General features: G+C 58.1%; 111 protein-coding genes, 1 tRNA gene, 1 other RNA gene and 1 pseudogene (1 of these 114 cut by a window edge). 58 read left to right on the top strand and 56 right to left on the bottom strand.

Annotated elements, in window-relative coordinates; genetic code table 11:
- Both B2P82_RS06770 and galE read right to left on the bottom strand, forming a co-directional pair.
- A protein-coding gene (locus B2P82_RS06770; protein ID WP_290495982.1) for an SIMPL domain-containing protein crosses the window boundary here: on the bottom strand, positions 1-104 show its start. 694 nt of this gene lie to the left of the window's left edge; the window shows 104 of its 798 coding nt (coding positions 1-104); it begins with the start codon at positions 102-104; the stop codon falls past the left edge of the window.
- 61 nt (positions 105-165) lie between these two features.
- Positions 166-1,227 (bottom strand): UDP-glucose 4-epimerase GalE, encoded by a 1,062-nt coding sequence (gene galE / locus B2P82_RS06765; RefSeq protein WP_290495980.1) that lies wholly within the window; start codon positions 1,225-1,227, stop codon positions 166-168.
- A gap of 141 nt (positions 1,228-1,368) precedes the next feature.
- Here galE and B2P82_RS06760 point away from each other — a divergent pair.
- Positions 1,369-1,445: transfer RNA gene (locus tag B2P82_RS06760), tRNA-Ile, on the top strand.
- A gap of 87 nt (positions 1,446-1,532) precedes the next feature.
- Here the strand turns inward: B2P82_RS06760 and B2P82_RS06755 are convergent.
- Positions 1,533-2,489: a UDP-glucuronic acid decarboxylase family protein gene (locus B2P82_RS06755; RefSeq protein WP_290495978.1), complete on the bottom strand. Its 957-nt coding sequence runs from the start codon at positions 2,487-2,489 to the stop codon at positions 1,533-1,535.
- A gap of 89 nt (positions 2,490-2,578) precedes the next feature.
- On the opposite strand from B2P82_RS06755, the gene B2P82_RS06750 reads away from it, so the two are divergent.
- Positions 2,579-3,250, top strand: coding sequence for a DNA-3-methyladenine glycosylase I (locus tag B2P82_RS06750; protein WP_290495975.1), 672 nt, complete (start codon positions 2,579-2,581; stop codon positions 3,248-3,250).
- Here B2P82_RS06750 and phhA read toward each other — a convergent pair.
- Positions 3,247-4,152 carry a phenylalanine 4-monooxygenase gene (phhA, locus tag B2P82_RS06745; protein ID WP_290495973.1) on the bottom strand — a complete coding sequence of 302 codons (906 nt, stop codon included), beginning with the start codon at positions 4,150-4,152 and terminating at the stop codon, positions 3,247-3,249. The two genes, B2P82_RS06750 and phhA, sit on opposite strands and share 4 nt — an antisense overlap.
- Before the next feature lie 112 nt (positions 4,153-4,264).
- On the opposite strand from phhA, the gene B2P82_RS06740 reads away from it, so the two are divergent.
- Complete coding sequence (locus B2P82_RS06740; protein ID WP_290495971.1) at positions 4,265-5,344, top strand: glycosyltransferase family 2 protein; 1,080 nt, start codon at positions 4,265-4,267, stop codon at positions 5,342-5,344.
- An 18-nt stretch (positions 5,345-5,362) separates the two neighbouring features.
- Here B2P82_RS06740 and B2P82_RS06735 read toward each other — a convergent pair whose 3' ends face one another.
- The 3 genes from B2P82_RS06735 to B2P82_RS06725 are packed head-to-tail and all read right to left on the bottom strand — an operon-like array spanning position 5,363 to position 7,847.
- Complete coding sequence (locus tag B2P82_RS06735; protein ID WP_290495969.1) at positions 5,363-6,049, bottom strand: acylneuraminate cytidylyltransferase family protein; 687 nt, start codon at positions 6,047-6,049, stop codon at positions 5,363-5,365.
- A 20-nt stretch (positions 6,050-6,069) separates the two neighbouring features.
- Entirely contained in the window at positions 6,070-7,029 is a 960-nt protein-coding gene (locus B2P82_RS06730) for a phosphoglycerate dehydrogenase (protein WP_290495968.1), read from the bottom strand.
- Positions 7,030-7,064: 35 nt separating this feature from the next.
- Positions 7,065-7,847: a 2-keto-4-pentenoate hydratase gene (locus tag B2P82_RS06725; protein ID WP_290482802.1), complete on the bottom strand. Its 783-nt coding sequence runs from the start codon at positions 7,845-7,847 to the stop codon at positions 7,065-7,067.
- A gap of 153 nt (positions 7,848-8,000) precedes the next feature.
- On the opposite strand from B2P82_RS06725, the gene B2P82_RS06720 reads away from it, so the two are divergent.
- Together B2P82_RS06720 and B2P82_RS06715 are read left to right on the top strand one after the other, a co-directional pair.
- A complete protein-coding gene (locus B2P82_RS06720; protein ID WP_290495966.1) occupies positions 8,001-8,729 on the top strand; it encodes an inositol monophosphatase family protein in 729 nt (242 codons plus the stop codon).
- Between the two features lie 33 nt (positions 8,730-8,762).
- The gene (locus tag B2P82_RS06715) at positions 8,763-9,812 is read left to right on the top strand and encodes a Gfo/Idh/MocA family protein (RefSeq protein WP_198019709.1); all 1,050 of its coding nucleotides are present in this window, start codon (positions 8,763-8,765) and stop codon (positions 9,810-9,812) included.
- Here the strand turns inward: B2P82_RS06715 and B2P82_RS06710 are convergent.
- From B2P82_RS06710 to B2P82_RS06675, 8 genes are all read right to left on the bottom strand, one after another.
- Positions 9,809-11,197 carry a DUF2793 domain-containing protein gene (locus B2P82_RS06710; protein ID WP_290495964.1) on the bottom strand — a complete coding sequence of 463 codons (1,389 nt, stop codon included), beginning with the start codon at positions 11,195-11,197 and terminating at the stop codon, positions 9,809-9,811. The two genes, B2P82_RS06715 and B2P82_RS06710, sit on opposite strands and share 4 nt — an antisense overlap.
- Positions 11,198-11,263: 66 nt before the next feature.
- Positions 11,264-12,238 carry a hypothetical protein gene (locus B2P82_RS06705; protein WP_290495962.1) on the bottom strand — a complete coding sequence of 325 codons (975 nt, stop codon included), beginning with the start codon at positions 12,236-12,238 and terminating at the stop codon, positions 11,264-11,266.
- 12 nt (positions 12,239-12,250) lie between these two features.
- On the bottom strand, positions 12,251-13,759 hold the full coding sequence (locus tag B2P82_RS06700; RefSeq protein WP_290495960.1) for an MBOAT family O-acyltransferase: 1,509 nt from the start codon (positions 13,757-13,759) through the stop codon (positions 12,251-12,253).
- A gap of 15 nt (positions 13,760-13,774) precedes the next feature.
- A complete protein-coding gene (locus tag B2P82_RS06695; protein WP_290495959.1) occupies positions 13,775-14,785 on the bottom strand; it encodes a hypothetical protein in 1,011 nt (336 codons plus the stop codon).
- Between the two features lie 21 nt (positions 14,786-14,806).
- On the bottom strand, positions 14,807-16,345 hold the full coding sequence (locus tag B2P82_RS06690; protein ID WP_290495958.1) for a glycosyltransferase: 1,539 nt from the start codon (positions 16,343-16,345) through the stop codon (positions 14,807-14,809).
- Between the two features lie 32 nt (positions 16,346-16,377).
- Positions 16,378-17,349, bottom strand: a complete 972-nt coding sequence (locus tag B2P82_RS06685; protein ID WP_290485047.1) for a class I SAM-dependent methyltransferase — start codon at positions 17,347-17,349, stop codon at positions 16,378-16,380.
- Between the two features lie 25 nt (positions 17,350-17,374).
- Positions 17,375-18,577, bottom strand: a complete 1,203-nt coding sequence (locus tag B2P82_RS06680) for a glycosyltransferase (protein ID WP_290495957.1) — start codon at positions 18,575-18,577, stop codon at positions 17,375-17,377.
- A 2-nt stretch (positions 18,578-18,579) separates the two neighbouring features.
- Entirely contained in the window at positions 18,580-19,458 is an 879-nt protein-coding gene (locus B2P82_RS06675; protein WP_290495955.1) for a 6-hydroxymethylpterin diphosphokinase MptE-like protein, read from the bottom strand.
- 538 nt (positions 19,459-19,996) lie between these two features.
- Between B2P82_RS06675 and B2P82_RS06670 the strand changes: the two genes are divergently transcribed.
- The 4 genes from B2P82_RS06670 to B2P82_RS06655 are packed head-to-tail and all read left to right on the top strand — an operon-like array spanning position 19,997 to position 23,620.
- Positions 19,997-20,407: a hypothetical protein gene (locus tag B2P82_RS06670; protein ID WP_290495953.1), complete on the top strand. Its 411-nt coding sequence runs from the start codon at positions 19,997-19,999 to the stop codon at positions 20,405-20,407.
- A gap of 1 nt (position 20,408) precedes the next feature.
- The gene (locus tag B2P82_RS06665; RefSeq protein ID WP_198019707.1) at positions 20,409-20,561 is read left to right on the top strand and encodes a DUF5989 family protein; all 153 of its coding nucleotides are present in this window, start codon (positions 20,409-20,411) and stop codon (positions 20,559-20,561) included.
- Positions 20,562-20,564: 3 nt separating this feature from the next.
- Positions 20,565-22,406 carry a carbamoyltransferase family protein gene (locus tag B2P82_RS06660; protein WP_290495952.1) on the top strand — a complete coding sequence of 614 codons (1,842 nt, stop codon included), beginning with the start codon at positions 20,565-20,567 and terminating at the stop codon, positions 22,404-22,406.
- Between the two features lie 38 nt (positions 22,407-22,444).
- On the top strand, positions 22,445-23,620 hold the full coding sequence (locus B2P82_RS06655) for an SGNH/GDSL hydrolase family protein (RefSeq protein ID WP_290495950.1): 1,176 nt from the start codon (positions 22,445-22,447) through the stop codon (positions 23,618-23,620).
- A 25-nt stretch (positions 23,621-23,645) separates the two neighbouring features.
- Here the strand turns inward: B2P82_RS06655 and B2P82_RS06650 are convergent, their stop codons facing one another.
- Positions 23,646-24,215 carry an SIS domain-containing protein gene (locus B2P82_RS06650; RefSeq protein WP_198019706.1) on the bottom strand — a complete coding sequence of 190 codons (570 nt, stop codon included), beginning with the start codon at positions 24,213-24,215 and terminating at the stop codon, positions 23,646-23,648.
- 360 nt (positions 24,216-24,575) lie between these two features.
- Here B2P82_RS06650 and B2P82_RS06645 point away from each other — a divergent pair, with 360 nt between their 5' ends.
- From B2P82_RS06645 to B2P82_RS06620, 6 genes are all read left to right on the top strand, one after another.
- Positions 24,576-25,460: a 6-hydroxymethylpterin diphosphokinase MptE-like protein gene (locus B2P82_RS06645; protein ID WP_290495948.1), complete on the top strand. Its 885-nt coding sequence runs from the start codon at positions 24,576-24,578 to the stop codon at positions 25,458-25,460.
- A 2-nt stretch (positions 25,461-25,462) separates the two neighbouring features.
- Positions 25,463-26,701: a glycosyltransferase gene (locus B2P82_RS06640; protein ID WP_290495946.1), complete on the top strand. Its 1,239-nt coding sequence runs from the start codon at positions 25,463-25,465 to the stop codon at positions 26,699-26,701.
- Between the two features lie 159 nt (positions 26,702-26,860).
- Positions 26,861-27,664, top strand: a complete 804-nt coding sequence (locus tag B2P82_RS06635) for an ABC transporter permease (protein ID WP_290495944.1) — start codon at positions 26,861-26,863, stop codon at positions 27,662-27,664.
- The gene (locus B2P82_RS06630) at positions 27,657-29,096 is read left to right on the top strand and encodes an ABC transporter ATP-binding protein (RefSeq protein WP_290495943.1); all 1,440 of its coding nucleotides are present in this window, start codon (positions 27,657-27,659) and stop codon (positions 29,094-29,096) included. Before B2P82_RS06635 ends, B2P82_RS06630 begins: the two co-directional genes overlap by 8 nt.
- A gap of 72 nt (positions 29,097-29,168) precedes the next feature.
- Complete coding sequence (locus tag B2P82_RS06625; protein WP_290495942.1) at positions 29,169-31,178, top strand: FkbM family methyltransferase; 2,010 nt, start codon at positions 29,169-29,171, stop codon at positions 31,176-31,178.
- 105 nt (positions 31,179-31,283) lie between these two features.
- Positions 31,284-32,330, top strand: coding sequence for an NAD-dependent epimerase (locus B2P82_RS06620; protein ID WP_290495940.1), 1,047 nt, complete (start codon positions 31,284-31,286; stop codon positions 32,328-32,330).
- Here B2P82_RS06620 and rfbC read toward each other — a convergent pair whose 3' ends face one another.
- From rfbC to rfbB, 4 genes are all read right to left on the bottom strand, one after another.
- Entirely contained in the window at positions 32,331-32,894 is a 564-nt protein-coding gene (gene rfbC / locus B2P82_RS06615; protein ID WP_290495938.1) for a dTDP-4-dehydrorhamnose 3,5-epimerase, read from the bottom strand.
- Positions 32,895-32,906: 12 nt separating this feature from the next.
- A complete protein-coding gene (gene rfbA / locus B2P82_RS06610; RefSeq protein ID WP_206991145.1) occupies positions 32,907-33,776 on the bottom strand; it encodes a glucose-1-phosphate thymidylyltransferase RfbA in 870 nt (289 codons plus the stop codon).
- Positions 33,777-33,985: 209 nt separating this feature from the next.
- Entirely contained in the window at positions 33,986-34,867 is an 882-nt protein-coding gene (rfbD, locus tag B2P82_RS06605) for a dTDP-4-dehydrorhamnose reductase (RefSeq protein WP_290495936.1), read from the bottom strand.
- Positions 34,864-35,916 carry a dTDP-glucose 4,6-dehydratase gene (rfbB, locus tag B2P82_RS06600; protein WP_290495934.1) on the bottom strand — a complete coding sequence of 351 codons (1,053 nt, stop codon included), beginning with the start codon at positions 35,914-35,916 and terminating at the stop codon, positions 34,864-34,866. The genes rfbD and rfbB overlap by 4 nt, the downstream gene beginning before the upstream one ends.
- A gap of 370 nt (positions 35,917-36,286) precedes the next feature.
- Between rfbB and B2P82_RS06595 the strand changes: the two genes are divergently transcribed.
- The 4 genes from B2P82_RS06595 (at position 36,287) to metK (ending at position 41,023) form a co-directional block, all read left to right on the top strand.
- A complete protein-coding gene (locus B2P82_RS06595) occupies positions 36,287-37,447 on the top strand; it encodes a DegT/DnrJ/EryC1/StrS family aminotransferase (protein ID WP_290495932.1) in 1,161 nt (386 codons plus the stop codon).
- Between the two features lie 105 nt (positions 37,448-37,552).
- On the top strand, positions 37,553-38,947 hold the full coding sequence (ahcY, locus tag B2P82_RS06590) for an adenosylhomocysteinase (protein WP_290495930.1): 1,395 nt from the start codon (positions 37,553-37,555) through the stop codon (positions 38,945-38,947).
- Positions 38,948-38,962: 15 nt separating this feature from the next.
- Positions 38,963-39,817 (top strand): formyltetrahydrofolate deformylase, encoded by an 855-nt coding sequence (locus B2P82_RS06585; RefSeq protein ID WP_290495928.1) that lies wholly within the window; start codon positions 38,963-38,965, stop codon positions 39,815-39,817.
- A gap of 24 nt (positions 39,818-39,841) precedes the next feature.
- Positions 39,842-41,023 carry a methionine adenosyltransferase gene (gene metK, locus B2P82_RS06580; RefSeq protein WP_290479816.1) on the top strand — a complete coding sequence of 394 codons (1,182 nt, stop codon included), beginning with the start codon at positions 39,842-39,844 and terminating at the stop codon, positions 41,021-41,023.
- A gap of 7 nt (positions 41,024-41,030) precedes the next feature.
- Here metK and B2P82_RS06575 read toward each other — a convergent pair whose 3' ends face one another.
- The 4 genes from B2P82_RS06575 to glmS form a co-directional block, all read right to left on the bottom strand.
- Positions 41,031-41,426 (bottom strand): hypothetical protein, encoded by a 396-nt coding sequence (locus B2P82_RS06575; RefSeq protein WP_156947777.1) that lies wholly within the window; start codon positions 41,424-41,426, stop codon positions 41,031-41,033.
- Positions 41,399-43,867 (bottom strand): S8 family peptidase, encoded by a 2,469-nt coding sequence (locus B2P82_RS06570; protein ID WP_290495926.1) that lies wholly within the window; start codon positions 43,865-43,867, stop codon positions 41,399-41,401. Before B2P82_RS06570 ends, B2P82_RS06575 begins: the two co-directional genes overlap by 28 nt.
- Before the next feature lie 104 nt (positions 43,868-43,971).
- Complete coding sequence (locus tag B2P82_RS06565; protein ID WP_290479819.1) at positions 43,972-44,898, bottom strand: hypothetical protein; 927 nt, start codon at positions 44,896-44,898, stop codon at positions 43,972-43,974.
- Between the two features lie 104 nt (positions 44,899-45,002).
- The gene (glmS, locus tag B2P82_RS06560) at positions 45,003-46,829 is read right to left on the bottom strand and encodes a glutamine--fructose-6-phosphate transaminase (isomerizing) (RefSeq protein ID WP_290495924.1); all 1,827 of its coding nucleotides are present in this window, start codon (positions 46,827-46,829) and stop codon (positions 45,003-45,005) included.
- A gap of 249 nt (positions 46,830-47,078) precedes the next feature.
- Here glmS and cysD point away from each other — a divergent pair, with 249 nt between their 5' ends.
- The 4 genes from cysD to B2P82_RS06540 all read left to right on the top strand — a co-directional run bounded on the left by cysD (position 47,079) and on the right by B2P82_RS06540 (position 52,592).
- Positions 47,079-47,981: a sulfate adenylyltransferase subunit CysD gene (gene cysD, locus B2P82_RS06555; protein WP_034810883.1), complete on the top strand. Its 903-nt coding sequence runs from the start codon at positions 47,079-47,081 to the stop codon at positions 47,979-47,981.
- Positions 47,981-49,891, top strand: coding sequence for a sulfate adenylyltransferase subunit CysN (gene cysN, locus B2P82_RS06550; RefSeq protein ID WP_290495922.1), 1,911 nt, complete (start codon positions 47,981-47,983; stop codon positions 49,889-49,891). Before cysD ends, cysN begins: the two co-directional genes overlap by 1 nt.
- A 133-nt stretch (positions 49,892-50,024) precedes the next feature.
- Positions 50,025-51,542, top strand: a complete 1,518-nt coding sequence (locus B2P82_RS06545) for an acetyl-CoA acetyltransferase (protein ID WP_290495920.1) — start codon at positions 50,025-50,027, stop codon at positions 51,540-51,542.
- A gap of 45 nt (positions 51,543-51,587) precedes the next feature.
- Positions 51,588-52,592, top strand: a complete 1,005-nt coding sequence (locus B2P82_RS06540; RefSeq protein ID WP_290495918.1) for an NAD(P)H-dependent glycerol-3-phosphate dehydrogenase — start codon at positions 51,588-51,590, stop codon at positions 52,590-52,592.
- 25 nt (positions 52,593-52,617) lie between these two features.
- On the opposite strand, the gene B2P82_RS06535 is transcribed toward B2P82_RS06540, so the two are convergent.
- From B2P82_RS06535 to B2P82_RS06525, 3 genes are all read right to left on the bottom strand, one after another.
- Positions 52,618-53,529, bottom strand: a complete 912-nt coding sequence (locus B2P82_RS06535) for an MBL fold metallo-hydrolase (RefSeq protein WP_206991157.1) — start codon at positions 53,527-53,529, stop codon at positions 52,618-52,620.
- A gap of 42 nt (positions 53,530-53,571) precedes the next feature.
- Positions 53,572-54,510, bottom strand: coding sequence for a hypothetical protein (locus tag B2P82_RS06530; RefSeq protein WP_206991158.1), 939 nt, complete (start codon positions 54,508-54,510; stop codon positions 53,572-53,574).
- A gap of 139 nt (positions 54,511-54,649) precedes the next feature.
- Entirely contained in the window at positions 54,650-55,060 is a 411-nt protein-coding gene (locus B2P82_RS06525; RefSeq protein ID WP_034810871.1) for a protein tyrosine phosphatase family protein, read from the bottom strand.
- A 214-nt stretch (positions 55,061-55,274) separates the two neighbouring features.
- Between B2P82_RS06525 and B2P82_RS06520 the strand changes: the two genes are divergently transcribed.
- The 4 genes from B2P82_RS06520 to B2P82_RS06505 all read left to right on the top strand — a co-directional run bounded on the left by B2P82_RS06520 (position 55,275) and on the right by B2P82_RS06505 (position 59,968).
- On the top strand, positions 55,275-56,168 hold the full coding sequence (locus B2P82_RS06520) for an ABC transporter permease (protein ID WP_414652016.1): 894 nt from the start codon (positions 55,275-55,277) through the stop codon (positions 56,166-56,168).
- Positions 56,168-57,079: an ABC transporter permease subunit gene (locus B2P82_RS06515; RefSeq protein ID WP_290479824.1), complete on the top strand. Its 912-nt coding sequence runs from the start codon at positions 56,168-56,170 to the stop codon at positions 57,077-57,079. The genes B2P82_RS06520 and B2P82_RS06515 overlap by 1 nt, the downstream gene beginning before the upstream one ends.
- 129 nt (positions 57,080-57,208) lie before the next feature.
- On the top strand, positions 57,209-58,648 hold the full coding sequence (locus B2P82_RS06510; protein WP_290495914.1) for a mannose-1-phosphate guanylyltransferase/mannose-6-phosphate isomerase: 1,440 nt from the start codon (positions 57,209-57,211) through the stop codon (positions 58,646-58,648).
- 108 nt (positions 58,649-58,756) lie between these two features.
- Entirely contained in the window at positions 58,757-59,968 is a 1,212-nt protein-coding gene (locus B2P82_RS06505) for a potassium/proton antiporter (protein WP_290495912.1), read from the top strand.
- Here B2P82_RS06505 and B2P82_RS06500 read toward each other — a convergent pair.
- Positions 59,965-60,837: a DUF1499 domain-containing protein gene (locus B2P82_RS06500; RefSeq protein ID WP_206991162.1), complete on the bottom strand. Its 873-nt coding sequence runs from the start codon at positions 60,835-60,837 to the stop codon at positions 59,965-59,967. The genes B2P82_RS06505 and B2P82_RS06500 overlap by 4 nt on opposite strands.
- 153 nt (positions 60,838-60,990) lie before the next feature.
- On the opposite strand from B2P82_RS06500, the gene B2P82_RS06495 reads away from it, so the two are divergent.
- Entirely contained in the window at positions 60,991-61,509 is a 519-nt protein-coding gene (locus B2P82_RS06495) for a DUF305 domain-containing protein (RefSeq protein ID WP_290495910.1), read from the top strand.
- On the opposite strand, the gene B2P82_RS06490 is transcribed toward B2P82_RS06495, so the two are convergent.
- Positions 61,506-63,131, bottom strand: a complete 1,626-nt coding sequence (locus B2P82_RS06490) for a long-chain-fatty-acid--CoA ligase (RefSeq protein WP_206991164.1) — start codon at positions 63,129-63,131, stop codon at positions 61,506-61,508. The two genes, B2P82_RS06495 and B2P82_RS06490, sit on opposite strands and share 4 nt — an antisense overlap.
- 100 nt (positions 63,132-63,231) lie before the next feature.
- Between B2P82_RS06490 and B2P82_RS06485 the strand changes: the two genes are divergently transcribed.
- The gene (locus tag B2P82_RS06485; protein ID WP_290495908.1) at positions 63,232-64,176 is read left to right on the top strand and encodes a glycerophosphodiester phosphodiesterase family protein; all 945 of its coding nucleotides are present in this window, start codon (positions 63,232-63,234) and stop codon (positions 64,174-64,176) included.
- Here B2P82_RS06485 and B2P82_RS06480 read toward each other — a convergent pair.
- The gene (locus tag B2P82_RS06480) at positions 64,173-64,550 is read right to left on the bottom strand and encodes a DUF4345 domain-containing protein (protein ID WP_290495906.1); all 378 of its coding nucleotides are present in this window, start codon (positions 64,548-64,550) and stop codon (positions 64,173-64,175) included. The two genes, B2P82_RS06485 and B2P82_RS06480, sit on opposite strands and share 4 nt — an antisense overlap.
- A 283-nt stretch (positions 64,551-64,833) precedes the next feature.
- On the opposite strand from B2P82_RS06480, the gene B2P82_RS06475 reads away from it, so the two are divergent.
- Entirely contained in the window at positions 64,834-65,283 is a 450-nt protein-coding gene (locus B2P82_RS06475) for a glyoxalase superfamily protein (protein WP_290495904.1), read from the top strand.
- A 15-nt stretch (positions 65,284-65,298) separates the two neighbouring features.
- Here B2P82_RS06475 and pdxH read toward each other — a convergent pair whose 3' ends face one another.
- On the bottom strand, positions 65,299-65,970 hold the full coding sequence (gene pdxH, locus B2P82_RS06470) for a pyridoxamine 5'-phosphate oxidase (protein WP_290495902.1): 672 nt from the start codon (positions 65,968-65,970) through the stop codon (positions 65,299-65,301).
- A 173-nt stretch (positions 65,971-66,143) separates the two neighbouring features.
- Here pdxH and B2P82_RS06465 point away from each other — a divergent pair, with 173 nt between their 5' ends.
- The 3 genes from B2P82_RS06465 (at position 66,144) to B2P82_RS06455 (ending at position 69,404) form a co-directional block, all read left to right on the top strand.
- Entirely contained in the window at positions 66,144-67,124 is a 981-nt protein-coding gene (locus B2P82_RS06465; RefSeq protein WP_290495900.1) for a malate dehydrogenase, read from the top strand.
- Between the two features lie 29 nt (positions 67,125-67,153).
- A complete protein-coding gene (gene aroC / locus B2P82_RS06460) occupies positions 67,154-68,245 on the top strand; it encodes a chorismate synthase (protein WP_290484250.1) in 1,092 nt (363 codons plus the stop codon).
- Positions 68,246-68,348: 103 nt separating this feature from the next.
- Positions 68,349-69,404, top strand: a complete 1,056-nt coding sequence (locus tag B2P82_RS06455) for a hypothetical protein (protein ID WP_290495899.1) — start codon at positions 68,349-68,351, stop codon at positions 69,402-69,404.
- Between the two features lie 12 nt (positions 69,405-69,416).
- On the opposite strand, the gene B2P82_RS06450 is transcribed toward B2P82_RS06455, so the two are convergent.
- Together B2P82_RS06450 and B2P82_RS06445 are read right to left on the bottom strand one after the other, a co-directional pair.
- A complete protein-coding gene (locus B2P82_RS06450; protein ID WP_156947775.1) occupies positions 69,417-69,587 on the bottom strand; it encodes a hypothetical protein in 171 nt (56 codons plus the stop codon).
- Positions 69,588-69,741: 154 nt separating this feature from the next.
- Positions 69,742-70,815 (bottom strand): class I SAM-dependent methyltransferase, encoded by a 1,074-nt coding sequence (locus B2P82_RS06445; protein ID WP_290495897.1) that lies wholly within the window; start codon positions 70,813-70,815, stop codon positions 69,742-69,744.
- 118 nt (positions 70,816-70,933) lie between these two features.
- Between B2P82_RS06445 and B2P82_RS06440 the strand changes: the two genes are divergently transcribed.
- On the top strand, positions 70,934-71,662 hold the full coding sequence (locus B2P82_RS06440; RefSeq protein WP_290495896.1) for a hypothetical protein: 729 nt from the start codon (positions 70,934-70,936) through the stop codon (positions 71,660-71,662).
- A gap of 9 nt (positions 71,663-71,671) precedes the next feature.
- Here the strand turns inward: B2P82_RS06440 and B2P82_RS06435 are convergent, their stop codons facing one another.
- Positions 71,672-72,400: a TlyA family RNA methyltransferase gene (locus B2P82_RS06435; RefSeq protein WP_290495894.1), complete on the bottom strand. Its 729-nt coding sequence runs from the start codon at positions 72,398-72,400 to the stop codon at positions 71,672-71,674.
- A gap of 66 nt (positions 72,401-72,466) precedes the next feature.
- Between B2P82_RS06435 and B2P82_RS06430 the strand changes: the two genes are divergently transcribed.
- From B2P82_RS06430 to B2P82_RS06410, 5 genes are all read left to right on the top strand, one after another.
- Entirely contained in the window at positions 72,467-73,060 is a 594-nt protein-coding gene (locus tag B2P82_RS06430) for a superoxide dismutase family protein (protein ID WP_290479833.1), read from the top strand.
- A 124-nt stretch (positions 73,061-73,184) separates the two neighbouring features.
- Complete coding sequence (locus tag B2P82_RS06425) at positions 73,185-74,699, top strand: amidase family protein (protein ID WP_290495892.1); 1,515 nt, start codon at positions 73,185-73,187, stop codon at positions 74,697-74,699.
- A gap of 39 nt (positions 74,700-74,738) precedes the next feature.
- Positions 74,739-75,716: a zinc transporter ZntB gene (locus B2P82_RS06420; protein WP_290479835.1), complete on the top strand. Its 978-nt coding sequence runs from the start codon at positions 74,739-74,741 to the stop codon at positions 75,714-75,716.
- Positions 75,717-75,894: 178 nt separating this feature from the next.
- Positions 75,895-76,971: an efflux RND transporter periplasmic adaptor subunit gene (locus B2P82_RS06415; RefSeq protein ID WP_290495890.1), complete on the top strand. Its 1,077-nt coding sequence runs from the start codon at positions 75,895-75,897 to the stop codon at positions 76,969-76,971.
- Positions 76,968-80,198 (top strand): efflux RND transporter permease subunit, encoded by a 3,231-nt coding sequence (locus tag B2P82_RS06410; RefSeq protein ID WP_290495888.1) that lies wholly within the window; start codon positions 76,968-76,970, stop codon positions 80,196-80,198. Before B2P82_RS06415 ends, B2P82_RS06410 begins: the two co-directional genes overlap by 4 nt.
- Before the next feature lie 197 nt (positions 80,199-80,395).
- Here B2P82_RS06410 and B2P82_RS06405 read toward each other — a convergent pair whose 3' ends face one another.
- On the bottom strand, positions 80,396-80,830 hold the full coding sequence (locus B2P82_RS06405) for a PH domain-containing protein (protein WP_051607433.1): 435 nt from the start codon (positions 80,828-80,830) through the stop codon (positions 80,396-80,398).
- A gap of 58 nt (positions 80,831-80,888) precedes the next feature.
- Positions 80,889-83,228 (bottom strand): ATP-dependent helicase, encoded by a 2,340-nt coding sequence (locus B2P82_RS06400; RefSeq protein WP_349679732.1) that lies wholly within the window; start codon positions 83,226-83,228, stop codon positions 80,889-80,891.
- 71 nt (positions 83,229-83,299) lie between these two features.
- Between B2P82_RS06400 and B2P82_RS06395 the strand changes: the two genes are divergently transcribed.
- The 4 genes from B2P82_RS06395 (at position 83,300) to B2P82_RS06380 (ending at position 85,197) form a co-directional block, all read left to right on the top strand.
- Positions 83,300-83,647 carry a hypothetical protein gene (locus tag B2P82_RS06395; protein ID WP_290495884.1) on the top strand — a complete coding sequence of 116 codons (348 nt, stop codon included), beginning with the start codon at positions 83,300-83,302 and terminating at the stop codon, positions 83,645-83,647.
- A 68-nt stretch (positions 83,648-83,715) separates the two neighbouring features.
- Positions 83,716-84,066: an ArsR/SmtB family transcription factor gene (locus B2P82_RS06390; protein ID WP_290495882.1), complete on the top strand. Its 351-nt coding sequence runs from the start codon at positions 83,716-83,718 to the stop codon at positions 84,064-84,066.
- Complete coding sequence (locus B2P82_RS06385) at positions 84,063-84,653, top strand: SRPBCC domain-containing protein (protein WP_051607431.1); 591 nt, start codon at positions 84,063-84,065, stop codon at positions 84,651-84,653. The genes B2P82_RS06390 and B2P82_RS06385 overlap by 4 nt, the downstream gene beginning before the upstream one ends.
- On the top strand, positions 84,646-85,197 hold the full coding sequence (locus B2P82_RS06380; RefSeq protein WP_290495879.1) for a DUF5655 domain-containing protein: 552 nt from the start codon (positions 84,646-84,648) through the stop codon (positions 85,195-85,197). Before B2P82_RS06385 ends, B2P82_RS06380 begins: the two co-directional genes overlap by 8 nt.
- Before the next feature lie 345 nt (positions 85,198-85,542).
- Here the strand turns inward: B2P82_RS06380 and B2P82_RS06375 are convergent, their stop codons facing one another.
- Complete coding sequence (locus B2P82_RS06375; protein ID WP_290495877.1) at positions 85,543-86,652, bottom strand: NADH:flavin oxidoreductase; 1,110 nt, start codon at positions 86,650-86,652, stop codon at positions 85,543-85,545.
- Between the two features lie 148 nt (positions 86,653-86,800).
- On the opposite strand from B2P82_RS06375, the gene B2P82_RS06370 reads away from it, so the two are divergent.
- Positions 86,801-87,811, top strand: a complete 1,011-nt coding sequence (locus B2P82_RS06370; protein WP_290495875.1) for a hypothetical protein — start codon at positions 86,801-86,803, stop codon at positions 87,809-87,811.
- 8 nt (positions 87,812-87,819) lie between these two features.
- Here B2P82_RS06370 and B2P82_RS06365 read toward each other — a convergent pair whose 3' ends face one another.
- The 5 genes from B2P82_RS06365 to B2P82_RS06345 all read right to left on the bottom strand — a co-directional run bounded on the left by B2P82_RS06365 (position 87,820) and on the right by B2P82_RS06345 (position 90,178).
- Entirely contained in the window at positions 87,820-87,942 is a 123-nt protein-coding gene (locus B2P82_RS06365) for a hypothetical protein (RefSeq protein ID WP_256434933.1), read from the bottom strand.
- A gap of 72 nt (positions 87,943-88,014) precedes the next feature.
- Positions 88,015-88,209, bottom strand: a complete 195-nt coding sequence (locus B2P82_RS06360; RefSeq protein ID WP_290495873.1) for a DUF4169 family protein — start codon at positions 88,207-88,209, stop codon at positions 88,015-88,017.
- Positions 88,209-88,808 (bottom strand): GNAT family N-acetyltransferase, encoded by a 600-nt coding sequence (locus B2P82_RS06355; RefSeq protein WP_290495871.1) that lies wholly within the window; start codon positions 88,806-88,808, stop codon positions 88,209-88,211. The genes B2P82_RS06360 and B2P82_RS06355 overlap by 1 nt, the downstream gene beginning before the upstream one ends.
- Positions 88,809-88,821: 13 nt before the next feature.
- On the bottom strand, positions 88,822-89,121 hold the full coding sequence (locus tag B2P82_RS06350) for an aspartate decarboxylase (protein WP_206991186.1): 300 nt from the start codon (positions 89,119-89,121) through the stop codon (positions 88,822-88,824).
- A 73-nt stretch (positions 89,122-89,194) separates the two neighbouring features.
- Positions 89,195-90,178: a helix-turn-helix domain-containing protein gene (locus B2P82_RS06345; protein WP_290481939.1), complete on the bottom strand. Its 984-nt coding sequence runs from the start codon at positions 90,176-90,178 to the stop codon at positions 89,195-89,197.
- Between the two features lie 161 nt (positions 90,179-90,339).
- Between B2P82_RS06345 and B2P82_RS06340 the strand changes: the two genes are divergently transcribed.
- On the top strand, positions 90,340-91,149 hold the full coding sequence (locus B2P82_RS06340; protein ID WP_290495869.1) for a DUF2306 domain-containing protein: 810 nt from the start codon (positions 90,340-90,342) through the stop codon (positions 91,147-91,149).
- Here the strand turns inward: B2P82_RS06340 and B2P82_RS06335 are convergent.
- From B2P82_RS06335 to fumC, 4 genes are all read right to left on the bottom strand, one after another.
- Positions 91,146-91,949: an SDR family oxidoreductase gene (locus B2P82_RS06335; protein ID WP_034811827.1), complete on the bottom strand. Its 804-nt coding sequence runs from the start codon at positions 91,947-91,949 to the stop codon at positions 91,146-91,148. The two genes, B2P82_RS06340 and B2P82_RS06335, sit on opposite strands and share 4 nt — an antisense overlap.
- Before the next feature lie 91 nt (positions 91,950-92,040).
- Entirely contained in the window at positions 92,041-93,627 is a 1,587-nt protein-coding gene (locus B2P82_RS06330) for a SulP family inorganic anion transporter (protein WP_349679734.1), read from the bottom strand.
- Positions 93,628-93,781: 154 nt separating this feature from the next.
- Positions 93,782-94,519: a class I SAM-dependent methyltransferase gene (locus B2P82_RS06325; RefSeq protein ID WP_290495865.1), complete on the bottom strand. Its 738-nt coding sequence runs from the start codon at positions 94,517-94,519 to the stop codon at positions 93,782-93,784.
- A 16-nt stretch (positions 94,520-94,535) separates the two neighbouring features.
- Positions 94,536-95,924, bottom strand: a complete 1,389-nt coding sequence (gene fumC, locus B2P82_RS06320; protein WP_349679733.1) for a class II fumarate hydratase — start codon at positions 95,922-95,924, stop codon at positions 94,536-94,538.
- 197 nt (positions 95,925-96,121) lie between these two features.
- Between fumC and B2P82_RS06315 the strand changes: the two genes are divergently transcribed.
- Positions 96,122-96,433 (top strand): hypothetical protein, encoded by a 312-nt coding sequence (locus B2P82_RS06315; protein WP_290495861.1) that lies wholly within the window; start codon positions 96,122-96,124, stop codon positions 96,431-96,433.
- Positions 96,430-96,792, top strand: a complete 363-nt coding sequence (locus tag B2P82_RS06310) for a RusA family crossover junction endodeoxyribonuclease (protein WP_206991195.1) — start codon at positions 96,430-96,432, stop codon at positions 96,790-96,792. Before B2P82_RS06315 ends, B2P82_RS06310 begins: the two co-directional genes overlap by 4 nt.
- A 4-nt stretch (positions 96,793-96,796) precedes the next feature.
- Here B2P82_RS06310 and B2P82_RS06305 read toward each other — a convergent pair whose 3' ends face one another.
- Positions 96,797-97,312: a DsrE family protein gene (locus tag B2P82_RS06305; RefSeq protein WP_290495859.1), complete on the bottom strand. Its 516-nt coding sequence runs from the start codon at positions 97,310-97,312 to the stop codon at positions 96,797-96,799.
- Between the two features lie 118 nt (positions 97,313-97,430).
- On the opposite strand from B2P82_RS06305, the gene hemN reads away from it, so the two are divergent.
- A complete protein-coding gene (gene hemN, locus B2P82_RS06300; RefSeq protein ID WP_290495857.1) occupies positions 97,431-98,780 on the top strand; it encodes an oxygen-independent coproporphyrinogen III oxidase in 1,350 nt (449 codons plus the stop codon).
- 86 nt (positions 98,781-98,866) lie between these two features.
- Positions 98,867-99,064 (top strand): hypothetical protein, encoded by a 198-nt coding sequence (locus tag B2P82_RS06295; RefSeq protein ID WP_034810800.1) that lies wholly within the window; start codon positions 98,867-98,869, stop codon positions 99,062-99,064.
- 20 nt (positions 99,065-99,084) lie between these two features.
- On the opposite strand, the gene fghA is transcribed toward B2P82_RS06295, so the two are convergent.
- Entirely contained in the window at positions 99,085-99,927 is an 843-nt protein-coding gene (fghA, locus tag B2P82_RS06290) for an S-formylglutathione hydrolase (RefSeq protein WP_290495855.1), read from the bottom strand.
- A 295-nt stretch (positions 99,928-100,222) separates the two neighbouring features.
- On the opposite strand from fghA, the gene B2P82_RS06285 reads away from it, so the two are divergent.
- Together B2P82_RS06285 and B2P82_RS06280 are read left to right on the top strand one after the other, a co-directional pair.
- Entirely contained in the window at positions 100,223-101,839 is a 1,617-nt protein-coding gene (locus B2P82_RS06285; protein WP_290495853.1) for a hypothetical protein, read from the top strand.
- Between the two features lie 59 nt (positions 101,840-101,898).
- A complete protein-coding gene (locus tag B2P82_RS06280; RefSeq protein WP_290495852.1) occupies positions 101,899-102,990 on the top strand; it encodes a glutathione S-transferase family protein in 1,092 nt (363 codons plus the stop codon).
- A 5-nt stretch (positions 102,991-102,995) separates the two neighbouring features.
- Here the strand turns inward: B2P82_RS06280 and B2P82_RS06275 are convergent, their stop codons facing one another.
- The 6 genes from B2P82_RS06275 to B2P82_RS06250 form a co-directional block, all read right to left on the bottom strand.
- Positions 102,996-103,469 carry a RidA family protein gene (locus tag B2P82_RS06275; protein WP_290495850.1) on the bottom strand — a complete coding sequence of 158 codons (474 nt, stop codon included), beginning with the start codon at positions 103,467-103,469 and terminating at the stop codon, positions 102,996-102,998.
- Between the two features lie 13 nt (positions 103,470-103,482).
- A complete protein-coding gene (locus B2P82_RS06270) occupies positions 103,483-103,806 on the bottom strand; it encodes a hypothetical protein (RefSeq protein WP_051607429.1) in 324 nt (107 codons plus the stop codon).
- A 122-nt stretch (positions 103,807-103,928) separates the two neighbouring features.
- Positions 103,929-104,306 (bottom strand): VOC family protein, encoded by a 378-nt coding sequence (locus tag B2P82_RS06265; RefSeq protein WP_206991202.1) that lies wholly within the window; start codon positions 104,304-104,306, stop codon positions 103,929-103,931.
- 78 nt (positions 104,307-104,384) lie between these two features.
- On the bottom strand, positions 104,385-104,915 hold the full coding sequence (locus tag B2P82_RS06260; protein WP_290495848.1) for a DUF1993 domain-containing protein: 531 nt from the start codon (positions 104,913-104,915) through the stop codon (positions 104,385-104,387).
- A 22-nt stretch (positions 104,916-104,937) separates the two neighbouring features.
- Complete coding sequence (locus B2P82_RS06255; RefSeq protein ID WP_290495846.1) at positions 104,938-105,357, bottom strand: hypothetical protein; 420 nt, start codon at positions 105,355-105,357, stop codon at positions 104,938-104,940.
- An 89-nt stretch (positions 105,358-105,446) separates the two neighbouring features.
- Complete coding sequence (locus tag B2P82_RS06250) at positions 105,447-106,553, bottom strand: S-(hydroxymethyl)glutathione dehydrogenase/class III alcohol dehydrogenase (protein ID WP_290495844.1); 1,107 nt, start codon at positions 106,551-106,553, stop codon at positions 105,447-105,449.
- A 93-nt stretch (positions 106,554-106,646) separates the two neighbouring features.
- Between B2P82_RS06250 and B2P82_RS06245 the strand changes: the two genes are divergently transcribed.
- Entirely contained in the window at positions 106,647-107,555 is a 909-nt protein-coding gene (locus tag B2P82_RS06245) for a LysR family transcriptional regulator (RefSeq protein WP_290495842.1), read from the top strand.
- 14 nt (positions 107,556-107,569) lie between these two features.
- Here B2P82_RS06245 and B2P82_RS06240 read toward each other — a convergent pair whose 3' ends face one another.
- Together B2P82_RS06240 and B2P82_RS06235 are read right to left on the bottom strand one after the other, a co-directional pair.
- On the bottom strand, positions 107,570-108,358 hold the full coding sequence (locus B2P82_RS06240; RefSeq protein ID WP_290480647.1) for a metallophosphoesterase family protein: 789 nt from the start codon (positions 108,356-108,358) through the stop codon (positions 107,570-107,572).
- The gene (locus B2P82_RS06235; RefSeq protein ID WP_290495840.1) at positions 108,358-109,233 is read right to left on the bottom strand and encodes a diacylglycerol/lipid kinase family protein; all 876 of its coding nucleotides are present in this window, start codon (positions 109,231-109,233) and stop codon (positions 108,358-108,360) included. Before B2P82_RS06235 ends, B2P82_RS06240 begins: the two co-directional genes overlap by 1 nt.
- Before the next feature lie 95 nt (positions 109,234-109,328).
- Between B2P82_RS06235 and dapB the strand changes: the two genes are divergently transcribed.
- From dapB to B2P82_RS06205, 6 genes and pseudogenes are all read left to right on the top strand, one after another.
- Positions 109,329-110,144 carry a 4-hydroxy-tetrahydrodipicolinate reductase gene (gene dapB, locus B2P82_RS06230; protein ID WP_206991209.1) on the top strand — a complete coding sequence of 272 codons (816 nt, stop codon included), beginning with the start codon at positions 109,329-109,331 and terminating at the stop codon, positions 110,142-110,144.
- A gap of 108 nt (positions 110,145-110,252) precedes the next feature.
- Positions 110,253-110,657, top strand: a complete 405-nt coding sequence (locus B2P82_RS06225; RefSeq protein ID WP_034810778.1) for a PTS sugar transporter subunit IIA — start codon at positions 110,253-110,255, stop codon at positions 110,655-110,657.
- The gene (locus B2P82_RS06220) at positions 110,657-110,965 is read left to right on the top strand and encodes an HPr family phosphocarrier protein (RefSeq protein ID WP_034810777.1); all 309 of its coding nucleotides are present in this window, start codon (positions 110,657-110,659) and stop codon (positions 110,963-110,965) included. Before B2P82_RS06225 ends, B2P82_RS06220 begins: the two co-directional genes overlap by 1 nt.
- Positions 110,966-111,022: 57 nt before the next feature.
- A complete protein-coding gene (locus B2P82_RS06215; RefSeq protein WP_290495838.1) occupies positions 111,023-111,850 on the top strand; it encodes a hypothetical protein in 828 nt (275 codons plus the stop codon).
- 28 nt (positions 111,851-111,878) lie between these two features.
- Positions 111,879-112,237, top strand: a transfer-messenger RNA (tmRNA) gene (gene ssrA / locus B2P82_RS06210).
- Between the two features lie 98 nt (positions 112,238-112,335).
- Positions 112,336-113,886, top strand: a pseudogene (locus B2P82_RS06205) (amidase); the annotation flags it as partial.
- Positions 113,887-113,893 lie beyond the last annotated feature (7 nt).

Raw genomic sequence — 113,893 nt, 5'->3', positions numbered from 1 at the left:
GTCCCGGTTGGAACCGATTGGGACGGCATCTGCGCACAGGCAGACAGGGTTCCTGCCAGGGCGATGGCGCTGGATGCGATGAACAGATTCCGGAAAGTGCGCATGTTGTCTCCTCGGTTTATTGATCGAGACCGATGGCTACCAGCGCATTGTGTCAAACTCGCGTCAGGCGGCTCCGACTTCGCGTTGCGGATACCCTTCCGGATTGCCGCTTTGCCAGGCCCATTGATCTCGGCACATGTCTTCCAACGTCAAACGAGTCTTCCAGCCAAGAAGTTCCATCGCATAGGAGGGATCAGCCCAATAGGCAGGTAAATCGCCAGCACGGCGTTCGGCGAAATTGAGCGGGATCTCCCGACCGCTTGCCTGTTCAAACGCTTTCACCACATCCAGGACCGAATAGCCGTTCCCAGACCCGAGATTGACTGTGAAACTGTCCGGACTTTCCAGCAGTTTCTCAAGCGCAACGATGTGCGCTTCGGCGAGGTCGACGACGTGGATATAGTCGCGCACACCCGTGCCGTCCGGCGTATCGTAATCATTGCCGAACACGTTGAGATGGGGGCGACGCCCCACCGCCACCTGGGCAACGAACGGCATCAGATTGTTCGGCACCCCGTTCGGATCCTCGCCGATCAGACCGGTTGGATGCGCACCAATCGGGTTGAAGTAGCGCAGGATGCCCGCATTGATACCTGCGCCCGATGCGACAAGGTCATTCAGCATCAGCTCAACCGCATATTTAGTCATGCCATAGGGATTGGTGGGCGCCAGCGGATGGTCTTCAGTATAGGGCAGCGAAACCGGTGTGCCGTAGACAGTAGCAGACGACGAAAACACGATATGTCCCACACCCGCCTGTTTCATGGCGTCGAGCAGGCTGAGTGAGCCCTGAACATTATTGCTGTAGTAATCGAGCGGGTTGACGGTCGATTCGCCAACGGCCTTCAGGCCGGCGAAGTGAATCACGGCCTCGCATTCGTGCTCGCGCAGAGCACATATCATGGCGTCGGTGTCGCGAATGTCCGCCTCGATGACCGGCACATCATTTGCGCCTGTAATCTGACAAATCCGATCGATGGCGGCCATGCTGGAATTGACGAAATTGTCTACAATTACTGGCGTATATCCCCGGTTCAGCAACTCGACACATGTGTGCGAGCCGATATATCCAGCCCCCCCCGGCACGAGAATCCGCTTTGAGTTGCCTTGCATGAATTTTGACATCCCTGACTTGTCCCCAACTCCATCGTGTAGGTCGTGTCCAATGATCATGCAAACGATCTGCCACATTTACGCACGTAATTCGCAAGAGCGTGGCAGACAGCACATTGCCTTGCCAAAGAAGCACGCTAAAACGGGCCGCTGGGGCCTGTAGCTCAGTTGGTTAGAGCGGACCGCTCATAACGGTTTGGTCGCGGGTTCAAATCCTGCCGGGCCCACCATTTTCCTGTGAGAGCGCCTTTGCGCACAACCTGCTTCGGCGGAGCAGATTGAAGCTGGAAATTCCCAAAGCGCCCGCGAATGCGGGATCAGCCCAGCATCGCCCGGACTTCTTCGTCAAAATACGCAATCGTCGGCTTCAAGCCTTCCTCCAGCGCAATCGTCGGTTCCCAGTCGAGCGTATCGCGCGCACGGGTAATGTCCGGCTGGCGCTGACGGGGGTCATCTTGCGGTAATGGTTTGTGCACCAGCTTGGATCGCGCACCGGTCATCTCGATGATTTTCTCGGCAAGTTGGCGGATCGTGAACTCGCCCGGATTGCCGAGATTGATCGGACCGGTCACGTCGTCGCTCGTATTCATCAGCCGGATCAGGCCTTCCACAAGGTCCGAAACATAGCAGAAGCTGCGGGTCTGTTCGCCATCGCCGTAAAGCGTGATGTCTTCACCCTTCAGCGCCTGAACGATGAAGTTGGACACCACACGCCCGTCATTCGGATGCATGCGCGGTCCATACGTGTTGAAGATACGCGCGACTTTGATCTGGACCTTGTGCTGTCGATAATAATCGAAGAACAGCGTCTCCGCACAGCGTTTGCCTTCGTCATAACAGGCACGCGGCCCCAGCGGGTTCACATTGCCCCAATAGTCTTCCGTCTGGGGGTGGATCTCCGGATCGCCATACACTTCGGACGTCGAGGCTTGAAGAATTCTGGCCCGCGTCCGTTTGGCCAGGCCCAGCATGTTGATCGCGCCATGCACGCTGGTCTTGGTCGTCTGAACCGGATCGAACTGGTAATGCACCGGACTCGCCGGGCAGGCCATATTGTAGATCTGGTCCACTTCGACAAAGAGCGGCACGGTCACGTCATGGCGCATCACTTCGAAACGGGGGTTGTCGAGCAGATGCGCGACGTTGGTGCGCCGACCGGTGAAGAAGTTGTCCACGCAGAGCACTTCAGCCCCGGTATGCAGCAGGCGCTCGCACAGGAAGGAGCCGATAAAGCCGGCACCGCCGGTGACGAGAATTCGGGGGACATAATGCATCCCCCAGCGATCCCTGCTTTTCCCTATGGGGTCAAGACTCTTAGACATTTCCGGGCCTTGTGGCAGACTGCTCATGGGAGGCCTGACAGATGAACCCTTTTGACCGCATCGTGGATTTCGCCGCGCAGCATCATGGAGATCGCGCCGCTGTTCTGGAGATGTCGCAGAATGCCCATCAGGCAAAATCCCTGAAGAAAATACCCGACGACCGGTATCTGGCCACGATGACGCGCTGCGTGTTCAATGCCGGCTTCAACTGGAAAGTCATTGATGCGAAATGGGACGGGTTTGAACTGGCCTTCGAGGGCTTCGATCCAAACAGGCTCGCCTTCTTTGGCGACGAGATGCTGGGGCAGCTCGTGTCGGACACGCGCATCGTGCGCAATGGCCAGAAGATCAAGGCGACGCTTGAGAATGCGAAATTCGTGGCGGACACCGCCAAAGCGCATGGCAGCTTCGGCGCGTTCCTCTCGGCCTGGCCCGCTGACGACCAGGCCGGACTTCTCGGCTACCTGAACGAAAAGGGCTCACGCCTTGGCGGAGCGACGGGGCAGTACTTCCTGCGCTTCTCGGGCTGGGATGCCTGGATCACGTCTGGGGATGTCTGCCGCGCCCTGGTACAGGAGGAGGTGCTGGATAAGCCAGAGGCCAAATCCAAATCCGCGATGAAGAAAGTGCAGGCAGCCTTCAATCACTGGCATGCCGAGAGCGGCCTGCCTTATGCCCAGATCAGCCGCATTCTGGCGCTCAGCGTCGGCTAAACCTGCGCCTTCTGGCGAAAATAGTCGAGCGATCCACGATGGATCAGCGCATCGCCTGGCACGGTTTCATGAGCCTCTATGTCGGGCTTGTTTTTCACCTCATCATAGACGCCGCCGAAATCCTGGTAGCAGGCGTCGAGCAAGGCATCGAAGCTGTCGATCACGAAATAGGTCTGCTGGAAGTCGTCGATGATGTATTTGGTGCGCATGATACGCTGCAGATCGAAGGCGACCCGGTTGGGGCTGTCATCCTCAAGCGCAAACACGGTCTCGTTGGGGCTTGAGAGAATACCGGCGCCAAAGATGCGCAGACCGCCGGCTTCGCGGATCAGGCCGAACTCGACCGTGTACCAGTAGAGCCGCGCAAGATTGTGCAACTGGCCGAGTTGCATGGCCCGCTGTCCGCCTTTGCCATAGGCTTCCATGAAATCAGCGAATACTGGGTCAGCCAGCATCGGCACATGACCGAAAATATCGTGAAAAATATCCGGCTCCTGGAGGTAGTCGAACTCCGCCTCGGGTCGGATAAAGGCCCCGGCCGGAAACCGGCGATTGGCGAGATGGTCAAAGAAAATCTCATCCGGCACCAATTCCGCCACAGGCACAACGCGCCATCCCGTGATCTTTTCCAGCTTGTCCGACAGTTCAGCCATGTTCGGAATACCCGACGCGGACAGTTCAAGCTCTGCCATTGCTTTCAGGGCCACTTCCGAGGCCCGGCCTTTTGCAATCTCTCGCTGACGCAGGAACAACCGATCCCAGCGGTCGTGCTCTGCCGCGCTGTAGGTATCCCACGCCTGATCGATCGTGAAATCAGCGGCGCGCGGAGCGTCATGGTAGCGATTCTTGGCAGGTGAAGTTGTCATGGTAGGACTGTACAGCAAATCAATATATAGTTCCATATGAAACTATATATCCCTCTCTTGAGCGGCTTTCAGCACTCGGGTCGACGGCGTTAAGGGAACATGCCAGTAAGGTTTCGGGAATGAAGTGGGGCGTACAATTGTAATCGGTATGACAGAATCAGTTTCCCCCGCAAGCGCCGCGCCCAAGCCCTTCAAGTCTTCAGCGATCAGCTTCTCTGTGATCATTGTGAACTATAATGGGGGCGCGTATTTGCAGGCCGCCGTCGATTCGCTGAAGACCCAGACGCTTCAGGACTTTGAGCTGATTGTCATCGACAATGCATCGACCGACGGATCGCCAGATACGTTGGATCTCTCTGGTATCGCACAAGCCAGGCTCATAAAGAATTCGGACAATGTCGGTTTTGCGGTGGCCAACAACCAGGCGGCAAATCTGGCGCGCGGGCAATGGCTCGTATTGCTCAATCCGGACGCCACAGCGTCCGCCAACTGGCTGGAGAAGCTTCAAGCCGCCTCCCGGCGCTATGCGGGCTGCCGTGTGTTCGCCTCGACCCAATACTGCCTCGACGACCCGGATATGCTGGACGGCGCGGGCGATGCGTATTTGATCTTCGGCATTCCTTGGCGGGGTGGCTTCGGCCATCCGGCTTCCAAGCTACCCGATACGGGCCTCTGCTTCAGTCCATGCGGCGCTGCGGCAATGTATGACCGGGAACTTTTCCTGCGTATCGGCGGCTTTGACGAACGCTTTTTCTGTTATTGCGAAGATGTCGACATCGGCTTCCGCCTGCAGCTTGAAGGGGAGCCGTGCGTCTTCCTCAAGGATGCGGTTGTGCACCATGCGGGCAGTGCCATTTCTGGTCGCCACAGCGCCTTTTCATCCTATCACGGAACACGCAACCGCATCTGGACCTATGCGAAGAATATGCCGACTCCTTTGCTGGTCCTAACTGCTCCGGTTCATCTCGTTCTGTCGGTGTATCTCATTTTCCGGAGTGCCATGATCGGATGTTTCAAACCCACACTACGTGGAACCTGGCACGGCGTGCGAGATCTACCGGCGATCCTGTCAAACCCACGCTGGCGTGTTCGGAAGAGAAAGCGTTCGATGATGGATCTTCTCCGCACGATGACGTGGAATCCACTCCGCATGAACCAGAGACTGCCTCATGTCCGGCCCCTGCCTTCTGACGCGGATCAACCCCTGATCGCCCGAGAAGCACACTAGGACAGGCGACAGACTCCGTCAGTCACCCTCAACCGAACCGCCTTGATGGACGAAATCATACAAAGCTTCTGCAATCCGCAAATCTTCCTCAGTCTTGATGACATGCCCTGCCATCTTGTTGACGGGAAACACGCCTCGTCGGCCCGCATATGTCGCGCAGCCGCCGGACTCTTTTGCGGCGAGGAATGTCGCAGAGCGCCACCCTGTGATTGACCAGGAAACCTTCCGAACAGGATCGAGATCCTGCGAGTTCGTCTTCTCGGAAAACGTGAAGTTCACAGGTTCATCATGGTACAGGCATTCCAGCTGATCATCGACCACGCTGAGCAGCACGTCGACATCGGTTTCAATCATTGCACTTACAAAGTCGCGCACCTCAGCGGTTGTCAGCAATGGCGCAATCGAGTGTACCTGGAACACGCGATCACAGGGATTGGCCTTCAGGAACTCTGTCACGAAGTCTTCACTCGTTGCGTTGTTGGATCCAAGCTCCTCCGGGCGCTGATGGAACTCAACACCCTCGGCTTGCGAAATTGGCCCGAAGTCCGGATGTTCGGAATTCACGATGACGCGGTCAAAGACACCCGCCTCGCGGCATTTCCGGATCGCGTGCACGATCAACGGAACGCCTTTCAACGGCGCCAGGTTCTTCTTTTGCAGACGCTGGCTGCCCATGCGGGCGGGGATCATCGCGATATTGGTCATGCGGCAACAAGCCTTTCGGTTTAGCGCAAATAGTCTGGAATATGGCTCAATGCAGGTTGGGCGTTTTCCAGCCCTTCAATCGCAGCCATGCCCATCATGAAAATGGCTTCTTCAGCGCTACCGCCAATATGGCCTGTAGCGATGAAGTTCGGCAGTCGCAGCAGGTCCATGTTCGTCGGGGGTTCAGGATCGAACACATCAAACGCAGCCGCTGCGATGTTCTCATTGTGCAACGCACGCTTCAGCGCTGCCTCGTCCACCAATCCGCCACGCGCCGTATTGATCAGTACCGCATCAGTCCGCATGCGAGCCAGGCGATCGGCATTGATAATCATCGACGTGGCAGGTGTGAACGGCACGTGCAGCGAAAGGACTTCACTGGTCTCGACCAGTTCATCCAGTGAAACGCTTTTCACGCCAGTTTCCTCACAGAATTCCGACAGGTCGCGAATATCATGCGCCTGGACTTCGCAGCCAAGCGCCAGCATGAGCCGCGCCACTTCCTTACCAACATGTCCGCACCCCAGCAGGCCCACTTTGCGGCCTTGCAACTGACGACCCTTGATCTGACGAAATTCACCACCCACGATTTCCATATGTGACCTCACCACATGGCGCAGGCTGGCGATACTGAGTGCAATCACAAGCTCCGCGACAGACCGGCGATTCACGCCGCCTGTCCAGCCAACGTGGACTCCGCGGGCTTCACACGCATGCAGGTCCACATTGTTCAGGCCTACGCCATATTTGCCGATGACTTTCAAATCAGGCAGCCGCGCAAGGATGTCATCGGTGATCTTCTCGAGCGCGACTACGACGTGGGACTTGCCCTGCAGAAAGGCGACGAGTTCATCACCCGCCAAGGTGCGCCCGGTGTCGTTCAAAGTGACGTCGCTGTAGCGGCGATTGAGTTCAGCGGCCAGCTTTTCATGCGCGGAAAAGGAACGCGATAGCACGGCGACGGAGGCAGTGTTGTTCATTGAAATTTTCTCCTGTCCCGAGATGCGTATCCCGCTTACGAACCGGCTGCGAAATGCAACTCGGCCTCCCCAAGACCGTCGACACTTGCCACAATTCTGGCAGGCCCATCAAGGCCCACACGCGGGGCCAGCGCCCCAAGCAGGATTACGTCGCCGCGCCGATGTTCCCATCCTCTCGCTGCCATGCGATTCACATGATCGGTGAGCAATTCAGACGGCAACGCAACCAGCTGCCTGACATCACCCTCCTCCTTCACGACACCGTCCACAATCAGCCGGCCCATGCGATCAAGATCATCGAGACTATCGGCGCCCTCTACGCCCTCTCCGGCAACCGCATAACCTGCTGCACCATTGTCCGCGACCAGCGCCAGGCCGCCATGAATTGCCAGCGCAGAGAAGCGGGTTTCGGGAACCTCGATCGCGGCAATGGTCCGCGCAACCGCATCCAGCACCTCAGCGCGCGTATATCCACCGGGCTTCAGCGGCAGGTCAGCCCCCAGGACGACCGCCAGTTCACATTCCGCGCCCGGCTGCCTGAAGTCGGTCATGGGCCGAGTGTCACCCGACGAGATCATGTTCGTCGAGGGGATCAGTCCCGAGAAAGGCCGTGCCAGCCCAAGACCGTCGCGCGACCCCTGATTGCTTGCGCCCAGCTTCCAATGGCCGCCTTTCAATCCCAACGCCCTCAGATAAGAGTCCTGCACGCCTTCGGCGGACTCGTAATCGGCGGGCAACTGGTCTGTTGGGAGGGAGCAGATGGCGCCCGTTCGGGCTGCTGAAACCAGTGCGTCGGAAAGATTTTCGAAGTGTTTCATGAAATCAGAATGCCTGAATGAGTCATGCCGTTTGCTCCTGCATTACGCCTTGTTCTAGGGGAGCAACTACCCTATCAAAAGCCCCTCAGGTCAGGGAACACCTCACGGCTTCGAATTCCGTACCGAATTGATACGCGAGTAGATAATCCAGCTATGTCCATCGTGATCAATTACGAACTCTTGCTGGCGAGCGCCAAGGCAAGCGGCGACTTCCTCCGCTCACGATTCGCAGATGCCGCAATAGACACCGCGCTGGCGCGAGATGTGAAACTTGCCGAAGATCGCCAATCAGAAGAAATGGTGGCCGCCGGACTGCTTTCCGATAGTCCGTGGGGCGTCATGTCTGAAGAGGGTGGATGGCTCCGAGAGCCAGCGAGCCCGGATGACCCCTATTGGGTAATCGATCCCTTGGATGGAAGCTACAATTTCATGCGCGGAATCCCCTTGTGCGCTGTTTCCATTGCGCTTTGTCATGGAATGACGCCGCTAGCGGGCGCGGTATATGATTTTGTCCGGGACGAACTTGTCCACACGAATGAGACAGCCGGGCTGTATCGCAACGGCGAACGCATTGACCGCGCGGCCCTTGGCGGCCCGTCGTCCCTCTCAACAGGTATCCCCGCCGCCACACGCTCCAATGCCGAAGCCACGGCAAAGAATGCCGAGGTACTGAACGCCTGGGGCAAGGTGCGGATGATTGGCTCGGCCGCCCTGTCCCTCTCATGGGTCGCTCAGGGGAAACTGGACGGATACAAAGAAACAGGAATCAGGTGGTGGGATGTCGCCGGCGGCCTCGCATTGGTGCGGGCCTCTGGCGGAAATTTCACCGTCGCAAACGACGATATATGGTCACCGCTGGAAGTCTCGGCCAATGGCCGTTAGCGACGCCCAGCGTAGAGTTTTAGGAGTGAAGAAATGTCAATGAATGTTGGAATTTGCGGATTCGGCAAAATGGGACAAATTCGTGCCGATGCGATCGAAACGCACGGCTTCGCCCAGATCAAATCCGTCTTCGACGTCAACATCCCCGATGACTGCAAATACCCGGTCGCCAATTCCATTGACGAGATCATCGAAGACCCGGACATCGACATTGTCTTTCTTTGCCTGCCCAACTATTTCAACAAGCCAAAAACGATCATGGCACTGAAGGCTGGCAAGCACGTCTTCTGCGAAAAGCCCCCCGCTTTCAGCGCTCAGGATGTGCGCGATATTCAGGAAGTCGAACGCGCCAGCGGCAAAGTACTGATGTACGGTTTCAATCACCGTCAGCACGGTGCAATCGACAAGATGAAGAGCATCGTGGACTCCCGCAAGTTCGGCTCCATTCTCTGGATGCGTAGCCGCTACGGAAAAAGTGTGGATGGTGACTATCTGAACACATGGCGGGCCAAGAAGGAACTGGCTGGCGGCGGCATTCTGCTGGATCAGGGCATCCACATGCTCGACCTCCTGCTCTACCTGACCGGCAAGCCGTTCGACGAAGTTCACGCCATGGTCTCCAACATGTACTGGAAAACCCCCGGCATCGAAGACAATGTCTTTGCGATCATGCGCAACACACAAACGGGCGTCACTGCGTCGGTCCACTCCACCATGACGCAATGGAGACACCTGTTCTCGCTCGAAGTCTTCATGGAGCGCGGCTATATGGTGCTGAACGGTTTGAAGACGTCGTCAGGGACCTATGGCGACGAGATCCTTACCATCGCTCAGAACCGCACAACGGCGCCAGCGGCAACATGGGAAGACGAAGAACGCCTGACCTTCCACATCGACCAGTCATGGGCACGGGAGATCGAGCTCTTCTTTGACAGCGTCCAGAACGGTGCCCCGGTTAAATTCGGGTCCTCTGATCAAGCCCTTGAAGTCATGTCCCTGATAGACATGATTTACGAACATGATCTGCATCAGGCACCAAACCTCGCCGACCAACTCAACATGACCGTCAAGGAACTGACCTAGCCCGGACGCTCCGGCTTCGGCGTCTTTTCTGCCGCTTTCAGCATCTGATGGAGGGTGTCGATCAGTACGGCGTGGATTTCGGCGGTTTCCACCAGTCTCTGAATCCACTCACCCATTGTGAGCGGTCCGTTGACGGGATCATAGGTTGCCTCGTTCGGCATCGAGGTCAGATGGCGTTTGTCTTTCCAGTGCCGGGCATAACCGTCCAGTGTGAGCGGGTCATGTGAACCGCCGATACGCGCCACAAACCGGCGCGCTGGCTCGTGATGGCGGGCAATTGTCGCTGCCGGGGGAACATGCCGGTCTGGCGTGCGCGCATCCCACTTGTCGATATCCACACGTCCGTCGATCGCCTGATCCAGCACATAACAGCTCAACAATGCGTTATCATCATATAGAGCCTCGGCGTTGATCGTGCCGGCGCCCTTGTCACCGCCGGTTGGCGACCCGGCAACGATGCCGCCGGCAAGAACATTCAACCGCGCAGAGGGATTTGATGTCCCTATCCCGACCTGGCCATCCGCATCGATGGTCATGCGCGCAGAGCCCGCCGTGTAGAACTGCGTGTTGTCGCCAGTGCGTGCGAACAGGATCGGACCATTGCCAGTTGAAGTGGTGGTGTCATCCTGCATCTGAAACACAATGGTCGGATCGGTTCCCTCGAGCTTGAAGGCAACATTCGCCAAGCCCGCATTGACATGGAAAGGTGTCGCTGGCGCATCCGTCCCGATACCGACGAAGCCGGTATCCTTGTCGACCGAAATTGCATCCCGCCACACGCTTCCATCATTGCTGACCTTTATGTGGAAATCGTCATCACCAGTCAGACCAATCTCCACGCGCCCTGATGCGCCCGACTGCATGAGAAGAGAAGCAGTCGCGGCCGGAGCACTCTTGTTGACGTTTAAGCGACAATCCCCGTTACCGGGTGTGACGTCATCATGCTGCAACAGGACAGAGTCAGATTTCACAGATAGGCGATTGGAAAGGTCGGCTATCGTGTTGATCCCGAATACCGGGCTCTCTTCCGATGGCGCGGCGTCCGCCATAACCACCCAGTCAGCGCCATTGAAAACGCGCATCATCGCTTCATCCAGAATGTAAGCCCGCATACCCGCCAGTGCCGGGAATACGGCCCATGCACCATCCTGGAATGTGGCGATTGTATTCACGGCATAGCCGGACCAGTTCTCGCCCGTCGCGCTGGCAGGAATGATGTAGGCCTCGCCGTCCAAAGGCGCCTCGGGCTGGATCGAAATTGCTTTCGATTGCACGCACAGCTGAACCATCTGGTCCAGCTTGCGGAACGCCTCGTTTACGGTGACATGTTTCTGGGCCTGATTGGGTATCAGGTATGGCAGACCAAGACGTGCAGACTCGTCCATGTGGAGCTCCTTTGATGCTTTTCAGACATCTATAGCTCCGTGCGGTTACGGTCGGATTGGCAGAGTTTAGTCCTCGGGTTGGGAGTTGGACCGCAGTTGTTCAACCAATCCTTTCCCGATCACGCGACTGTGCTGAATCTGGCACTCCTCCCGCAAATGCTCACGGGAATCAAAAAAGCATGTGTACGGATATTGTAAGTTGCCCTTGAACTCCAGGAAGCCTCCCTTTTCTGCCATCCCAAACCAAGCACGCATCTTGTCGAGCGCCTCCGGAGACAGCTCGCCCGATTCAACGGAAGGGCTGAGCAAACCATATACGGTAATGTCATTGGCGTTGGCCCACTCGATGAATTCCATCAAGCCGGCAGGAGGTTCGACCATCTCTGCAATCCTTCGCGTTTCCGCTGCAGAAGATCCGGCCGTTTCGACTTTCTCGCGGTATTTGGCAGCGACCTCCGCAGTGTGTCCGCGATAGTCCCCCTGCAAAGTCATACGTCCTTCCTTGTCGAATCCATGGCGTTTGCCACCGACATAGTTCTCAGTTTCCAGCAGGGCGGCGAACAAATAATCGAGGTCGAAATAGAATAGCGCGTCCAATGAACGCCTGACACCCAGCCCCTTCAAAAAGCTTTTCTCATGACGCACAATGTAGGGATATGAAATGCGAGCCCGCATATCCTCGGCATTCAGGAAGTAGAGCCGGTACTCCCACGGCAGCAGAACGATATCGCCAGGTTCTGCAACTTGCTTTACTTGCTGAAGAATTGTCTCGCGCCCCAATGCCAGCGCAATGGACAGATTCACACATGGTATTCCGGATTCCTCGGCAATCGTCTCGCAGCGGTCGCTGTAAAATCCGCTACTCCCGGCAGCGAGGACAATTTTCGGCTTGTCCAGCGCTTGGCCGTAAGCTCTCTTCTGTGAATACACGCGGTCGAAAATCCCGACCGACAATGGCTTGTCGATAACCACACCGAACAGGCCGAAATACAGCACAAGTCCCAGAAGGCTGGCGGCAATAACACTCAGGATAGGTTTCATTTACGCGCCTCCCTAAAACTGGAAGTAGATGAATTCTTCAGACGCTGTTCCGAAGAACACCGCCTGAATGACGAAGCCGATTACCAGCGCAACTCCCACGAGGCGTGCGCGCTGACCGCCCCGTTCCTTCGTTTGCGCGAATGCAACCGCAAGTCCGAGCAGAGAGAAACAGAACGCCTGCACCAGGCTGGTCCATTGGGCCGGATCGGAGAAGAGGGTCGAACCGGCAGGGGTCAAGGACGCATACTTCACGGGGAGCCCCAGCAGCGCGTTGAGATGAGGAGGCATATGGAATCCATTCATGCCGAGGAAACCGGCCAGAACATTGTTTGCCGCTTCCAAGTTTTCTGCGCGGAAATAGATCCATGCCACACAGACCGCAAAGAACGTGACAGCCCAGCCAAACACCCTGCCCGGCAGGCTTCCAACGGCGGCCTCAAGCCCGCTCCCCTTGATCACCGAGTTGAACAGATGGTTCACCGTCAGATATGCTCCGTGCAGCCCTCCCCAGATCACGAAAGTCCATGCCGCGCCATGCCAGAGACCGCCAAGCAGCATGGTTGTCATCAGGTTGATGTAACGCCGGACATTGCCGCGGCGATTACCGCCGAGAGGGATGTACAGATAGTCGCGCAGGAAGTCAGACAGAGTGATGTGCCACCGGCGCCAGAAATCGATAATACTGGATGCGCGATAAGGGGCAGCAAAGTTCTCAGGCATCTTCAAGCCTACCAGCAAGGCAAGCCCAATGGCGATGTCCGAATAGCCGGAAAAATCAAAATATATCTGTCCGGCAAATCCAAGCGTTGCCAACCAGGCCTCGATCAAAGTTAGTTGCGCACCCGCAGCAGCTTCACCGAACAGCTGGTTCACCGCAGGTGAAATGCCATCTGCCAGGACGGCCTTCTTGAACAGGCCGATGATGATAATTGCGAGCCCGCTTGCGAACATGGCGGCGGTGGGGCGTGCAAACAGCCTGGTCTTGAACTGGGGCACCAGATCCTTGTGATGAACGATCGGGCCCGCAATCAACTGCGGAAAGAATGATATGAACAGGGCATAGTCTACAAAGCTGTATTCTTCATCGAGCTTGCGTTTGTAGGCATCTACCAGGAACGCGATTTGCTGGAATGTGAAGAACGAAATTCCCAGCGGCAGGATGACCTTGAACACCGCGATATCGAAACCGAACAAGAACTCGATATTACTAATAAAGAAATTGAAATATTTGAAGACAAACAACAGGCCGAGATTGAACGTCACGCTGCAGATAAGCAAAAAGCGCCGCTGTCCAGACGGACGATCATGCGCGGAAAACGCCCTGCCCACGAAATAATTGACGATGATTGTTCCAAACAACAGGAACAGGTACCGCCACTCCCAATACCCGTAGAAAAACGCGGAAGACAGCAGCAGCCAAACCTTGACGGCATCCTTCTGTCCGGCACGTCCGAGCAGCAAAGCAACAACCAGCACGACCGGCAGAAAATAGGCGAGAAACGGGACAGAATTGAACAGCATAGCGCAGTGAGCCCTTTATGACGAGCGCAAGCCGCGCCGCTTCAGTAGTGGCGGGATTACTTCATGAAAGAATTGGCGCCATGACAACAGACGCAACTTTCTGAGTCGCGTTCCTGCCGATCCCTTGACTTGATCATGCTTGATTCCCAGCCCACGCGACGGCCGGTCGAATGTGGCCAAGTTCACATGGCCCACGCCCAGTTTCCATAGCTTGATGCTCAATGCATGCTCATTGAGTATGTTGCGCACCTTGTTCTTGAAGAGCGGAAAGGTTGTTTCGCTCAGGACATAGCCCCGTTTGTCTCCTCGTCGCCAGACCTTGGTCTGGTGCGTGTAGAGAAACTCCTGATAGTTCTGCGAAAGCGGAGCGCTCTCCCGAAACGGCTTTTCAGGACAATAGCGCGTGAATACTTCGTTTGCCGTCGAGAAACTGGTCACAGGATAAAGCTTCTCGAATACGGATCTGGGCACCATGAAGAAGGTCGTGCACAACCATTTCCGACAGGCCTGCCCGCCGATACGCATTGGCTGGGCCAGCGTATCGAGCGGATCCGGATTGACTCGAGAGAATGTATCTACCCATCCCAACACGGTTTTCTGTGCTGGCAGTTGGCGGATAATGTCGGCGTCGATCGCTTCCAGCGCCTCCAGCGGCTTCGAATTGGCCAGGGCATCATTGACCATCAATACGACGTCGAACGTTTCCGGCAGCCTCGCCCGAACTTCGCGCCAGCCGCGATCCCAGCCGGTAAACTCATGAGCTGTATTATCGCCGCCGACCGCAAAGGCGCGGCATGGCCAGCCCTCAGTCGATGCTGATTGCCACTCGCGTTGTTCATTCGCATTGTCGATCTCAACAACCGTGAACTCTATGCCTTCTCGCGCCTTGAAGAAATCTCCGAGAACCGCACGCACGCCTTTGGTTTTCTCGGGGTCGAATGTCAAGAACAGGACAAGTACCCTGAAGGCACGATCCCCTGCACCCTGCAGACGGTCGTCGTGGCTGGGCACACCATCAGCGCTCATTGAACAATACCGTGAACATACTCAACTATTCTTCGTCTCTTGAACTACCGCAGCAATCTGAGAGACGGAAATTGCCTCTTTCTCCCGAAGGCGGGCCAACACTTCCGGTAGCAGTTCCTGCGCTTGCGGTGAGAGCATGAGATGCTTGAGGAATCCTGGGTTACGCCGAATGGCCAGCGTAAGCGCTTTCCTGTTCTCGAACATCAGCTTCGCCATCGCCCGGTCTTCCAGAAGAAGAGAAAGATTGTGATGAGACAAAATTGCCTGACCGAACAGTTTCCTCAGGACAGGCACACGGCGAAATGTTCCAGCAAGCAAGCGGACGAAGTTCTGCTTGATCCTGTGCTTCAGCGACGGCGTACCGCTGCGCGCGACTGGCTTCCTGGTCGCTTGGTCGATAGCGACGAGCGTTTTGCGTGTTGCCTGCAACTCGTCTTCGGAGGTCACGTTCGCCTTGGGTGCATACTCGGCCTCGCGTCCGAGTAGATCGTCTATCAGGCGGACATAAGCATCAAAGCCCAAGCTGGAATAATCATGCTGCCGGATTTCGGACTGACGTGCAGGCAGATTGTCGAGCACATCGGAGATAATGGGCGCAAGCTCTTCTGGCTCGTCCATTGACGCATAAATCAGCTTGTCCCCGCTGACCTCTCTCAACACAGGAAGATCGTACACGACACACGGCACGCCACAATAGAGCGCCTCGACCGGTGGATACCCGAACCCCTCGAACCTCGACAGAAAGAGCATCAAATCTGCTTCGTATAGCAGTTTGAACTTCTCGACATCAGTCACACGATGCTGGAAGCGGACCTCCACATCGTGCTCTTCGCCCCATGTATGGTAAGCAGAAGCAACGGATTCATCCATCGTCGCTGTGCCGACAATAAATGTCAGCCGACATCCCGACAGGGCGGGTCCGGCATGATCGAGCAATTCCATGCCACCCTTGTATCCGAAAGCGCCGCCAAAACGCGTGATACAGATGACAGATCGGCGATCCTCGGACTTTACCGCAAGGGATTTGGCTTCTGCAGCGGCCAGGTCATTGATGGGTGGGTTGATGTGGTGAAAGCGGGCGCCTGTACCTGCAAAATACTCTTCCGCATGCGTCTCACCTTCCAGTGTCGACGCGAGAACCACATCCAAATGCGGCCCAATAGCCTTCCATGCGTCCCACGGCTTCTGGTTTGTGCCGTGCTCTGCCGTCTTCGCAATCCAGTTCGGGGTCTCGAAACTCAGCATTCCGAGCTTCGCCTTGTTTGCAACGGAAATGTCCAGCGCCCGCCGGAACACTTTCACTGGCGGATGCTTGTGCGGAATAATCCAGACAAAATCCCATGGCCCATCGGGCGTGTCCGAAAAATCCCGCGTCAGTCGCAACACAAACCGATCTCCGAAGTCGAAATCTTCGAAGTCGTCAATGAAGATCGGCGTATTGTTCGTCCAAAACGTGACCTGATGACCAAGCGCCGCAAACGCCTGTGCCATCATCCATGCATGGTAGCGCCCACCTGAATAGGCGCCTTGAGGCATGATGCTGCAAATAAGGATTTTCATGCCAGCCCCTGAACAAGCACGTGCGGACAAGCCTACTCTTCAGCCGACTTTTTCTTGCGCCGAAGCCAGATACTGGCCCCCTGGTTCTTCAGGCACAATGGCATGCGCTCCTCGAAGAACTCGCGGTGGAACCTCTGCATGAATGTATTCGTGTACACGATTTCGAAGTCGCTGTTGAATTCGAGAAACGCCCGAAGGAGATAGGTCTCCGTCCACCAGCGGCCCTGATACACCCAATGCTCGGGATATTCGAACGGATAGTGGATGTCGTGGAAATGGACGTACACCCCCTCATTGATGTGCGGGAGTATCTCGAAGAACATGTGGTTCACATCACTGCCCACGCGAGAGACGTGCGTCGAATCGACAAACAGAATGTCGTTTTCCTGCAGCGAGGTGAAGACTTCGATATCGACATCCTGAACCCGCTTTTCGATGATTTCACGGGTCTCGAGATCGGACGGACGCACCAGCGACTTCAACAATTGCGGATACGGTTCAACGAAACGGATATCGATATCACCATTGAAGAACGCGTCATTGGTATCGAGCATACAGCACGAGGAATACCCGGACCCGACCTCAACGATGCGCTTGGGTTTGACGCGACGCATCATGCTGTAAAGCGAGATGGCATCGGAGTAGGAGTAGCCCCCATTCAGGAAGCCGTAGCGCATCTTGTCAGAAGGCTCGTCGCCAAATGGAATATCGTCATAGAAGGACGCAAACTCTTCAAGCACGGCCAATTGCTTGTCTTCGTTCAGACCGATGCCCGGCAGGGTACGCCGATCACGATTGAAGATTCGCGCTTCGTCGGCCTTGATGTCTTCAATGTTGGCGACCGGAGAATAGAAATGCCCAAGTGCGCGCCATAGCGGGCTCTTCTCGTCATCGGCACCGACCTTGTTGATCTTGTCTTTCAACGAGCGGACTATCTTTTTCAATGCAGCATTTTCCTTCTGCAGCACTTCAAGTTCATCCTTGTTGTCTTGTACATCCGTCACTGGATTACCCCACTTGGTTCAAGCCTCAGGAACGTGCGCTTGCCATCATCTCGTCGAGCAGGATGGCAGCACTTTTTCCTATACGTGTCGTCTCATAGTCTTCGCGCGCTTTGCGGCGAGCAGCAATTGCAAAAGCTGCTTTTGCCGCGTCATTCGCCAGTATGCTTCGAACGGCGTCGGCCATGTCAGCTGCGCTGAAATCATCCAGCACAATCCCGGCATCATCCAGCACGAATTCGGCCGCGCCGCCTGAACCCTTGAAACAGATAATCGGCGCGCCAAACGCAGCCATTTCCATGACCGAGCGTGGAAAGGGGTCATCGCGCGATGTCATCAATCCAATTTCAAACAGTTTCAAATATGGATAGGGGTTCTTGCGCGCGCCCGGGAAGACGACCCGACCGGAAAATCCCGCATCTTCCACTTTCTTCAACATATCCTGCCGCATACCGCCATCACCGATCCAGACGAAGTAGACGGGCCGTCCCTTCGGTTCGGAACGCAGGACATCCAGGGCGGTATCGACGAAGTAATCGACCCCCTTCCGGCTATCGACTGACCCCAGACCGCCAATGATCACAGCATCTTCAGGCAGCGCGAGTTCCTTGCGCATCTCGCCGACGGTCAGATCTTCAGCCTTCTTGTCGAATACTTCCGGCTCCATGGAGCCGGGCACGATCCCGATGCGCTCATGTGCGATGGAGAATGTATCTTTCAGATAATTCCGAACAAATTCGGAAACGGCGAAATATTTGTAATCCGGCTGCTTGAACGCATTCAATTGGACCTGATTGTACAGCGCGATCGTCGTCCATAATTCCCGCACATGGATGAGCGTCGGTGCCTTGATGCCTAGCTTGGCCAGCAAGTCCCCGTTCACAGTCGTGTTGGAATACACAAGATCAGGCTTGAATTGACGCAGTTTCAGCCGCAGGCGCTGTTCATGTCGCCACTGGCGGAATTTTCGCCGCCGAACGTCTTCTGGCAGAGGCGGTCGTTTCGCCCCTTCCGGGCGCATATCGGCCGGATCCAAAAAATGCTGGTAGTAGACATGAGTTGGCGCGAGTTTTTCAAACTCACTGCGCAGCGGACCTTCCTTGCGCATCAGAATCTGGAATTCCCAGTCCCGATTGGCGGCAAAATGCTTCATCAGCGTAAGCAGGCTTATGGGCGCGCCACTCATCGTGCCGTGATGCGATATGAACAGGATGCGTTTCTTTTCGGTCATGTCTACTTTTTGAAAATGCTGTCAAAATCTGTTCGGGGAAATGCATCAAGGAAGCTGTTGACGCCGGCATTGTAGATTTCGCGGCCAGCCTGCTTGTAGGCGTCGGCGGCCACTTCATAAGCCTTGTCCTGAAGTGAGGTGTTTGGCACGCCGATCACGTCTCCGATCTGGTAATAATCGGGGTTCATGTGGCACTGCCGAACGAGTTCGTAGTTCTCCTTGGTCACCTCGATCTTGCCGGGTGGAAAATTCTTGGCCAGCGCACCATAACTGTGATCGACGCCAATCAGGTAGACCGGATTGCAGCCCAGATAGTAGGCCAGCTGCAACGCGATATAAGTGATGGTCGAGCCCAGATACACGATGTTGGAAAAGTCACGGGAGAACTGGATTCCCATTTCGTCGAAATAGTACGGGTCTCCCCGGCGCGCATTGAAAAACAGCGTGTTGTTGAAATTCTTGAAACAGTACGCGTTGTAGATCGCCGCCATTTTGGTCGGCCCCACAACATTGTGGATTTCCTTGCGGCGCAACTCGGTCTGCTCTGTATCTTCGAACAGGAGATATTTGGTGTGGAAGCCCCACTCGTCGAACATCTGGTAGATGCCATTGGCCCCTAACGTGATCTGGTCTCGCAGCGGCGTCAGGTCCATTTCCTTCAGGCTCGGACCATTCCCGATAATGAATCCCGGCTTGCCCTGGTGCTTGTTGCGCATGTGGCGCAGCGTCGTCTGGAATCCCGGCCGGCGATAAAACCCGAACTTGCCAGCGCCGTTACGGCCCGGCTTGATCTGGTCAAAGAAATTCATGCGCGCCCGCACGAGACGCAAATAGCCAGCGGCCTTTTCCTTTTCAGGAAACCTGTTGGTCCAAACAATCATCTAGGGCGTCCCTAACTTCTACTATGTTCCCTGCAACAGGGAACCTTCACTTGCGTACATGAATCGATCTTTGAAATGCGGATTCAGTCCCGCCCCCCAATTATACCTAATACTTCCGGATGGTATTTGAGAGCTCTGCAAGCGACGATCATACGATTCACAGCACACGGCACCGAGTATCTCACCCTGCGTCGGGCACGTTAGTGGCGCCTGCTCCGACTTGCGAACCAGTTTTGCGAAACCCGATATACGCAACTGTGGCCACCTCTACCTTGGATCAACGCCCCCAAACCTGTCTGAGGTCAGAGCCCATTCCGGCCAGCGTTAAGGCGTGTCACTGAGTTAATCAAGTACGCCTCCCAGCAGCCCAGAAATTCGCTCAAAGGTGACAATTTTTGACCAGATACTCAGGAGCCAAAGGGACCCGCAACGGCAATTCCAGTTCACAAGCAGGCGAGCCTGCACCGCCCCTGCATTGCCGCCAGGAACCAATCGGGGTAGACGAGCGTGAAGCCGAAGTGAGAAGCGGGACGACAGGATGAGTGCCTTCGAAAAGGTCGAACACACTGCGCCGCCACCGGCCTCCCCCCGCAGTGTCGGATACACATTCGCAGCCGTTTCCGCGATCGCGGCCGTCCTGCTGCGCAACCATGTTCAGCTATCATTGGCCCTCGCGGGCGCAGCCCTGTTGTTTGCGCTCGTCGCCTTCGTCGCGCCGCGTTGGCTAAAGGGACTCGCATATTTGTGGGGCTTGCTCGCACTGGGTCTGGCCAAGATCGTCAACCCCTTTGTGATGGGCATCATGTACTACGGCTTCATTACGCCCTACGGCCTGCTCTTGCGTATGGGGCGCGATCCATTGCGCATTCACAAGAGGCCCCAAACCGGCTCATACTGGTGCGAATCGACGGATCCTCAGGACCGGGCCGCAATGGAGAGACAGTTCTGAGATGAAAGAGATTCTGAAAGAGCTGGCGTTATACTTCTCGCAGCGCAGGAAATTCTGGTTGTTGCCTGTATTCCTGTTCGTTTTGCTGATTGGCGGGGCGCTGGTGTTTGCACAAGGCTCACCATTAGCCCCGTTCATCTACTCCCTGTTCTAAGTGATGCCGACTTATATCCTGGGCATTTCAGCCTACTTCCATGACAGCGCGGCCGTTCTGCTGTGTGACGGCAAGATCGTCGCAGCCGCCCAGGAAGAACGTTTCACCCGGGTCAAACATGATGCAGGCTTTCCGGCAAAAGCGACGCGCTATTGTCTCGACGAAGCGGGCATCGAGCTCAGCGACGTGCAACACATCGCCTATTTCGAGAAACCGCTGCTCAAGTTTGAGCGCCTGATCGAGACCTACCTGACCAGCGCCCCGCGCGGTCGCAAGACATTTGCGATCGCCATGCCGAGCTGGATCAAGGGAAAGCTCTTCCAGAAGTCGAACATGGCAAAAATCTTCCGGGATGATTTCAATGATCCTGATGCGGGCAACCGCATGGTGTTTGCCCAGCATCATGACAGTCACTCGGCATCGGCATTTTATCCCTCGCCTTTCGACGAAGCGATTGTCCTGACAATGGACGGGGTCGGCGAATGGGCCACCACGTCGGTCTCTGTCGGCAGAGGCAAGGAATTACGGCGCATTCGGGAGATCCGCTTCCCGCACTCACTGGGCCTGCTCTATTCCGCGATCACGGGGTATCTCGGTTTCAAGGTCAATTCCGGCGAGTACAAGGTTATGGGGCTCGCACCGTATGGCGAGCCGCGATTTGCAGACCTCATGGAAGAGAAGCTGATCTCCATCGCCGATGATGGCAGCTTCTGGCTGGACATGCGCTATTTCGACTATGTCACCGGCCTACGAATGACCAACAAGGCTTTCCATGACCTGTTTGGTGAGCCTGCGCGCACGTCTGAGAGCCAGCTGACGCAGTTCCACTTCGACATGGCTGCGTCGATCCAGAAAGTGACAGAGAATGTGATGCTGCGCATGACTCGCGCGCTACACGCTGAGTTCGCCATCGACAATCTGTGCATGGCCGGCGGCGTCGCCCTCAATTGTGTTGCCAATGGCAAAATCCTGCGGGATGGCCACTTCAAGAATGTCTGGGTCCAGCCCGCAGCCGGTGATGCTGGCGGCGCGCTCGGCGCGGCCTTGCTGGCCCATCATCGCTATCTGGACACCGATCGCCTCCCAACGGGTGACGGCGATGCCATGAGCGGCGCCTATCTCGGCCCGGACTATTCGCAGGAAGATATCAACGCAGCCTTGACCTCAGCCGGCGCTGTATTCGAGGTCGTGGACGAGGACACGATGATCCAAACCACCGCCAAAGCGCTGGATAGCGGTATGGCAATTGGCTGGTTTCAGGGGCGTATGGAATTTGGCCCTCGCGCATTGGGCGGCCGGTCGATCATTGCCGACCCACGAAATCCGGAAACCCAGCGCAACCTGAACTTGAAGATCAAGTTTCGCGAAAGTTTCCGCCCCTTTGCCCCGTCCGTACTGGCCGAAGATGCAGCAGACTATTTCGACCTGAACAGCGACAGTCCATACATGCTGCTCGTCGCGGATGTTGTCGATCGACTGCGCGTACAGCCTGAATCAGACAGTTCCTCCAAAGAGGGCATCGATCGCGTGAACGACATCCGCTCGACGCTCCCGGCAATAACCCATCTTGATTATTCCGCGCGCGTGCAAACGGTGCATGCCGAGACGAACCCGCTCTACCACAAGCTGCTCAGCGCGTTTAAGCAGAGGACCGGCTGCGCAGTTGTTGTGAACACCAGTTTCAATGTTCGCGGGGAGCCCATTGTGGAATCTCCTGGCGACGCATTCCGCTGCCTGATGGGAACGGAGATGGATCTACTGGTCTGCGGCCGCGCCATACTGCGCAAGTCGGATCAGGATCCTGCCCTCGTGCTTGACTATAAGAACGCTTTCGATCTCGATTGACACGATCACCAAAGACAACACTGAGCGGTGCCTGAGACATGAACGAACAACCACTTTCGGAAACACCGCATAACGTTGTCTTGAGCCGTCAGGCAAAGATCGTGCTCAGTATCCTCACAATCTTGGCAACGCTGATTCTGTTGTTGGCCACCGACCTGATGGCGAGAGCGTATCTGGGCGCAAAGGGTGCACCTCAATACTCACTGGTCTGGCAGTCTTCCGACAAGCAGGGCAAAAAGGAAACCGTCGTAGACCGTCGGTTGTCGCAGGGACTGAATGTACTCGACCCGCAACTTGGATATGCGCGGCCAGCGGGCGGCCCTACGTCTGAGCCCGCTTGGCGCCGGCCCGGTTTCCGGACATCAGGCGACGAGACGAGTGGCGCTGCGCTGCGCTTGGTTGTGCTCGGTGGCAGTACGAGCGATCCCTACTATGAGAGCGATTGGGGGGCCTGGAGCGAAACCCTTTTCACGCGCCTCAATGAAGGCCCGACAGGACCTGCGGTCGTCTACAATGGCGCGGTATCCGGATACTCGACCAATCAGGAACTGCTAAAGCTTATTCGCGATGTCCCGGCGCTTGCGCCAGATGTTGTGGTCTCACTTAGCGGCGTCAATGATCTGAACTTCTCACACAGCCTGCGCGAGCACCCCATGGTCAGCCCCTATCAGCTCGTGATGCTCAGAACACTCGCCGGCAAAGGACACCAACCGCCACGCTTCATGCCGAACCTAGTGGCCGCCATGAGATCAGGCGGCGAGAAAGACACTCAGCTCACCGTGACAGCAGGTTCTAGCTACGAAATGACAGATGCAGAAATGTGGCGCCGCAACGTCGAGCTGATGAATGCAGCCAGCGCGCAAATGGGCGCACGCTTCCATGTATTCCTGCAGCCAGCCATGGGAATCGAACCAGGTTACATACCGACAGATTCGGAAGCTGAACTTTACGCCGCAATGCTCAGCTCGAAACCTGACTACGCTGAAAAAGCGGCAGTCTTTTACACGGCAGCACGCCGCCATTGCGAAGAACTTGCCTACTGCACGGACATCAGCGACGTATTTGCGGGAAAAACAGGACTCTACCACGATCCCCGCCACCCCAACCATCAGGGAAACAAGCTGATTGGCGATACGGTATTCGAAACACTTTTTGCGCTGGATTCTTCACCGGCACTTGCCGAGTCCGCCCTAGGCCAGACACCAGAACAATAGCTCTGGTATCTGAATTTTTTGCCGATCAATTCGGCGGATACTCGGCCTTGCCGATGATCATGTCGATAACGGCCATCATCCAGAACTGGTGAACCGTCTCGACGATATTGTAGGCGTGACTGTCGGCCCAGAGGTTTACATCTCCGAGTTTGCGAAGCGGGTTTTCCGGGTTCATTGCGGAACACGTCGTAACGGAAATCCCCATTTTGCGAGCCTGCTCGACAGCATTGAGAATGTTCTTTGAGCCACCGGACGAGCTGATCGCAACCAGCGTATCTTCTGGTTTGCCCTGAATGCGCAAAGCGTGGGCAATCCAGTTCTCAAATCCGTAATCATTGGAGAGACAGGTGATTTGAGCGCCATCATTGAAACATGCCGCCGGAATGTGGCCGTTCTTGCCAAGATCAATCGCGAGATGCGATGCAATTCCCGCAGACCCACCATTGCCGATGAAGATCACCTTGCCACCGGCGTTTTTCGACCGGACCCACAGGTCTCGCACCTGCCCCAATTGCTCGAATACCGCGTCATTGGGGCGCGCGAAGGTTTCCAATCTGCCGAAATAGTCGTTCAGGAACTGGGTATCTGCAGCCACGATAGTCTCACTTTCAATCTGTAAGTTGCGCCCCCAGAAGAGGTCAGGGCTCGTCCGGGCCAGCGATAGGCCGTGTCCCTCAAATTATCAAGTATGATGGCCGACTGCCACAGCGCTTGAACACTTCAATCACCAGCGGCGCCTGAACACACGCAGCCGCCTGACCTGCTAGCAGATTGAAACGGGGATCGGAGGCGTCTAGCGTGCAGGTGCTTTCGCCCTGACCGATTCGCCAAAAGATCGCTTTGAGTTCATGTGTATTATTCCTGATCATGAACAGCCCTTATCCATGATCATGCGCCGCTATCTCGCCGATCTCACAAGCCCACCTGTTCTTCTCAGTACCAAAGTGGTCGCCCAATGATCAGCTGGTCCCGCCACTTTCCCAAATGGAAGTACCCACTGGGGTATCTGCGCCTGCGCGATGCCCGCCAGCGTTATTTTGACCGTATCGGCCTGAAACGGGATGCACGCGGTCTTCGCATTGGCATCGTGCCGGGTGACGAGCGCAAGCTGGCGGCACTGAAGAATTCGGGCAAGGGCCGCCGCGCCTTCGTGCTGGGCAATGGCCCCAGCCTTCGCAATATGGACCTTTCCGCGCTGAAGAACGAAATCACGATCGCCTCAAACGGTGCCTACAAGGCGTTTCAGGAATGGGGCTTTACCCCGGACTACCTGTTATTCGAGGACATTGAGCAAACCGAAATTCGTGGTCAGGATATTCGAAACATATATGGTCCGCTGAAGATTGCCGCCATCTACAATGCGCATGGGATCGCACGCCCCTGGAACGACCTCCTGTTCATGAATGCGCGGCTTGCCGACGAAGCCTATTGGACGGATCCCGGCATTCAGTTTTCGCGTGACTTTTCTCATTCGGTCTACCTTGGATCCACAATCAGCTACATTGCGCTCCAGCTCGCCTACCATCTTGGCTGCGATCCGGTTTATCTGATCGGCGTAGACATGGACTATGGACCGCTGGCTGAACAATTCCCGCCGGGTAAGATCCACGTGTCGGAAGAGAATATCGATCTGGTGAATCAGGCGCATTTCACGAAAGACTACTACCAGGTCGGGGATGTCATCGGCATACCAAATTTCGACCTGCAAAATCAGGCCTTTGGCGTTGCGCGCACGGCATTTGAAGACGCAGGGCGCCGCATATACAATGCGGGTATCGGGGGAAAGCTGGACGTGTTCGACAGAGTCGACTTTCACTCACTGTTCCCTGACAAGTCATAGCCATGCGCATTCTCATGATTTCCCATGCTGCCGATCGTACCGGCGCCCCGATCAGTGCGCTGCAATTGGCACGGGAGATGATATCGCTGGGCCATGAGTTGACGATCATCCTGCGGCGCGATGGCGAGTTGGGCGGGGCCTATCGCGAAACGGCCCCAACCCATATCTGGCGCGATTCACCGCAATTCGACCTGTCCGACGGATTGAGCACAGCCCTGCGATTCGACCCACTTATGGCAATAAAATGCGTGCGCTCGCCGGACAGACCCTATTGTCTCGGACGGCAAGATCGGCAGCGCACCGCAAGACTCCGACAGGAGATCCGGAACTGGAAGCCCGACATCATCTACGCAAATACAACGCATTGCGGCGATGTCGTTGACGAGCTTGATCTCGACACCCCAATCGTCACGCACGTGCGTGAAATGGGGCCGACAATCCGCGCGCTTGATGCGCGGCGTCTCAAGAGCACGATGAACAAGACGGACATGTTTCTGTGCGCGTCCCGCAGCGTCATGAGGGACTTGTCGCAGGACTTCTCCGTGCCGGACGCAAAACTGCGGGTCGAACCTCCGGCCGTTAAAATAACCCCGAAGCAAATGGCCGTCGCTGATGCAGCGCGTGGCGACGTGAATGACGACCTGAAACTGGGCGAGCCGGACACACTCATTATTGGCGCTGGAAGCCTGATCCCTCGCAAGGGACCCGACCTGTTCGTTGAGGCTGCCAAAACAGCCCTCGACAGGCATGACGGCGCTGGCCGGCTGGTCTTTGCATGGCTCGGCGATGGCGAGATGATGCAAAACCTCAAACACACCGTCCATGAGGCTGGCATTGAATCAGATGTGCTGTTTCCAGGCGTCAAAACTCGCCCATATGCTTACTTTCGCAGAGCGTCCGCCGTGCTGATAACTTCGCGCGAAGACCCCTATCCGCGCGTCGCCATCGAGGCCGGCATGCTTGGGGTGCCTGTGCTGGCCTTTGCGGATGGGGGCGGCGCTGCTGACCTTGTGCGGAATTATGAAGCCGGACATCTCATTGCCGACTTCGACGCAAAGGCAATGGGCCGCGACGTCAGCGCCCTGGTGACGGCCAGCAGGGCCGTTGATGAGAACTTGTCAAAGCGCGTATCGCGGGGGCATAACCCGTCAGCAAGTGCGTCACGGATCGTGGCGCTGTTTGAATCTGTGGCGGGCACAGCCCATCAGACGGAACCACACAAAAAGGCCACAAAACCTTGAATTCTATTTTATTTTTCATGTTTGACCGCCTTGCCTGCGACTCCAAACCAGCGAAAAATACCCGAAACCGGACCAAAGTCCGGTGTCCGCATTTCGAGCCGTAAAAATACATCGGCCCATTGCGTCAATGACGATAATGGAGACGAAGGAGTAGTGCAGTTGAGTTCAGCGGCTTTCAGCAAGGCAAAGCAGACCCTCGCCGACATGTTCGGCGGAGTTTCCAGCGCACCACGACAGGGTTGGAACCTTGCCGCCCGAGATATTCGCATCGAGTATGTTCACACGAAGATGGGCCTGTTCTGGGCTTTTATCGAGCCCCTCGCAATCGCTGGCGTTTTCATCGCCCTGCGCAGCAGTGGGTCGCTGGAAGTCAGCGGGCTCAACATGCCGTTTTCCCTCTTTGCTGTCAGTGGCATCCTGATCTGGCAAACATTCTTCGACGGCATGATGATGTCCCTGACATCGCTTCAGCGCGCGAGTGGACTTATCGGCAATTATGCCATGCCGCCTGAAAGCCTGATAATGGCCATGGTGTTCAGATCCCTGTTCCTGCTCTGCATGCGTGTCCCAATCGTGCTCGGCCTCGCGGCCGCACAGGGATTGCTGGAATGGCAGAATGCGTTGCTGTTCATTGCCATGTCGCCAATCTGCGCCCTCGGCGGAGTCGCGGTAGGTCTGTTTTTTGCGCCATTTACGCTCGTTTCCGGCGACTTGAAGCTGGCCGTTGGCGTAATTGCCCGGCCGATGCTGTACCTCTCGGGCGCGGTCTTCCCGCTCACCGGAGGGCTCGCCATTTTCAAGCATGGCAATCCGGTTGCTCTGACAATTGAGGAATTGCGCTTTTGCCTGCTCTCGCCCAGCCTGTCCCACATCCTGCCGCTTTTTTATGTTGCCCTCGGCATCATGGCGCTCTTCTGCGTCAGCTGGTTCGCTTATCATCGTACCATGAGAGCTTATGTCTGACGTGAGTACGCAACGCCCCATCATCTCCGCCTCGCAGATCGGCCGTAGTTTTCCCAGACGGCGGCAGAACAATGTGTCGCGCAATTTCAACGACATATTGGGCAACATCTTCTGCCTCCCTCCAAAGCATGACCGCGATGAAGAAGAATTCTGGGCCCTGCGTGATGTGAGCCTGGATATTCGTCCCGGAGATGCCGTGGGCGTGATCGGCCGAAACGGCAGCGGGAAGACAACGCTCATGAAGCTGCTGTCCGGTCTTCTTGCGCCGACAAAGGGTCACGTCTCAATCAATGGCGAGATCCAGGCGCTGATCAATCTGGGGGCGGGATTCAATCAACGGCTAAGTGGTCGTGAAAACATTCTCAACGGCATGCGCATGCGCGGAATCAGTCCAAAGCGCAGTCCAGAGCTTGTGGAACAGATCATAGACTTTGCCGAGGTCGGCGCCTTTATTGATGGACCAGTGGAAACCTATAGCTCCGGCATGAAATCGCGGCTTGGTTTCGCCCTCTGCATATTTCTGCGACCCGATCTCATTGTGATCGATGAAGCCTTGTCTGTGGGAGACTTGGCCTTCCAGAACAAATGCAAGCTGCACTTGCAGACCATGAAACAGCAGGGAGTTGCCATGCTGCTGGTGTCACACTCGATGACCAGCATCCGGCAGTTCTGCGACCGTGCACTTTGGATTCATGCGGGCGAACTGCAGGCTGACGGTCCGGTTGACCAGGTGACGGCGCAATATCTAGAATTCATTGATCAGGAGATGTCGCGCAATGCAGAGCCGGCAGCGGCCCTGACCGAGGCCAGCCCCCCGATGCAGCACGCTCCTACACATCCTGCCCGGCCCCTTTCGGCAAAAATCGCGCAGCGTTGGAGCAATCTGACGCCGAAGGACAACAAGGTCATCGACGATCCCGACAAGAGCTTCCTGGCCCAGAACCCACAGCTTCAGTGGAAACGACCGACCATTTCCGAAAATCAGGTCGAAGAGCTTTATGGTGGGCACATAGAACCTACCGGCTTTCAAGATTTCCGCGCTGTCGTGCTTTCGGAGGGCCAGCCGACCAATGCGCTTCAGGTAAACAAGCCATTCGCCATTGAATTCGGCTTCACGCCACAACGACCGATCAACGACCTGAACGTCTCTCTCGTCTTCCACACAAAGGACGGCAAACGCCTTTCAACCATCTCCACCTTGAACGGTGATCTGTTGAAGCAGAATGGCGACAGCAGGGTCCTGTGTCGTGTGAATATTGCCGACATTCCATTTGCTGCCGGGTATTATGTTGTCACGATATCCATCCACGAAGGCAATGCATATCTGTGGCGCGACGCGATCCTTGAACTCAAAGTATCACCCAATCGCTTTATGGTGTGGAACCCGATCAGCATGCAGTATCAATACAATATCTTCAAAGTGTCGAGTTAACGCCCCAAATTGTACGGGCGGGTCAGATACACTGCCGCCATTCCTCATCGCAAATAGCCAAAGCGCCCGATTATGAAGAGACTGATTTCCACACTCTGCCGACTGCTGTTGAAAAGCAGCAGGTTCAGGCAACTCCTCCTTGCTGAAGTCAAACGCACGACATCTGCTGAGGAAAAATCCGATCTTTTGAGCGCGTTCGTCGATGATTCGCCGGAGCTCCTCGATGGCGTGGCCAGCCGACCCAGCATGCGCGATCGATTTCTTGCCCTGCCCTGGATACGGGAAAGGCTTGGGAGAGATGTCGAGTTCCTGATCAATTCAGTCTCGGCCGACAAGAACCGCAATGCGTTCTTCGCGGATGGCCGTATCCGGACCATTGCATCAAAGCAGAGTGGCATCCGCGACAAGTTTGGCAAGGATGTCCGTTTTCTTGTGCAATCGGCTTTATCCGCAGAAAATCGAAAAGCCTTCTTCGGAAATGGAGAAATTCAGGCCGCCGCAACCGCGACCACATCCATCCGTCGCACGCTTGGAAATGACGTTCGATTCCTCACCGAATTTGCCTTGAGCGAAGAGAACCAAAAAACCTTCTTCGGCAAGGAAGAAGTCCAAGCCGCAGCTACTGCGACCACGTCAATCCGAAGCGCGCTCGGAAACGATCTCCGTTTCCTCACCGAGTATGCGCTGAGCAAGGACAACCAAAAAGCCTTCTTTGGAAACGGAGAAGTCCAGGCCGCAGCTATTGCGACCACGTCAATCCGAAACGCGCTCGGAAACGATCTCCGCTTCCTCACCGAGTATGCTTTGAACAACGACAACCAAAAAGCTTTCTTTGGAAACGGAGAAGTCCAGGCCGCAGCTATTGCGACCACATCCATCCGTCGCACGCTTGGAAATGACGTTCGATTCCTCACCGAATTTGCCTTGAGCGAAGAGAACCGAAAAACCTTCTTCGGAAAGGAAGAAGTCCAGGCCGCAGCTATTGCGACCACGTCAATCCGAAACGCGCTCGGAAACGATCTCCGCTTCCTTATCGAGTACACTTTGAGTGAGACGAACCGGAAGACCTTCTTCGGAAATGGGGAAGTGCAGGCCGCGATTGGTGAACTTTCCTCCGTCCGGAATTCCATCCTAACCTCTCAACTCAATGAAAGAGAAGCAGTGGGCGTCCTGTCCGGCACCTGGCCCATGAAGCAGCGCCAATTGGACGGATTTTCGAAGTACCTGGACATGATTTCCAGACTGAAAGTGTATTACGGCGACAGCCCGGTCCTGAAAGATTTGGAGACAGCCTCCATTCCCGATGGTGGTTTTCCAAACGATATCGTACTGCGAGATTTCTTCACCGAACATTTGTGCCGCGGGCAGGAATTCCTGATGCGCGATTCAACGCTGACCTATGTTGACAAGCATGCGATCTGGACGTTGATCCATGAAATCCTCATGGATCAGGAATACTATTTCGATACCGATCAGAAGAAGCCCTACATTATCGACGCTGGCGCCAATTTCGGGATGTCGAGCGTCTACTTCAAGGAACTTTATCCGAATGCAGAGGTTCTGGCATTCGAGCCTGTTCCCTTCCTTCACGATCTGGCGTCGAAAAATGTCGCCCGCAACAAGTTGAGTGACGTAACAGTGTTGAAAAAAGGCTTGGCCGCGAAACCGGGCACCGCCACATTCTTCATGTCCGGAGACTACAGTATGGCAGGATCCCTCACCGAGCGGCGCAGGACATTTGGCGATGAAATTGAGGAGCTGACAATCGAAACAGTGCCTCTGGCTGATTATCTTAATCGCGAGGTGGACTTCCTGAAACTGGATATCGAAGGCGCTGAAGGGGAAGTCCTAATGGCCGCTGGGGATGCTCTCGCCAATGTCAGACAAATGTGCGTGGAATGGCATCTCGGCGCAAACCCGTCTGATATCGCCCTGGACGATGTTCTTTCGATCCTCACGCGCCTCGGCTTCCGGTACCAGATCGGAAAGTCTGGAAACTATGCCAAGCGCAGCCGCAGCAAACCCATGTCGCACTTGGGAGAGTTGGGAACTTTGAACTTCTGGGCAAAACGCGACACCTAGCCTGCCCGCCCGCGACGCAGTATCAACAAGATTGCCCGCTCTGTATCGCAACGACCAACTGGATTGGTCCCTGCCCTCACCTGAACCATCACGGAATTCGATTACATGCCCTCAGCCACAGATAGCAAAACCTACCTGGTCACCGGCAGCGCAGGGTTTATCGGATTTCATGTGGCAAACACGCTTCTCAAACGGGGCGTGCCAGTCGTTGGGTTCGACAATCTGAATGCGTATTACGATCCCGCCTTGAAACGGGCGCGTCTGAAAGAGCTGGAAAACACATCGGCAAAAGAAGGCGTTTCGTTCAACTTTGTCGAGGGAAATCTCGAGAACGCAGCAGAGCTGAACGCCTGCTTTGAGTCACATGACTTTCATCGCGTGATTCATCTGGCCGCTCAGGCTGGGGTGCGCCATTCGATCACCCATCCTGAAGAATACGTATCGTCAAATCTGGTCGGCTTTGCCAACATGCTGGAAGCTTGCCGAACAGCCAAAACGCCCCATCTGATCTACGCATCGACATCAAGCGCCTATGGCGCGAATACGACATCTCCCTACAGTGAATCTCACGGGGCGAACCATCCGCTACAACTCTATTCCGCCACCAAGAAGGCAAATGAGTTGATGGCACATGCCTACAGCCACCTGTATCGCCTACCCACCACAGGATTACGATTTTTTACCGTCTACGGACCATGGGGGCGGCCCGATATGGCGCTGTACCTGTTTACGGACGCGATCGTCCGCGGTGAGCCAATCAACATCTTCAACAATGGAGAGATGTCTCGCGATTTCACCTATGTCGATGACATCGTTGAGGGCGTCCTTCGAATTGCAGAAAAGGTCGCGGAGCCTGATCCGGACTGGGACGCGAGCGCGCCAGACCCGGCAACGTCAAATGCTCCGTACCGGATTTACAATATCGGCAACAACCAGCCCGTAAAACTGCTCGATTATGTGGAGGCTCTGGAAAACTCCCTGGGGCGCAAGGCCACACGCCACTTGATGCCGATGCAGCCGGGTGATGTGAAAAACACCTATGCCGATGTGACCAAGTTGACGGAAGCCGTCGGGTACCGGCCCTCCACATCCGTCAAGGATGGCATCGAAAGATTTGTCGCGTGGTACAAGGAATATCACGGTATCGATTGATCAGCCCTGATACACAAATCCCGTATCAGTGTCCTGCAGACTGCCGGCCTGTTCATCCTTCTGGGAGAGTTGCGGCACGGCGCCGTCCAGAGGCCATTCAATTCCAATTTCCGCATCATCATACCGAATAGAACGATCATTGTCCGGAGCATAGGGCGCCGTGACCTTGTAGATGACATGTACATCTGGCGTCAGCGTCAAGAATCCGTGCGCGAAGCCCTTCGGTACCAGGATTTGATTTCCCGCTTCCGCGGTCAATGTGGCCCCCGTCCACCGGCCGAAGTTCGGTGATCCCTTGCGGATATCCACGGCCACATCGAATACCGCACCGGTAACGACGCGCACAAGCTTGTCCTGGGCAAAGGGAGGGGTCTGGAAGTGGAGGCCTCGCAACACGTGCTTCTCTGCAGAGAAGGAGTGATTGTCCTGAATCCAGTCCAATTCAATTCCAGCGTCAACAAAACGTTGGTGATTGTAGGTCTCGCTGAAATAGCCACGGGCATCGCCATAGCGTGCCGGGACGATTTCCTTGACGCCATCAAGGCCAAGGTCACGCACATTCATCAATCACTGTCCTCAATTCTGGTTTGCAAGTGTACGCAGGTAAACGGCGTATTCTGTCTTGCCGAGCTGGTCTGCGGCATGAAGCAATTCTTCGCGCCCGAGATAGCCCTTTTCGAAAGCAATCTCCTCCGGACAGGCGATCTTGACGCCCTGCCGGTGCTCGATCGTACGCACAAAGCTGGATGCTTCATGCAGACTGTCATGTGTCCCAGTGTCCAACCAGGCATATCCCCTACCCAGCTGTTTCACTTTCAGCTTGTCCATTTCCAGATAGGCGCGGTTGACGTCGGTGATTTCGAGTTCACCTCGTTCGGACGGTTTCAAATCGCGTGCGATATCGACGACCTGTTCATCATAGAAATAGAGGCCGGTAATCGCCCAGTTCGACTTGGGCGCGCTCGGCTTTTCTTCCAGCGTCAACGCCTTAAAGTCTTTATCAAAGGACACCACACCATAGCGCTGCGGGTCCGCAACCTTGTAGGCAAAGATCGTCGCTCCGTCGGCCTGTGCAGCCGCCTGCGCACACATCAAGCCGAGATTGGCGCCATAGAATATGTTGTCCCCAAGGACCAGGGCTGACGGGCCGCCCTTCACAAAGTCCTCGCCGATGATAAACGCTTCGGCCAGACCGTTCGGCTGCTCCTGGACGGCAAACTCGATGTTGATTCCGAACATCGACCCATCTCCCAGCAGTCGTTTGAACTGGGACTGATCCTCGGGCGTCGTGATGATGAGAACGTCTCGAATACCGGCAAGCATGAGTACGCTCAGCGGGTAGTAGATCATCGGCTTGTCGTAAACCGGCATCAGTTGTTTTGAGACAGCCTTGGTCAACGGGAATAATCGAGACCCCGTCCCGCCTGCCAGAACGATGCCCTTCATCCGCCAACACTCCACATAGCAATTATCCGCTTGGTTTGGACCATCTCGGCGAGGCTGGTCAACCGCTAACTGAATTTAAGCTGCACTGCCATCGCCCGGCCGCGCGTCTTGCGTATACACATGCCGATTTTCATCGGGACTGGGCGAAGAAGATAAAAATTCGACGCCGAATGTGCAGCTGAAAAGTGTCTTCGCACGGGTCGAAAGCCTTATTGTGCAGGTTCGGCAATAATCGCGGAAACCGTCTCGGAAAGGCCAATATTCCAGTCAGGCATTTCAATTCCGAAAACACGGCGGGTCTCGGCCATATCAAGCCGCGCATTCAGGGGCCTTTGCGCCGGCGTGGGATAGTCCGCCGTCAAAATACCGTTCACATCGGCGACCGGACCGCCCAGCTCCTTGCTGACCTCGTAGATCCGCCGCGTCATGGATGCGCGATCGGTCTCTCCCGCCCCTGCAACGTGGTAAACACCCCAGTTATCAAAGCCAGGCTTGGCCGCGTGTTCAGCGATTGTGATCAGAGCCCGTGCGAGATCGGGCGCATGCGTTGGACAACCAACTTGATCACTCACAACACTCACTGCGTCGCGGGTCTGCGCCACCCTCAACATGGTCCGCACGAAATTTCCACCAAATCGCGAAAATATCCACGACACCCGCACAACCAGGGATCGCTCAGTCCCTTCGCGAACAGCCACCTCCCCCTGAAGCTTGGTCTTGCCATACACGCCCAACGGATTCGGTGTGTCATTTGGCGTGTAAGGACTATCCTTCGCGCCATCAAACACGCAGTCTGTCGACATGTGGATGAGCGGCACGCCACGCCGAGCGCACGCAACCGCCAAATAGCCCGGCCCTTCAGCATTCAGGGCATAGGCGCCGTCAGCATCTGCCTCGGCGCCATCGACTGCGGTAAATGCTCCCGTATTGATCACCGCCATGGGCTCATAACGGTCGAGCGCGCTGAGGTGCGAGTCTGCGTGCAGCAAATCCACGATCGGCCGCCCCGGACAAATGATCCGATCACCCCCTACCGAGACCAGCGCTTGCGCGACTTGCCCCGACTTTCCAACGACAAGAATGCGTGTCATGCCTTAACACCCAGCCTCTCGCCACTATAGTGCTTGTCTCGCAGGGGCCGCCACCAGGCCTCATGCGTCAAATACCAGTCAATTGTCTCTTCAAGACCAGCTTCGAAATCCTGCCTTGGGGTCCAGCCCAATTTCGTATCGATCTTGGACGCATCAATCGCATACCGGAAATCATGCCCCGGACGATCGGTTACAAATTCGATCAGATCTGCATGAGGAGCATTTTCCGGACGCCGGGCGTCCAGGATTCGGCAGACCTCGTGCACGATTTGCAGATTTGTCCGCTCGCTGCCCCCGCCAACACAGTAGACCTCACCAGGCACGCCATGTTCAGCCATCATCTTAAGGGCGCGGGCGTGATCTTGAACATGCAGCCAGTCGCGCACATTGGTTCCCGTGCCGTACACCGGAAGGGCTTTGCCTTCCAGAGCGTTCAGGACCATCAAGGGTATGAGTTTCTCGGGGAACTGGCGCGGTCCGTAATTGTTTGAACAATTCGAGACCACAACCGGCAGCCCATAAGTGCGCTGCCACGCCCTTGCCAGATGGTCAGACCCGGCCTTGCTGGCAGAATAAGGCGATGACGGATCATATGGCGTCGTCTCGCTGAAATGGCCTTCCGCGCCCAGAGAGCCGAACACCTCGTCAGTCGAAATATGTACGAAGCGAAATTGTTGCTTTGCCTCGTCAGGTAGGTCAGACCAATATGTCCGAGCCGCTTCGAGCATCGCATACGTACCCACAACATTGGTCGTGACGAATTCAGCAGGTCCATCAATCGAACGATCAACATGCGTCTCAGCGGCCAGATGAAAAACGACGTCTGGTTTGACCGACTGAACGATCTCCGTCATGCGCGCAACATCTCGAACATCAGCGTCTATGTGACGGAAACTGGCCTGAGAGCTCAATTCGTCAAGCGTGACCTGATTAGCCGCATAAGTCATGCAGTCCACAGCCACGACTTCGGCGTCGCTTTCCGACAATAGCAGGTGGCAAAGCGCAGATCCGATGAATCCGGCGCCACCCGTCACGACATATCGTTTCATTTAGCAAATCCTGTAATTTCGCAAAAAGGGATTGGGTTGCGACTCCGTATCAGAGCAAACTTCCCGACATGCCCGCAACCGAGAAAAAAAAACGGCGCCCTGTCGGCTTTTGCCAGTCGTTCAATTCCAGACATTACGCCCCTGTCATGGTCGCCCCGGCCCGCCTTCCGGGCTACACCAAGTCCGCTGTCACAGCAACCAATCGGCACATTATTCAGTCGCATTCGTTCACAATCCCTCATGCTGCGACTCCCCGCAGGCATGAGTGTGAAAACATTCGCAGAATTAGTCTGTAACCGCTCGTGACTTGCACCCATTATGGGTTGATCGTATTCGGCCAGCATCAGATCGCAGAACAGGCAGGTTCCTCGTGTCCATCCCCTTCATTGACCTTCAAGCACAGCGCAAGCGCATCGAAGCCGAAATCAATACGGCCATTCAGGGCGTGGTGGAAAGCGGGCGATACGTCCTTGGCCCCGAAGTCTCCGAGTTGGAAAACCAGCTTGCGGCCTGGTGTGGCGCTGCGCATTCCGTCAGCTGCGCCAATGGCACAGACGCCCTCGCGCTCGCGCTGATGGCGTGGGAACTGAAGCCCGGCGACGCCGTTTTCTGCCCATCCTTCACCTTCGTCGCGACGGCTCAAGTCGTGCCTTGGCTTGGTGCTGCGCCGGTCTTCGTCGACATTCTGCCAGAGACCTACAACATGGACCCGGCACATCTGCGCAAGCAGATTGAGGCCGTGAAAGCCGAGGGCAAGCTGACGCCGAAAGTCGTGATCGCCGTCGACCTGTTCGGGCAGCCCGCCAACTATCCCGAAATCAAGGCAATCTGCGACGAGTTCGGCCTGAAACTGATCGCTGACACGGCGCAGGGCTATGGCTGTACGCTGAACGGCAAGCACCCGTCCGACTGGGCCGATATTGCCACGACCAGCTTCTTCCCTGCCAAGCCGCTGGGCTGTTACGGCGATGGCGGCGCGATCATCACGAATGACGCCAAACTCGCCGAGCGGATCGAATCCCTGCGCGTCTATGGCAAGGTCACCCCGACCGATGCGGCCGAGCGCAATTTCCATCATGACCCGAAATACCTCTCCCTGCGCGTCGGCATGAACTCCCGCCTCGACACGATCCAGGCCGCAGTCCTGCTGGAGAAACTGAAAATCTTCGCTGACGAGATCGAGAAACGCCAGATCGTGGCAGATCGCTATGCCGCGGGCCTGACCGGCCATGTCAAACGCGTGCCGAGCGTCATTGAGGGCGGCAAGAGTGTCTGGGCGCAATATGTCATCGAGCATGAAAACCGCGACGGCCTTCAGGCGCATCTCTCGGCGCAGGGGATCCCCACCGCCGTCTACTATCCGGTGCCGATCCACGAGCAGGATTTCTGCGCCCGCTTCAAACCCGCGGACGGCACGCTGCCCGTCACGGAAGCAGCGAGCAAACACGTGATTGCGCTGCCGATGCACCCCTATCTGGAAGAGGCGGACCAGACACGCATCGTCGACGCGATCAGGGCTTTCAACGAATAAGCCGTCCGCGAAATCAGAACTCAGTACGGGTAACGCGCACTTCGCGCGTTGCCTTTTGATGTGCGCCATGTTAGCCGCGATACAAACATATAAAGGATCATTGATATGGCTGAAAACTACCGCGTCGCCGATATTTCCCTCGCCGAGTATGGTCGCAAGGAAATTGCCATCGCCGAGACAGAAATGCCGGGTCTGATGGCCGCGCGCGAAGAGTTTGGCCCGTCGCAGCCGCTGAAAGGCGCGAAGATCGCCGGCTCGCTGCACATGACCATTCAGACGGCCGTCCTGATCCAGACCCTCGAAGCGCTTGGCGCCGACGTTCAATGGGTGTCCTGCAACATCTATTCGACGCAGGACCATGCCGCTGCGGCGGTTGCGGCGAATGGCACGCCGGTCTTCGCCTATAAGGGCGAAACGCTGGAAGAGTATTGGGAATTCACCGACCGCATGTTCCACTGGCATGATGGCACCGGCGCCAATCTGATCCTGGATGATGGCGGCGACGCAACCATGTATCTGATCCTCGGCGAGCGTGCCGAATCCGATCCGGCCTTCCTAGAGAAGCCGGGCTCGGAAGAAGAGAAATTCCTCTTCGCGCAGATCAAGAAGCGTCTCGCCGCTTCGCCGGGCTGGTTCGCCAAGACCAAGGCAGCGATCCGCGGCGTGTCGGAAGAAACGACGACCGGCGTGAACCGTCTCTACCAGCTTGAGAAGAAGGGTGAGCTGCCCTTCCCCGCCATCAATGTGAACGACTCCGTCACCAAGTCGAAGTTCGACAACAAGTATGGCTGTAAGGAATCTCTGGTCGACGCGATCCGTCGCGGCACGGATGTGATGATGGCTGGCAAGAAAGCCTTCGTCGCCGGTTATGGCGATGTTGGCAAAGGCTCGGCTGCGTCACTGTCCGGTTCCGGCGCGCGCGTTGCCGTTTCCGAAGTTGACCCGATCTGCGCCCTTCAGGCCGCGATGGACGGCTATGAAGTCCTGACGGTCGATGAAGCCGCACCGAAATTCGACATCTTTGTCACCGCGACTGGCAACAAGGATATCCTGACCGTCGACCATATGCGCGCGATGAAGGATATGGCCATCGTCTGCAATATCGGACATTTCGACAATGAAATTCAGGTCGAAGGCCTGCGCAATTTCGAATGGACAAACATCAAGCCGCAAGTGGACATGATTACCTTCCCGGATGGCAAGCGGATCATCCTGCTGTCTGAAGGCCGCCTCGTGAACCTCGGCAATGCCACGGGTCACCCTTCCTTCGTGATGTCGGCATCCTTCACCAACCAGACGCTGGCGCAGATCGAACTGCATGTGCGCGGCGAGCAGTATGAGAACAAGGTCTATACGCTGCCCAAGCACCTCGACGAGAAAGTCGCCCTGCTTCATCTCGAAAAGCTTGGCGTTCAGCTGACAGAGCTTTCCGGCGAACAGGCTGACTATATCGGCGTTCAGACGACCGGTCCGTTCAAGCCTGAACACTACCGCTACTAGGGGAAACCTTCTTCCGTGGCACGTCCCTATATCCTCAAATTTGCCTGCCCCGACCGCGTTGGACTGGTCGCAGGGCTGGCAAAACTGATGGAGCGTCATGATTGCTTCATCGCCGCGTCGCGTACATTTGGGGATACGGAAACCAGCCGCTTCTTTGCACGACTGGTCTTCCACGGGACGACCGACGCCCTGCCGGCTGGACTTGAAGATGATTTGGCGGAAATGGCTCACGAGTTGGGTGCGGACTGGTCAGTCCATCCCGAAGGTGAGGCCGTACGGACACTGTTGATGGTGTCGAAATCAGAGCATTGCGCAAACACGCTCCTCTACGCGGCGCGGCGGGGTGAGTTGCCAATTGATGTCGTCGGCATCGTCTCCAATAATGAGACGCTCAAGGATGATTTTTCCCATTGGGGCTTACCCTGGTTCCATGTTCCGGTAACAAAGGAAACAAAACCGGACGCTGAGGCTCGACTGTTCAACATCGTTGAAGACACGCAAGCTGATCTCGTCGTACTCGCCAGATATATGCAGGTACTGAGTGATGAAGCCTGCCGTCGTCTCGAAAAGCGGTGCATCAATATCCATCACTCCTTCCTGCCGGGATTCAAGGGCGCACGCCCCTATCATCAGGCCCATGCCCGCGGCGTGAAAATGATCGGCGCGACGGCGCACTATGTGACAGCCGATCTGGATGAAGGGCCAATCATTACCCAGCTCACCGAAGCCATCGACCATACGTTCAGCCCGGCTGACATGATCGAGAGCGGACGGCATCTGGAGGGCAACGCCCTGCTTCGCGCGGTCAAGGCTCATGCAGAGCACCGCATCTTCATAAATTCCGGAAAGACGGTCGTTTTTGCCCGGTAAAAGAACACTGATAGAGAGCCAGACATGAAACTTGCCAGCCACGAATTTACCAGCGAGAGCGTTTCCGAAGGCCATCCGGACAAGGTGGCTGACCAGATTTCAGACGCAATTGTCGACCTGTTCCTGTCGCGCGATCCAACAGCGAAAGTCGCCGTCGAGACCCTTACGACGACCAATCGTGTCGTCCTTGCCGGTGAAGTGCGCACCAATAACGGCGCGGTCATCACGCATGACGAAATGAACCAGGCGGCGCGCGATGTGGTCAAACGGATCGGCTATGAGCAGGACGGCTTCCATTGGGAAAACATGGAAATCGCCAATCACGTCCACGGCCAGTCGGTTGAGATCGCGCAAGGTGTCGAAGCTGGACAAGGCCTCTATGCTGAGGAAGGTGCAGGCGACCAGGGCATCATGTTTGGCTATGCCACGAACGAGACCCCGGAACTGATGCCAGCCACACTGGTCTATTCGCACCAGATCCTTCAGCGCCTTGCGCAACTTCGCCATGATGGCACACACCCCGAGCTCGAGCCTGATGCAAAAAGCCAGGTTACGCTGCAGTATGAAGGGTCAAAGCCTGTCGGTGTAAACGCGCTTGTCGTATCCCATCAGCACAAGGATAGCGCCACGCTGGAACAATTGCGTGAAATCGTCCGCCCCGTGATCAAAGACATCCTTCCCGATGGTTGGTTTCCAGACGAAGACAAGTTTTTCGTGAACCCCACCGGACGCTTTGTCATTGGCGGACCTGATGGCGACGCCGGCCTGACCGGCCGCAAGATCATTGTTGACACGTATGGTGGCGCTGCGCCCCATGGCGGCGGTGCATTCTCCGGCAAGGACCCGTCCAAAGTGGACCGGTCGGCCGCGTACGCCACGCGCTACCTTGCCAAGAACATTGTGGCCGCTGGCCTCGCTGATCGCTGTACCATTCAGGTCAGCTATGCGATCGGTGTGGCGCAGCCGCTCTCAATCTATGTGGACACGCATGATACGGGCAATGCAGACGAGGACCGTATCGCCGCGGCGCTGCGCGAATTGTTCGACCTGTCGCCCAAAGGCATTCGCACGCACCTCAAGCTGAATCAGGCGATCTACGGCCCGTCCGCGGCCTACGGGCATTTCGGCCGGACCCCGACCGAAAATGGTGGGTTCAGCTGGGAAAAGACAGACCTTGTAGATGAATTGAAGCGCCTCGCGAATTAGCGCCGCCTCAATACGCGACAGTGATTTTGTCAATGAATGCCACAGTCTTGCCGTGGCATTCTATTTTGACTCGCTGGGGCAATGGCTTCCGCGACTGCTGGTAAGCTGCCGTTCCGGGAACGGACGGCCCACCTTCCGTGAGGTTGAGGATCAGCAAGCCCTCATCCTCAGTCGGAACAGAGCCAAGCCGCCAGGACTGCTCATCCGCAACACGGACAACAACGTGCAATTTGCCCCCGGACTGACCCGGGCCCGGCATACGATTGATCCATGCCGACGTGTCCGTGATTTCCGGGCACGCGGTTTCGCCAAACGGCAACCAGGCGCATCCGGTCAGGATGAACCCACTCGCGACTGCCAGCAATGACCTGCGGCCTACCATGGGGTCGACAGCCGCATCCACAGCGCCTCCTGGTCTTCGGCACCGCTGATATGGTTGGGCGACGTGGAGACCACAGCTGCGGCCTCGCCAGACCATGTGTCGGTCAGTCCGAATGTGTAGCGCGTTTCAAAATCGATTTGCCGACCGCTGGGGGTCAATTCAGCCTGCACCAGATCCCGGATCAATTGACTGTTCATATCCACACCAATCGGCGCATCGAGGTTCAAGAAACCTGTCTCGGCTCGCCGCGGCTGAGCCATGATGAAGTGCAACCGCCCCTCACCCAGTGATCGGTCTGCGCCCACCGACCAGCGGCTCGTCCAGATGCCTTCCACATCAACACCTGGCAGGTCGACGCTCGCCATTTCCATTCCTGAAGACAGGACCCAGTCGGAACCTACGAACCATGCTCCCTCCAGCGAATATGCCGTCATCTCGGTCTGGTCTTGCGCGCCGAAGCGCTCCTGCAGTGTTCCACCGAGCGCCGTATCTTCATCCGAAATGAAGGATGCGCCCGCACGAACTGACCAATCCTGGGCATCGCGGCCGAACATGAAGCCGGACTGACTGCGACCGCCCTGCTCGGCAGAGAATATGTCCATGACGAGGTCATCCGTCACGGCATGACTGAATTTCGCCCATGCGCCGCCGGTCGAAAAAGCGTTCCCGACACCGGGTTCGTTGAGCAGGGAGATATCTGGCGCCAGATGCGTCAATGATCCACCTCGTCCCAATTCCACCTGGCTCTCGCCGAAACTGTAGCGCATCTGGAATGTTGATTGCGGGTCTTCCTGATAAGGGGCGGTCGGATCATCCTGCAACCGCGCTTGGGACCAGCTGAACGACATGTTTCCAGCATTAACGGCATAGGATTCGCCCGCCGCCCAATCAGCGCGGGTTTCAAAATTCACCAGGCGTGAGCCGAGCACATCTGACGGCAGGGTCGCAGCAATGGCATCGGCATTCAGGCGGAAACCGCGTTGGTACTGGTCCTGAAAGACGAGGCTGTTGAACGCGCCGGAATTGGTGGCCCAATCCCCAAACGCGCCACCGCTGGGCGCTAGCGCGTCGGTAAAGCTGACTTTCTCGAGACCGAAGTCCAGATTCTGCTGGCCTTGTGGGCGGAATGCTTCTTCGAGGTTCAAGAGGCCCACACCGGAAACGCTGTCAGTACCAGCACCCGCGACCTCACCCGTGATCAGGTCGGGTGATGTGTCTACATAGTCTGTCGCGGTATCCAGCAGGATCTGGAGAGCGACTTCAGGTTGGGACTGCAAGTTCGGGAACGCGTCCAGCAAGAGCGCCAATGCGCCGGCAACATAGGGGGCTGCAAATGACGTCCCCGAAATGCGATAATAGTCTCCATCACTGTCGGCATCATTCGTCGGGTCGCCCGGGAATGCAACATCATCGTCCGGGCCAGTCGAGATTACGTCCTCACCGGGTGCGAGCAGGTAGAAGTTCTGCGCCGCACTGCCTGCCCTGTTCGAGAAGTCCGACAGAATGCCATTCGGGTCGACCGCGCCCACGGCGACAACCCGCCCGAGTGAAGATGTTTCACCTGCGATGTACGCAGGCTCGGTTGGGCGTTCCCCGACCGCCTCGGTGTCATTGCCATCTTCATCTGTCCCTGCCGGTTCAGCTTCATTGCCGGAAGAGATGACGACCAGCACACCCGCCGCGGCCGCAGCGCGGACGGCGTTCTCCAGTCGCGGATCATTGTCGATCTCGCCACCGAGAGACATGTTGATGATCGAAGCACCCTGAGCCACGGCGTATTCGATCGCACGGACCAGCGTATCGTCGTTGTAGACGCAACCTTCATCTTCCCCGGTGCGCGCACAGCTGCCGGGCGAGTCAGCCCGAATATCGATTATGGAAGCCTCATACGCGGCACCTTGAATGCCGTTCGGCGTGTTATCGTCCAACACGCTGCTGAAATCGTCCTGCCGACGCGCAGCGATGACGCCCGTAACCAGTGTGCCGTGGCCTTCGGTGTCGATATCGCCATCCTGACGAGTGATGGTGACCCGGTCTCCAGCAGCGTTGAAGCCAGCACAGGCAGTGTCCGCACAGACATCGAACATCTGCACAACAGCCCCTTGGAGATCGGGATGATCAGAATCAGTCCCCGTATCGATGACCGCCACAGTCTGACCCTGGCCTGTCGCGCCAAGTGCATAGGCTGCTGACGCACCGATAATGGGCAGGCCTACTGTGGCATTGTACTCGCGCGTTTCGAACTGTTCCCGCTCTGCGATCGTGTCAGGAAACGGATTCGAGGGCGGCGGCGGTGGAGGCGGCGGCGGTGGAGGGGGCATCGGCGTGACAGCGGAGCTGCCGCCGCCTCCTCCGCCGCCTGCGCAGGCCCCCAGCACAATGGCCGACGCACCCAGCATGGCAGCCGCCAGCATGGACCGCGGAATGGGCTTCACCGATTTTATGTTGCGATACCGGATCATGAAGATTCCTCCCATAGCGGCATCCAACTCGTCCTGCGGCCGGTGCCTTCCAAGCAATATTCCACCCCAAAGATAACCAAGGGGCAAACACTTCGCTCAGCTTGTCAGGAAAATTCGACACGTTCTTGCGAGAAGTAGAACAGCGAGCGCGTCTCCTCATCAATTGTGTCATTGTGCGCTTCCAGCAATTTGTGCATGGCGTTTTTGCGATCCTTGAGCGCGTGATCGAAATCACCCTCGATCATGCGGTCAACACCGGTCCGAACCATCGCATCGCGCACTTCCATATACAGCGTCAGCGATCCGCCGAGAAACATGGACTCATAGGCAATCTTGCTGGCGATTTTGTCATGGATGTCAGAATACTGGAATTGCCGCTCCATCACCGATTTGCGCTTGCAGATGAAATCAATCTCGTGCCGGTGCTCTGGATGACGCAAGTAGAAATTCTTCAGCGCGGTCATCTCCGTGTCGATCCGGGCCTGCACATCTTCCGGCAGGGATTCACTGAGAATGATGATGATATCGATATCCGAGCCCTTCACCATCTCCCCGCTCGCGACGTGTTCCCGTGGCTCATTGTGCGCGAGATAGTAGGCGAGATCGCCCGCGATAAATGCGCAGAGTTGGCTGCGAATGTCGCGTCCCAGAGTGACGAATACCTGCTTCATCACGGCTTGGGCCACCGACAGCTTTTCGCGGCTGATCTCCCGATGCATGTTCGACAGGGTGCCCTGCCGCTCGATCATCTTGTCGCGCTGGCCCGGCAAGCCGAACAAGGTGAAGGACAGGAAATCTCGCAGGATCGAAGGGCTCAGCCGCACCTGATCGTCGCGCGTGATATCAAATCGCAAATAGTAGCTGGCGAAATGGGACACGTGCAGCTTGCGGCTCTGATAGCAGGCTTGCCACAAGGCCAGATGTGGAACGCCATAAAGATCGTCAGCCAGCTCTTTGCCGAGCCGGGGTCCCTTCTCCGCCAGGACCGTCTCGATCCGGGCTTCAATTTCTTTCAAATCATAGGTCGGCACGCACGAATCTCCCACATTCTGCATGAGTAAGGCAGGCCAGGAAGACGCTGTCCAGCAAGGTCAGGTGGTCACGATCCGCATTTGATACGATCAGGCGCGTCTCATCACTCAACGGTCACTGACTTGGCGAGGTTGCGTGGCTGGTCGACATCAGTCCCTTTGGCAACAGCCACATGATAGGCCAGCAATTGCAACGGCACGGCGGCCAGCACTGGCAGGCTGATATCATCACCATCCGGCAAGCAAATCACATGATCAGCCCGGTTACCGGCAGCTTTGATGCCGGCTTTATCCGAAATGAGGATGACACGCGCGCCACGTGCGCGGATTTCCTCGACATTTGAAATGGTCTTCTCGAACAGATCGTCTTTTGGCGCGATCACAACGACCGGAAGGTCTTTTTCGATCAGCGCGATGGGGCCATGCTTCAACTCGCCGGCAGCGTAGCCTTCGGCGTGAATATAGGACACTTCCTTCAGCTTGAGTGCGCCTTCCAGCGCCAGTGGAAAGTACCGCCCCCGCCCAAGAAACAAGACATCCCGGCAAGGGGCCAACGTCTTTGCGATCTCGCGAATATCATCTTGTGCCTCAAGTGCCTGGGTCACCTTGCGTGGCAACGCCATCAGACTTTTGACCGCCATTACCTCATCACCAGGCAAAAGATGCCCCCGAGCCTTGGCCGCATTAAGGGCGAGCACAGCCAGAACAGACAATTGCGCGGTGAAAGCCTTCGTGGAGGCTACGCCAATCTCTGGCCCGGCATAGGTTGGCACGATCGCGGCCGCTTCACGGGCAATCGAGCTTTCCGGCACGTTCACCACGGCCACGGCTGGCGTGCCGTTCTGACGACAGTACCGCAGGGCCGCCAATGTATCTGCTGTCTCTCCGGATTGGCTGACAAACATTGCTGGACCGGTCCGAGGCAGCACAGGTTCACGATAGCGGAATTCAGACGCGATATCGGTCTCGAACGCCAGTTTGGCTTTCTGTTCAAACCAGTATTTCGCTGTATGGGCGGCATAATACGCTGTGCCACAGGCAATCGCCACAGCCCGATCAGCCTTGGCGAACATCGTATCGGCCACGTCGCTCAGATTGAGCGTCTGCGTTGCCTGGTCGATATAGGGCAGGATCGAGCGCGCGAGAGATTCCGGTTGTTCGTGAATTTCCTTCAGCATGAAATGATCATACTCACCACGCTCAATCAGGCCTTCGTTCACAGCGGATTTCACGCGGGGACGGTTTACGCGGTCACCATTTGCGTTGCGCACATCATGGCTGGTGGGCGTCAAGACGACCCAATCGCCTTCCTCCAGATACGTCACGTCGCGCGTGAGAGGCGCCAGCGCGATGGCGTCTGAGCCAAGAAACATTTCGCCCTGCCCGTATCCGAGCACCAGCGGGCTGCCCTTGCGCGCACCCATCAGCAAGTCCGTCTTGCCGGAAAAGATGGCAGCGATGGCGAAAGCGCCCGATAGTTTCTTGAGTGCGGCCTCGAATGCATCAACCGCGTCCATGCCTTCGGCCATGTTCTGATCGATCAGCTGTGCGATGACTTCACTGTCCGTCTCGGATTCGAATGTCCGTCCGCGAGCCTGCAGATCTTCACGCAGCTCGCGGAAGTTTTCGATGATGCCATTGTGCACAATCGCGACCTTGCCCGACATGTGGGGATGAGCGTTGGTCTCGTTCGGCTTACCATGCGTGGCCCAGCGCGTATGGGCGATGCCAGTCGGGCCATCTACCGGTGCGTCATCCATAAGGGCTTCCAGATTGACGATCTTGCCCTTGGCGCGGCGCCGCTCAATCGCATCTCCGGCCAGCACAGCTATGCCGGCGCTGTCATAGCCACGATACTCCAAACGCTTCAGGCCATCGACGAGACGCCCGGCAACGGTTTCCGTACCTGTGATCGCAACAATTCCGCACATACTCTACCTCCATTCGGGTAAAGCGTATTTAGACCGCCTGAATCCGCCAGGATAATGACACTTTGTGTAGGAATGCGACAACAGACGGGCAAAACCGTCTCATGGCGGGCATATTGCATGCTTTAGCTCTGCTGAACGATCAAATTATGGATGTCACACACATTCGGGTCTATCGCCCACGCAAGCCCGCTATATCTGGGATATCAAGAACTTACATATACCGATGATGCTTGAAGGACTGTACGCGTTTTGAAAAACCTCACCCACCTCGACAGGCTGGAGGCTGAAAGCCTGCACATCATCCGCGAAGTGGCCGCCGAGTGCGAAAATCCGGTCATGCTCTATTCCGTTGGGAAGGATTCGGCGGTGATGCTGCATCTTGCGATGAAGGCGTTCTATCCTTCGCGCCCTCCCTTCCCGCTGATGCACGTCGATACAACCTGGAAATTCCGGGAAATGATTGAGTTCCGCGACCGGAAAGCCAAGGAGCTGGGCTTCGATCTTCTGGTACATGTGAACGAAGATGGCGTCCGCGATGGCGTCGGACCGTTCAGCCACGGATCAGCTGTGCACACAGATGTGATGAAAACGCTCGCCCTGAAACAGGCGCTCGACAAGTACAAGTTCGATGCAGCCTTTGGCGGTGCCCGACGCGACGAAGAAAAATCCCGCGCCAAGGAACGCATTTTCTCCTTTCGCTCAGCCGAGCACCGGTGGGACCCGAAACGCCAGCGGCCAGAGCCGTGGAACGTTTACAATACCCGCATCAATCAGGGCGAAAGCGTTCGAGTCTTCCCGCTGTCCAACTGGACCGAACTGGACATCTGGCAGTATATACGCCGCGAAAACATCGAGATTGTCCCGCTCTACTTTGCTGCCCCGCGTCCCGTCGTGAACTGGAATGGTGTGGACATCATGGTTGATGATGACCGAATGCCGGAAGAATTGCGCAGCACGGCGGTCACCAAATCCGTCCGCTTCCGTACACTTGGCTGCTACCCGCTGACCGGCGCGGTCGAAAGCACAGCCGCAACCCTCGAAGACATCATCCAGGAAATGCTCCTGACCACCACATCCGAACGCCAGGGCCGCGTTATCGACGCCGACCAGTCCGGATCCATGGAAAAGAAAAAACAGGAAGGCTATTTCTGATGCGCCTCAATGACGACCTGATTGAATCAGATATCGCCGCCTATCTGGAGAAGCATGAGCATAAATCCCTGCTTCGCTTCATCACCTGTGGATCCGTGGATGATGGCAAGTCGACGCTGATCGGCCGCCTGCTCTATGACGCAAAGATGATCTTCGAGGACCAGCTGGCCTCCCTCGAAAGCGACTCCAAGAAAGTCGGAACTCAGGGCGAGAATATCGACTTTGCCCTGCTCGTTGACGGACTGACCGCTGAACGGGAGCAAGGCATCACGATCGACGTGGCCTATCGCTTTTTCGCCACCGACAAGCGCAAGTTCATCGTCGCCGATACGCCAGGACATGAGCAGTATACGCGCAATATGGCGACCGGCGCATCAACCGCAGATGTCGCCATCCTGATGGTGGATGCGCGCAAGGGCATCTTGACGCAAACACGGCGCCACAGCTTCATCACATCCCTGCTGGGCATTCGCAAAGTCGTGCTGGCCATCAACAAAATGGACCTGATCAATTACAGCCAACAGGCCTATGACGACATCGTAGACGATTTCTACGCCTTCGCAGACGAGTTGGCGACGGATTTGGAAATCCAGCCAATCCCGATGTCTGCCCTCGAGGGCGTGAATATTACAAGCAAATCGAATGAAACAGACTGGTATGATGGCCCCAGCCTGATGGATTATCTGGAGACCGTGCCGGTTGGCGATCGCCGCCTGAACACGCCTTTCCGTATGCCTGTCCAATGGGTCAATCGACCCAACCTCGACTTCCGGGGTTTCTCCGGACAGATTGCTGCGGGCTCGATCCAACCTGGTGACCGCGTCAAATCCATGCCGTCCGGGAAGCAGTCGACCGTCCAGAGAATTGTCACGGCGACGGGTGACCTTGAGCAGGCAATCGCCGGACAATCCGTTACGATCACACTGGATGACGAAATCGACTGTTCGCGCGGCGACGTTCTCGTTTCAGCCGAAGACCCGTCCGAAGTGTCTGACCAATTCCAGGCTCGCCTGCTTTGGATGAGCGAAACGCCACTTCTGCCCGGTCGCCGCTACCTGCTGAAGATGGGAGCGAAGACTGTCGCGGCCACGGTCAATGCGCCGAAATATGGCATTGATGTCAACACACTGAACGATGTTCCTGCGAAGACGCTGGAGCTTAACCAGATTGGCGTTACAACCCTGTCGCTTGACCAAGCCATTCCTTATGATCCGTATGATGTCAATCGTGAGATGGGTGGCTTCATTCTGATCGACCGCATGACGAATGACACGGTTGGGCTCGGCCTCGTCGATTTCGCACTCCGCCGCGCCTCAAACATTCACTGGCAAGCCATGGATGTTGATCGGTCTGCCTTGGCGGAGCAGAAAGGCCAGAAGCCAGCCGTGCTCTGGTTTACCGGCCTGTCAGGATCCGGCAAGTCGACCATCGCCAACGCCCTGCAGAAACTGTTGTTTGCCCAAGGCAAGCACACTTTCACGCTGGACGGGGACAATGTCCGTCACGGCCTGAACCGCGATCTCGGATTTACCGATGCTGACCGCGTCGAGAATATTCGCCGCGTCGCCAATGTCGCACGCCTGATGTCCGACGCCGGATTGATCACACTGGTCTCGTTCATCTCGCCGTTCCGGTCTGAGCGTCAAATGGCGCGCAATCTGATGGCTGATGGCGAGTTTATTGAAGTCTATGTCGACACACCACTCAGCGTCGCAGAGGACCGGGACGTGAAGGGCCTCTACAAGAAAGCCCGCGCTGGAGAGATCAAGAACTTCACCGGCATCGATAGTCCGTACGAGCCACCTCAGGCGCCTGAACTGCGCATCGACACGGTGAACAATTCTCCGGAAGAAGCCGCTGAAGTCATCCTTGGTTTCATGCGCGAAAAGGGTCTGCTGAACGGCGGGTGATCCAGTATTGATGGCGCCGCGCCCACCTGACCGGGCACGGTGCCGATCATAGCCTCCTTCCCCAACGTACCGGCTCGCCTTGCCGAATTTCGCACGCTAGGTGTCGTTCCACACAACGATAAGGGAGCGTGTCATGGCAAAAGGTGATCAGCCGGTTCTGGTTGGCGTGGGACAAAGCCTCAGCCAGTGGGATGGAACAAGCGGACCAGACGGTGCGCCGTCGCCCCTGTCACTCATGGTCGACGCGTCCAAGGCGGCTCTATCTGACAGTGGTGCAGACCTCGCCAAGGCCATCGACACGATCGCGGTTGTTCGCATCTTTGAAGATTCAGTCGGTGGCGCACCACACCCGCATGGACATAACACCAATCTTCCCGGCACGCTGGCGCGCGATATTGGCGCTGCACCCGACAGGCTGATCTATGAAACAGTTGGCGGTCAAAGCCCGCAGGCCCTTGTCAATGAGATGGCCGCGCGTATCCATGCGGGCGATGCTGACTGCGTGCTGATTTCCGGTTCCGAGGCCAATCGGGCCTCAAAGGGCGCGCGCCGGAATAATGTGGAAATTGACTGGGCCGACAGCGCTGATGCGGATTACGAAGATCGCGGCATGGGCCCGATGATGCTGTCGCGTGAAGAAATCAAGCACGGCATCGTCGCGCCAGCTTATTTCTATGGCCTGTTCGAAAACGCCATCGCCGCCCGCGAAGGCCATTCGCGAAGCCAGCACCGCAAGGCCATGGCCGAACTGTTCCAGCCCTTCTCTGTTGTTGCCGCAAAGAACCCATATTCTCAATTCCCGGAGGAACGCTCGGTTGAGTTTCTTTCAACACCGTCCAAGGCGAATTACGAGTATGCTGATCCCTTCCTGAAATGGTTCATCGCCCAGGACGCTGTGAACCAGGGCGCTGCTGCGATCCTGATGAGTAGCTCCAAAGCCGACGCAATGGGTATTCCGGAAGACAAGCGTGTCTATCTTCACGGCGCAGGCGAAGCCGCCGACGATCTGATCTCGCTGCGCCCAAGACTCGACGGCTCATGGGCGATGCAAACCGCCATAGATCGCGCATTGGATCAGGCTGCAAAGCCCCCCGGCGATATCAAGCATCTGGATCTCTATTCCTGCTTTCCGTGCGCCGTATTCTCCTCGACCGCCGCGTTGGGCATCGACTGGAAGAATGATCCGCGCCCACTCACCCTGACGGGCGGCCTGCCCTTCTTTGGTGGCCCCGGAAACAATTATTCCCTCCACGGCATCGCCGAAATGGTGTCGACCCTTCGCGCAGATCCCGGCAGCTATGGCCTTGTGCTCGCCAATGGTGGCTGGATGACAAAGGAAGCGGTCGGGATCTACTCAACACAGAAGCCGACCCGTTTCGCACCCGCAAAATCCTATGCAACACCAACCGAACAAGTCCCACTTTGTGGCGAGGATTGCGAAGGCACGCTGGAAACCTTCACGGTCACGCATGGCAAGGTAGGACCGAACAAGGGCATCGCGTTCGTACGCCTCGATGATGGGCGCCGCGCACTTGCCGTCGCATCCCCCGCTGCGCTCGCGACGTTACGTGAAGATGCCTCGCCCGTCGGCCGCAAGGTTGCCGTCAGCGTGGATCTTGAAAAGGAGCGTGGCACGTTCAGTTTCATCTGACCGAGCCGCTTGCCCCGCCCCCCGGTTTCGACCAATCTCCGGCGCATGACGAAACATTTCAAGACATTCGGCGTCATTGGCGGCGGCGCATGGGGCACAGCGATTGCCCAGATGCTGACCCGTGAGGCCCAGGACGTGCTGATCTGGTGCCGCGAGGCGGAGGTGGCCGAAGCCATCAATACGCACCACGAAAACACCGTCTTCTTGCCGGGCGTACCTTTGAACCCCGCGCTCAAGGCGACATCGGACCTCGCAGACCTGCACCTGATGGACGCGCTCTTTTCTGTCGCCCCTGCCCAGCACACACGGGCAACCTTGCAGGCGCTGAAAGAGCATATCCGCCCCGGCACACCAGTTGTCCTCTGCTCCAAAGGCATCGAACTGAAGACAGGCGAATTCATGACGCAAGTGCTGGCCGACGAGCTGCCCGAAGCGGTTCCGGCTGTCATGTCCGGGCCGAGCTTCGCCATCGATGTGGCCATGGGCCTGCCGACGGCTGTGACCTTTGCCATCAAAAATGAAACCCTTGGCGCCGAACTGATCGCCGCTGTTGCGACCCCGAATTTCCGCCCTTACCTCGCGCATGATCTGTTAGGCGCAGAGATCGGCGGCGCGGTGAAGAATGTGCTCGCCATTGCGTGTGGTATCGCACTCGGCAAGGGCCTGGGCCGCTCGGCTCATGCAGCGCTGATTGCCCGCGGCAGCGCGGAAATGACCCGGCTCGCTCTTGCCCTGGGCGCCGAGCGCGAAACCCTTTCCGGCCTGTCAGGGCTGGGCGACCTCGTCCTGACCTGTTCTTCCGAGACGAGCCGCAACATGAGCTGCGGACTGGCGTTGGGCAAAGGTGAGCCCCTTGAAGACATCATGGGCGCGCGAAACGCCGTGACCGAAGGCGTCGCAACCGCGCCGGTTCTGAAACGGATTGCTGCAGAACGCGGCGTCGACATGCCGATCTGTGATGCAGTTGCGGATGTGATTGAAGGCGCAATCAGCGTCGATGAAGCAATCCAACGCCTGCTGATGCGTCCGAACAAGGTTGAAACAGTCTAGGACGGGTTTACCGACATCAAGCCCGTCACACCGGGGTTTTCACCAGTTCGAAATGAGACCGGACGGTGGGTTTGTCGTCCGGAGAAACCGCGACACCGGTCTTGATCAGCTCGATCATATGACCAAGCACAGACATGGCCGCGGCTGGATGCAAGCGCTTGTCGACTTCGGCGTACATCACCTTGACCATTTCAGGGATCGAGGACTGACCCGCCCGAAGCTGGTCAAGAATGGCAGCTTCGCGAGCCCGGCGGTGGTTGGCGTATTCCGTGATGAAATGGTCGACGAATTCGCGGCCACGCACCGGATCGCCATGGGTCGGCCAAAGCGTGTCGAATTTCCTGGATTGAATCTTGTCGAGGCTGCGCATGTAATCGCCCATGTCCCCATCCGGCGGCGCGACAACAGTCGTGGACCAGCCCATGATGTGATCACCCGACAGACACGCATTCTCTTCGCGCAAGCCGAAGCAGAGATGGTTGCAAGTGTGACCCGGCGTCTCAATCACATCGAGTGTCCAGCCGGGGCCCGAAATCACGTCGCCATCGCCAACTTTGACATCCGGCATGAAGCCAAGGTCGTCTGCACTGCCAAGCTCGCCCTTGGCGGTCGGTACGCCGCAATTTTTCGCGTAAGTCTTGCAACCCGCCCACTGCGCCAAAGGCGTCGCCAGGGGGGAATGGTCGGAATGGCCATGAGTGACCAGAACGTGGGTGACCGTCTCCCCCTCCAGCGCCCGCTTTAGGGCTTCGAAATGCTCAGCATCTTCCGGGCCGGGATCAATGACAGCCACTTCGCCATGACCGATGATGTAGACGCCGGTGCCAACATAGGTGAACGGCCCGGGATTGTTCGCGATTACGCGGCGAATGAGCGGGGAAACCTGCTCTACGATGCCGTATTCAAACTCGATTTCGCGAACGTAGGGAATAGCCATATTATTCTAGTCTCTTGCAGCGATCCTGGCTTGCCGGAGCGATCAGCGCTTCTTCGAAGCAAAGGCGACGGCAAAGGCCTGCGCCATGCGACGTGTAGCCCTCAGCTTGGCGCCAAGCTTCAGCGCCACGGGCGGGCCCATATCCGTCTTGTTTGCATCGACGATGTAGATTCGTCCGGATGAACGGTCACGTAGGACGTCAACGCCGCCCCAGTCCAGTCCGATCGATGCAGCAAACCGCTCAATCACGGCAATTTCATCGCTCGTGTAGCAATTGCGAGGCTCGTCGAGCAAAACCTGAACATTCTCGTTCAGGAAACGGCGCTCCAAGGGCCGACGCTTGCGGAACACGATGACGGGTGAGCCGGCCACGATGCAACAGCGCAGATCCTCGACCAGACCGCCTTCGATCTCATTGTCGACGAGGCGCTGATAGGTCTTGCCCGGCAGGGGCGTATCCAGCGGACCTTCCAGAATCCGGCCATCATGCGCGGCATTCAATTCAGACTTCTCGACCATGCGGCCCTGATGGGTCGTAGGGTCAACCGCGAGAGAATATCCCGCAGCCTCACCGAAAGCGGCTGCGACGGTCGATTTTGAAATATCATCACAGGTGAAATTGACCAGTTTCGCCCCATCACGAACCATCGGGACCGTATTGTCGGTTTCGGTGGAGTCATCAAACTGCATGACAATGTCAGCGGTCGCGACGTCATCAATCAATTTGGCACCTGACACATGTGTCACGGGCCAGATGAAATACCATGGGCGTGGCTTGTCAGGATAGAATGCAATCGTGGGGCGCTTGTGTCCGGTGACCCGGCGCCAGGTGCGCCATGTCTGCGCAAAGAAATAGAAGCAGAACCAGGTGAAGATGTCGTGCGCGAGCGAAAATGTGAGCGGAACGCGGTGCCCGGTCTTCTTCACCAGCATGGCGCCGTCATCGTATTTGAAATCGGTGATCCACAGACGATCGCTCATCCATTCCACTCCTCTTGCGCATACAGCCTCATGGCCAGCGCCTCCCTGTCTTGGCCTTCGCATGACCGGTCATCACTGACAACACACATAATGCGGCGCAAGTGTGACCACTTGCTCACAACATCTGTGAGAAGGATGGTCACAGCAGCGATTGCAGACTCGACAGATCATAGCCCGCATCTGCGGCAGCATCGACGATTTCCTGACCTGTACCCTGCCCGGCATGAGTCAGGGCCCATGCCGTAATGCATCGTGTCCCGGTGCGGCAATACGCCAACACCGGCTGAGGCGCTTCGTTCAGGATATTGCTCATCCGCTCGACGACTTCTGGGGTGGGGGCGCCTGAGAAAGGCAGTGCCACAAAGGCCAAACCCAGGGATTCGGCTTTGGCACGAATCGCGCCCATACGGGGCTGGTCCACGCCGCCTTCACCATCTGGGCGGTTCGCAACAATGGTTTTGAAGCCTGCAGCCTGAATTTGGGCAACATCCTCCTCGTTAATCTGGGGGGCGACAGCAAAAGCTTCCGTAACGCGGCGAATATCGGCCATATTTTAGTGTCCCTGCCTGAGTCTGCGGTCTTGATCGGCTGTCGCTACAAGCTAAGGATTGCTGATCGTTATGCCAAGCGTCGGTGACGGCGGCATGATCAAATTCCTATTACCAGCAGCGGAATAACTTAAGTACGTGTCCTCATTTCAACGTGTCATCAGCCGAATTCCGTGGGCCTATACGTTCAGGCGTCTGCTAATTGCAATCCCCACAATGCTTGCCATCATAACGATGGCGTTCTTCATGATGCGTGCCGCGCCGGGCGGTCCGTTCGATGGTGAGCGGAAACTGCCGCCTGCGATCGAACAGGCCCAACTCGCCTATTTCGGCATGGATAAGCCCGTTCACGAGCAGTATTTCGACTATGTCGGCGGCGTGCTGGCCGGGGATTTTGGCCCGTCCTACAAGACGCTTGGCAAGAGCGTGAACGACTTGATTGCAGACGGCCTGCCCATCTCCCTCACCATCGGGTTTCTCTCCATGGGTCTGGGAATAGCGGTGGGTACAATGCTGGGTGTTTTTGCGGGACTCAGGCAGAATTCAGCGGCGGATTACAGCGTCATGGGGATCGCCATGGCAGGCATTTCGATCCCCACCTTTGTTACCGGACCGATCCTAATTTTCATCTTTGCCCTCGGGGCTGGCATCTTCGCGGTTGGCGGTCTCGGAACCTATCCGAATATCGGGATGAACTGGCACAATATGACCTTGCCCGTAATTACTCTGGCCCTGCCACAGATTGCGATCATCTCCCGCCTCATGCGCGCCTCGATCATCGAGACAATGCGTTCCAACCATATCCGCACGGCGCGTTCCAAAGGACTGACCGAACGCCAGGTGATTGCGCGTCACGCCCTGCCATCGGCCTTGCTGCCACTGATCTCGTATGCCGGCCCCGCAATGGCACGCGTCATGACCGGGTCAGTGGTGATCGAAAAGATTTTCGGCCTGCCCGGCCTCGGCTCATATTTTGTCGATGGTGCCCTGAACCGTGACTACACGCTCGTGATGGGCGCAATCATTGTCTATGCGGGCCTGATCGTACTGCTCAATCTTGTAGCAGACATTCTCTACGCCCTGCTTGATCCGAAAGTGAAGTACGATTGATGACGGATCTTGATCCTCTCCTCGACCCGACTGGTCGCATCGAACCGGTTCAGAATGCCATTATAGGGGGACGCTCGCTCTGGGAAGATGCCCGGGCGCGCCTGTTCCGCAACCGCGCCGCCGTCGTCTCCATGTGGATTCTCGGCTTCCTCATTCTGTTTGCAGTCGTCGGGCCATTTGTCTGGGTCCACAAATACAGCACCATTTCTGACCTGCGCACCATTGCGCCGACGCTGGAAGGCCTGCATCCGCTCGGAACCGACCTGCAGGGACGAGACCTGCTTGCGCGCCTGATGATCGGCCTGCGTATCTCACTCATGGTCGGCATTGTCGCCACGGCTGTCAGCCTCGTGATCGGCGTCAGTTGGGGTGCGACGGCAGGTTATCTCGGTGGTCGCGTCGACAATTTCATGATGCGCATTGTCGACGTACTCTACGCTCTGCCCTTCATCTTCTTCGTGATCCTGTTGCTGACGGTGTTTGAGCGCAACATTGTGCTGATCTTTGCAGCCATCGGCGCGATCGAGTGGCTGACAATGGCGCGGATCGTGCGCGGCCAGACACTGGCCATCAAGGGCAAGGAGTTCATTGAAGCCGCGCGCGCGTCTGGGGTCAGCCGCAAGGACATCATTGTGCGCCACATCCTGCCGAACGTGATCGGCCCGGTTGCCGTCTATGTCACGCTGACCATCCCGGTGGTGATCCTCGCCGAAAGCTTCCTGTCCTTCCTCGGCCTCGGTGTGAACGAGCCCCTTACCTCACTTGGCGTGCTGATTTCGGATGGCGCACACCGGATGGAAGAAAAGCCCTGGATGCTGCTGGCACCCGCCGTCACGATGGCAGTCACCTTGTTGTGCCTCAACTTTATCGGTGACGGCCTGCGCGATGCGCTGGATCCGAAAGACCGCTAGACAGTTTTCACCTGGCACCTGGACAGACTGGACCAAATGCCCGTCACACAGGGAAAATCTTGGTGTTCAGGGTGGCCTTTGCTGGTGCGCTGAGGCAAGAGATTCGCGGGTAATTTGAAAGAGCAAACGATGGCAAAATCGATGACCAGCATCGTTCCGGTACTGATGTGCGGTGGAGCAGGCACGCGGCTCTGGCCGCTGTCGCGAAAGAGCTATCCCAAGCAATTTGTTCCCCTGATCGGCGATACATCCCTGTTCCAGGCATCCGCGCTGAGATTGACCGGAGGCGCCTTCACACCGCCGCTTGTCCTCACCAATGCGGATTTCCGGTTCATCGTGCAAGAACAGCTCACCGACATCGAAATCGATGACGCTTCCATCATGATCGAGCCAGACGCGCGCAACACGGCCCCGGCAATCCTGGCTGCAGCACTGCATCTGCAAAAGACCCAACCAGATGCCCTGATGCTGATCGCACCATCCGACCATGTGATCCCGGACAGTGATGCATTTCTGGAGTCAATCAATGCGGCCGTCGATGCGGCCCAAAAAGGCCAGCTCGTCACGTTCGGAATCCAGCCCACACATCCCGAAACCGGATACGGATATCTGGAGCTCAGCAAGCCGGTGGACGACTACAGTCTGTCCCCCATCAAGTTGAAGCGTTTCGTGGAGAAGCCCTCTGCGACCAATGCCCTTAAAATGGTGAATAGTGGTGACTACCTCTGGAACGCAGGGATCTTCCTGTTCAGCGTCAAAAGCATTGTCGAAGCTTTCCAGAAACATGAGCCGGGCATGGTTGAATGCGTGAGCAAGTCTGTCGATGACCTGCAGATGGATCTCGGCTTTATGAGGCTCGATCCGGAGAGCTGGAACCGGGCCCAGTCGATCTCGATCGACTATGCCGTCATGGAACGCACCGAAAATCTTAGCGTCGTGCCATTTTCGGGCGGATGGTCAGACCTTGGCGGCTGGGATGCCGTATTGCGCGAAACCGGGCCGGACAAGCATGGGGTTTCGACCAGCGGACATGTCACGGTCATGGATTGCCAAGACTCCCTGATCAGGTCCGAAGATAATGGACTGGAAGTCGTCGGTATCGGTCTGAAGAACATCATAGCCGTTGCCATGCCGGATGCGGTGCTGATCGCAGATGCGTCCCGCGCACAGGACGTGAAACTGGCCGTTACCGAGCTCAAGGCCAAACAGGCACGCCAGGCCGAGCAATTTCCGCGGGACTATCGCCCCTGGGGCTGGTTTGAGTCCATTGCGATGGGCGAACGTTTTCAGGTCAAGCGCATCCAGGTAAAGCCGGGCCAGTCGCTGTCCCTTCAATCGCACCATCATCGCGCCGAGCACTGGATTGTCGTATCCGGAACAGCCAAGGTCACGATCAATGAGGACGTCAAGCTCGTCACCGAGAACCAGTCCGTATACATCCCTGTAGGATCCGTTCACCGGCTGGAAAATCCGGGGAAACTGCCCGTCGTCCTCATCGAAGTTCAAACTGGCAGCTATCTCGGTGAGGATGACATCATACGATACGAAGATAAATACGCGCGCGATTAGAGTCTGCGGAGTCGAACTTATTTGAATTCGAATGAATCTGCACCTTGCGGCACGAGGTGCGGCACTCTTATCTAAAAAGTTCCCCCATTTCAGACCCGAGGATGCCCGTTGGAACTCTTTGTCTTCCTTTGCAGCCTCATCATATTTGTCAGCTTTGCGCTGATGCCGCTGGCAAGGCGAGCAGGAGCTCCAATTCTCTTGATCGCACTTCTCATCGGCATGCTGCTGGGAGAAGATGGTCCAGGCCGTATTCAATTCAGTAATTTCAACTTTGCGTTCGACCTTGGCAGCGTGGCCCTGGCCGTCATCCTGTTTGCTGGCGGATTGGAAACTGGACGCAGCGTCTTCCGTTCCGCTGGTGCGCCGGCATCCCTACTCGCAACCATCGGTGTGCTGATTACAGCAGGCATCACGGGTGTTGCGGCCTGTCTATTCATGGGCCTGCCCTGGCAAGTTGGCCTATTGCTTGGCGCAGCGGTCGCCTCTACCGACGCGGCCGCGACCTTCCTTCTCGTTCAGCAAAGCGGCATAGCCCTGAGACAACGCCTGAAGGATACGCTGCTGTTGGAATCCGGCCTGAACGACCCGATGGCCATTTTCCTGACAGTGTCGCTTACCACGCTGGTCGCCTCCATACAGACCAATGCGCCGGCGGACCTCCCCGGCATGGCTCTGTTTCTGCTCATGCAAGCCGGTATCGGCATTTTGGGCGGCGTCCTTGGCGGCAGGCTTCTGGCCCGCATTCTTGATCGCCTTTTCCTGCCAATGGGCACGTATCCCATCATGACCCTTGCAGGCGCCCTCGTCATCTTTACCGGCGTGTCGCTGGTTGGGGGCAGCGGCTTCCTCGCGGCATATCTTGCCGGCGTCAGTTTCAAGGCCAAACTGAAGCGACCAATCGATCGCATTGTCGACTTCAATGAAGCCTTCCAGTGGCTCTGCCAGATGGTGTTATTCCTGACCCTCGGTCTGCTCGTTACGCCGAGTGCGCTGTTAAACGACATCTGGCCTGCCATCGGATGCGCCGCAGTATTGATGCTGATCGCTCGACCGCTCGCCGTATTTGCCAGCGTGGGATGGATGGGCTTTTCCTTCCGTGAGAATGTCTTCCTGAGCTGGGTGGGCCTGCGCGGCGCGGTACCGATCCTTCTCGCGATCTATCCCGTCATCGCACCAGGACCGATTTCAGTTGGCTTCTTCAATGTCGTGTTCGTGATCGTGACAATCTCGCTGACCATTCAGGGCTGGACGATTGCGCCGACAGCAGGGCTCCTTCGTCTGGGCCCGGAAGCCCAGACAAAGGAAACAACTGATACCTAGCGCAGCGCGATCTCGATATCATCGAGCAGATTGCGGACCCGTTTGGCATTCGCACCAAGATCAGACAGGCCGACCCGACTGGTTGAGCGCACATCAATGCGGGACCCGCCCTCTTCTGTCGGCTGGATACGGATCATGATGTCATCCTTGAAATCAAACCAGAAGCTCGTTTCGGTTGCCTCGATGCGACCGGCCGTCTCGTCACTGGCAACGATCACCCAACCGCGCTCCTTCACAAGCGTGAGGATGGCCTCGAATGCCGCTTCCGACGGAGCTTGAGTGATATAGGAATCAAGTTTCGGATAGGGGGCGTCCGCACGGTCATCCTGTTGGGTCGGATCGAATTCGGCCTCTTCCTGCAATTCGGACACGAGGCGCCCCGGAGTGCCCGGCCAACGGTCTTCGGCATATTCCGGAACGATTGGTGCAGCTTCGACCGGGTTCATGGCCTCAGTCTCGGCCCGGACGGCGAGCAGGGCATCGCTCGGCATGATCGGGTTGGACCAGTCGGTCTGAACGTCGTGGATCGGCGGCAAGCGGGACGCTTCCCCGCCAAACGCCGCGACGCGCCCAAAGCTGAGCCCGGCAATCAAGAGCGAGGCAAACGCCAGAATGAAAGCGCGTTTCCGGGGTGCTTTGATCAATGAGAGGATCACCGCGATCACTGAGACACCGAGCGCCACGAAGATCAGCTTGAGTCCCCAATTGATCGTCATCAGACCAAGCCCAACCTGCCAGTTCCACAGGCCCAGCTTGGTGCCAAGCGCTGCGATGATGAACCAGAAGACCGTAAAGATCGACAAGGCAAGCGACGCCTTGGCAACCGTGCCGCGCCAACCGGCATCCTGTGTCTGTTCTATCGTATCCATTGTGTTTCCAGCCCTCTCCGGATGATCCCTGTCACCTGACATAGATCACACTGCCCCTCTCAACCAGTCTCGTGGAACAGATTCGTGCGGAACAGCGTCCGCTCCTGCACGTTCAAACTGAACCTCTTCAACGTCAATTCGAAAGGAAAGACCATGGACCATTCCGGCAGCTATCTCCGCTTCGGCCTGATGATCACGACCTCCGCCATCGTCATGTTCGGACTTATGTATCTAAACACCTATGCCCTGCCCCATGTGCATTGGAGTGAAACCCGCTTCTACATGACCCTCATCATGGCCGCGTCGATGGCGATCGTGATGTTGGCCTTCATGCTCAACATGTATCAGGATAGCCGCAAGAACCTCGCAATATTCGTCGGCAGTGGCCTGCTCTTTGTTACCGCCCTGCTTCTGGTGCGCTCGCAAGCAACGGTAAGCGACCAATCATATATGCGCGCCATGATCCCGCATCATTCCATCGCCATCATGACCAGCGAAAGGGCGGGCATAGAAGACGTACGCGTTCGGCAATTAGCCGATGAAATCATCAAAGCTCAGAAGGTGGAAATAGCTGAAATGGAATGGCTGATCGATGACATCTCCAAAAATGGAAAAGCGGCCACTCCCGAAGAAGCGGCCGCCCGTCAGGTTCCCGAGTTCAGCCCGAACTAGGCCGTCGGCAGCTTGTAGTCCTTGAACTGGTTGCGCAGGGCCAGCTTGTTGATCTTGCCCGTGGCGCCAAGCGGAATTTCATCGACAAAGACGACATCGTCCGGTGTCCACCATTTGGCGATCTTGCCTTCCAGTTGGGCCAGCACGTCTTCCTTGCTCGGCGTTTCCCCCGGCGCGGCTTGAACCACCAGGAGTGGGCGCTCATCCCATTTCGGGTGATAGATGCCGATAGCCGCCGCATTGGCCACTTTCGGGTGGCCGACCGCGATGTTCTCGATGTCGATGGAGGAAATCCACTCGCCGCCTGATTTGATCACATCCTTCGCGCGGTCGGTGATGGTCATCGTGCCATACTCGTCGATATTGGCGACATCGCCCGTATCAAAATAGCCGTCCTCGTCTAGCACGTCGCCGCCGACGCCCTTGAAGTATCCAGCTGCAATCGCAGCGCCGCTCACCATCAACCGGCCAGACGTCTCGCCATCATTCGGCAGCACCTTGCCTTCGTCATCGACGATCTTGAGCTCCACGCCGAATGGCGGGCGCCCCTGCTTGAGCTTCTGCTCCATACGCGTGTCGATGTCGGCATTCACGAGATGGGGCGGCAAGGCGCCCAGCGTTCCCAGCGGCGAGGTTTCGGTCATGCCCCAGGCGTGGACAACGTCCACTTCATAATCCTGCTCGAAGGCACGAAGAATCTTCTCCGGAATGGCTGAGCCCCCGATGAGTACCTTCTTCAAGTGCGGCAGCTTCAGGTTGTTTTCCTGCAAATGTGTCAGCAGCATCAGCCAGACGGTTGGAACCGCGGCGGTGATCGTCACCTTTTCCGTATCCAGCAATTCATAGATGGATGCGCCATCCATCTGTGCCCCCGGCATTACCATGTTCGAGCCAACAGCAGGACAGGACAGTGCGAGGCCCCACGCATTGGCGTGGAACATCGGCACGACCGGCAGCACCACATCGTCAGCGCCCATGCCCATCACATCCTTGCCCATCGTGATCAGCGTGTGCAACACGTTCGAGCGGTGGGAGTAGAGAACTCCTTTCGGATCGCCTGTAGTGCCCGACGTATAACAAAGGCCACATGCGGTATCTTCCGGGAAGTCGCCCCAGCGGACCTCGGTCGAGCGACCATCAATCCAGATATCAAACGGGATTGCACCGAGAGAGTTTTCCGGCATCGTGTCAGCATCAGCGTATATGACGAAAGTCTTCACCGTCTGCAGATGGTCCTTGATGGCCTCCACAATAGGCAGGAAGGTCTTGTCGAAGATGAGCACCTTGTCTTCGGCGTGATTTGCGATCCAGGCGACCTGTTCAGGGTGCAGGCGTGGATTGATCGTGTGGAGCACCGCGCCAATGCCCATGGCGCCATACCAGGAGGCCATATGCCGTTCAGAGTTCCAGCCCAGCGTCGCCACGCGGTCGCCCAACTGAATGCCGCTATCGATAAGCGCATTCGAGACCTGCTTGGACTGGTCAAAGAGATTGGCATAGGTCGTGCGGACAATATGGCCTTCCACGCGCCGAGTGATGATTTCTCGTGTAGGATTGATGCGCTTGGCGTGTTCGAGGATTTTGTTAACCGTCAGCGGCCAGTCCTGCATGATACCCAGCATGGTAAGTCTCCCTGTAATGTTTTTGTCTTCGGCAATAATTGCCTGATTTAGAACCGGTTTATGCGTGCGATTGCTGCAGCGCAAGAAGAGGACCACCCGAATGAACCACTCCGCACTGCTTGTTATCGCTCTCATCCTGCTGTCTGGCTGCGGCCCGTCAAGCGATACCCCACAGTCAGGGGCTGTGGAGCCCGCAATCACCGAAGCTTCTGCGCGCATGCCCCTGCCCGACTATTTCGACTGCCTGCGTGAAAACGGAGGCGTGGTGATCGCCGCGCATCGCGGGGGCCCTGCGCCGGGCTATCCTGAGAATGCCATTGAGACGATGCAGTTCAATTTCGACCAGGGAGTCCGGGTCTTCGAGATTGATGTCGCCGAAACTCGAGACGGCGTGTTGACCCTGATGCATGATGACCGGCTGAACCGAACGACGACCGGCCGGGGCTATGTCTCCGATATCAGCTGGGAAGAACTGTCGGGCCTGACCCTGGTCGACAACGATGGTCGTCACACGCGTTTTAGCCCGCCCAAGCTGACCGACGCCCTGGTCTGGGCCCGAAACAGCGGCGCCATTCTGGAACTCGACCGCAAGAAGACCACAAGCTTCGCCAATATGGCCAAGGCCGTCTATGCGGCGGGCGCGGAAGAGAACATCATCATGATTTCCTACAATGATGACGAAGCCGCCGAAATCGCGGCCATCGACCCCCATTTCATGATGACCGCCTCGGCACGCGGCGGCCGTGACATTGCGGCACTTGAGGCACGCGGTGTGGACTCCCGTCGACTGATCGCCTGGACCGGCACTGGCCGCCCCGATGCCGCAGCCTGGGATCGCAATGCCCGCAATGATGTCGAATCCGCTTTCGGCACGCTGGGTCGTTCTGGCGAGCGATTGGACGATATCTATCTGGCCGACGGCAACGGATCAGAGTTTCAGGATCTTGCCGATAAAGGCCTCGTCATGCTGGCCACCGACCGACCGCTCGAAGCGGCGGCGGCAATGACCGCAGATGACACCGCCATCGCCGCGTGTGGTGGCTAGGCTCGGGCAGAAACCATCCGTTGCCAGAGCACAAAGACCACGGGCACAACCAACTCAATACCCAGCGCGACCATCTGGTCCTGCGCGGGCTGACCGACGGTCATCACTGAGACAAGACGACCGAGCCCTCCGATAAAGATGGCTGCGCTAACCACCAGAAGAAGCCGCCCTTGTTTTTCGATGGATGGAATGATCGACCAGATCAGGAAGCTCACCACAAGATACATACCGGAGAAGTACCGATACTGATTGTCCAGTTCTGTCGTGACGCCTGCCGGGGACAATCGTTCCGCCCCGTGCAGAAAGCCCATCAGGGCAAAAATAACGGGAATGAGTGAGAAAATGCCAAGGGCAATCTGAAGTCCGCGTTTCATTATGTGGTGTACCTCCCCTAATGGCGCATCGTTTCCGTACGCCCTGCCGTCACTTACTCACGGCAAATGTCTGGTGACAATGATTGACGCAACGTCTTCCCAGGAGTATGAGGCGCGCGGGCTCTGGGACGCCCGCCGCTCGCAAGGCCTTTGGTCTTTCGGTGAAGATCCCCCCGGCGCACTCCGCGCCGCGACTTTTGATCACGGAACACCGGTCCATCCGGCAGTCCCGCGGCAAGGCGAGCCCCGCTGAGAAGTGACTGCCCGGACAAGGATGTTTCCAATGTCTATTTCTATAACAACGCGCGAACAGGCCAAGGCCCGTGCCCGCGACATTCGGACAGAACAGGCAAATGCCGGTACGTCCATCTCACATGCGAGAGCACTTGAACTCGTCGCGACTGAACTCGGCTACCGCGACTGGAATACCGCATCGGCGCGCCTGTCGAACAAACCCGAGGCACCCTGCCAGCTGGGTGACCGCATCTCGGGCCGCTACCTCAAACAATCCTTTGAGGGTCGCGTCCATGCAGTCCGCGAACTGGCGGGTGGGATGGAGTACGAAGTCACCCTGCACTTCGACACGCCGGTAGATGTGGTTGAGTTCGAGAGCTTCTCGGGATTTCGCCAGCGCGTAACCGCCATGGTGAGTGGTGATGGCGTGTCATGGGCAAAGACCAGTGATGGCGTCCCGCACCTTGTCATCGAAGCCGTCTCGAACGGAATCGTTTGATCTGGCAGCGGAACGCTACGGATAGAGTCGACCGGTGGTCCAACCCTCGTTTGAGCGGACAAACTTCAGCCGGTCGTGCATCCGGAAAGCCTGGTCCTGCCAGAACTCGATCTCGACCGGCACGACACGGAACCCGCCCCAGAATTTGGGGCGGGGAATGTCTGGTCCGTCGCCGAAGATTTCCGATAGTTCAGCCACGCGCTGTTCGAACTCGGCCCGATCGGCCAGTGGACGCGACTGGTCAGACGCGATGGCGCTGATACGGCTCTGGGCGGCGCGGGTGGCGAAATACTCATCGGCGGCCTCTTCGGAGACTGGCATAACCGTCCCGCGCACCCGCACCTGCCGGCGCTGGCTCTTCCAATGAAAGCCAAGCGCTGCTTTGGGGGTCTCGGTCAGTTGCTGGCCTTTAGCACTTTCGAGATTGGTGAAGAAAACAAACCCCGCCTCAGTCACCTCTTTCAGCAATACAATACGGACATCCGGCATGCCGTCAGCGTCCACGGTCGCCAGAGACATTGCGTTGGAATCATTCGGTTCGGCTTCGCGCGCCGCCGCCATCCACTCTTTGAACAGGGCTATCGGGTCAGCCACGTCTGGAATCAGGGGTTTTCCCGACGGGTCGGTCAGATAATCCGTCGCGCTGGGTGAAGGGGGAATGATGTCGGGTTGGTCGCTCTGGCTCATCGATCTGTCCGCTCGTCAGGCTGTGGGGGCTGGCCGTCATATAGGCCAATCGGGCGCGGAGTCATACCGCTACGGCGGCGACATCCTGCGGCATAGGCGCATGGCCGCTTGCCCTTCTCTGACAAATTCGTCATTGATGCCGCGAAATCACCCTATGCAAGAAGGACTCTCCCATGAAAAAGCCCGTGAAAGTCGCTGTAACTGGCGCTGCAGGCCAGATCGGTTATGCGCTCCTGTTCCGCATTGCCGCTGGAAACATGCTTGGACCTGACCAGCCGGTCGACCTTCACCTGCTGGAAATCACGCCTGCGCTCGGCGCGCTCGAGGGCGTGGTCATGGAATTGAATGATTGCGCCTTCCCGCTCCTGAACCATATCATCGCCACTGACGACCCGAATGTTGCGTTCAAGGATTGCGACTTTGCCCTGCTCGTCGGCGCGATGCCACGCAAACAGGGCATGGAACGCAAGGACCTGCTGTCTGCAAATGGCGGCATCTTCGGCCCACAGGGCAAGGCGATCAATGATCATGCCAGCCGAGACGTGAAAGTGCTTGTCGTCGGCAACCCGGCAAACACCAATGCCCTGATCGCACAACAGAATGCGCCTGATCTGGATCCGAAATGCTTCACTGCCATGGTCCGCCTCGACCACAACCGCGCGATGAGCCAACTGGCTGAGAAGACGGGCGCCCACAATACCGACATCAAGAAGATGACAATCTGGGGCAACCATTCCTCAACTCAGTACCCAGACCTGCATCACGCCACCGTCAAAGGCGAAGCTGCCCTCTCAAAGGTCGATCAGGACTGGTACGAAAACACGTTCATCCCGGACGTGCAGCAGCGCGGCGCAGCCATCATCAAGGCACGTGGTGCCTCTTCGGCCGCTTCGGCTGCGTCAGCCGCCATCGATCATATGCGCAGCTGGGCCCTCGGCACCGAAGCTGGTGACTGGGTGTCCATGGGCATCCCGTCTGACGGCTCCTACGGCATTGAGCCGGGCGTCATCTACGGCTACCCGTGCACCTGCAAGGACGGCAAGTACGAGATCGTCCAGGGCCTCGAAATCGGTGAATTCTCGCGCGCCCGCATGGATGCGACCGAGAAAGAACTGCGCGAAGAACGCGAAGCTGTTCAGGACCTGCTCGGCTAGGCCCTGACTCAATACTGAAACGGGCAGCCATGTCTCACAACACGTTCGGCCACCTCTTCCGCGTGACCACCTGGGGCGAAAGCCACGGGCCCGCACTCGGATGCGTGGTCGATGGCTGCCCGCCTAATCTTCCGCTGGATGAGGCCTTCATTCAGCAATTCCTCGACCAGCGCCGCCCCGGCACCTCGCGATTCGTAACCCAGCGTCGGGAACCCGATCAGGTGAAAATCCTGTCCGGCGTCTTTGAGGATGACCGGACCGGCGGCCCTGTCACCACGGGCACGCCCATCTCGCTGATGATCGAAAATACAGATCAACGGTCGAAAGATTATGGTGAGATCCGTGATCGGTACCGCCCCGGTCATGCCGACTATTCCTACGATCAGAAATATGGCGTCCGTGACTATCGCGGCGGTGGCCGCTCCAGTGCGCGCGAGACTGCCGCGCGGGTAGCTGCAGGCGCGGTGGCGCGCCGCGTTCTTGGCGACGGAATCTTCTTGCGCGGCGCCGTCGTCCAGATCGGCCCCCATGCCATCGACCGCTCGCGCTGGAACTGGGATGAAACACAATCGAACCCATTCTGGTGTCCTGACGCCGAAATGGTGCCCGTCTGGGAGACCTTTCTGGACGAAACTCGCAAGGCTGGAAGCTCTGCTGGCGCAATTGTAGAGGTCGAAGCGACGGGGATTCCTGCCGGTTGGGGCGCGCCCATATACGGAAAACTGGACAGCGAACTCGCGGGTGCCATGATGAGCATCAACGCGGCCAAAGGCGTGGAAATCGGCGAAGGCTTTGCCGCTGCGGCTTTGTCCGGTGAGGAAAACGCCGACCAGATGCGCACTGGCAATGACGGCGCCCGTTTCCTGTCCAACCATAATGGCGGCATTGCGGGCGGCATTTCAACCGGTCAGCCGATCGTCGTGCGAATCGCAATCAAACCAACATCTTCCATCCTTACCCCCGTCCAGACTGTCACGCGTGACGGTCAGGAGGTGGACGTACGCACCATCGGACGGCATGATCCCTGTGTTGGCATTCGTGCGGTGCCGGTGGCGGAGGCGATGCTCGCCTGTGTGCTGGCCGACGCGAAGTTGCGACATAGAGGGCAGACGGGAAAATGACCGCAAATGCGCATGTCACAGTAAGTTCACATACCTGCTATCGGCATTGCACATTGAACCTGCTACCTCGCGTTCAGTATTCAAATAGCGATGGGTTGGCGTAATGGGTGGCGTAGAAATTTTCGGCATCATTGGATTTATGCTGGCGTGCTACGCCGTCGTCGCGAATGATTCGATCCAGACACTGGGGACGTTCCTGTCCTCGAACGCAAAGCGTCCCTGGTGGGTCCTTTGGATTTTTGCCAGCGCAATTTTGCTGGCCGTGCTCTTTTACGGGTATTTCAATGGTCAGGGAGACGTTGCCTACGAACGTCTCGACAAATTGTCTGTGCTGCCCGGTGAAGGGGATCGCACCGCGGTGCTGATGCCTGGCATTCAGTGGTGGCACGCCTTGCCTCCCCTGGTTCTGCTCTTCCTGACCCGATTTGGCATCCCTGTGTCGACGACCTTCCTGGTTCTGACCCTGTTTGCATTGTCAGGCGGGTCGGCCAGCGAGGGTATCCTCGAGAAAATGATCATCAAGTCAGCGATGGGCTATGTCGTGGCATTCGCGTGCGGCGCTGTGATCTGGGTGATAATTTCCCGCACGTTCGAGCGTTGGGTCTTTCACACGAAAGACGAATTGCCTTGGCCCTACTGGATCACATTCCAATGGCTGACCACGACTTTCCTCTGGTCACAATGGCTGATGCAGGATCTGGCGAATATCTTCGTTTACCTGCCACGGACGGTCACAGTCACTGGTGACGAGACGCATGTGGCCTTCTCGCTCGGCTACGTCATTTTCGGTGCGATCCTGCTTGTGGCCATCCAAGGCTACATCTTCGCCACGCGCGGCGGCCAGATTCAGAAGATCGTGGAACGCAAGATCAACACGGTGGATGTGCGCGCCGCGACGATCGTCGACCTGATCTACGGAATCATCTTGTTCCTGTTCAAAGAAGTCAGCAATGTGCCGATGAGCACGACTTGGGTATTCCTCGGCCTGTTGGCCGGTCGCGAACTCGCGATCTCCTACGTCGCGCATCTGCGCGAAAAGAATGAGGCCGTGAAAGACGTTCTCGGCGATGCCGGACGTGCCTTCCTCGGCCTCATCATTTCGATCATTCTGGCTTTTGCCATGCCCCTCATGGGGACAGGTAAGCTTCCGAGCTTCTAGCGCCGTTGGCGTTTAGGCGAACAGGTTAAAGATCGGATCGAGCGCGATCGCGAGACTTACCCCGACGACGCCTGCCAGTGCCAGCATGGCTCCCCGCAGGACGCGCAGGCTCGACTCGTTGAGGGTCAGGTCCCTGTGCGCCAGCCAGGAAACGTGATTATCATTATGATCTAGGACTGCCATAGGTGGCTCCTTTCATTCCTGGTACATAGTTCGTGTCACATGACCGTAACGTAACTGTCATATTACTGTCATGTTCCATTCGCGCAAATCAATATTTTTTCATCCAGGATTAAGCAGCGCTCGTAGCTCTGGAAAAAAGTTTCATTTCAAGGCGTTATGATGATCGCCGGAAGGTGCTGATTTTTGTAAGAAATGCCAGTGACTGCGTTTCAGGCACCAATTCTGCCAAATCGCATGCTTGTACGGCATCCCAGGACAGATAGCTTTTGTAGTATGGCTCGTGGAAACCGTGGGGAAAATATTCCAACAGTCCATCAAGGCCCGAATAGTCTCCAAATTGCGCGCTATCTGCCAGGATAAACAGACCGCCCGGCTTCAGGACTCGTCGAATTTCCGCCAGCACCTTCTCCCTCACGCGGGGCGGCAATTCGTGGAACAAGAAAATGGAGACCACCATATCGAGGCTATTGTCCTCTACGGGCATCGCCTCGGCCGCCTCGTGCAGGATCTCTACTTGTTTCCACGGTTTCAGACGTGTGCGGGCGGCGTCGGTATAGGTCGGTGACAGGTCCAGCCCGCTCGCCATTAACCTTGGATATACCTGCATCACTTGCGACAGGAAGCGGCCATTGCCGCACGCCACATCCAGCAGGCTGACACCGCGTTGGTCGCGTCCCCTGAGCTCCCGTGAAATCTCGGCCAGAACAGCGCGGCGCATCGCATCTGCTGTGCCAGTAAACAATGCTTCGACCTGAGTGTCATAGATATCGGCGCTGTCCTCGGTAAACCAGCCGCCGGACTGATAGTGGAAATTCTGGAGATAGTAGGCGGGATACCGGTTATGCCCGTTGGTCACCTGTTGCCGTACTTCCGTTCCATTGCGTTCCAATCTGCGCCGATCAACGTCCTCGACATCTTCCCGGAAAGCCCGCGCCGATCTCAACGCTTTCGGCAAATCCTTCAGGCGCACATCCGATGGCGCTGGATACAGCCCTGCCTCAACATTCAGGCGATCCTTGATGAACAGTTCGAAATAAGCTCGGCGCAGGACAGCAAGGTCGGGCTGGCCTCGGGTGGGCTGGAACGCTGGTTCGCCCGGGCGATCAAAGCCGCCGGCACGCCGACGCGCCGCGCTCATCTGCGCGCCATACCAAGCCGACCGCAGCCCTTGTGCAGCGGCGTAACGCGCCCGGCCGGCGGTGCGGTTGGCGATGTCGAACACTCCCATGCAGTCAATATGTGGCCAAGTGTACCCGGCGTCCAGTTTTCACCTACTGTTCAGGTTCAGCCCCGCAGTATGCTAGTCTGACACTGGCGGACGTGTATCCGCGACAAGGAGTATTGCGATGAAATCCCACTCGCTGTTCATCGGAGCGCTGGCCATGGCCAGTCTTGCCATACCGGCTACGGCCTCGGCCCAAAGCGGATATGGCTACACCTACAATCGCCCCGTGCAGAACGTCCAATGTGAGCGCCAGCGCAAGGATGACCAGTTTGCGGGCGTGCTCGTCGGCGCGATCGCGGGCGGCCTGATCGGCGGTGCAATCGGCAATAATGTGGATGATGGCGATGCGTACCACTACCGGGGTCACAGAGGGTATCGCGGCCATAGAGGCTATCGCGGTCATCGGCGTCACGGCGGATACCATCATGGCAACGGAAACTCTGATGAAGTCGCTGCGGGCGCCATTCTTGGCGCGATTGTGGGCGGTCTTGCTGGCGGAGCCATTGCAGAAGACACAAGCCGACCCTGTCAGGTTGCAACACCTTATGGAGCGGCCACGAGCGGTACCTATCCAGCCGGCGGCATTCCGCGCACGACCGACGGCCTGTATGGCGGTCCGGAGATCATGAACTATCCCAACACGCCGCCGCCAAGCCGCACTTATCCGGCGTCAACGACTGCGGGACCGACCCTGCCGCCCCAACCGGGCACAGATATCGAGTGCCGCACGATTGAGCGCGAAACGCGGCTGCCCGATGGTCAGGTCATCCGCGACCCGATCACCGCATGCCGCGATCCCTATGATGGCACATGGGAGATCAATGACGGTTTCGGGGACGAGAACTACTAGGCGCCGGAACTAGGTTCGCACCGCATAAAACAGGCGTTCTGCATTGCCGTCGCCCCCGGTGATAGGGCTTTGTGTCCATGACTGGATTGGCCACCCCTGCCCGGCCATCCATTCCGCGAAAACGTCCGCCGCCAAGTCTGCCTTTTCGGAATCTTTGACCAGTCCGCCCTTGCCGATGTTTTCCCGACCAACCTGGAATTGCGGCTTGAACAGGCCGACAATTTCCGCCCGCTCAGCCGCGAGCGACAGAGGAACGGCCAGCAGCTTTTCGAGCGCAATGAAGCTCGCATCGCATACGAGCAAGGAAGGCGTGTCGCCCAGCATCTCTCCGGTCAGGGTCCGGGCGTCTTGAGCTTCCAGGCTCGTGACGCGGTCCTCATCGGAAAGAGAGGAGTGAAGCTGGCCTCGCCCGACATCGACCGCAACGACATGCGTCGCACCGGCCCGCAACAGCACGTCTGTGAAACCGCCTGTGGACGCCCCGATGTCAAGGCAAACGCGCCCAGCCGGATCAACGCCAAAAGCGCTCAGGCCGTGCGCCAGTTTCAATCCCCCTCGCGATACGTAAGGGTGCGCCGGTTGTGCCTCGATGCGGTCGTCGCGTGACAGCATTTGCGATGGTTTGGTTACCACGACGCCGCCAGCCGTCACATTGCCTGCCTCAATCGCGGCGCGCGCAGAGGCTCGGCTGTCGAACAACCCCAGACTAACGAGCAATTTATCCGCGCGGTCCTTCACGATATGGAGCCTTCCTGCCAAATAGACGTTACGCCTATATCAGAACCCCGCTGACAGGAGACCCCCATGATCACTCGAACTGCAATCGCCTCACTCGCCATCGCCCTTGCCGCTTGCGGACAGCAAGGCGCGACCCCGCAGGAGATGCCCGACAGCGACAATGGCTTGCCAACGACAGACGAAATGCCCGGGCCGGATGAGGGCGTGTTCCCGTCCATGATGACCGCGACGGCTTCCATCATTGGCGCGGAAGGCACGGAGATCGGCACCGCGAATTTTCTCGATGGTCCGAATGGCGAAATGATTCGTGTTGAACTCAATTCCGGCAGCTTGACGCCCGGCTGGCACGGCATCCATTTACACGGCACCGGCACGTGTGAAGATGTTGGCGTGTTCAAGGCATCCGGTGGTCATCATGGAAAGATCGAAGGTGCGCATGGCCTGCTTAATCCGAAGGGACCGGAAGCCGGCGACCTGCCAAATATCTGGGTCGCGGAAGATGGTTCGGCCGGATATGAGGCGTTCACACGCCTGACCGCACTCGACTCCCTGTTGGATGAAGACGGCTCGGCGCTCATCATCCATGAGGCCGAAGACGACCACATGACCCAGCCTATTGGCGGCGCCGGTGCGCGAGTGGCGTGCGGCGTTATTCAATAGGCACCACCAGATCAGAAATATTGAAAAGCCGCGCAATTTCGCGCGGCTTTTCCACGATTTGGTGGTTGCGAAATTCCAATTCCCGTTACAGGCTTCGCTAAAAATGGGAATTGGGAGGAATAGAATGACTGGATTTTCACGGCGGGAAGCTCTGCTGGGCGGGGCAGCCATCGCGACACTTGCGGCATGTGGACAAACGCCGAGCGACGCCGCGGCCACCGTGCCGACAGGTCCCGTGGCAGCAAAAGCTGTCCCACCAGCCGGTTGGGAAAGCGGTCTCACCATCGCCGCCCGAATTGCCTCCGGCGAAACCACTTCGCTCGCTGAAACGGAAAAAGCCATCGCTCGCGCCAAGGCCGTGAATGGCGATCTCAATGCGATCGCCACCGACAGCTTTGACCAGGCCTTGCGCGACGCAGCCGCCCCCGCGCCGGGAACGTTCAGTGGCGTGCCCACATTCATGAAAGACCTTGTCGGGTGGAAGGGCACGCAATCCATGTGGGGTAGCCGCGCTTTCGTGGGCAATATTTCACAGGAGGATTCCCCCTTTGCCGCAGCGTGGAGAAAGGCAGGCGTCGTTTCTCTCGGTAAATCCACGACACCCGAAATGGGGCTCATTTCATCAACCGAGCCGCTAGTAACAGGCCCGACCCGCAATCCTTGGGACCTATCCCGAATTCCGGGCGGATCGTCCGGCGGCGCAGCCGCCCTCGTGGCCGCACGTATCGTCCCGTTCGCGCATGCCAGCGATGGCGGCGGATCCATCCGCATTCCCGCTTCTACGTGTGGTGTTTTTGGGCTGAAGCCATCACGTGCCCGACTGGACAAGCGGGACGCGGCCAACGCTCCGCCTGTCGATATCTCGGTCAACCATGCCGTGACCATCACGGTGCAGGATTCCATTGAGCTGTTTCGTGTGGCGGAGACCAATGACGGGACCTATGCACCCCTCGGAGACATATCGACCCTGAACCGTCCGCTACGGATTGGCTTCGCACCGGACTCGATCAGCGGGACACGCGTGTCCCCTGAAACCACCGCAGCGCTTGAGGACGTCGCGCAGCTATGCCGGGATTTGGGCCATGAGGTGATCGACTTCAAAGTTCCGCTCGACGGCAAGGAGTTCACCGACAAGTTCCTGCTCTACTGGGCGGCTGGCGCCGCCGAGTTTGCCCAACAGGCCAGCGCCTATTCCGGCAAGCCGATCGGGCCCGACATTGTCGAGCCATGGACGCTCGGCCTGGCCGCCATGTTCCAGGCGCGGCAGTCGGAAATGGAAGACACGATCGCGTATCTCAAGGCATTCGAAGCCGTCTATGACGACTGGTTCAGCGACATGGATGTGCTACTCACACCCGTAACAGGCAGCCCCGCCGTACCGATTGGCGAACAGGCCCCGGATGGAGATTTCGACGCGGTCATGGAGAGTGTTCTGAACTTTGCCGCTTTCACTGCGCCGATGAACGTTGCAGGCGCAGCCTCGATGAGCGTGCCCTTGTCATGGTCGTCGGGCGGCCTGCCGATCGGCTCCATGTTCTCTGCCAAACGGGGCGAGGATGGCCTGCTGTTTGAACTGGCCATGCAGCTCGAAATGACACGCCCCTGGATTGCGCGCACGCCGCCAGTCTCGGCGCTCTGATCCTGCATGGTGTCGCCCGCTGTTTCCTCAACTGACGCAATGACGGCGCCGCTGGTCTTCGGCTACGGAATGGCGGCTGACGGCACCATCGCATCGCTGAACTGGGAGGATGTGACCTCCGGCCGATTGAATGAGTTCAGTCGCCACTGGTTGCACCTCAACCGTTTGTCGCCGGAGGTGAGAACGTGGCTCGCTCGCCAGAGCGGGCTGGACCGTATCGCCACCGAGGCGCTGCTTCAGGAAGACACTCGCCCGCGCTCGACCCGGCATGGTGCTGGTTTCCTGATCAATTTGCGCGGCATGAACCTGAACGAAGGCGAAGCACTGGAAGACATGCTGGCCTTGCGCATGTGGGCCAGTGAAAGCTCTCTGATCACGTTGCGCGCCAAGCCCATCCAGGCGACGCGCGATGTCGAACTAAAGGTCAAAGAGGGCAATGCGCCCAATTCGACGGGCGGCCTCGTTGCCGCCCTTGCCGATGCGTTGACCGACCGGATGGAACCGGAAGTGTCGCGTTTCGATGAACAGGCGGACCAGTTCGAGGATGATCTGCTCGATCCTGGCACGCGTCTCCCGCGCTCAAAACTGTCGGAGTTGCGCCGCCGCGTATTGCAGGTACGTCGCTATATTTTGCCCCAACGCGAGGCGCTTTCCCAGCTTGTCCGCGAAGGCACCCAGTCCGGCTTGTTCTCCGATCATGATCTGCTGTTCCTCCGCGAGTCCGCTGATCGGGTCACACGTCTGGCGGAAGAACTCGACACGATCCGGGACCGCTGTACCGTGTTGCAGGAACAGGTGATAGAGGAACGCGCGGAAGTGATGAACCAGCGCTTGTTCGTGCTCTCGATCCTGTCAGCGGTCTTCCTGCCAATCAGCTTCGTGACGGGCCTTTTCGGCGTTAATGTGGGCGGCATGCCGGGGGTTCAAAGCGCCGGCGCATTTGCCATCCTGGTCGGGGCGCTCGCGGTGGCGACCATCCTGATGCTGGCCATCTTCCGCTGGCGACGCTGGATCTGACTCCGCCCTCGCTGATCGGGGCATTTATTAATCACACCTTGCACTGAAACCTGAAATCTGCGCGCCAGCTTTGCCGGATTGCAACAATCGGCTGTTAACTATGATCGAGTGGCGACCTTATTCAGGCGACGCCGCGCCCTATATCTGATACAGCGCCAGCCGTGCGAAAGACTGAACCGTGAACCGATCCTTAAAAATTGCCATTGCTATCTTTGTCGGCCTACTGGCCTGGTTCGTGATCCGGAGTGTCATTCGGGGCGACATCAGCACACAGCATGAAGATGTCCGGCTGGAAGCCAGCGAGGTCGCGCCCGAAGCGGTCACTTTCACGGTTTCGGCGCAAACTCACGGCATCCGCCTCAAGGCCAAGGGCCTGACGGCCCCCGATAAATCGGTGACGGTAAAAGCTGGAACCGCTGGCAACGTAACTTCGACGCCCGTGCGCGAGGGTACGCGCGTCTCACGTGGCACGCTGCTCTGCGGACTGGATGTCGAAGCCCGCGCCGCCCGTCTGGAAGAGGCTGAAGCTCGCCGCGACGCTGCACGGATCGATTTCGAGGCGGCAAGAACATTGGCCGAAAAAGGCCTGGCTCCCGCCAATAATGAAGCCTCTGCGAAGGCAGCTCTCGACGCTGCAGAAGCCTCGGTGAACGCCGCGCGGGTGGAACTTTCCAAGACACAGATTCGGGCCCCGTTCGACGGTATCTTTGAAAACCGGCTGGCCGAAGCTGGTGATTATCTTTCACCCGGTCAGCCTTGCGGCACCATGGTCGACATGGACCCGGTTATTGTCGCGGTCGAAGTGGCCGAGGCCAATGCCGGCCAACTGACGACCGGCATGACCGGCACAGCCCGCCTGCCCAGCGGCAAGACCTATCCGGCCACGCTGCGTTATGTCTCACGCACGGCCGACGCGGGCACGCGCACTTTCCTGATCGAGGGTGAACTCGACACAGGCGACGATCCGGTCGCCGCGGGTGTCACGGCAGAACTCTTTATTCCAATGGGCGAGGTGCCAGCGACGCTGATCTCTCCCGGCCTTCTGACATTGTCGGACGCTGGCGAACTCGGCGTACGCTACGTCGACGACCAGAACACGGTACAGTTCGCGCCCATCAAAGTGATTGATGAGACGCCTGAGGGCGCGTGGGTCACAGGCCTGCCCTCTACTGTCAGACTGATCTCTATTGGCCAAGACTACCTGGCTGAAGGGGTCGAAGTGAAACCTGTTCCCCAAGGCGGTGCCCAGCCATGACCCAGATCGTCGAGGGTGCCATCGGCCGCGCGCGGATGGTGTTGTCCATCCTGATCTGCGCCATCATTGCCGGTACGGCGACGTATATCGGATTGCCCAAGGAAGCGGATCCGGACATTCCAATTCCTTTTGTTGGCATCACGGTGCCGCTGGCAGGCGTGACGCCAGAAGATGCCGAGCGCCTTCTGGTCAAACCTATCGAACAGGAAATCCAGTCTCTTGAGGGCCTGAAAACCTTTATCGGCATCGGCGCAGAGGGCGCTGGCCAACTGGTTCTGGAATTCGAAATCGAAACCGATGTCGATCAGGCAGTGTTGGACGTGAAGGACAAGGTCGATCTGGCCAAACGGTTCTTCCCGGCTGATGCCCGCGAGCCCATCATCACCGAAGTGAATGCTTCACAATTCCCGATCATGGTCGTGAACCTGTTCGGCCAGGCGCCTGAGCGCGGACTGAACCAGATTGCCGAGACCCTGCAGGACATGCTGGAGCGCAATCCGGGCGTGCTGGAAGCCAACATTATTGGCCAGCGCGAAGACGTGCTCGAAATTGTGGTCGATCCCGTCAAACTTGAAACTTACAATCTGTCCTATCAGGACATCTACGCCGTCGTGACTGCGAACAACCAGCTCGTCCCGGCTGGCCAGATCGACACCGGCGAAGGCAGCTTTGCCGTGAAGGTGCCCGGCCTGATCCGATCCGCCCAGGATGCGCTCAACCTGCCGGTCAAACGCTCTGACAATGCCACGGTGACCCTGTCGGACGTGGCCGAAATCCGCCGCACTTACAAGGACGCAACCGGCTACGCGACGTTCAACGGCCAACCCTCCCTGCAATTGCAGATCGTCAAACGCTCCGGTGCCAACATTCTCGACACGGCGAATTTCGTGCGCGACACCGTCGCGGCCCAGCAGGAAAGCTGGCCCAACACGGTCGATGTCCGCATCACATCAGACGCCTCGGAACTGATTGGGGATCAGCTGGGACAACTCCAGAACTCGATCATCACCGCTGTCATGCTGGTGATGATAATCTGTGTGGCTGCACTTGGTTGGCGCTCCGCGCTGCTGGTGGGTATCTCCATCCCCGCCTCCTTCGTGATGGCGTTCCTGCTTCTTGGGGCATTTGGTTACACGATCAACATGATGGTCATGTTCGGCATGGTCATCGCGGTGGGTATTCTGGTCGATGGGGCCATTGTCGTAACCGAATATGCCGACCGAAAAATGGCCGAGGGCCTCAACCGGAAAGAAGCTTACGGCATGGCCGGCAAGCGGATGTTCTGGCCAGTGGTTGCATCGACCGCGACAACCCTTGCGGCTTTCATCCCATTCCTGTTCTGGAACTCAATGCCCGGCAAGTTCATGGCCTATCTGCCGATTACGCTGATTTTCGTTTTGTCGGCGTCGCTGGTCATGGCGCTGATCTTCCTGCCGGTGCTCGGTTCGGTGATCGGCGCACGGCCTGATGGTACCGATGAGAGTCTGGCGGCATTGGCGGCAGACGCCGATCCGTCGGAGGCTACCGGCTGGCTTGGTGGATATGTTCGCCTGCTGAAAGTGCTGCTGGCGCATCCTTTGGCTGTGACGGGCGTCGCCATTGCCGGGGTCATGATGATCTTTGTCTGGTTTGGCTCGACACCGCACAAGACCGAACTCTTTCTGGATGTCGAACCTGAACAAGCCTTCGTGTTTGTTCAGGCTCAGGGCAGCCTCTCCACCGCAGAACAGCTTTCTCTTGTCAAACGGGCCGAAGTGGCAATTACCGGCATGGACGGCGTTGAAGACATCTCGACCGAAGCCGGCGCCTCCGGTGGCGCGATCTTTTCGCCGGACGGATCGTCCAGCAAGCCGACCGACACGGTTGGGCAGCTACTGGTCGACTTGGCCACGGCCGATGGCGTGCACAATGGCCGCCGCACACTCGCGAACATCCGCACCCGGCTGGCTGAAATTCCTGGCCTTCGCTTCGAAATCGCCGCCCGAGAACAAGGCCCACCCTCGGGCAAGGACATTCAGATCGCTCTACTCTCCGAGGATGCCGCCTCCCTCAATTCCACTGCGCGCATGATCCGCGACTACCTCGATTCCCGACCTGACCTGCGCGAAGTTGAAGACACGCGCCCTCTGCCCGGTATCGAATACCAGCTCGAAGTCGACCGCGCCGAAGCTGGCAAGTATGGACTCGATATCAGCCAGGTCGGCGCAGCCGTACAGCTAATCACCAATGGCGTGCTCGTCGGTCGCTATCGGCCGGACGATGCCAATGACGAAGTCGACATCCGCGTCCGCTTCCCACAGGCAGACCGCAGCGCCAGCGCAATTGACGATCTTCGTATCGCCACGCCGCGCGGCAATGTTCCGCTCTCATTGTTTGTCGAGCGCGTGCCCGCCCCGCGGGTCAGCCAGATTACGCGCCGTGATGGAGCCCGGGTCGTGGATGTCCGCGCCAATGCCGTGGAACAGGGTGCAGGCGCTGCGATCGTCGAAGAGGTCAAGGCCTGGGTTGCCGAACAGGATATTCCCGGCACGGTCGAAGTGCGCTTTGAAGGCGCGGATGAAGATAGCGCCGATGCGGCTGCTTTCTTCCAGGGAGCCCTGCTCGCCATGCTGTTCATGATGGCCATCATCCTGCTGTGGGAGTTCAACAATTTCTGGCAGGTCTTCCTGACCCTGACGGCGGTAATCATTTCCACAGCCGGTGTGCTCGTTGGTATCCAGCTCGTCCTGCCTTACGTTTCCCAGTTGATGATCGGTACGGGCATTGTCGCGCTCGCCGGGATCGTGGTGAACAACAATATCGTCCTCATCGACACGTATAACCGTCTGCTCAGCGATGGCCGCACGCCGGAAGAAGCCGCCGTCGCGACAGCCGCCCAGCGTATTCGTCCGATCCTGCTGACGACCGGCACGACCATCTGTGGCCTGTTGCCGATGATCATTCAGATGAATGTGAACTTCTTCGAAGGCTCGATCAATTTCGGGGGTGCCAGCTCCGAATGGTGGGTCCAACTGGCAACGGCCGTGGTATTTGGCCTTGGCTTTTCCACAATCATGATCTTGCTGGTGACACCTGTCTGGCTGCTTGCACCACACCGTATTCGCCGTTGGGCAGGTCGCCTGAAGGATCGGGTCCGGGGCGAACAGGCAGCCGCCCGCAGTATAACTGAACAGACCACGGCCAACGAGAACGAACCGTCTGACCGGTCCCTGCCCGCCGCTGAATAGGAATCCAGATGAGCCTCAGATGAACGCGCCATTCGGTTTGCGTTCGCGTGGTTCATGCGAGAACAGGTCCTGCAGCACCGGGTCAGCCTTCGCCCTTTCGGGCAAGCGCCTCCACCCATCGCGCTTCATGAGGCCGGCCGGACTCCCTCCCCCCTGACCAGGCCCCCGGTGCTGCATATCCTTTCTCGCGAAACAGGTCAGCCGACCAGAGGCCCGCCCGGCGCAAGCGCTGTCTGCTTGGATTTTTCCGCTTCAGCCCGAAACCTCTGGGGATGGGCCATGTTGGGGAAGTTGATGTGGGTTTCACCACGCCCATGAACCGACAGTTTTCCGAAGCCGAATATCCGCCCCAAGATGCCTTGGTTGAGGGAACTGCCTTCTATGGAATCGAGCGTGATCTCCTCAACATTGGCTGACCAGAGCCCGGTTTTCTTCACAACCCGGCGATCTGTCACCACAAACTCGGTCGTGTTCAGCCGGATCATCTGGGCGATAAAATAGAAAATCCCGAAGATGATGATGCCAAAGATAATCAGCATCGCCCATGCCTTGGCATATTCGAGCCAATGGAACTGGCCGCGATAGCGCAGGACCTCGCCCTCATAGAGCCGCTTCTCAAGATAACCGGCCATGATCGCCTCACCGCTTTGCCTTACCCATCCAATTCGGAATGGAACGCGCGGTCAACCATCAAACGGGTTGCACGAATGTGGCGATCACTTTCTTCCGTCCGGACTTTTCGAAATCCACGGTCAGCTTGTTGCCTTCCGTATGAGCCACCCGGCCATAGCCGAACTTATCATGGAAGATACGTGTGCCGACCTTGAAAGTTGCCGGTCCGCCTGAAGTAGCCGACAGGGTCGTATTGTCTCGCGGCGGGCGCGTGTCAAACCGGCCCGCATTTTCCTTCAGGCGCTGCCAGCCCGGACTCTTGTAATTCGAACGTTCGCCAAGGTCTTCGACCGATCCGCTAAATCCACTCTCGCCACCGGGCATGCCGGAAAAGCCCGTCTCTGAAATCGCCTCGACATGATCATGCGGCAACTCATCAACAAAGCGGCTCGGCAGTACGCTCTGCCAGCGGCCATAGATCTGGCGGTTCGCCACAAAGGAAATATAGGCGTGCTGACGCGCGCGCGTGATGCCGACATAGGCCAGCCGACGCTCTTCCTCGAGCCCCTTCATGCCGCTTTCATCGAGGCTGCGGCGGGATGGGAAGACTTCCTCTTCCCATCCGGGCAAGAAGACGACGGGCCATTCCAGCCCTTTGGCGCCGTGCAGGGTCAGGATCTGCACCTGGTCTTCCCCGGCCCCGCCGGTCGAAGCGTCCATGACCAGTTCGATATGTTCCAGGAAGCCGGCCAGTGAGTCGAACTCGCTCATCGCCCGGACCAGTTCCTTCAGGTTGTCGAGCCGTGTCTGCGCCTGCGGGCTGCGATCCTTTTGAAGCATGTCGGTATAGCCGGACTCTTCGAGAATCGTTTCGGCAAGTTCCGTATGCGGCATGCCATTGGCCAATTTGTCTCGCCAGAGATTGATCTGGTCGATGAACTGGTTCAGCCCGCGCTTCGCGCCGCCCTTGATCTCGTCAGTCTGCAGCACCATTGGCGTCAGCACGAACAGGCTTCGGCCATCCTCGCGCGCATAGGATTGCAGCTTGGCGAGCGATGTATTTCCCACGCCGCGCTTCGGCTGGTTCACGACTCGCTCGAACGCAAGATCATCATCCGGCGACCGTACAAGCCGCAAATAGGCCAGCGCATCGCGTATCTCGGCGCGCTCGAAGAAGCGCGGGCCCCCGATCACGCGGTACGGTATGCCCAGCATGATGAAGCGTTCCTCGAAGGCCCGCATCTGCCACGAGGCGCGCACCAGAACGGCGCAATCCTCATGGCTGCCACCCTTCGACACCCAGCTCTCGATATCGTCCGCAATCAGGCGGCTCTCGGCCTCGCCATCCCACAGGCCGCGCACCTTCACCTTGGAGGCGTCAATATCATCAATCGCATTGTCGTCGCCGACATAGAGCGTTTTGCCGAGACGGCTCTTATTGTGACTGATCACCGAGGAAGCAGCGGCAAGGATATGCTTGGTCGAGCGGTAGTTCTTTTCCAGCCGGATCACATGCGCGCCGGGGAAATCCTTCTCGAAGCGGAGGATGTTGTCGACTTCCGCGCCGCGCCAGCCATAGATCGACTGATCATCATCACCGACACAGCATATATTCTGCGAGCCCTGTGCCAGAAGGCGCAGCCAGAGATACTGCGCAACGTTCGTATCCTGATATTCGTCGACCAGAACATAACAGAACTTGTCGTGATATTCCTTCAACAAATCAGGGTTTTTCTGGAAGATCGTGATGTTGTGGATCAGCAAATCGCCAAAGTCGCACGCATTCAGCACTTTCAGCCGCGCCTGATAAATCTGGTAACAGGTGATGCCCTTGCCGTCAGCGAACTGGTGAGCCTCTTCCGGCGGCACCTTGTCCGGCGTCAGCGCCCGGTTCTTCCAGCTATCAATCAGGCTGGCGAGATAGCGCGGCGCCCAGCGTTTCGGATCAATGTTCTCGGCCTGAATGATCTGTTTGCACAGGCGCACCTGATCATCGGTGTCGATGATGGTGAAAGTCGATTTAAGCCCTGCCAGTTCGGCATGTTTGCGAAGAATCTGCGCGCTGATCGAGTGGAACGTGCCAAGCCAGCGCAGGCCCTCGCCCGCCTCGCCCAGCATGTTCAGCGCCCGCTCGCGCATTTCCCGGGCGGCCTTGTTGGTGAAGGTCACGGTCAGCGTCTGCGACGGCCAGGCCAGCCGCGTGCCGATGATGTGCGCCAGACGCGTCGTCAGCACGCGCGTCTTGCCCGTGCCGGCACCGGCAAGCACCAGAAGCGGTCCTTCGGTCGTCAGCACGGCCTCGCGCTGCTCCGGGTTCAGGCCGTCCAGATACTCCGCCTCGCTCTTGGCAGCGGGCGGTTTGGCGGCGGCCATTTGGGAAATGGACAGGCGATTCGGATTGGAACTCATGGCGAACATATAGCACCGAATGCCCCGTTGGGCAGGGTTTGCGGCACAGACGGGTGTTGTGCATGTGCCAGCACCCTGTCATGCTCTTGGAAGTAGAACTTGGAGACCCCAAGATGAAGAAGGCCAGCTTTCTCATAGCCGCTGCCATCGCGTCTTCCCTATTGCCCGCGCAGGCTGATGCGCCGTCCCATCCAACCGCATGCAACGCCGTGGTGGGTGAAGGCGCGGCCAGGGTAGTCGAATGGCTTGAAGATCGCGTGACCGCCCTGCAGCAACTGGAAAATCCTACCGAACAGGATGCCGTATTGCTGAAAGAGTTTGAGACTAATCTGCGGGACTTGAAAGGCGAGCAATTGTCCGGGGAGAACAATGACGAGGCCCGATGCACGCCAACCAAACCCTTCGACAATAGCGACAAGATCAGCTGATCCCCTCTCCTGACCATTGTGAACCAAAGGGTGTTGACTCACACCTTTATATGTAATTCAGTAATTACATGATTACTGATCAGGACATGTCTGCTGTTTTCCACGCACTCGCCCATGAGAGCCGGCGGCAAATCCTCGACATATTGAAAGCCAATCCCGGCTGTCCGGTGGGAGAACTGGCAAAGCATTTCGATGTCAGCCGCATTGCGGTGATGAACCATCTGGCCGTGCTTGAGAAGGCGGGCCTCGTGGTCAGTGAGAAGGACGGCCGCAGCCGTCGGCTCTATATCAACGCGGCGCCCATCCAGATGATCCAGGATCGTTGGATGAGTGCCTATTCCAGTCAGTTCGCGAGCCGTGTCACCGGCTTGAAATATGCCGCCGAGGCGGCCGCCCGGCAGAAGGAGGACCCTCAATGACTGCCACATCCGCCGACGCGGCCATGATTGCCGACCGCGCCATCTACGAAGTCTTTATCGAAGCGCCCATTCACACTGTCTGGGATACGCTGGTCAAAACCGACGAAGCCCTGCCCTTCTTTTTCGGGGCCGTGTGCGACACGGTCGACGGTCTGAAACCCGGCAAGCCGATGCGCATGATCACGCCCAATCGGAAGTTTGCCTCCGTCGTAGGCGAAGTGCTGGAATTCTCCCCACCTCACCGCTATGCGCACACGCTGAAGTTCACCCAATACGAAGATGCCCCCTGCACGGTCATCTACGAATTGGCCGAGATAGACGGCGGCACCCGGTTCCGCCTGATCACGGAAAACGTGCCCGCCGGTACGAAGACAGAAAAGTCCATGGTGCCTGGAGGCAAGTTCATCACCGAGAATCTCAAGGCGCTGGTCGAGACCGGCAAGCCCAGATTTTCCGGTCGCATGGTGATGATGCTGGGGCCTGTCATGGCCCTGTTCACGCCGGCGCAGTGTCGTCTCGACCACTGGCCCCTTGTCGAGCCGACCCTGGAAATGCCCACCCCGGAAAAGGAGACGCCGCATGGCTAAATCGCCTGAACAGATGCTAGAAAGCATGAAACAGGGCCTGCTGGAAAAAACCGGCAAGCCGCTGGATCACTGGACAGACCTCGTCCGCAAGAGCGGGCTGGAAAAATTCGGCGACCAGATGAAACTGCTCAAGACCGAGCACGGCCTGACCCACGGCTATGCCAACCTCGCCTGCCAGGCGGCCAAGGGCCGACTGGATGCAAATGAGGGTGATATGTTGGCCAACCAGTACAGCGGCAAGGAAAGCCTGCGACCGATCTTTGACGCACTTGCGGCCCATGCTGGCGCTCTTGGCAAAGATGTCGAGATCGCGCCGAAAAAGACCTCGGTCGCGTTCCGTCGCTCCAAGAACTTTGCCGTGGTAACGCCGGCAACGAAGACACGCGTTGATCTGGGCCTTAACCTCAAGGGGACGCCGGGCACCAACCGTTTGCTGGAGGAAAAGCCCGGCGGCATGTGTACGCACAAAGTTCGGCTCACATCCGTCACAGACGTCGACGCCGAGCTAAAGGCCTGGTTGGCGGAGGCTTACACCAAGGCCTGATATGCAAACAAAAAAACCCTGCAGGGATGCGTCAGGTGTGCGGGACGCAGCCTTGCAGGGTCGAGCGAGATGCTGGTGTGAAGGCATCTCACTTTGGTACGGGCATCGCCCGCGTCAGAAGGGGGAAAAGGTCATCCGAACAAGACGGCTATCGCGCAGGTGGCGTCGAAGCGCGGACAAAGTGCGTGTGATGTACGGGTCCCCCACACGCCTTCATCGTCCAATTGTATCGGGATGGCCTAAACTGTCCCCACCATCCAACTGGACCTTGGCGGAATAGCCACCTTCGGCCCAGCTGAATTAACCAAAACCATTCCTGACGATCGGATGCAAGTCCAAATCGACCTAAGATAGCGTTGCCAAACTCGCTGCATCATAATCGTTCAACTCATCAAGGCGACCTTCATGCACCTTGCGGGCCCATGCCGGATCCTGAAGCAGCGCGCGCCCAACCGCAACAAGGTCAAACTCACCGCGCGACAAGCGCTCTTCGAGGTCATCGAGCGACCGTGTCCCCGAACCCTCACCCTGGAAAGCCTTGATGAAATCGCCTGACAGGCCAACCGACCCGACGGTAATGGTGGGCAGGCCAGTCAGCTTCTTGGCCCAACCTGCACCGTTCAGACCGTTCTCGCCATCGACCTCAGGGAATTCGGGTTCCCAGTAGCGGCGCTGGGACGCGTGCAATACGTCCACGCCGCCATCGACGAACACTTTCAGGAAAGCTTCGAGGTCTTCCGGCGTCGTAGCCAGGCGCGCATCATATTGCTGTTGTTTCCACTGCGAGTAGCGCAGGATGATCGGGAAATCCGGAGAGACACGCTTGCGAATTTCCTTCAGGATATCAGAGGCAAAGCTGGCGCGATCGACCAGCGATGTGCCGCCAAACTTGTCATCGCGCTTGTTCATGACATTCCAGAAGAACTGGTCGATCAGGTAGCCATGCGCGCCATGCACTTCGACACAGTCAAAACCGAGCTTTTCCGCTTCAGCGGCGGCGTCAGCATATGCGAGCACCATGTCGTCGACTTCAGCGGATGTCGGTGCCTCAATCACAGCTTTACCGGTATGCGTCATGCCCGAAGGGCTGTCGGTCGGCGCGTCCGGATTCGGACCACTGCCTTCCTTGCGCACCATGCCCATATGCCAGATCTGGGGCGCGATCTTGCCACCCTTGGCGTGGACCTTCTCAACCACATTTTTCCAACCAGCCAGGGAGTCCGGCTCATGGAAGTTCGGAACGTTCGGGTCGTTCGATGCCCCACCACGGCGGATTGTGGTGCCTTCGGTCAGGATCAGGCCAACCTCGTTTTCGGCGCGACGCGCATAATAGTCTGCAACATCATTGCCCGGCACGCCGTTCGGCGACTTCGACCGCGTCATCGGGGCCATCACGATGCGGTTAGGCAAGTCGAGGGACTTCATCTTGAAGGGGGTGAACAGTGAACTTGTCATTTAGGGCTCCATCAATGTTGCGAGACAGGTGGCGGCACCCTCCCCCAAGGTCAAGATTTTCCCCTACGCAAAGACAGCCATTGCATGGTTCAGTGTCTGTTCAGTATCTCTCAACGCTACTGACTTGAAACTGTTGAAGGCTCTCCACATGAGACACGCCCTGTTATTCTTCCTGCCCGCTTTGGCCGCTGCCTGTGCCACGCCCGGATATGACTATGAGGCGCGCATGGCGCCTGGCTTTCCTCAGGCCGCAGAATATCGCGATGTCGCCGTGGGCCAGTTCCGCGGGCCAGCCGGGAATGTCGCAGAAGCCGAGTTCGCCGACATGATCGAACAGGTTACGCTGGATGGATCCTACTGGTTCACCTTGCCGTCCGGCGATCCGGACGGAATTTATGAGGGCCGGGTCGACATAGAGTCCTGGGATGCCGAAACGCGCTTTGAACGCGAGAAGCGATGCGTTGAATATGACGGCCTGTTCGATTGCGAACACCGCGCCATCGTCGAAACGGAATGTCGCGAAGAAACCGTCGAAGTCGTTGTCACCGCCAATCTGGTGGACTATCGCACCAACCGGCTGGTCTTCAGCCAGCAACAGCTGGGCGGGGCAAATCGGGAAACATGCGTCGACGTGGCCGAATATGAAGATCGCGGCCATGACCTCGGCGTTTGGCGCGACCCTCACCAGTCCAGCTACGATCCCTACAATGCCCCGATTGGCATGGTGCGGGATGCGACCGTGGAAGCCGTTCGCCGGTTCCGCAATGATATCGCGCCTTACTACCAGACCATGCGCGCCGAAATCATGACGGACGGCCTGACCCCAGAAGCCCAGAACGACCCTCGCTTCGCCGCAGCCGTGAAGGCCACCAAGAATGGCAATTTCATGGGGGCCTGCGCACAGTGGGACGAATTGGGACGCGAATGGACCCACGCCCCTGCCATTCTTCATAATCTGGGTGCATGTGCAGAGGCGCGCGGCGATATGGCCACAGCCCAGTTGCGTTATGCCCGCGCCGCCGAATTGGCCCAGTCAATCCCCCTGCTCGAAGACAAACAGGCCAAGCCGATCTTCAGCGCACTGGAGCGCGTTTCAGGCCGCCGCATGGATGACGCCCTGATCAATTCGATCCTGTATCCGGAAGAACCGGCTAGCTGAACGGATGACTAAAAACCAAGCAGCGTGCGGATCGGAATACCGGCTTCAGCCGCGTCAGCCACGATGCCCCAAGTGATCCCGGCCGCAAATGCGATACCGGCCACCACGAATTTTCCCAGAATGCGACCCATTGGCGTGTCCTCCCGCTTTGAAACAAAGTCAGAAGGGACACTGCAAGTCAGAGGCCGGTTGGTAAGACCTGATTAACCATGGCCTTCGGGATCATCGTCCCGGCGATGGGCTTCGGTCTCCCGGCGCGCTTTGTCCGCGCGCGCTTGCTCCAGGGATCGATCGGACTTGGTGCGTCCGAATTTCGCGCGGTTTTCCTTGGCCAACTTGCCTTTCTCGACCTTGGCTTTCGCTTTTCGAAACTTGTTGAGATTGATCGGTTCGGCCATCAGTCCTCCCTCCCGAAATGCGCCAGCCGCGCCTCCAGGCCTTCTTTCACGCCGGGCCATTCGCGGGCGAGGATCGAGAACACCACAGTGGTGCGGACAAAACCATCCGGCAGGACGCGATTATCGCGCAGGACGCCTTCCTGCACGCCGCCCAGCTTGGTCACCGCTGCACGAGACCGGGCATTGCGTTCATCCACATTGAAACAGACGCGGATTGCTCCCTGACCAAAGGCATGGCCGAGCAGCAAATGCTTGCAAGCGGGATTTGTCGCGCCACCCTGAAATTCAGGCGCATAAATCGTCATACCGATCTCGACATTCTTCGACACTGCATCCGGGTTGAGATAGGCGCTCATCCCAGCGAAGCGACCCTCCGGCGTCAGAACGGCAAACGGCACCAGTGTGCCAGCCTCCGCACGTTTCCGGATCGCTTTTACCCAAACCGAAATCCAGTCGCCCGGCGGATTGAAATACGGCCACGTCGCCAGCCGCTGGCCGGACCGCTCAGCCATGTCCCGTAACGCTTCGGCATGCGCGTCAATGTCAAACGGCACGAGCCGTACGAAACGGTTCTCCAGCGTGACGGGCGCAATCTGCAAACCGGCAAATCCCTTAATCGCCGGAATGCGTCTCGCGCCACTGTTCCATGGCCAGCGAGATGGCGAAGGTTTCGCGATATTTCGGGCTGGAGGCCGGGCGCGGGGCTTTGGCGGCCGTCATCGCCATGATCTCGGCCAGCTTGTTGTGGGCCGCGCCGGACTGGCCTGCGCCGATATAGGCGTGCAGCTCGACCAGCGCCGAAGATAGCGGATCATGCGCTCGGATCACGAAGTACGGCTCGTCCTCGGCCAGCTTGTCCAGGATATCGAACTGGGACGGGTTGGATTTGGATCCGACGGGAGCGTTTGCCATGGAGACGGCCTTTCTTGGCGGGAAGTGATTCTGTGTCGCGCAGTCTAGTCTTCACCGCGCCAATCGCCAGCCCTCACTGCACCGCCGCCTGCCGGCGATACGCGCTCGGCGTCAGACCTGTCATCGCCTTGAATGACCTGTTGAATGGGCCGAGCGAGCCAAATCCGCAATCCATCGCGATGGACAGGATAGGCTGACCCTCAAGATCAGGACGGGCAAGCCTGCGCTTCGCCTCGGCTATGCGGTAGGAATTGATCATCTGGTTGAAATTGGCGAAGCCAAGGTCGGATACGATGCATTGGCTGATCTTGTATTCCGGTTCGCGCAAACGTTCGGCTACATCGGCGACTTTTATCTGGGGTTCCAGAAACACGTGATCAGTCTCGATCAGACGCTCTAGTCGCAAGGCAAGCGCCGGATGTCCTGCCGCTGACTTTGGCCGCTTGGTCTGCGCAAGAGGATTTTGCCTTCGATAGAGCACTGCCGCGCTTGCACCGACCAATGCGAGCGTGGCGGCGACAATCCTGAACTCTTCCTGCCAAACATCGAGTCCGCGCTGGTCGTTCATGAGGGAAACAAAGACGATCGCGGCATAGCCACCCGCAAAGCATAAGCGGAACCGTCGCTCCGCAGATGAGGCCTTCAAGCCATCAATGGCCTCCACGAAAGTCATGAGCAGCATGGCTGACCCAATCAGCCCCTTCATGCTGGCCACCATTCCGACCAGTCTGCCCGCATGCCCTTCCGGGACCACATAACTGATCAGGCAGGTCAAATAGAGCGTCACGACCACGACGAGCGGCCAGGCTTTTCGCTCGGTTTCCTGCCGGAACAATTCGCGCGACAAAAGCCAGGCCATACCGCAAGGCACGAAACCGATGAGCACCAGCACAACACCGAGCTGGGGGACAATGCCGCCGACGAAATACTCGGCAATGAAAGCACATACCGAAAGCGCAAACGCCGCCCAATACAGTGTAAGCGGAGCAACTGGACCAAATGGCAGGCCGTGCCTGAACATACCATCGTTCTCAATGCGTATTTGGGCGATCTTCATAAGCATCTCTTCCAGTTGGCCAGCAACGGGGACAAGCTTAGAAGCTTACCGGAGCAATATCGACGGTTTTCTGCGGAAATCCTCGCCGATTTCCAAATCGGCAAGACGATGTCGGCGGTCCTGACCACAGCTTCCCTGTTTGAAACATGGAAGGATTGCGCGTGGCACCCACTTCACAAAATCTTGGAAAATGGAACAAGCTCCTGAGCCGCACAGGCATAGCGTGGTTTTGCATTGCTGCGGTCGGCCAACTGGCCTTCATCGCCTTTATCATTGCTCATTATGGCACCCGCACAGCCACGGGAAACTTTGCAGGGTGGAACGACAAGCAACTCATCAAAGGCCATGTTCCGGGAGACGATGCGGGCAATCTGATGTTTGCAAGTCACGTCTTGCTGGCGGCCGCAATGACGCTGACGGGCCTCATACAGCTCATTCCGGCTCTGCGGCGGCGGTTCCCAACCCTGCACAGATGGTCTGGCCGCATCTTTTTGGTGCTGGCTTGCACCCTTGCACTGGGGGGGCTCTGGCTGACGTGGGGGCGCGACACATACCTGTCTCTGGTGGGAGCCGCCAGCGTGTCACTGAACGCCGTGCTGATTCTGGTCTGCGCCGTCTACACAATCCGCTTGGCGTTGGCGCGCCGACTCGCCGACCATCAACGCTGGGCCATGCGCCTGTTCATGGTTGCCAATGGCGTCTGGTTCGTTCGGGTCGGCCTGATGGGCTGGATAATGATCAACCAGTCCCCTCGCTGGATGAACAGCACGATGAGCGGACCTGCCGACATCATCATCACCTATGGCAGCTACCTGATTCCGCTGGCCGTGCTTGAACTCTATTGTGCCGCCCGCCGCAGTCGCTCCGCCCCCGCAAAGGCGGCAGCCAGTCTGCTTGTCGCAGCGGCCACCGTCTTTACCGCGATCGGCATTTTCGGAGCGTCGACGTTTCTCTGGTTCCCGCAGCTCTAGCTGGACGAGACAATGCCGCCATCGCACGGGACGGTGTGCCCGGTGATATAATTGGAGGCCTTGGATGACAGGAACATGGCGAGGCCGGCAATGTCGGAGGGCTGGCCCACCCGGCCAGACGGATTCTGGTCGCCAATCTTCTGCCAGTCGACGCCTTCGGTTTCGCCTTTGAAGCCGACGCCGGTGGATAGCATATAGGTCGGGAATGGGCCCGGCGCGATGCCGTTGCAGAGAATATGCTCACCGGCCAGATGCGCGCCCATGAAGCGCGTCAGATGGATGACGGCCGCTTTGGACGTGCCATAGGCAAAGCCGCTCATCGGTGAGGTGTGCATGCCGTCAATCGAGGCGATATTGATCACGCGGGCCGGAGAGTCCGCGCTCGCCGCCTTGCGCAGCAGCGGCATCAGCTTCTGGGTCAGGAAGAAGAGCCCCTTCACATTGACGTCCATCACCTTGTCCCAGCCATGCTCCGGGAAGTCTTCCAGCTTGGCGCCCCATGCCACACCGGCATTGTTGACCAGAACGTCGACCTTTTCTTCCCGCTCGGCGAGCGTGTTGGCGAGGTGTTCGATGCCGACCATCTGGCCCACATCGGAAGGAATGGCATAGATCTCGCCACCATATTTTGCTTTCAGGCGCTCAACCGTTTCCTCACAGGCATCCGCCTTGCGCGAGGAAATGATCACCTTCGCACCATTGGCCAGAAAGCCTGCCGCGATCATTTCGCCAATGCCGCGCGAGCCGCCCGTAATCACGACGGTCTTGCCGGCCACCGAAAACAAATTGCTGAAATCCATATCCATGCGCCTGTTCCTCCAAGTTTCTGATTGGCGTTCCTAGTGGCGGAACTGCCGATCCGAGGCAAGGAGATTACGTCGCAGGCGCGCGTCAGTGCGCTCCGCTGAAGGCACCCGTCTTGACCGAATAATCCACTGCAATGGCGTATTCGGGATCATCATCGGAATCGACCATTAGCTGCCCGGCCTTGCTGAGCAACTTGTGGCAATCACGTGAAAGATGGCGCAGCTGCAGGGTCTTTCCGAGGGCCTCATAGCGACGCGCAAGGTCTTCGATCGCTTGCAATGCGGACTGGTCCACAACACGCGAGCGCAGGAAATCCACGATCACCACATCTGGGTCGGTTTCGGGATGGAACAGTTCGGCAAAACCATCGGTCGATCCGAAGAAAAGCGGGCCTTCGATCTCGTAGACATGCGCGCCCGGTGTGCGCACGCTGTCGCGTTCAATGACATGGATGCGGCGGGCATTGTTCCACGCATAGGCTAGCGCCGAGACGATCACCCCAACGACCACAGCTGTGGCAAGATCGTAGAAGACGGTGACGATTGTCACCAGCACGATCACGGCAGCATCCAGCAGCGGGATCCGTGTCATGATACGCAGGCTGTTCCACGCGAACGTGCCAATCACGACCATGAACATGACGCCGACCAGCGCGGCCAGTGGGATCTGTTCGATAAGGCCAGAGCCCACCAGAATGAAGGCCAGCAGGAACAGCGCCGCCGCGATGCCTGCGAGGCGCGTACGTCCGCCGGATTTCACATTGATCATCGACTGGCCGATCATGGCGCAGCCGCCCATGCCGCCAAAGAAGCCTGTGATCAGGTTTGCGGTGCCCTGCGCCACGCACTCCTGGCTCGCTCCGCCTCGCTTGCCGGTGATCTCCCCGACAAGATTGAGCGTCAGTAGGCTCTCGATGAGGCCGATAGCTGCGAGAATGACCGCGTAAGGCAGGATGATCTTGAACGTCTCAAATGTCAGCGGCACGCTCGGCACGTGGAAGCTCGGCAGCCCGCCCTGAATTGAGGCGAGGTCGCCCACGCGCGGGACATCAAGGCCGAAGCCGATGACCACGGCGGCGACAATGCCGATCCCGGCCAGTGGCGCAGGAATGATTTTGGTGAATTTCGGCAACAGCCAGATGATCGCCATGGTCAGGCCAACCAGCGCCAGCATGACCGCGAGCGGCCAGCCGCTCATCCATTCCCCGCCCGACATGCCGTGCGCCGACACTTCAGCCGTGCCCGGCACCTGGAACTGGGTCAGCTGCGCCATGAAGATCACGATGGCGAGGCCGTTCACGAAGCCGAGCATCACCGGATGCGGTACGAGGCGGATGAATTTTCCGAATCTGAAAATACCCGCTGCGAGCTGGAGGATACCCATCAGCACAACAGTCGCGAACAGGTACTCAACGCCATGCTGCGCGACGAGCGAAACCATAACAACCGCCAGCGCGCCGGTCGCGCCGGATATCATGCCGGGACGCCCGCCAATCACCGCTGTCACGAGGCCCACGATGAAGGCCGCATACAGTCCGACCAGCGGGTGCACGCCCGCCACGAAAGCGAAAGCCACGGCCTCCGGCACGAGCGCCAAGGCGACTGTCAGGCCGGACAGCAATTCGATCTTGATCCGGTTCGGCGTGAACTGCGTGAAGCTGGCCTGCGACAGGCCCTGGGCGCCAAGGCGATCTGCGAAGGCTGCAAAAGTCGATTTTACCACGGGATGACACTCTTCGATCTGAGGGCAGGAAGATGTTTGCCGCCGTATGGCGATCTTCCCCCTGCGGCGCAACCGCAGGCGTGAAGAAACTGGCCGGGAGACTTTAGTCTGCCGATTTCCTGTACAATGAAACGTGCATCCTGCATTCGGGGGTGAAAGGCTCTCGCTTCCATCCGCCCCAGCGGTGTTCCAGCATCAGGCCGCCCAACTCTGCCATCAGGTCCATTTCCTGCGGCCAGGCATAACGCATGACCAGCGGCACAAGTTTTGTACCGCCCTCGGTGATACGCACGCGCTGGTATTGGATCACTTGCCGGGTTGGATCATGGATCTTCGCTTCAAACCAAAGGGACTTGAAGCCAATCTGCGTCGTGCGCATGCTCTGATTGTCGTGATACCCGGAAAAATCCGGCACAAAGGTTTCCACCAGAAACCCACCGCCGGGTACCAGCCTGTCAGCAACATGGCGGAAACAGCGCACCTGAGCGTCCTGACTTGTCAGGTTGAACAGCGTGTTGAAGACGAGGAAAGCAAACTCGAAATCGCCGTCTATGGCACAGTCGGCCATATCGCCGATGACGACCGGAATGTCTGCCCCGCCCGGCTTTTCGCGCAGTTTCTCCACCATGGCGGCAGAGCCTTCGATGCCGGATATGGCAAAGCCGTGCTTTGCCAGTGGCAGGGCCATGCGGCCTGTGCCGATTGCCAACTCAAGAATGCGGCCCTTGCCAGCCAGCTCCGCAATCAGGGCGACAGACTCCTCCGTCGTCCCCGGATCATGGAGGGCGTCATAATCATCCGCATTGAGCGCGCCAAACGTCTCGGGATCAAAATCCAGCATGCCCGCTCATAGCATATCAGCCAGGCGAGATCATCTTGGACGGATCGACGATATTGTCGAAATCTTCGCCGGGAATGCCGTCCTTGATCGCTTCCTCGCGAAGCGTCGTCCCGTTCTTGTGGGCCGTCTTGGCGATCTTGGCAGCGCGGTCGTAGCCATACTTTTCCTTCAGCGGCGTCACCAACATGAGAGAATTCTCGAGGCCGCGCTGGATATTCTCGAGCCGTGGCTCGATTCCCACAACGCAATTCTCCGTGAAGCTCACCGCCGCATCGGCCAGAAGGCGTACCGACTGGAGGAAGTTGTAGGCCATCATCGGGTTGAACACGTTCAGCTCGAAATGGCCCTGACTGTCGGCAAAGCCGATGGCGGCATTGTTGCCATGAATGTGCGCGCAAACCTGGGTCAGCGCTTCGCACTGGGTCGGGTTGACCTTGCCCGGCATGATCGAACTGCCCGGCTCGTTTTCCGGCAAGGCCAATTCGCCAAGGCCGGAACGCGGGCCGGACCCAAGGAAACGGATATCATTGGCGATCTTGAAGCAGGACATGGCCACGGTGGTGATCGCCCCATGCGTGAACACCATCGCGTCATGCGCGGCCAGCGCTTCGAACTTGTTCGGTGCGGTCGTGAATTTCAGGCCGGTAATGCCAGCGATCTTCTCGGCGACCTTTTCTGCAAATCCGACCGGCGAGGCGAGGCCCGTGCCGACGGCCGTGCCGCCTTGCGCGAGTTCCATCAGCTTTGGCAGCGTCAGTTCGATGCGCTCGATGCCATTGGCCAGCTGCTGCGCGTAACCGGAAAATTCCTGGCCGAGCGTGACGGGCGTTGCGTCTTGCGTGTGCGTGCGGCCGATCTTGATAATGTCGGCCCATTCCTTGGATTTGGAATCGAGCGCATTGTGCAGAACCTGAAGCGCTGGCACCAGGCGATGAACGACTTCCTCAACGCACGCGATGTGCATCGCCGTCGGGAACGTGTCGTTCGACGACTGGGACATGTTCACATGGTCGTTCGGGTGAACCGGCTTCTTTGAGCCCTTTTCGCCCCCCAGAATCTCGATGGCGCGGTTCGAGATCACTTCGTTCGAATTCATGTTGGACTGCGTGCCCGACCCGGTCTGCCAGACGACCAGCGGGAAATGATCGTTCAGCTTGCCTTCAATGACTTCTTCGGCGGCCTGCACGATCACTTTGCCCAGTTCGGGATCCATCTTGCCGAGGTCCATATTGGCTTCAGCGGCGGCCTTCTTGACGATGCCAAGGGCACGGATGATCGGCTCTGGCTGTTTTTCCCAGCCAATCTTGAAGTTTCCGAGGCTGCGCTGAGCCTGCGCGCCCCAATAGGCGTCGTCAGAGACCTCAATAGGGCCCATCGTGTCGGTTTCGGTGCGCGTCGTCATGATCTCGTATCCTCTTGCGTGGAGAGCTTTCGCGCCGGGTTTAGCCAAGTGGGCGCACAAGACAAGGTGCATCCCGGTCGCGGGCCGGATCGGTCGCAGTCCTTTGTGCCGATTCGCGGCTTGCCTGTGACGGCCCTGCCCGCCTAGATTATTGTTCAACCGGGTCGGTCAGAGCCCATAAACAAGAGACGGGTTCCCCATTGAACGCATTCGCCCACGCCCTGACGCAACCGGCCACACTCTTTCTGGTCGTGATTGCGTTTTTCCTCGGTTTTCTCGTGCGCGGCATCGGGCTTAATTCCTTGTCGCCACCCCTCATGACCGAGGCCCAGATCGAGGAAGCCCTTTCGAAAGTCACTAAGGCCAAGTGGGCCGAGATCGACCGGGCAACCGACGACCGCAAGAAAATCCTTGCCATCAAACTGCTGCGCGAACAAACGGGTCTCGGCCTGAAGGCCTCGAAGGAAGCGGTCGAGGCGCGCATGCAGTCACGTCATCGGATGCGGGGATGAGCCTTGCCGAATGGGTTTCCGCCGGAAAGGTGCGCGCGCGCATCACGGATGAGGGCGCGCTCGAAGTGCGATGTCACGGCCTGACGACGCAGGCGAAATATTACAAGACCCTGCTCAAGGAATTCTTTCGCAAGGAGTTCCCGCCCCTGCGGCCCGGCTATGGGGATTATTCCGTCCACATCATGATGGAATACACAGGCGATGCGCCCTGGATGGACCTCGACAATCTCGCCAAGGCCCTGCTCGACAGTCTGACAGGGAACGTCTTCGAGGATGACCACCAGGTCGCCCGCCTGCTGGTCGAGCGGCGTGTGGGCGAACGCGAAGGCATCTGGCTGAAAGCCGAGGCGATGGACTGAGCCGTCAGAACGGGTTCAGCGTATAGCCATCCTGTTGCAATTTCGCGTGCGCGGTCATCGCCGAAAGTGCGATTTCGATACCCGGCAGCAAATCTGATTTCTCGATGTCACGATAGGCCGCAGTCTGGCCACACAGAATAATACGGACACGGTGCTTTGCGAGCGCGGCCACCAAGGGCGCATTCGCGTTACCTGCTCCTGCCACAAGGTCCGCCGAGGCTCCGCCATGCACAACCACCGCCAGCTTGATGTTGGCGGCAGGGATACCGACCGCCTCGTGCATGTTCAGGAAACGCGCTGCGCTTTCCAATGTCCGGTTCACCTTGCCCGGCTCAGCAGGCGCCGCCGTGTCGAAAGCGATCTTGAAGACGGCGTCCTTGGACAGCCGCTCGGCATCCGGCACACTCGCCACTTTTCCGAAAGCAGGGATCGCCATACCGGGTTTGAAATCATCAGGACCCGCCAGCGCAGGCGCAACCAGCAGCAAAGCCGCGGTGGCGGAAAGGATTGATCGTATCATGGACATCTCCTCTGAGTGCCGCTGACCCTAGGCGGTGGCGCCAGCGACGTCGAGCCGCATTTGATGTACGGGCTTTTGCGTAGTCACCGGGCCGTCCACCATTGCTAGGACCATCGCCATGAAACAGGCATGGATTCCTTTCGCGTCGCGCCCCGTCCCGCGCTATACAAGCTATCCCACGGCGGCGGATTTCACGCCGCAGGTGGCGGAGACGGAGGCCAGAGTCTGGGCCAGCCAGACTGCGCCGGATAAACCGATCTCGGTCTATATTCACGTGCCGTTCTGCGAGAAGCTTTGCTTCTATTGCGGATGCGCGACCAGCGTGCCGAATGGTTATACGCGCATCGCCGCCTACCTAGAGACATTACATCGCGAAATCGACCTCTGGGCCAGGGCGCTGGGGGCCCATGACGGGATGGCGCACCTGCATTTCGGCGGCGGGTCTCCCAATGCGCTCTCAGCCGACGACTTCAAGGACCTTGTCGCGCATGCAAGCCGCGCCTTTGGCCTGCGTCCCGGCGCCGAGATCGCGGTCGAGATAGACCCGCGTGGCCTGACCCCGGATTTCATTCACGCCATGGCGGCCTCCGGCGTCAATCGCGTCAGCTTCGGCGTCCAGACGCTCTCCGCCACCGTGCAGCAAGCCGTGGGCCGCATTCAGCCGATAGTCCTCCTCAGCGAGGGCATCGCCCGACTGCATGGAGCAGGCATCGGCGCGATCAATATGGACCTCATGTATGGCTTACCCCACCAAACGGTCACAGATGTCGAGGAAGCCGCGCATTTCGCCACCGAGATGGGCGCCGCCCGCATCTCGCTGTTCGGCTACGCGCATGTGCCATGGTTCGCCAAACATCAGGCCGCAATTGATGAAGATGCCCTTCCCGGCCTTGAAGCCCGCTTTGAACAGGCCGAGGCAGGCGCGCGCACGCTGGAACTGGCAGGCTACCAGGCCATTGGCCTTGATCATTTCGCTCGCGCCAACGACTCGCTCACTCAAGCCGCCCGCACGGGCGCGCTTCACCGCAATTTCCAGGGTTATACGGACGATCCATGCGACACGCTGGTCGGCATAGGCAGCACGGCAATCTCCCAGTTTTCGGGCGGTTACATCCAGAACTTCAAGGAGCGGACAGCATGGCGCGCAGCGATTGAAGCGGGTCGCCTACCGGTCGAGCGTGGTGTCGCGCTGACTGAGGATGACTGCCTGCGCGCCCGCGCCATCGAGACGCTGATGTGCCAGATGGAAGTGGACGTGGACGGGCTCTGCCGCGAAATGGGCGCTGCCCCCGACAGCCTCGCCGACGCGCTTGAAACCGCCCGCTTTCTCCAGTCCGCAGGCCTGTGCCGGATCGCCGGCAGCACTATCCAAGTACCACCAGACGCACGCCTTTTCCTGCGCACGGTCGCCCAATGTCTTGATGGTCGCTACAAGCCCGCGCCGCGGCGCCATGCCAAGGCAGTCTAGTCCATCGCGTCTGGGCACGCGGCATCCCTTGCAGATACTCGATCTGGTGTTACACGCAGGCTCTACAATCCGGAGCGTGAAATCCCATGGCTGAATTCCTGGTCCTGCATCAGAAGAACAATAACAAGGTGCGCGTCGTGAATATCGAGCATGTACGCATGCTGCGGCCCCATGACGAAGCTGGCACGTGGCTGGAATTTGGTGGCGACAGCGAAATATCCAGCCTCCTGGTTCGGGAAGATCTGGATGACCTGATCACTTTTCTGGAAGCTGAACAGGTTTAGCCAGAGACGCTCTACGTCGCCTAAGCGCCCAGCGCCCGCGCATGATGGGCAATATGCTCGTCCATATAGGTCGCGATGAAATAGTAATCGTGGCCGTAGCCATCTCGCATATTGTAATCCAGCCGCTGGCCATGCTTTGCGCAGGCGTCGGTGAAGATTTCCGGCTTCAGTTCGCGCTCCAGAAATGTGTCGGCCGTGCCGGTATCCACGAGGATCGTCGCCTTGGTCTGGCGCTCCTTGACCAGTTCGGTCGCATCATACTGCTCCCATGCCACGGAAGGTTCGCCGAGATAGGCGGTGAAGGCCTTCTGGCCCCACGGAACCTGCGCCGGGCTTGTGATCGGGCTGAACGCCGAACAGGATTTGTATATTTTCGGATGTTTCAGGTGCAGCGTGATCGCGCCATGACCGCCCATAGAGTGGCCGAAGATCCCCTGCCGGCTCATATCCGCATAAGGGAAATTCTCCGCGATCACCTTCGGCAGTTCCTCGGTGATGTACTCGTCCATCTTGTAGTGCTTCGCCCACGGCTCCTGCGTCGCCGTCAGGTAAAGTCCTGCGCCCTGCCCCAGATCATAGGCCTCATCATCCGGCACATGCTCGCCGCGCGGGCTGGTGTCCGGCGCGATGATCATGATGCCATGCTTCGAGGCCGCACGCTGCAACCCGGACTTCTCCATCACATTGGCCCAGGTACAGGTCAGGCCCGACAAATACCACAGCACGGGCACCTTCTCGGGGTTCGCCTGCGAGGGGGTGTAGACCGCAAACCGCATCGTGCAGTTCTGCAAGGCGCTTTCATGATCATGGACAGACAGCGTGCCGCCAAAGGATTGCCACGAAGAAACTTCAATTGGTTGCACGCCATGATCCTTTTCGGTTTTGCTTTGGTGGCCGCCGCCCCTCGAGGTTCAGCACCCTTTTGGGCCTCGAATACGCCACTCCACGCATGTTGGCGATAGTGGCGCAAAGACCCCGCCAAGTAAAACGAAGACAATCGGAAAAAAACAGGCTCAACTCGCTGAAACCGCGAAACTTGGGATTCCCTTCGACTTCGCCTCTGGTACAAGGAAACCATCATCACAGGTCGCACCGGTCTTGATTCCGAAAACACCGGGGATACGGCCGCACAAGACATGCACGCTTAAGGGGACAAGTATGATCCGGATTTTGCTGACTCTTTTGGGGGTTGTGACGGCGTTTGCCGCGAGTGCACAGGCACAGACCGTTCAGCGGGACTGGACGCCCTATGAGCAGAACAAGCAATGCATGATTTCCGAGAATTTTTACAATACAACTTATCGAAGTGATGGGACGAAATACTGGTTCATCCCGGATAATTCGATGGCGACGATAATCCTGAAGTGGCATGTCACCGGCGACCAGTTCCTTAACGAAATGGAATACGTGTCCCGCAAGAGTTTTGCGGCGTGCTTCAATGGTGAGCGCGAATGTGGACTGCCGCTGAATTATAATATCGCGAATGAGCTCAGCCAGTTCGACGTGCCGGAAAATGGCGTCTCCACGGCCTATTTCAAGAACCCGCCGCCGGCGAGCGCCGTGCGCAACGCGATGGCGGTCGTCGGCGATTGTTTCGGTTCCGCCGGCGAGGGCATCTATCTCGATGAGGTCGAGCTGACCGAAACGGACCTGCCGATCGATATCTGTTTTCGCGCCGGACAGACGATGTTTTACCGCGGAGAAAATTACCGCAGCGAGGCGCCGCCGATGACCGACGCCCAGATCGCCAGATACAGGGAATGGGGCATGCTCGCCTACTACCTGATCAATCAGGTGCGCAACAAGCCTGATGAAGGGGCGACGCGATGCGGCGTTGCACCCATCGAGCTGATACCCACCTTCATGCAGTATTATGACGACAACAATTATGCCGCCCTTGAAGATCCCGTGCAGATCGCGGCACGGGAAGCAGAGGCTGCTGCAGCGGCGCAGGCTGCCGCCGAGAAGCAGGCCCGCGAGGACGAATATCTGCGAAAGTCCAAGCGCAAGCGCCTTCTGGCCCGCAACGATTATCAGCGTTTCGGCACGCTCGATGGTTGCCAGATCGCCTATTCCTACGTCTTTGGCGGTATCAATCGGGACAAGATGAGTTTCATCGTCGATCCGGTGCCGGACAGCGGCATCAGCTGGGCCCTGCAATTCGAGAAGACACAAGCCGCCGGACAGGCATGCCCGGCCATGCCGCAGGAGCTGGGCGACTGGGTCGCGAAGCAGGACCCGAAACTGTTCGAGGCCTATGGGGCCGAGGAGGAATTCCGGAACAACAAGCCGAACATCTGGAACGAGACTGACTGGAAGGCCTTTGTTGAACGCTGGATGTGGCGCGACCAGACCTTCGCCGAAACCTATGTTCAGGGCGGCAATTGCCAGGCGGCGATCTGGTATTCGCGCAACATTGCCCATGACTGGAGCAAGTTCAGTCAGGCTGAAGAGGATTTCGTCGGTCTCGCCAGAGTCTTCGACCGTTGGGGCGCCCCTGACAAAGCCTTGTGCGCGGCGATCCCGCCGGATGTGCTGCCACTGGCCCGCAAGACCTGGGAACGTCACTACAATCAGGTGATGCGTGAGAAAGCCCGGCAACAGGCCGAGTGGGACGCCGCCAATCGCCGGGAAGCCGCGCGCCGTGCCGAAATCGACGCCGCCTATGACGAGCTGCTGAACTGGAAGCCGCCCTATCAGAAGCAGTCCGAATTGCGCTGCTACAATGTTGAAGAGACGAAATATGGCACGCGTCAAAGGTGCTTCAGCGACTAGGCGCGACCTTCCTTCAGCAGACTGCACAACATCGACTACACAGGAACGAAAACCGTATCATGCCAGGCTACACACTCTACGGCGCCGAAGTCAGCTATTTCACCGGCAAGGCGCGCGCCTATCTCGACTGGCGCGGCGTGGACTATGTCGAGGAGCTGGCGACGCAGCAGGTCTACCGTGACATCATCCTGCCCTCGGTTGGCTGGCCGGTCATTCCGGTGATGAAGACGCCAAGCGGCGAGATCGTGCAGGATACCGCCGACATCATCGCCCATGTCGAGGTGGCGGAAGGGCTCTCCCCTCCTGCAATTCCGGACACGCCGGTTCAGGCCTTCGTCGCGCAGCTGCTGCAGCTCTATGCAGATGAGTGGCTCGTCCTGCCGGCAATGCACTATCGCTGGAACTATAATGAAGACTGGGCCTATCAGGAGTTTGGCGCGATCTCTGCGCCGGACCGCCCGGCGCCGGAACAATATGACATCGGCAAGCGCAATGGAGAACGCTTCAAGGGCGCGTTGCCGCCGCTTGGCGTTTCCCCGACCACTGCACCGGCGATCGAGCAGAGCTATGAGGCATTCCTCCGCGAATTCTCTGCGCATCTGGAAGTGCACCCGTATGCGCTGGGCGGCCGCGCCACGCTGGCGGACTTCGCGCTCTATGGCCCACTCTATGCACACCTCTACCGAGACCCCGCATCGGGTGATCTGATGAGACGTTATGCGCCCAAGGTCGCCGACTGGGTCGAGCGCGTGAAGGCAGGCTCCCCGCCTCAGGGCGACCGGCCCGCAAATGACGAAATCCCCGTTACGCTGGTGCCCATCCTCGCCCGCCAGATGCGCGAGCAGTTCCCGGCCCTGCACCAGACCGCGCAACTCTTTGCCAACTGGGCCGAGACCGCTTCCCCCGGCACACATGTGCCGCGCGCGGTCGGCCAGATCGAGATCGACATTGAGGATACGCAAGGTCCTGCCGCTGCGCGCACCTTCCCGCTATGGCGTTTGCAGGCAGCGCTCGACGCCTATGCGGTGCTTGACGGCGACGCCCTCGCCCGCGCCGATGATCTGCTGGAACGTGTTCGCGGCAGCGCGCTAAAAGAGTTCATCCTGCCGGCCCGGCTTGCGCGCGCAGACTATCGCCTCGCACTCGCCTGATTGGGTCAGGGCGCGACGGCGAGACACTCGATCTCGACCTCTGCCCCAAGAGCCAGACCATTGACACCAAAGGTCGACCGCGCCGGTTTGGGGTCCGGCAGCGCTGCGTCATAAGCCGCATTCATTGCGCCATAAGCCGCCATGTCGCCCAAGAAAACTGAACATTTTGCCACATCAGAAAGGTCGGCATCGAACTCGGCAAGCGTTCGTTCGATATTCGCAAAGATCATCCTGGTTTCAGGGCCGACGCCTCCAGGCGCGAGTTCATTCGTTGCCGGATCAATGCCCAGTTCGCCGGATAGATAGATTACGTCGCCCACGCGCACGGCCTTGGAAAAGGGCAGATCCGTTCCCGCTTTGGTGACGCCGGCAAAATGGGAAACTTCGGGCGAGGTGTTAACCTGAATGTCCTGAACATCCATAGCGACGCAGCCACTCAACAGCATGGCCGCCGCGCTCACCCCCAAAATTCTCATCATGTCCGCCTTCCCCTCAGTGAATCCATTTTGGCTCTTCGCCCTCGATCCCATCCTCCTCGTCATCGTCAAGGTCTGAATAGGTCGTGAACTGAACATCGTATCCGAAGGGCTGGTCTTCCGCTGGCACGTCCGGCTCGGTCACATAGACCTGCAACTCGCCGTCCATCTTGAAGCCAAGCCGCTTGCCGATGACAGAAATCATGTCCGCGGCCTGTTCCGGGTCGGTCGCCCAGACCTTCATGCCCATGATGCACGGACCGATCTCGGTCTCGTAATCGGCGTTCGGCTCGAACACCTGCCCGTCCGCAATCAGCGTATAGTGAGTAAACTCCGTCATGGAGAAATCATTACCCGCTTTGCAGCCAAGGTCGAGCCCGTGGGGCCAATTTCCGGGGGCTGGCGCGCACAAAAAAGGGCGACGGTACAGCGCCGCCCTCCAAGGTTGACGTGCATCCCACGCTAGCCGCGCAACATGGTGCAGATCTTGTTGCCGTCCGGGTCGCGCAGATAGGCGAGATAAAGCTTCATGCCGCCGCCTTCTCGCCAGCCCGGTGGGTCTTCGATGGCCTTGCCGCCTGCCTCGATCCCGGCCTTGTGCCAGGCATCGGCCTGTTCGGTGCTGTCGACCGCAAAACCGATCGTGCCGCCATTGGCATGACAGGCTGGCTCGCCATCAATCGGCGGCGTGACAAGGAATGTTCCGCCATTGTGGAGATAGATCAGTCGCCCCTTCGGATCGACAATCGCCTCGCGCCCGCCCAGCGACTTGAAAAGCGCGTCGTAGAATTTCTTTGATTTTTCCAGATCGTTCGTGCCGACCATAACGTGACTGAACATGTGTTTCCTCCTCGTGGATGGGGAATTTGTGCCTCAGCCGCCGAAACAGCGCCAGAGGGATTTCGGCCTCCCCCCGCGTCAGCTTGCCATAGCCGCCGCCAGCAGCGGACGCAGATGGCTCAAATAGTCTGCCTTGCCGATGGCCAGCCCTTCGGCCCGCAGGATGTCGTAGGCGGTGACGAGATGGAAATAAAAGTTCGGCGTCAGCCATTCGTCGATATAGTCTTGGCCGGTCATGGAAAGCGTCGGCATGCCTGGCAGTTCGAGAGAGGTCTTCGCCTCGGCGAAGCTTTCCTTCGTGTCGGTCTGCGCCTCGATCCGGGAAATCGTCTCGGCCACAAGGGCTTTCAGGTCCGCGAAGCTCGCCGCATCAACCTCGAACTCTTTCACAGGCGTGTCGTTCAGCTTGCCCAGAAGTAATTCTGCCTGACGGCACGTGAACCATATCTGGTTCGGCAGAGGCAGCATGTCCTCGGCCAGCCGCGCCGTCAGCAGGGCTGTCTTCGCTGCGTCGTCCGGAAACAGCTCCGCCTCGGCCCGGCCAAGAATATTCTGCAGCGTGATCAGGCGCGTGCGGTAGATGTCGAGATTACGTTTTACGATGGTCATTTGTTTTTCCCTCTAGCGCGACTCAGCGGTAATCCACTTCAAATGTGGTGCAGCCTTCGAAATCGCAATCCGTGCGATCCCAGGAAATGACAATGCGGGCTCCATTCCTGCTCGCGATGGACTCTCGCAGTCCGGCCTCATCGTCGAGGAGATCAATCTTGCCGATCCTCGGATTTCCGCGCAGGCAAACAGATGCCGCCTCGGCGAACTGATTGATCCACCAATAATGGGTCATCGGGGCGACTTCACCGACAAATTGTTTGTCTGCTTCGTCGCGGCAGTCGGTATCTTCTTCACATCCCGCATCGGTCGCTATGCCCCACATGATGATTTCGTCTTCAGATCCGCGAAACGCCGCAAGACGCATATACCGGGCGGAGGAACCCGCTCGCGGCCCTGAATCGACCCACGTCTGAAGATCACTGCAGAATTTCTGATCCATCGTCGGGCCGGTGCTCATGCAACCGGAAACGATCGAAGCGCCCGCCAAGGCCACGCTTGCGCAAAGAATCTGTGCGGGCCGGCGCGACACTAATACACCACCACGCTCCGAATGCTCTCGCCAGCATGCATCAGGTCGAACGCGTCATTGATCTTGTCCAGCTTCATGACGTGGGTGATCATCGGGTCGATCTGGATCTTGCCGTTCATGTACCAGTCGACGATCTTGGGCACGTCCGTGCGCCCTTTCGCGCCACCGAAGGCCGTGCCGCGCCAGTTGCGCCCGGTGACCAGCTGGAAGGGCCGTGTACTGATTTCCTTGCCGGCCTCGGCCACGCCGATAATGATCGAGGTGCCCCAGCCGCGATGACAGCATTCCAGCGCCTGACGCATCACGTCCGTATTGCCGGTACAATCGAAGGAATAGTCCGCGCCGCCATCGGTCAGCTCGACGAGATGGGCGACCACATCAGCGGTCTCCTTCGGATTGACGAAATGCGTCATCCCAAATTTCTCGCCCCATTCCTTCTTGGAATTGTTGATGTCGACACCGATGATCTTGTCGGCGCCCGCCATCTTCGCGCCCTGCAGCACGTTGAGGCCGATGCCGCCCAGGCCGAACACGACGACATTGTCACCGACCTGAACCTTGGCCGTATTGGTCACCGCGCCCACGCCCGTCGTCACACCGCAACCGACATAGCAGGCCTTGTCGAAGGGCGCGTCGGTGCGGATTTTCGCGACCGCGATTTCCGGCAGGACGGTGAAGTTCGAAAAAGTCGAGCAGCCCATATAATGATAGATCGGCTGGCCCTTGTAGCTGAAGCGCGTCGTGCCGTCGGGCATCAGACCCTTGCCCTGCGTCGCGCGGATCGCGGTACAGAGATTGGTCTTTCCGGAAAGACAGCTTTTGCACTGGCGGCATTCCGGCGTGTAGAGCGGGATCACATGATCGCCCGGCTGCACACTCGTCACGCCCGCGCCCACTTCACGCACAATGCCTGCGCCCTCATGGCCAAGCACGCTCGGGAAGATGCCCTCACTGTCCAGCCCGTCCAGCGTGTAGGCGTCCGTATGGCAAATGCCTGTCGCCATGATCTCGACCAGAACTTCCCCGGCCTTCGGGCCTTCCAGATCCAGTTCGACGATTTCCAGCGGTTTCTTGGCTTCAAAGGCGACAGCGGCGCGCGTTTTCATGAGGGAGCTCCATAATGTTTGGGTGCCATACTACTCTTGCGCTCTGCGCGATAAAGTACGTAATTCGCAATTCATTGTTGCAGGACTGGGATAATGCAAACGGATTGGGATGGTATTGAGGAGTTCGTGGCTGTGGCGACGTGCATGGGCTTCAAGCCCGCGGCGGAAATGTTGAACGTCTCAACCTCGCATGTGAGCCGCGCCGTTACCAGACTGGAAAACGCCATCGGCGCGCCGCTATTCTATCGCACGACCCGCAAAGTCTCTCTCACCGATACGGGCCGCACCGTGCTCAGCCATTGCCAGCAACTTATCGAGTCGCGGGACGAGCTGTATGCCGTGGTGGGCGGCACCAATGAACCGCAGGGAGAGATCAAGATCACCTGCCCCACATCTCTGGGCGAACGCTACATCTCGCCCATCGTGCGCGAGTTCAGCCAGGATTATCCCAAAGTAGAGATCACGCTCGACCTCTCCAACCGGCTGGTCGACCTGATCGCCGAGGGCATCGATCTCGCAATCCGCACCGGCATGCTGGAAGATTCCCGCCTGATCAGTTCGCGGGTGGCCAGCCGGCAATTTCTGGTTTGCGCATCCCCTGCCTATCTGGACGCCCACGGCACACCCGAACGGCTTGACGACCTGAAAACCCACAATTGCCTGACAGGCTCCTCCAGCACATGGCGCTTTCGGCAGGGCGGCCAGCACCAAACCCTCCGTCCACGGGGCAATTGGCGTTCAAATTCCGGCGCATCCGTGCTGGACGGATTGCTCGCAGGCAAAGGAATCGGACAGCTACCACTTTTTTATGTCGCGCCGTATCTCGAGAACGGGCGACTGGTCGAACTGTTCAGGGAATTCCGGCCCGAGCCGGAACCCATCTGGGCGGTTTACCCCCAAGCCCGTCATCTTCAGCCCAAGGTGCACTTGCTGGTAGATCGCATCCGCGCACAATTGCAGCCCGCATTCGAAGTGCGCATCCAGCATCACCTGCAAGGATAACCCCGTCACCCCTTTTAGGCGCAAGCCTCCAGATTGGCATCAAACGCGCCCATACGGGAGATTTTCGGCCCATCTTCATGAATATCGCATCGGTCGATCCGCAACTCTCCCTCTTCCAGCCGGATCAGATTGAACGAAGGCGGCTCAGCCCGCAGGCGCACCGATAACGTTCCGGATGAGACGGCGAGATAGCAACCATTGGCGCGTTGGCGCACGACGACCGAGGGCGTGTGGACATGCCCCGTCAGCACCATCTGTACATGGCTCGCCGCCACCATATCGCTGGCGCGTCGGCCTCTGCGGGTCCGTGTGCGGAGCGGCGCACCCGGCAGGGAATGAAATGGGTGATGGCAGGCAATCAGTTTGACCTCTGCTCTCGACTTGCCTGCGCGAACAATCGCCTCATCCAGATCGTCCAGATTGACAGACCCTTCAGCCCAGTTCCGCCGTGCCTGCCAGCCGCGCGCCGTGTTGAGGCCGACAGCGATCGCACCGCCAGCCTCGACGACCTCAAATTGCTGATTGAATCGCCGCTTGAATCGTTTAAAGGGTTCCGCCGCCCGCGCCGCGACATTGAACATGGGGGTGTCGTGATTGCCGGGCACAACGAGCTTCGGCATGTCGAACCTGTCCAGCCACTCGGCCGCAGCATCGAACTCACGTGTACGTCCCCGCTGGGTCAAATCTCCGCATACGACCAACATGTCAGGTTTGGTGGACTTGATACAGGCTTCGGCAGCTTCAATCGCGTTTTCGTCTTCGGCGCCGAAATGAATGTCTGAAATCTGTGCAATTACCGTCATCAGGACATGTCTGGAACGAAGATTTTCACCGCAGAATCGATCCGCCGGAACCTCAGCGGTGTGTCCATCTCTTTGAGTTCACCATCCAGCGTGACATTGATGCGCCCCTTGTCGGTCTGGTGCACCTCGATCTCGTCAGCAAGTTTCAGCGCAACATCCTCAGCATTGCGCCAGCCATCGAACATCATCTCCAGGCCAAGCTTGGCGAGGTCCAGCAAGCCCTGAGGGTCAATACTCGCAATCTCCAGCTTTCCGGGCGTGTCCGGATTGATGTTCACCGTCAGAGTGGTGGCGGTCTCGGCGGCCTTGCCGGGGGCGTTCCAGGCAATGTTGGATTTCAGGGCCAGAGCCGAAGAGTCGTGCACGATCTCCGCGGCCTCAAGAATTTTCCCCTCGCGCAATGCTTCGCGTGAATTGGTGAACCGGGTCATGTCACCCATCATGGCCGCCACGAAGAAGCGGGGTCCGCCGACAATCTCGCCACATGGCATCGGGCGTACCTTGCCCCCCTGCAGCGCGCGATCGATCAGCACGTCCCACTCATGGTCGCCGCCCAGGGCGCGAGTGGGCAACATATTCATCGTCCCGCCCGGCAGTGGCAGGACCGCCGGACCGAGCAGACCGGCATGCGACAACGCGCAGGCAATCGTGCCATCCCCGCCCCAGACAATCAGCGTGTCCGGCTCTTCAGCGAGCGCCGCTTCCATGAGCAGCGCAAGATCATCCTCACCGACCGTATGGATCGAGGTAGCGTCCGGCAGACCGGAGAGTTTTTCACGCAAGAGATCAGCGGCTCCCTCGGGCGTGCTGCCCGAGAGCGGATTGATCACACAGGACACACGGCCAAGCCGCGAAAGCACATTTGTTGGAGTCATGTGCGTAGAACGCGCCAGATGACAAATTTGTTCCCGGCGTTCAGCAAGCTCTCGCCCTGCGGGAAAACCTCGCTATAACGGCGCGCATGACAGAAATGACACCTTCCGATTCGCTCCGCGTCGCCATTGCCGGCGTCGCGGGTCGCATGGGCCGCCAGCTGGTCGGCGCCGCGCTTGATGCTGGCCTTACCGTGGTGGGCGGCAGCGAGGCTCCCTCTTCCGAACATCTCGGCGAGGATATTGGCGAACTGGCAGGCCGTCGCCTGTTGGACCTGAAACCGGCGACCGATCCGGTCGCAGCTGCGGCAAAGGCTGATGTCTGGATCGACTTCACCCGCCCTGCCGCGACCCTGGCTGCGCTAGACTCCCTGAAACACACAAGCGTGCGCGCCGCCATCATCGGCACGACCGGCTTCACTGATGAAGAAGAGGCCGAGATTGCGCAGGCCGCGCAGTCCCTTGCCATCGTCAAGGCGGGGAATTTCTCGGTGGGCATCAATCTGCTGCAGGCCCTCACCCGCATGGCGGCCGAACGGCTCGGTCCGGATTGGGATATCGAAATCCTCGAAACGCATCATCGCCGCAAGGTCGACGCCCCCTCGGGCACCGCGCTCATGGTGGGCGAGGCCGCCGCTGCAGGCCGCGGAAAGCCGCTGTCAGACCTGCGGGCTGGCCCTTATGATGGCCCAGACGCCAAGCGGCGCGCTGGCAGCATCGGCTTTGCCGTACGCCGGTCTGGCGGAGTGATCGGCGAGCATGAAGTCAGCTTCGGCTCGGACATGGAAATCCTCTCGCTCAGCCATACCGCCATTGACCGCGCGGTCTTCGCGCATGGCGCCCTGGGCGCGGCAGCATGGGCGATGCGCCAGGATCCAGGCCTCTACGACATGAATGACGTGCTGGGGCTTTGAAGCAACGCCCACAGGTCACCATTCTCCCAACAGCTGAATCAGGGTTGACGCTCGTGTTCGCAGTGGCAGCATGACAAGTTCGTAAAGTTTGAGCACTGGGACCGGCATATGATCGGAATTGTGGTTGTCAGCCACGGAAAGCTTGCCCGCGAACTCGTCGCCGCCACGGAACACGTGGTCGGCGAGCAGGATCGATTCCGCTCGATCTCTATCGAAGTGGAAGACGACATCGAGGCGCGCCGCGATCAGATCCGCGAAACGGCCAAGTCCTGCGATGCCGGCAAGGGCGTCATCATCCTGACAGACATGTTTGGCGGCACGCCCTCAAACCTCGCCATGTCGGTAATGAATGCCGGCAATGTCGAAGTCCTGTCCGGCGTCAACCTGCCCATGCTGATCAAGCTGGCCGAAGTGCGCGGCGAGATGACCCTCAAGGACGCCGCCAAAGTCGCCGCAGAGGCGGGCCGCAAGTATATCAACATCGCCTCCGAACTCCTCGCGAAATCAAACTGATGCCCGACACGGAAACCCTCACCGCCAGCCAGCGCGCCATGATCGTCAACCGCAAGGGCCTGCACGCGCGCGCCTCTGCCCGCCTGTCCCGCCTTGCCGGTGAGTTTCAATCCCGCATCATCGTCTCGCACGAGGGCGAAACCGCCGATGCGCGCTCCATCATGGACCTCATGATGCTGGTCGCTCACAAGGGCTGCGAAGTCGACATCAACGCCGAAGGCCCCGACGCCGCCGAGGCCGTCACCGCCATCGCCAGCCTCATCGCCGACGGCTTCGGCGAACAGGGCGAAGCCGATACGATCTGCTGAAAATCAGGGTCAGAATTTGCGCTGGACATTGCAACCCCCGATTTATAGTGGTTGGGCATGACCCGTCTGTTTGCTCTTCTGTTTCTGTACGCTCTGATCGCGGTTTTACCGGCAAATGCGCAAGCATATTCCCTGAAATCGGGAGAAACTCTTGCGGATTCGGAGTATCAAACCACATTCACGGTCGGTGGAGGCAAGCGCCTCGTTCTGGAGGTCAAGTTCGACAACGAGGCAGACTCATCAGACCAGCGGACAGCGTCACTCGTGGAAATACTTCAGGATCACCTTATTCCCATGGCTGTAAAAAAGGGATTCTCCCGAATTGCGATCTGGGAGAACTTGTCAGAGGTGACCACGAGGAAGAACCGACCGCCCTCCCTGCTGTCTTTGAATTTCACCAGTAGCACCTCCGAAAACTATGATTTTGATCTTCAGGACCAGTGGGTTTGGAGTCAGGTCGCGGGTCCGGAACTGGATCTATCGAAATTTTCCATGATGACGTTCGAATACGACGAGACGGCCGACGTTTACCGTACAGAACTGCGTCGCAGAGACCTGAATGATGGCAATCTCATTTTTGAAGTCTGGGTGAGCGCCCCAGACACCTCGCCGAAACAACTCGCCGCCAAGGCCAACACGGTTTTCCAGGAACTGTCTGGTTGCACAAAGGATGGGGTGCCGATCGAGAAGGACAGCTATATGGCAAAGCATAATGCCAAGGCGCTGATCGTGTACGCGGTACCCGTCCGGTACACCTCCCCCCTTCAGTCTGCCCCCCGCGTGAGACTTCTGTACGGCCATGAAGATGGCGTTCCATATTGCCGTACACAATCTGGGGAATCGCTTGGAACTTGGGACGACATCTACGCATCGTTGAGTGAATAGGCCTGGGACAGCCTGCCTGGGCACCTCCCCCCTTCCAAAACCCCCAAATCATCCCTATATTGGTCATGTCTTCGGACTATGGCGATAAACGCGCGTGCAATAAGCGGTTCGGACCCGGGGGCGGTACCCGGCGGCTCCACCAAAAGCAGGTTCAGGCTCTCACCAGCCTGTTTCTGACGGGGCCGAAATAGGATCGACGGACGTGTAAAGACGATGCCTTTGCCGGATTGGGCCCCCTCAGAAGCCCATATCACATAGTTGCAAATGACAACTTTGCTGAAGGTGAACTGCTCGCAGCGTAAGCTGTGCTCGGTTAACCGATCTAACTCCTAGGGTTTCAGACCCCTAGGCGGGGCCCGGAGGCGCCTGGCAACAGAAGCCTCCACCTTATCCTTTTCCTCGCAAATTCGTGGCCGCCGCGCGCTGGCCAGTCTGGAACTTTGTCGCTAGCGTTCGGATCGAACACGCTGAGGGAGCTGGCCACCATGAAGCATTACCTCGTCGCCGCCATATCGGCGCTCGCCCTGACCGCCTGTTCCCCGCAGACAGGAGAGACGTCGATGCCGGATACCAAAGCGCCGATCAGCTATGCCGCCGAAGGCTGGACCGCAAAATCCCTGCCGGAACTCGCCGAAGCCCTGAAGGCTGGTGATGTCTCCGCCGAAGCGCTAACCCGGGCCTATCTGGACCGGATCGAGTTGGTCGACCGCTCCGGCCCCACGCTGCAAGCGGTCCTCACCCTGAACCCGGATGCGCTGGAGGCCGCCCGCGCGCTGGACGCAAAGCGGGACGCCGGCGAGCCGCTCGGCGCGCTCCACGGCCTGCCGATCCTGATCAAGGACAATATCGAAACAGCGGACAACATGCCCACCACGGCTGGCGCCCTCGCCCTGAAGGACAATGTTACGGACCGCGACTCCCCGCTCGTCGCGGGGCTGCGCGCTGAGGGCGCCATCATCCTCGGCAAGACCAATCTCAGCCAATGGGCAAACTTCCGCTCGAACAGTTCGATGAGCGGCTGGTCCGCGCTTGGTGGACAAGTCCGCAATCCGCACATGCTGGACCGCAATCCCTGTGGCTCAAGTTCCGGATCGGGCGCTGCCGCCGCCGCCTCCCTCGCCGCGGGTACGGTCGGCACCGAAACCAATGGCTCGATCATCTGCCCATCCAACGTGAATGGCGTCGTCGGCTTCAAGCCCACGGTCGGCCTCGTCTCGCAGGACTTCATCATTCCGATCTCCTCTTCACAGGATACAGCCGGCCCGATGACGAAGACGGTCATGGGCGCCGCGATGATGCTCAACGCCATGGCGACCGACGCAGCGAAGACAGACTATGCCGCCACCCTTGATACCGCCGCGTTGCAAGGCAAGCGCATCGGCGTCCTGCGCGGCGCCCAAGGCAGCAGCCCGCTCATCAAAGACAGTTTCGAACAGGCCCTTTCGGACATGGAATCGGCAGGCGCAATCCTGGTTGATATCGACGACATCGACATGCCCGACGGCTTTTGGGGAAAGTCATTCGATGTGTTGAAGTATGAGTTCAAGGCGACACTGAATGCCTATCTCGCGAGCACGCCGGACACGGTCACAACGCGCACGCTGGCCGACCTGATCGCTTTCAATGCCGAACATGCAGACATCGAACTCGCCTTGTTCAATCAGGATATTTTCGAACAGTCGGAAGGCATGGAAGATCTTGAGTCCGAGGGCTATCGAGAGGCTGTTGCCTTCGTCCAGTCCGCCACCCGCGAAAACGGCATAGACCGTCTGTTGGCAGAGCATGACGTGGTCGCCCTTGTCGCCCCTTCAGGGCCACTCGCCCCGCGCGCTGATCCGGTCAATGGCGATGTCTGGCCGGACTGGGCAGGCGCGGGCTATGCGGCGGCCATTGCCGGATATCCACACCTGACGGTTCCAATGGGCTCTGTTCGGGGCATCCCCATTGGCCTGTCCTTCATGGGCGGCAAGGACCAGGACGCGGCGATCCTCTCGCTCGGCTATGCTTATGAGCAGCGGACGCAAGCCCGCGCTGAGCCGACAT

Source organism: Hyphomonas sp. UBA4494 (assembly GCF_002388935.1).
In the GTDB taxonomy this organism is placed as follows: Bacteria; Pseudomonadota; Alphaproteobacteria; order Caulobacterales; family Hyphomonadaceae; genus Hyphomonas.
The sequence above is the reverse complement of the archived record's forward strand: the minus strand, read 5'-3'. Positions and strand labels throughout refer to the sequence as shown.

Excerpts from the sequence above, each read along its gene's own strand:
- galE (WP_290495980.1), bottom strand. The coding sequence starts at position 1,227 with ATGTCAAAATTCATGCAAGGCAACTCAAAGCGGATTCTCGTGCCGGGG.
- B2P82_RS06755 (WP_290495978.1), bottom strand. The coding sequence starts at position 2,489 with ATGCATTATGTCCCCCGAATTCTCGTCACCGGCGGTGCCGGCTTTATC.
- B2P82_RS06750 (WP_290495975.1), top strand. The coding sequence starts at position 2,579 with ATGAACCCTTTTGACCGCATCGTGGATTTCGCCGCGCAGCATCATGGA.
- phhA (WP_290495973.1), bottom strand. The coding sequence starts at position 4,152 with ATGGAACTATATATTGATTTGCTGTACAGTCCTACCATGACAACTTCA.
- B2P82_RS06740 (WP_290495971.1), top strand. The coding sequence starts at position 4,265 with ATGACAGAATCAGTTTCCCCCGCAAGCGCCGCGCCCAAGCCCTTCAAG.
- B2P82_RS06735 (WP_290495969.1), bottom strand. The coding sequence starts at position 6,049 with ATGACCAATATCGCGATGATCCCCGCCCGCATGGGCAGCCAGCGTCTG.
- B2P82_RS06730 (WP_290495968.1), bottom strand. The coding sequence starts at position 7,029 with ATGAACAACACTGCCTCCGTCGCCGTGCTATCGCGTTCCTTTTCCGCG.
- B2P82_RS06725 (WP_290482802.1), bottom strand. The coding sequence starts at position 7,847 with ATGAAACACTTCGAAAATCTTTCCGACGCACTGGTTTCAGCAGCCCGA.
- B2P82_RS06720 (WP_290495966.1), top strand. The coding sequence starts at position 8,001 with ATGTCCATCGTGATCAATTACGAACTCTTGCTGGCGAGCGCCAAGGCA.
- B2P82_RS06715 (WP_198019709.1), top strand. The coding sequence starts at position 8,763 with ATGTCAATGAATGTTGGAATTTGCGGATTCGGCAAAATGGGACAAATT.
- B2P82_RS06710 (WP_290495964.1), bottom strand. The coding sequence starts at position 11,197 with ATGGACGAGTCTGCACGTCTTGGTCTGCCATACCTGATACCCAATCAG.
- B2P82_RS06705 (WP_290495962.1), bottom strand. The coding sequence starts at position 12,238 with ATGAAACCTATCCTGAGTGTTATTGCCGCCAGCCTTCTGGGACTTGTG.
- B2P82_RS06700 (WP_290495960.1), bottom strand. The coding sequence starts at position 13,759 with ATGCTGTTCAATTCTGTCCCGTTTCTCGCCTATTTTCTGCCGGTCGTG.
- B2P82_RS06695 (WP_290495959.1), bottom strand. The coding sequence starts at position 14,785 with ATGAGCGCTGATGGTGTGCCCAGCCACGACGACCGTCTGCAGGGTGCA.
- B2P82_RS06690 (WP_290495958.1), bottom strand. The coding sequence starts at position 16,345 with ATGAAAATCCTTATTTGCAGCATCATGCCTCAAGGCGCCTATTCAGGT.
- B2P82_RS06680 (WP_290495957.1), bottom strand. The coding sequence starts at position 18,577 with ATGACCGAAAAGAAACGCATCCTGTTCATATCGCATCACGGCACGATG.
- B2P82_RS06675 (WP_290495955.1), bottom strand. The coding sequence starts at position 19,458 with ATGATTGTTTGGACCAACAGGTTTCCTGAAAAGGAAAAGGCCGCTGGC.
- B2P82_RS06670 (WP_290495953.1), top strand. The coding sequence starts at position 19,997 with ATGAGTGCCTTCGAAAAGGTCGAACACACTGCGCCGCCACCGGCCTCC.
- B2P82_RS06665 (WP_198019707.1), top strand. The coding sequence starts at position 20,409 with ATGAAAGAGATTCTGAAAGAGCTGGCGTTATACTTCTCGCAGCGCAGG.
- B2P82_RS06660 (WP_290495952.1), top strand. The coding sequence starts at position 20,565 with ATGCCGACTTATATCCTGGGCATTTCAGCCTACTTCCATGACAGCGCG.
- B2P82_RS06655 (WP_290495950.1), top strand. The coding sequence starts at position 22,445 with ATGAACGAACAACCACTTTCGGAAACACCGCATAACGTTGTCTTGAGC.
- B2P82_RS06645 (WP_290495948.1), top strand. The coding sequence starts at position 24,576 with ATGATCAGCTGGTCCCGCCACTTTCCCAAATGGAAGTACCCACTGGGG.
- B2P82_RS06640 (WP_290495946.1), top strand. The coding sequence starts at position 25,463 with ATGCGCATTCTCATGATTTCCCATGCTGCCGATCGTACCGGCGCCCCG.
- B2P82_RS06630 (WP_290495943.1), top strand. The coding sequence starts at position 27,657 with ATGTCTGACGTGAGTACGCAACGCCCCATCATCTCCGCCTCGCAGATC.
- B2P82_RS06625 (WP_290495942.1), top strand. The coding sequence starts at position 29,169 with ATGAAGAGACTGATTTCCACACTCTGCCGACTGCTGTTGAAAAGCAGC.
- B2P82_RS06620 (WP_290495940.1), top strand. The coding sequence starts at position 31,284 with ATGCCCTCAGCCACAGATAGCAAAACCTACCTGGTCACCGGCAGCGCA.
- rfbC (WP_290495938.1), bottom strand. The coding sequence starts at position 32,894 with ATGAATGTGCGTGACCTTGGCCTTGATGGCGTCAAGGAAATCGTCCCG.
- rfbA (WP_206991145.1), bottom strand. The coding sequence starts at position 33,776 with ATGAAGGGCATCGTTCTGGCAGGCGGGACGGGGTCTCGATTATTCCCG.
- rfbD (WP_290495936.1), bottom strand. The coding sequence starts at position 34,867 with ATGACACGCATTCTTGTCGTTGGAAAGTCGGGGCAAGTCGCGCAAGCG.
- rfbB (WP_290495934.1), bottom strand. The coding sequence starts at position 35,916 with ATGAAACGATATGTCGTGACGGGTGGCGCCGGATTCATCGGATCTGCG.
- ahcY (WP_290495930.1), top strand. The coding sequence starts at position 37,553 with ATGGCTGAAAACTACCGCGTCGCCGATATTTCCCTCGCCGAGTATGGT.
- metK (WP_290479816.1), top strand. The coding sequence starts at position 39,842 with ATGAAACTTGCCAGCCACGAATTTACCAGCGAGAGCGTTTCCGAAGGC.
- B2P82_RS06570 (WP_290495926.1), bottom strand. The coding sequence starts at position 43,867 with ATGATCCGGTATCGCAACATAAAATCGGTGAAGCCCATTCCGCGGTCC.
- glmS (WP_290495924.1), bottom strand. The coding sequence starts at position 46,829 with ATGTGCGGAATTGTTGCGATCACAGGTACGGAAACCGTTGCCGGGCGT.
- cysN (WP_290495922.1), top strand. The coding sequence starts at position 47,981 with ATGCGCCTCAATGACGACCTGATTGAATCAGATATCGCCGCCTATCTG.
- B2P82_RS06545 (WP_290495920.1), top strand. The coding sequence starts at position 50,025 with ATGGCAAAAGGTGATCAGCCGGTTCTGGTTGGCGTGGGACAAAGCCTC.
- B2P82_RS06540 (WP_290495918.1), top strand. The coding sequence starts at position 51,588 with ATGACGAAACATTTCAAGACATTCGGCGTCATTGGCGGCGGCGCATGG.
- B2P82_RS06535 (WP_206991157.1), bottom strand. The coding sequence starts at position 53,529 with ATGGCTATTCCCTACGTTCGCGAAATCGAGTTTGAATACGGCATCGTA.
- B2P82_RS06530 (WP_206991158.1), bottom strand. The coding sequence starts at position 54,510 with ATGAGCGATCGTCTGTGGATCACCGATTTCAAATACGATGACGGCGCC.
- B2P82_RS06525 (WP_034810871.1), bottom strand. The coding sequence starts at position 55,060 with ATGGCCGATATTCGCCGCGTTACGGAAGCTTTTGCTGTCGCCCCCCAG.
- B2P82_RS06520 (WP_414652016.1), top strand. The coding sequence starts at position 55,275 with ATGCTTGCCATCATAACGATGGCGTTCTTCATGATGCGTGCCGCGCCG.
- B2P82_RS06515 (WP_290479824.1), top strand. The coding sequence starts at position 56,168 with ATGACGGATCTTGATCCTCTCCTCGACCCGACTGGTCGCATCGAACCG.
- B2P82_RS06510 (WP_290495914.1), top strand. The coding sequence starts at position 57,209 with ATGGCAAAATCGATGACCAGCATCGTTCCGGTACTGATGTGCGGTGGA.
- B2P82_RS06500 (WP_206991162.1), bottom strand. The coding sequence starts at position 60,837 with ATGGATACGATAGAACAGACACAGGATGCCGGTTGGCGCGGCACGGTT.
- B2P82_RS06495 (WP_290495910.1), top strand. The coding sequence starts at position 60,991 with ATGGACCATTCCGGCAGCTATCTCCGCTTCGGCCTGATGATCACGACC.
- B2P82_RS06490 (WP_206991164.1), bottom strand. The coding sequence starts at position 63,131 with ATGCTGGGTATCATGCAGGACTGGCCGCTGACGGTTAACAAAATCCTC.
- B2P82_RS06485 (WP_290495908.1), top strand. The coding sequence starts at position 63,232 with ATGAACCACTCCGCACTGCTTGTTATCGCTCTCATCCTGCTGTCTGGC.
- B2P82_RS06480 (WP_290495906.1), bottom strand. The coding sequence starts at position 64,550 with ATGAAACGCGGACTTCAGATTGCCCTTGGCATTTTCTCACTCATTCCC.
- B2P82_RS06475 (WP_290495904.1), top strand. The coding sequence starts at position 64,834 with ATGTCTATTTCTATAACAACGCGCGAACAGGCCAAGGCCCGTGCCCGC.
- pdxH (WP_290495902.1), bottom strand. The coding sequence starts at position 65,970 with ATGAGCCAGAGCGACCAACCCGACATCATTCCCCCTTCACCCAGCGCG.
- B2P82_RS06465 (WP_290495900.1), top strand. The coding sequence starts at position 66,144 with ATGAAAAAGCCCGTGAAAGTCGCTGTAACTGGCGCTGCAGGCCAGATC.
- aroC (WP_290484250.1), top strand. The coding sequence starts at position 67,154 with ATGTCTCACAACACGTTCGGCCACCTCTTCCGCGTGACCACCTGGGGC.
- B2P82_RS06455 (WP_290495899.1), top strand. The coding sequence starts at position 68,349 with ATGGGTGGCGTAGAAATTTTCGGCATCATTGGATTTATGCTGGCGTGC.
- B2P82_RS06450 (WP_156947775.1), bottom strand. The coding sequence starts at position 69,587 with ATGGCAGTCCTAGATCATAATGATAATCACGTTTCCTGGCTGGCGCAC.
- B2P82_RS06445 (WP_290495897.1), bottom strand. The coding sequence starts at position 70,815 with ATGGGAGTGTTCGACATCGCCAACCGCACCGCCGGCCGGGCGCGTTAC.
- B2P82_RS06440 (WP_290495896.1), top strand. The coding sequence starts at position 70,934 with ATGAAATCCCACTCGCTGTTCATCGGAGCGCTGGCCATGGCCAGTCTT.
- B2P82_RS06430 (WP_290479833.1), top strand. The coding sequence starts at position 72,467 with ATGATCACTCGAACTGCAATCGCCTCACTCGCCATCGCCCTTGCCGCT.
- B2P82_RS06425 (WP_290495892.1), top strand. The coding sequence starts at position 73,185 with ATGACTGGATTTTCACGGCGGGAAGCTCTGCTGGGCGGGGCAGCCATC.
- B2P82_RS06420 (WP_290479835.1), top strand. The coding sequence starts at position 74,739 with ATGACGGCGCCGCTGGTCTTCGGCTACGGAATGGCGGCTGACGGCACC.
- B2P82_RS06410 (WP_290495888.1), top strand. The coding sequence starts at position 76,968 with ATGACCCAGATCGTCGAGGGTGCCATCGGCCGCGCGCGGATGGTGTTG.
- B2P82_RS06405 (WP_051607433.1), bottom strand. The coding sequence starts at position 80,830 with ATGGCCGGTTATCTTGAGAAGCGGCTCTATGAGGGCGAGGTCCTGCGC.
- B2P82_RS06400 (WP_349679732.1), bottom strand. The coding sequence starts at position 83,228 with ATGTTCGCCATGAGTTCCAATCCGAATCGCCTGTCCATTTCCCAAATG.
- B2P82_RS06395 (WP_290495884.1), top strand. The coding sequence starts at position 83,300 with ATGCTCTTGGAAGTAGAACTTGGAGACCCCAAGATGAAGAAGGCCAGC.
- B2P82_RS06390 (WP_290495882.1), top strand. The coding sequence starts at position 83,716 with ATGATTACTGATCAGGACATGTCTGCTGTTTTCCACGCACTCGCCCAT.
- B2P82_RS06385 (WP_051607431.1), top strand. The coding sequence starts at position 84,063 with ATGACTGCCACATCCGCCGACGCGGCCATGATTGCCGACCGCGCCATC.
- B2P82_RS06380 (WP_290495879.1), top strand. The coding sequence starts at position 84,646 with ATGGCTAAATCGCCTGAACAGATGCTAGAAAGCATGAAACAGGGCCTG.
- B2P82_RS06375 (WP_290495877.1), bottom strand. The coding sequence starts at position 86,652 with ATGACAAGTTCACTGTTCACCCCCTTCAAGATGAAGTCCCTCGACTTG.
- B2P82_RS06370 (WP_290495875.1), top strand. The coding sequence starts at position 86,801 with ATGAGACACGCCCTGTTATTCTTCCTGCCCGCTTTGGCCGCTGCCTGT.
- B2P82_RS06365 (WP_256434933.1), bottom strand. The coding sequence starts at position 87,942 with ATGGGTCGCATTCTGGGAAAATTCGTGGTGGCCGGTATCGCATTTGCG.
- B2P82_RS06360 (WP_290495873.1), bottom strand. The coding sequence starts at position 88,209 with ATGGCCGAACCGATCAATCTCAACAAGTTTCGAAAAGCGAAAGCCAAG.
- B2P82_RS06350 (WP_206991186.1), bottom strand. The coding sequence starts at position 89,121 with ATGGCAAACGCTCCCGTCGGATCCAAATCCAACCCGTCCCAGTTCGAT.
- B2P82_RS06345 (WP_290481939.1), bottom strand. The coding sequence starts at position 90,178 with ATGAAGATCGCCCAAATACGCATTGAGAACGATGGTATGTTCAGGCAC.
- B2P82_RS06335 (WP_034811827.1), bottom strand. The coding sequence starts at position 91,949 with ATGGATTTCAGCAATTTGTTTTCGGTGGCCGGCAAGACCGTCGTGATT.
- B2P82_RS06325 (WP_290495865.1), bottom strand. The coding sequence starts at position 94,519 with ATGCTGGATTTTGATCCCGAGACGTTTGGCGCGCTCAATGCGGATGAT.
- B2P82_RS06310 (WP_206991195.1), top strand. The coding sequence starts at position 96,430 with ATGAGCCTTGCCGAATGGGTTTCCGCCGGAAAGGTGCGCGCGCGCATC.
- B2P82_RS06305 (WP_290495859.1), bottom strand. The coding sequence starts at position 97,312 with ATGATACGATCAATCCTTTCCGCCACCGCGGCTTTGCTGCTGGTTGCG.
- hemN (WP_290495857.1), top strand. The coding sequence starts at position 97,431 with ATGAAACAGGCATGGATTCCTTTCGCGTCGCGCCCCGTCCCGCGCTAT.
- B2P82_RS06295 (WP_034810800.1), top strand. The coding sequence starts at position 98,867 with ATGGCTGAATTCCTGGTCCTGCATCAGAAGAACAATAACAAGGTGCGC.
- B2P82_RS06285 (WP_290495853.1), top strand. The coding sequence starts at position 100,223 with ATGATCCGGATTTTGCTGACTCTTTTGGGGGTTGTGACGGCGTTTGCC.
- B2P82_RS06280 (WP_290495852.1), top strand. The coding sequence starts at position 101,899 with ATGCCAGGCTACACACTCTACGGCGCCGAAGTCAGCTATTTCACCGGC.
- B2P82_RS06275 (WP_290495850.1), bottom strand. The coding sequence starts at position 103,469 with ATGATGAGAATTTTGGGGGTGAGCGCGGCGGCCATGCTGTTGAGTGGC.
- B2P82_RS06270 (WP_051607429.1), bottom strand. The coding sequence starts at position 103,806 with ATGACGGAGTTTACTCACTATACGCTGATTGCGGACGGGCAGGTGTTC.
- B2P82_RS06265 (WP_206991202.1), bottom strand. The coding sequence starts at position 104,306 with ATGTTCAGTCACGTTATGGTCGGCACGAACGATCTGGAAAAATCAAAG.
- B2P82_RS06260 (WP_290495848.1), bottom strand. The coding sequence starts at position 104,915 with ATGACCATCGTAAAACGTAATCTCGACATCTACCGCACGCGCCTGATC.
- B2P82_RS06255 (WP_290495846.1), bottom strand. The coding sequence starts at position 105,357 with ATGGATCAGAAATTCTGCAGTGATCTTCAGACGTGGGTCGATTCAGGG.
- B2P82_RS06250 (WP_290495844.1), bottom strand. The coding sequence starts at position 106,553 with ATGAAAACGCGCGCCGCTGTCGCCTTTGAAGCCAAGAAACCGCTGGAA.
- B2P82_RS06245 (WP_290495842.1), top strand. The coding sequence starts at position 106,647 with ATGCAAACGGATTGGGATGGTATTGAGGAGTTCGTGGCTGTGGCGACG.
- B2P82_RS06240 (WP_290480647.1), bottom strand. The coding sequence starts at position 108,358 with ATGACGGTAATTGCACAGATTTCAGACATTCATTTCGGCGCCGAAGAC.
- B2P82_RS06235 (WP_290495840.1), bottom strand. The coding sequence starts at position 109,233 with ATGACTCCAACAAATGTGCTTTCGCGGCTTGGCCGTGTGTCCTGTGTG.
- dapB (WP_206991209.1), top strand. The coding sequence starts at position 109,329 with ATGACACCTTCCGATTCGCTCCGCGTCGCCATTGCCGGCGTCGCGGGT.
- B2P82_RS06225 (WP_034810778.1), top strand. The coding sequence starts at position 110,253 with ATGATCGGAATTGTGGTTGTCAGCCACGGAAAGCTTGCCCGCGAACTC.
- B2P82_RS06220 (WP_034810777.1), top strand. The coding sequence starts at position 110,657 with ATGCCCGACACGGAAACCCTCACCGCCAGCCAGCGCGCCATGATCGTC.
- B2P82_RS06215 (WP_290495838.1), top strand. The coding sequence starts at position 111,023 with ATGACCCGTCTGTTTGCTCTTCTGTTTCTGTACGCTCTGATCGCGGTT.